Annotated in this window: 89 protein-coding genes and 2 pseudogenes (2 of these 91 cut by a window edge); 53 read left to right on the top strand and 38 right to left on the bottom strand. The window is 61.9% G+C overall.

Annotation, left to right across the window (positions count from 1 at the left end):
- From ACI2KS_RS20090 to ACI2KS_RS20080, 3 genes are all read right to left on the bottom strand, one after another.
- Positions 1–54 carry the 5' portion of a hypothetical protein gene (locus ACI2KS_RS20090; protein ID WP_404622743.1) on the bottom strand. It extends 438 nt beyond the left edge of the window, so the window shows 54 of its 492 coding nt (coding positions 1–54); the start codon lies at positions 52–54; its stop codon lies off the left edge, out of view.
- Between the two features lie 198 nt (positions 55–252).
- A complete protein-coding gene (locus ACI2KS_RS20085; RefSeq protein WP_404622742.1) occupies positions 253–1,575 on the bottom strand; it encodes an SDR family oxidoreductase in 1,323 nt (440 codons plus the stop codon).
- A 180-nt stretch (positions 1,576–1,755) separates the two neighbouring features.
- Positions 1,756–2,538 carry an alpha/beta fold hydrolase gene (locus ACI2KS_RS20080; RefSeq protein ID WP_404622741.1) on the bottom strand — a complete coding sequence of 261 codons (783 nt, stop codon included), beginning with the start codon at positions 2,536–2,538 and terminating at the stop codon, positions 1,756–1,758.
- Positions 2,539–2,862: 324 nt separating this feature from the next.
- On the opposite strand from ACI2KS_RS20080, the gene ACI2KS_RS20075 reads away from it, so the two are divergent.
- Complete coding sequence (locus ACI2KS_RS20075; protein WP_404622740.1) at positions 2,863–3,171, top strand: hypothetical protein; 309 nt, start codon at positions 2,863–2,865, stop codon at positions 3,169–3,171.
- On the opposite strand, the gene ACI2KS_RS20070 is transcribed toward ACI2KS_RS20075, so the two are convergent.
- From ACI2KS_RS20070 to ACI2KS_RS20050, 5 genes are all read right to left on the bottom strand, one after another.
- On the bottom strand, positions 3,168–4,748 hold the full coding sequence (locus tag ACI2KS_RS20070) for a diguanylate cyclase (protein ID WP_404622739.1): 1,581 nt from the start codon (positions 4,746–4,748) through the stop codon (positions 3,168–3,170). The genes ACI2KS_RS20075 and ACI2KS_RS20070 overlap by 4 nt on opposite strands.
- A 175-nt stretch (positions 4,749–4,923) precedes the next feature.
- Complete coding sequence (locus tag ACI2KS_RS20065; RefSeq protein ID WP_404622760.1) at positions 4,924–5,601, bottom strand: DUF3313 domain-containing protein; 678 nt, start codon at positions 5,599–5,601, stop codon at positions 4,924–4,926.
- 43 nt (positions 5,602–5,644) lie between these two features.
- A complete protein-coding gene (locus ACI2KS_RS20060) occupies positions 5,645–6,913 on the bottom strand; it encodes an OmpP1/FadL family transporter (protein WP_404622738.1) in 1,269 nt (422 codons plus the stop codon).
- Positions 6,914–6,985: 72 nt separating this feature from the next.
- The gene (locus ACI2KS_RS20055) at positions 6,986–8,599 is read right to left on the bottom strand and encodes an arylsulfatase (protein ID WP_404622737.1); all 1,614 of its coding nucleotides are present in this window, start codon (positions 8,597–8,599) and stop codon (positions 6,986–6,988) included.
- Between the two features lie 126 nt (positions 8,600–8,725).
- Positions 8,726–9,487 (bottom strand): hypothetical protein, encoded by a 762-nt coding sequence (locus tag ACI2KS_RS20050; protein WP_404622736.1) that lies wholly within the window; start codon positions 9,485–9,487, stop codon positions 8,726–8,728.
- A gap of 351 nt (positions 9,488–9,838) precedes the next feature.
- On the opposite strand from ACI2KS_RS20050, the gene ACI2KS_RS20045 reads away from it, so the two are divergent.
- The gene (locus ACI2KS_RS20045) at positions 9,839–12,532 is read left to right on the top strand and encodes a glycoside hydrolase family 3 C-terminal domain-containing protein (protein ID WP_404622734.1); all 2,694 of its coding nucleotides are present in this window, start codon (positions 9,839–9,841) and stop codon (positions 12,530–12,532) included.
- A 78-nt stretch (positions 12,533–12,610) separates the two neighbouring features.
- On the opposite strand, the gene ACI2KS_RS20040 is transcribed toward ACI2KS_RS20045, so the two are convergent.
- Positions 12,611–15,328 carry a glycoside hydrolase family 3 protein gene (locus tag ACI2KS_RS20040; RefSeq protein WP_404622733.1) on the bottom strand — a complete coding sequence of 906 codons (2,718 nt, stop codon included), beginning with the start codon at positions 15,326–15,328 and terminating at the stop codon, positions 12,611–12,613.
- 430 nt (positions 15,329–15,758) lie between these two features.
- Here ACI2KS_RS20040 and ACI2KS_RS20035 point away from each other — a divergent pair, with 430 nt between their 5' ends.
- From ACI2KS_RS20035 to ACI2KS_RS19975, 13 genes are all read left to right on the top strand, one after another.
- Complete coding sequence (locus ACI2KS_RS20035; RefSeq protein ID WP_404622732.1) at positions 15,759–15,980, top strand: hypothetical protein; 222 nt, start codon at positions 15,759–15,761, stop codon at positions 15,978–15,980.
- Positions 15,981–15,986: 6 nt separating this feature from the next.
- Positions 15,987–17,693, top strand: a complete 1,707-nt coding sequence (gene gspE, locus ACI2KS_RS20030; RefSeq protein WP_404622731.1) for a type II secretion system ATPase GspE — start codon at positions 15,987–15,989, stop codon at positions 17,691–17,693.
- Between the two features lie 13 nt (positions 17,694–17,706).
- Positions 17,707–18,912, top strand: a complete 1,206-nt coding sequence (locus tag ACI2KS_RS20025) for a type II secretion system F family protein (RefSeq protein WP_404622730.1) — start codon at positions 17,707–17,709, stop codon at positions 18,910–18,912.
- Positions 18,913–18,922: 10 nt separating this feature from the next.
- The gene (gene gspG, locus ACI2KS_RS20020) at positions 18,923–19,345 is read left to right on the top strand and encodes a type II secretion system major pseudopilin GspG (protein WP_404622729.1); all 423 of its coding nucleotides are present in this window, start codon (positions 18,923–18,925) and stop codon (positions 19,343–19,345) included.
- Positions 19,346–19,780 carry a Tfp pilus assembly protein FimT/FimU gene (locus tag ACI2KS_RS20015; protein ID WP_404622728.1) on the top strand — a complete coding sequence of 145 codons (435 nt, stop codon included), beginning with the start codon at positions 19,346–19,348 and terminating at the stop codon, positions 19,778–19,780.
- Positions 19,777–20,187 carry a prepilin-type N-terminal cleavage/methylation domain-containing protein gene (locus ACI2KS_RS20010; RefSeq protein ID WP_404622727.1) on the top strand — a complete coding sequence of 137 codons (411 nt, stop codon included), beginning with the start codon at positions 19,777–19,779 and terminating at the stop codon, positions 20,185–20,187. Before ACI2KS_RS20015 ends, ACI2KS_RS20010 begins: the two co-directional genes overlap by 4 nt.
- Positions 20,184–20,789, top strand: coding sequence for a prepilin-type N-terminal cleavage/methylation domain-containing protein (locus tag ACI2KS_RS20005; RefSeq protein WP_404622726.1), 606 nt, complete (start codon positions 20,184–20,186; stop codon positions 20,787–20,789). Before ACI2KS_RS20010 ends, ACI2KS_RS20005 begins: the two co-directional genes overlap by 4 nt.
- Positions 20,786–21,508 carry a general secretion pathway protein GspK gene (locus ACI2KS_RS20000; RefSeq protein ID WP_404622725.1) on the top strand — a complete coding sequence of 241 codons (723 nt, stop codon included), beginning with the start codon at positions 20,786–20,788 and terminating at the stop codon, positions 21,506–21,508. The genes ACI2KS_RS20005 and ACI2KS_RS20000 overlap by 4 nt, the downstream gene beginning before the upstream one ends.
- A 14-nt stretch (positions 21,509–21,522) precedes the next feature.
- Positions 21,523–22,551, top strand: coding sequence for a PilN domain-containing protein (locus ACI2KS_RS19995; RefSeq protein ID WP_404622724.1), 1,029 nt, complete (start codon positions 21,523–21,525; stop codon positions 22,549–22,551).
- Positions 22,526–23,242 carry a type II secretion system protein GspM gene (gspM, locus tag ACI2KS_RS19990; RefSeq protein ID WP_404622723.1) on the top strand — a complete coding sequence of 239 codons (717 nt, stop codon included), beginning with the start codon at positions 22,526–22,528 and terminating at the stop codon, positions 23,240–23,242. The genes ACI2KS_RS19995 and gspM overlap by 26 nt, the downstream gene beginning before the upstream one ends.
- Positions 23,239–23,748, top strand: a complete 510-nt coding sequence (locus ACI2KS_RS19985; protein WP_404622722.1) for a hypothetical protein — start codon at positions 23,239–23,241, stop codon at positions 23,746–23,748. The genes gspM and ACI2KS_RS19985 overlap by 4 nt, the downstream gene beginning before the upstream one ends.
- Before the next feature lie 4 nt (positions 23,749–23,752).
- Entirely contained in the window at positions 23,753–26,056 is a 2,304-nt protein-coding gene (gene gspD / locus ACI2KS_RS19980; protein WP_404622721.1) for a type II secretion system secretin GspD, read from the top strand.
- Between the two features lie 1,887 nt (positions 26,057–27,943).
- The gene (locus tag ACI2KS_RS19975; RefSeq protein WP_404622720.1) at positions 27,944–30,145 is read left to right on the top strand and encodes an ornithine decarboxylase; all 2,202 of its coding nucleotides are present in this window, start codon (positions 27,944–27,946) and stop codon (positions 30,143–30,145) included.
- A 106-nt stretch (positions 30,146–30,251) separates the two neighbouring features.
- Here ACI2KS_RS19975 and ACI2KS_RS19970 read toward each other — a convergent pair whose 3' ends face one another.
- Positions 30,252–30,590, bottom strand: coding sequence for a hypothetical protein (locus tag ACI2KS_RS19970; protein WP_404622719.1), 339 nt, complete (start codon positions 30,588–30,590; stop codon positions 30,252–30,254).
- Between the two features lie 231 nt (positions 30,591–30,821).
- Positions 30,822–31,250: a cupin domain-containing protein gene (locus ACI2KS_RS19965; RefSeq protein ID WP_404622718.1), complete on the bottom strand. Its 429-nt coding sequence runs from the start codon at positions 31,248–31,250 to the stop codon at positions 30,822–30,824.
- Positions 31,251–31,428: 178 nt separating this feature from the next.
- On the opposite strand from ACI2KS_RS19965, the gene ACI2KS_RS19960 reads away from it, so the two are divergent.
- Positions 31,429–32,325 carry a LysR family transcriptional regulator gene (locus ACI2KS_RS19960; RefSeq protein ID WP_404622717.1) on the top strand — a complete coding sequence of 299 codons (897 nt, stop codon included), beginning with the start codon at positions 31,429–31,431 and terminating at the stop codon, positions 32,323–32,325.
- A 281-nt stretch (positions 32,326–32,606) separates the two neighbouring features.
- Here ACI2KS_RS19960 and ACI2KS_RS19955 read toward each other — a convergent pair.
- Positions 32,607–32,714 (bottom strand): annotated as a pseudogene (locus tag ACI2KS_RS19955) (GNAT family N-acetyltransferase); the annotation flags it as partial.
- 106 nt (positions 32,715–32,820) lie between these two features.
- Between ACI2KS_RS19955 and ACI2KS_RS19950 the strand changes: the two are divergent.
- Entirely contained in the window at positions 32,821–38,658 is a 5,838-nt protein-coding gene (locus ACI2KS_RS19950) for a DUF3320 domain-containing protein (RefSeq protein WP_404622716.1), read from the top strand.
- Positions 38,659–38,944: 286 nt separating this feature from the next.
- Here ACI2KS_RS19950 and ACI2KS_RS19945 read toward each other — a convergent pair whose 3' ends face one another.
- The 7 genes from ACI2KS_RS19945 to ACI2KS_RS19915 all read right to left on the bottom strand — a co-directional run bounded on the left by ACI2KS_RS19945 (position 38,945) and on the right by ACI2KS_RS19915 (position 49,055).
- Positions 38,945–39,298, bottom strand: coding sequence for a cupin domain-containing protein (locus tag ACI2KS_RS19945; RefSeq protein ID WP_404622715.1), 354 nt, complete (start codon positions 39,296–39,298; stop codon positions 38,945–38,947).
- Positions 39,295–40,917, bottom strand: coding sequence for a N,N-dimethylformamidase beta subunit family domain-containing protein (locus tag ACI2KS_RS19940; protein WP_404622714.1), 1,623 nt, complete (start codon positions 40,915–40,917; stop codon positions 39,295–39,297). The genes ACI2KS_RS19945 and ACI2KS_RS19940 overlap by 4 nt, the downstream gene beginning before the upstream one ends.
- Entirely contained in the window at positions 40,914–43,538 is a 2,625-nt protein-coding gene (locus ACI2KS_RS19935) for a CehA/McbA family metallohydrolase (RefSeq protein WP_404622713.1), read from the bottom strand. Before ACI2KS_RS19935 ends, ACI2KS_RS19940 begins: the two co-directional genes overlap by 4 nt.
- Entirely contained in the window at positions 43,535–45,016 is a 1,482-nt protein-coding gene (locus tag ACI2KS_RS19930) for an APC family permease (RefSeq protein ID WP_404622712.1), read from the bottom strand. Before ACI2KS_RS19930 ends, ACI2KS_RS19935 begins: the two co-directional genes overlap by 4 nt.
- A gap of 583 nt (positions 45,017–45,599) precedes the next feature.
- The gene (locus tag ACI2KS_RS19925) at positions 45,600–46,634 is read right to left on the bottom strand and encodes an ABC transporter substrate-binding protein (RefSeq protein ID WP_404622711.1); all 1,035 of its coding nucleotides are present in this window, start codon (positions 46,632–46,634) and stop codon (positions 45,600–45,602) included.
- Between the two features lie 95 nt (positions 46,635–46,729).
- Positions 46,730–48,124, bottom strand: coding sequence for an aspartate aminotransferase family protein (locus ACI2KS_RS19920; RefSeq protein WP_404622710.1), 1,395 nt, complete (start codon positions 48,122–48,124; stop codon positions 46,730–46,732).
- A gap of 40 nt (positions 48,125–48,164) precedes the next feature.
- Positions 48,165–49,055, bottom strand: coding sequence for a phytanoyl-CoA dioxygenase family protein (locus ACI2KS_RS19915; protein ID WP_404622709.1), 891 nt, complete (start codon positions 49,053–49,055; stop codon positions 48,165–48,167).
- Between the two features lie 255 nt (positions 49,056–49,310).
- Here ACI2KS_RS19915 and ACI2KS_RS19910 point away from each other — a divergent pair, with 255 nt between their 5' ends.
- Entirely contained in the window at positions 49,311–50,204 is an 894-nt protein-coding gene (locus ACI2KS_RS19910) for an alpha/beta hydrolase (RefSeq protein ID WP_404622708.1), read from the top strand.
- 51 nt (positions 50,205–50,255) lie between these two features.
- Complete coding sequence (locus tag ACI2KS_RS19905) at positions 50,256–51,590, top strand: aspartate aminotransferase family protein (protein WP_404622707.1); 1,335 nt, start codon at positions 50,256–50,258, stop codon at positions 51,588–51,590.
- 58 nt (positions 51,591–51,648) lie between these two features.
- Here the strand turns inward: ACI2KS_RS19905 and ACI2KS_RS19900 are convergent, their stop codons facing one another.
- Positions 51,649–52,446 (bottom strand): SDR family NAD(P)-dependent oxidoreductase, encoded by a 798-nt coding sequence (locus tag ACI2KS_RS19900; RefSeq protein WP_404622706.1) that lies wholly within the window; start codon positions 52,444–52,446, stop codon positions 51,649–51,651.
- Positions 52,447–52,703: 257 nt separating this feature from the next.
- Between ACI2KS_RS19900 and ACI2KS_RS19895 the strand changes: the two genes are divergently transcribed.
- Positions 52,704–54,107 carry an APC family permease gene (locus ACI2KS_RS19895; protein ID WP_404622705.1) on the top strand — a complete coding sequence of 468 codons (1,404 nt, stop codon included), beginning with the start codon at positions 52,704–52,706 and terminating at the stop codon, positions 54,105–54,107.
- A 38-nt stretch (positions 54,108–54,145) separates the two neighbouring features.
- Here ACI2KS_RS19895 and ACI2KS_RS19890 read toward each other — a convergent pair whose 3' ends face one another.
- From ACI2KS_RS19890 to ACI2KS_RS19855, 8 genes are all read right to left on the bottom strand, one after another.
- Positions 54,146–55,120, bottom strand: coding sequence for an alpha/beta hydrolase fold domain-containing protein (locus ACI2KS_RS19890; protein ID WP_404622704.1), 975 nt, complete (start codon positions 55,118–55,120; stop codon positions 54,146–54,148).
- Positions 55,117–56,598 (bottom strand): flavin-containing monooxygenase, encoded by a 1,482-nt coding sequence (locus tag ACI2KS_RS19885; RefSeq protein ID WP_404622703.1) that lies wholly within the window; start codon positions 56,596–56,598, stop codon positions 55,117–55,119. The genes ACI2KS_RS19890 and ACI2KS_RS19885 overlap by 4 nt, the downstream gene beginning before the upstream one ends.
- A 68-nt stretch (positions 56,599–56,666) precedes the next feature.
- Positions 56,667–57,830 carry an iron-containing alcohol dehydrogenase gene (locus ACI2KS_RS19880; protein WP_404622701.1) on the bottom strand — a complete coding sequence of 388 codons (1,164 nt, stop codon included), beginning with the start codon at positions 57,828–57,830 and terminating at the stop codon, positions 56,667–56,669.
- Between the two features lie 50 nt (positions 57,831–57,880).
- A complete protein-coding gene (locus tag ACI2KS_RS19875) occupies positions 57,881–58,681 on the bottom strand; it encodes an SDR family NAD(P)-dependent oxidoreductase (protein WP_404622700.1) in 801 nt (266 codons plus the stop codon).
- Positions 58,682–58,778: 97 nt separating this feature from the next.
- Positions 58,779–59,912 (bottom strand): AraC family transcriptional regulator ligand-binding domain-containing protein, encoded by a 1,134-nt coding sequence (locus ACI2KS_RS19870; protein ID WP_404622699.1) that lies wholly within the window; start codon positions 59,910–59,912, stop codon positions 58,779–58,781.
- Between the two features lie 511 nt (positions 59,913–60,423).
- Entirely contained in the window at positions 60,424–60,999 is a 576-nt protein-coding gene (locus tag ACI2KS_RS19865) for an NAD(P)-binding domain-containing protein (protein ID WP_404622698.1), read from the bottom strand.
- 12 nt (positions 61,000–61,011) lie between these two features.
- Positions 61,012–61,905: an NAD(P)-dependent oxidoreductase gene (locus tag ACI2KS_RS19860; RefSeq protein ID WP_404622697.1), complete on the bottom strand. Its 894-nt coding sequence runs from the start codon at positions 61,903–61,905 to the stop codon at positions 61,012–61,014.
- Between the two features lie 61 nt (positions 61,906–61,966).
- The gene (locus ACI2KS_RS19855) at positions 61,967–62,953 is read right to left on the bottom strand and encodes an aminotransferase class IV (protein ID WP_404622696.1); all 987 of its coding nucleotides are present in this window, start codon (positions 62,951–62,953) and stop codon (positions 61,967–61,969) included.
- Between the two features lie 285 nt (positions 62,954–63,238).
- On the opposite strand from ACI2KS_RS19855, the pseudogene ACI2KS_RS19850 reads away from it, so the two are divergent.
- The 5 genes and pseudogenes from ACI2KS_RS19850 to ACI2KS_RS19830 all read left to right on the top strand — a co-directional run.
- Positions 63,239–63,715, top strand: a pseudogene (locus ACI2KS_RS19850) (NAD(P)-binding domain-containing protein); the annotation flags it as partial.
- Positions 63,695–64,117 (top strand): hypothetical protein, encoded by a 423-nt coding sequence (locus tag ACI2KS_RS19845; protein WP_404622759.1) that lies wholly within the window; start codon positions 63,695–63,697, stop codon positions 64,115–64,117. The pseudogene ACI2KS_RS19850 and the gene ACI2KS_RS19845, both read left to right, overlap by 21 nt.
- A 165-nt stretch (positions 64,118–64,282) precedes the next feature.
- A complete protein-coding gene (locus ACI2KS_RS19840; protein ID WP_404622695.1) occupies positions 64,283–64,507 on the top strand; it encodes a hypothetical protein in 225 nt (74 codons plus the stop codon).
- A 12-nt stretch (positions 64,508–64,519) separates the two neighbouring features.
- The gene (locus tag ACI2KS_RS19835; protein WP_404622694.1) at positions 64,520–65,995 is read left to right on the top strand and encodes a cytosine permease; all 1,476 of its coding nucleotides are present in this window, start codon (positions 64,520–64,522) and stop codon (positions 65,993–65,995) included.
- A 164-nt stretch (positions 65,996–66,159) separates the two neighbouring features.
- Positions 66,160–67,635: a cytosine permease gene (locus ACI2KS_RS19830; protein WP_404622693.1), complete on the top strand. Its 1,476-nt coding sequence runs from the start codon at positions 66,160–66,162 to the stop codon at positions 67,633–67,635.
- A gap of 89 nt (positions 67,636–67,724) precedes the next feature.
- Here ACI2KS_RS19830 and ACI2KS_RS19825 read toward each other — a convergent pair whose 3' ends face one another.
- Positions 67,725–68,843 (bottom strand): AraC family transcriptional regulator ligand-binding domain-containing protein, encoded by a 1,119-nt coding sequence (locus ACI2KS_RS19825; RefSeq protein ID WP_404622692.1) that lies wholly within the window; start codon positions 68,841–68,843, stop codon positions 67,725–67,727.
- 504 nt (positions 68,844–69,347) lie between these two features.
- Between ACI2KS_RS19825 and ACI2KS_RS19820 the strand changes: the two genes are divergently transcribed.
- The 5 genes from ACI2KS_RS19820 to ACI2KS_RS19800 all read left to right on the top strand — a co-directional run bounded on the left by ACI2KS_RS19820 (position 69,348) and on the right by ACI2KS_RS19800 (position 75,395).
- Positions 69,348–70,895, top strand: a complete 1,548-nt coding sequence (locus ACI2KS_RS19820) for an APC family permease (RefSeq protein ID WP_404622691.1) — start codon at positions 69,348–69,350, stop codon at positions 70,893–70,895.
- A gap of 187 nt (positions 70,896–71,082) precedes the next feature.
- Positions 71,083–71,724 carry a TetR/AcrR family transcriptional regulator gene (locus ACI2KS_RS19815; RefSeq protein ID WP_404622690.1) on the top strand — a complete coding sequence of 214 codons (642 nt, stop codon included), beginning with the start codon at positions 71,083–71,085 and terminating at the stop codon, positions 71,722–71,724.
- A 108-nt stretch (positions 71,725–71,832) separates the two neighbouring features.
- Positions 71,833–72,861, top strand: coding sequence for an AraC family transcriptional regulator (locus ACI2KS_RS19810; RefSeq protein WP_404622689.1), 1,029 nt, complete (start codon positions 71,833–71,835; stop codon positions 72,859–72,861).
- A 157-nt stretch (positions 72,862–73,018) separates the two neighbouring features.
- The gene (locus tag ACI2KS_RS19805) at positions 73,019–74,323 is read left to right on the top strand and encodes an alginate export family protein (RefSeq protein WP_404622688.1); all 1,305 of its coding nucleotides are present in this window, start codon (positions 73,019–73,021) and stop codon (positions 74,321–74,323) included.
- Positions 74,324–74,495: 172 nt separating this feature from the next.
- The gene (locus tag ACI2KS_RS19800) at positions 74,496–75,395 is read left to right on the top strand and encodes a phytanoyl-CoA dioxygenase family protein (protein WP_404622687.1); all 900 of its coding nucleotides are present in this window, start codon (positions 74,496–74,498) and stop codon (positions 75,393–75,395) included.
- 299 nt (positions 75,396–75,694) lie between these two features.
- Here ACI2KS_RS19800 and ACI2KS_RS19795 read toward each other — a convergent pair whose 3' ends face one another.
- The 3 genes from ACI2KS_RS19795 to ACI2KS_RS19785 all read right to left on the bottom strand — a co-directional run bounded on the left by ACI2KS_RS19795 (position 75,695) and on the right by ACI2KS_RS19785 (position 79,500).
- Positions 75,695–76,744: an alpha/beta fold hydrolase gene (locus ACI2KS_RS19795; protein WP_404622686.1), complete on the bottom strand. Its 1,050-nt coding sequence runs from the start codon at positions 76,742–76,744 to the stop codon at positions 75,695–75,697.
- A gap of 62 nt (positions 76,745–76,806) precedes the next feature.
- Positions 76,807–78,450 carry a flavin-containing monooxygenase gene (locus tag ACI2KS_RS19790; RefSeq protein WP_404622685.1) on the bottom strand — a complete coding sequence of 548 codons (1,644 nt, stop codon included), beginning with the start codon at positions 78,448–78,450 and terminating at the stop codon, positions 76,807–76,809.
- A gap of 165 nt (positions 78,451–78,615) precedes the next feature.
- A complete protein-coding gene (locus ACI2KS_RS19785; RefSeq protein WP_404622684.1) occupies positions 78,616–79,500 on the bottom strand; it encodes a helix-turn-helix domain-containing protein in 885 nt (294 codons plus the stop codon).
- A gap of 388 nt (positions 79,501–79,888) precedes the next feature.
- Here ACI2KS_RS19785 and ACI2KS_RS19780 point away from each other — a divergent pair, with 388 nt between their 5' ends.
- The 3 genes from ACI2KS_RS19780 (at position 79,889) to ACI2KS_RS19770 (ending at position 82,759) form a co-directional block, all read left to right on the top strand.
- Positions 79,889–80,419 carry a cytochrome b gene (locus ACI2KS_RS19780; RefSeq protein WP_404622683.1) on the top strand — a complete coding sequence of 177 codons (531 nt, stop codon included), beginning with the start codon at positions 79,889–79,891 and terminating at the stop codon, positions 80,417–80,419.
- A 203-nt stretch (positions 80,420–80,622) separates the two neighbouring features.
- The gene (locus ACI2KS_RS19775) at positions 80,623–81,720 is read left to right on the top strand and encodes a glycosyltransferase (RefSeq protein ID WP_404622682.1); all 1,098 of its coding nucleotides are present in this window, start codon (positions 80,623–80,625) and stop codon (positions 81,718–81,720) included.
- On the top strand, positions 81,713–82,759 hold the full coding sequence (locus tag ACI2KS_RS19770; protein WP_404622681.1) for a hypothetical protein: 1,047 nt from the start codon (positions 81,713–81,715) through the stop codon (positions 82,757–82,759). Before ACI2KS_RS19775 ends, ACI2KS_RS19770 begins: the two co-directional genes overlap by 8 nt.
- On the opposite strand, the gene ACI2KS_RS19765 is transcribed toward ACI2KS_RS19770, so the two are convergent.
- The 3 genes from ACI2KS_RS19765 to ACI2KS_RS19755 form a co-directional block, all read right to left on the bottom strand.
- Positions 82,734–83,576: a glycosyltransferase family 2 protein gene (locus ACI2KS_RS19765; protein ID WP_404622680.1), complete on the bottom strand. Its 843-nt coding sequence runs from the start codon at positions 83,574–83,576 to the stop codon at positions 82,734–82,736. The two genes, ACI2KS_RS19770 and ACI2KS_RS19765, sit on opposite strands and share 26 nt — an antisense overlap.
- 223 nt (positions 83,577–83,799) lie before the next feature.
- The gene (locus ACI2KS_RS19760; protein ID WP_404622679.1) at positions 83,800–84,474 is read right to left on the bottom strand and encodes a TetR/AcrR family transcriptional regulator; all 675 of its coding nucleotides are present in this window, start codon (positions 84,472–84,474) and stop codon (positions 83,800–83,802) included.
- 65 nt (positions 84,475–84,539) lie between these two features.
- Positions 84,540–88,100, bottom strand: coding sequence for an indolepyruvate ferredoxin oxidoreductase family protein (locus ACI2KS_RS19755; protein ID WP_404622678.1), 3,561 nt, complete (start codon positions 88,098–88,100; stop codon positions 84,540–84,542).
- 271 nt (positions 88,101–88,371) lie between these two features.
- Here ACI2KS_RS19755 and ACI2KS_RS19750 point away from each other — a divergent pair, with 271 nt between their 5' ends.
- The 3 genes from ACI2KS_RS19750 to ACI2KS_RS19740 all read left to right on the top strand — a co-directional run bounded on the left by ACI2KS_RS19750 (position 88,372) and on the right by ACI2KS_RS19740 (position 91,339).
- The gene (locus ACI2KS_RS19750) at positions 88,372–89,298 is read left to right on the top strand and encodes a zinc-binding alcohol dehydrogenase family protein (protein ID WP_404622677.1); all 927 of its coding nucleotides are present in this window, start codon (positions 88,372–88,374) and stop codon (positions 89,296–89,298) included.
- Between the two features lie 18 nt (positions 89,299–89,316).
- A complete protein-coding gene (locus tag ACI2KS_RS19745; RefSeq protein WP_404622676.1) occupies positions 89,317–90,228 on the top strand; it encodes a LysR family transcriptional regulator in 912 nt (303 codons plus the stop codon).
- A gap of 88 nt (positions 90,229–90,316) precedes the next feature.
- Positions 90,317–91,339, top strand: a complete 1,023-nt coding sequence (locus ACI2KS_RS19740; RefSeq protein ID WP_404622675.1) for an amidohydrolase family protein — start codon at positions 90,317–90,319, stop codon at positions 91,337–91,339.
- A gap of 55 nt (positions 91,340–91,394) precedes the next feature.
- On the opposite strand, the gene ACI2KS_RS19735 is transcribed toward ACI2KS_RS19740, so the two are convergent.
- A complete protein-coding gene (locus ACI2KS_RS19735) occupies positions 91,395–92,240 on the bottom strand; it encodes an SDR family oxidoreductase (protein WP_404622674.1) in 846 nt (281 codons plus the stop codon).
- Between the two features lie 435 nt (positions 92,241–92,675).
- On the opposite strand from ACI2KS_RS19735, the gene ACI2KS_RS19730 reads away from it, so the two are divergent.
- The 8 genes from ACI2KS_RS19730 (at position 92,676) to ACI2KS_RS19695 (ending at position 103,996) form a co-directional block, all read left to right on the top strand.
- Complete coding sequence (locus ACI2KS_RS19730) at positions 92,676–94,337, top strand: DUF1302 domain-containing protein (RefSeq protein ID WP_404622673.1); 1,662 nt, start codon at positions 92,676–92,678, stop codon at positions 94,335–94,337.
- 30 nt (positions 94,338–94,367) lie between these two features.
- Positions 94,368–95,732, top strand: a complete 1,365-nt coding sequence (locus ACI2KS_RS19725; RefSeq protein WP_404622672.1) for a DUF1329 domain-containing protein — start codon at positions 94,368–94,370, stop codon at positions 95,730–95,732.
- A 110-nt stretch (positions 95,733–95,842) separates the two neighbouring features.
- Complete coding sequence (locus ACI2KS_RS19720; RefSeq protein WP_404622671.1) at positions 95,843–97,000, top strand: WD40/YVTN/BNR-like repeat-containing protein; 1,158 nt, start codon at positions 95,843–95,845, stop codon at positions 96,998–97,000.
- A 60-nt stretch (positions 97,001–97,060) separates the two neighbouring features.
- The gene (locus tag ACI2KS_RS19715; protein ID WP_404622670.1) at positions 97,061–99,592 is read left to right on the top strand and encodes an RND family transporter; all 2,532 of its coding nucleotides are present in this window, start codon (positions 97,061–97,063) and stop codon (positions 99,590–99,592) included.
- A gap of 74 nt (positions 99,593–99,666) precedes the next feature.
- Entirely contained in the window at positions 99,667–100,632 is a 966-nt protein-coding gene (locus ACI2KS_RS19710; protein ID WP_404622669.1) for a lactoylglutathione lyase, read from the top strand.
- 1 nt (position 100,633) lies between these two features.
- Complete coding sequence (locus ACI2KS_RS19705; RefSeq protein WP_404622668.1) at positions 100,634–101,455, top strand: enoyl-CoA hydratase/isomerase family protein; 822 nt, start codon at positions 100,634–100,636, stop codon at positions 101,453–101,455.
- Between the two features lie 30 nt (positions 101,456–101,485).
- Positions 101,486–102,316 carry an SDR family NAD(P)-dependent oxidoreductase gene (locus ACI2KS_RS19700; RefSeq protein WP_404622667.1) on the top strand — a complete coding sequence of 277 codons (831 nt, stop codon included), beginning with the start codon at positions 101,486–101,488 and terminating at the stop codon, positions 102,314–102,316.
- A gap of 96 nt (positions 102,317–102,412) precedes the next feature.
- Positions 102,413–103,996, top strand: a complete 1,584-nt coding sequence (locus tag ACI2KS_RS19695) for a phytoene desaturase family protein (protein WP_404622666.1) — start codon at positions 102,413–102,415, stop codon at positions 103,994–103,996.
- Positions 103,997–104,088: 92 nt separating this feature from the next.
- Here ACI2KS_RS19695 and ACI2KS_RS19690 read toward each other — a convergent pair whose 3' ends face one another.
- Positions 104,089–104,730, bottom strand: coding sequence for a TetR/AcrR family transcriptional regulator (locus ACI2KS_RS19690; RefSeq protein WP_404622665.1), 642 nt, complete (start codon positions 104,728–104,730; stop codon positions 104,089–104,091).
- A gap of 239 nt (positions 104,731–104,969) precedes the next feature.
- Here ACI2KS_RS19690 and ACI2KS_RS19685 point away from each other — a divergent pair, with 239 nt between their 5' ends.
- From ACI2KS_RS19685 to ACI2KS_RS19645, 9 genes are all read left to right on the top strand, one after another.
- Positions 104,970–106,247, top strand: coding sequence for a cytochrome P450 (locus ACI2KS_RS19685; RefSeq protein ID WP_404622664.1), 1,278 nt, complete (start codon positions 104,970–104,972; stop codon positions 106,245–106,247).
- A 57-nt stretch (positions 106,248–106,304) separates the two neighbouring features.
- Positions 106,305–107,336, top strand: a complete 1,032-nt coding sequence (locus ACI2KS_RS19680) for a hypothetical protein (protein ID WP_404622663.1) — start codon at positions 106,305–106,307, stop codon at positions 107,334–107,336.
- A gap of 84 nt (positions 107,337–107,420) precedes the next feature.
- The gene (locus ACI2KS_RS19675; RefSeq protein ID WP_133749142.1) at positions 107,421–108,212 is read left to right on the top strand and encodes an SDR family NAD(P)-dependent oxidoreductase; all 792 of its coding nucleotides are present in this window, start codon (positions 107,421–107,423) and stop codon (positions 108,210–108,212) included.
- A 48-nt stretch (positions 108,213–108,260) separates the two neighbouring features.
- A complete protein-coding gene (locus ACI2KS_RS19670) occupies positions 108,261–109,523 on the top strand; it encodes an MFS transporter (RefSeq protein WP_404622662.1) in 1,263 nt (420 codons plus the stop codon).
- Positions 109,524–109,542: 19 nt separating this feature from the next.
- On the top strand, positions 109,543–109,896 hold the full coding sequence (locus ACI2KS_RS19665; RefSeq protein WP_404622661.1) for a nuclear transport factor 2 family protein: 354 nt from the start codon (positions 109,543–109,545) through the stop codon (positions 109,894–109,896).
- Between the two features lie 215 nt (positions 109,897–110,111).
- Positions 110,112–110,849, top strand: a complete 738-nt coding sequence (locus tag ACI2KS_RS19660) for an AraC family transcriptional regulator (RefSeq protein ID WP_404622660.1) — start codon at positions 110,112–110,114, stop codon at positions 110,847–110,849.
- Between the two features lie 153 nt (positions 110,850–111,002).
- Positions 111,003–112,496, top strand: a complete 1,494-nt coding sequence (locus tag ACI2KS_RS19655) for a TolC family protein (RefSeq protein ID WP_404622659.1) — start codon at positions 111,003–111,005, stop codon at positions 112,494–112,496.
- The gene (locus tag ACI2KS_RS19650) at positions 112,493–113,644 is read left to right on the top strand and encodes an HlyD family secretion protein (RefSeq protein ID WP_404622658.1); all 1,152 of its coding nucleotides are present in this window, start codon (positions 112,493–112,495) and stop codon (positions 113,642–113,644) included. Before ACI2KS_RS19655 ends, ACI2KS_RS19650 begins: the two co-directional genes overlap by 4 nt.
- Positions 113,634–115,139 carry a DHA2 family efflux MFS transporter permease subunit gene (locus ACI2KS_RS19645; RefSeq protein ID WP_404622657.1) on the top strand — a complete coding sequence of 502 codons (1,506 nt, stop codon included), beginning with the start codon at positions 113,634–113,636 and terminating at the stop codon, positions 115,137–115,139. Before ACI2KS_RS19650 ends, ACI2KS_RS19645 begins: the two co-directional genes overlap by 11 nt.
- 14 nt (positions 115,140–115,153) lie before the next feature.
- Here ACI2KS_RS19645 and ACI2KS_RS19640 read toward each other — a convergent pair whose 3' ends face one another.
- Positions 115,154–115,343 carry the final stretch of an oxidoreductase gene (locus tag ACI2KS_RS19640; RefSeq protein WP_404622656.1) on the bottom strand. The gene runs 665 nt beyond the window's last position, so the window shows 190 of its 855 coding nt (coding positions 666–855); its start codon lies beyond the right edge, outside the window; the stop codon is at positions 115,154–115,156.

Raw genomic sequence — 115,343 nt, 5'->3', positions numbered from 1 at the left:
TATGCGCCGCTGAAGCGCAATGTCCTCATCGATGGGGTAACGCCTGTTCTGCATTTCGCGTTCGTGGGCATCCATAGAGGGAAGGTTCCGGTCAGGGGATGAATGATGTTTACGGTCCCAAGCCTGCGCGTGATTCCTGTGTTCCGGTCTTCGGCTGTAGCAGTCCGGCTTGCCGGCGGCAGCGGTGCAACTGACGCCACCGCCGGCAAGCCGTGCTGGTGCGGCTGATGCCTCATCCGCTGGCGCGGTCTGCTACCTGCGTTTGCGCCAAAAGAACGCAAGGGCGCAGCCGCCGATCAGCGCGGTTGCGGTCACGGCGATGAGGGTCGACGTTGAATGCCGCTTGTTACGCCAGCCACCCTCGACCCGACGCGTCCCGCTCGGCGCCGAGAACAGATTGCCGGAGGAGGTGGCCGATGCCGGACTGCGGCGTATGCCCTTTCGAGTCAGCCAACCGGCGAGCTGGTTGAAGCCGGGCAGCAGAAAGTGAGCCAGCCGCGCAGCATGAGCCGCGGCGCCCACCGTGGTGCTGGCCCGCGGCTTGATCGCACAGGCAACCATGGCATCGGCGACCATTTGAGGGTCATAGACCGGCGGTGGTGGTTTCAAGGCGTGGCCGGTGTAATTGCCACCGTCGCGGAACCCCGGGGTGTCCATCACCGCTGGATAGATATCACACACATGGATGTCGGGAAAATCCGTGAGTTCACCCCGCAAGGCCTCGGTGAGACCACGCAGGCCAAACTTGCTGGCCGAATAGGCGGCGGCATACGGCTGGGCCACCCAGCTTCCCAGCGACAACGTGTTGATCAGGATGCCGCGCTGCCGGGCCTTGAAGTACGGCAGCGAGACATACGCCCCGCGCAGGTAACCCAGCAGATCAGTCTGTATGACTTGTTCGTGAGCTTCGAGCGGCGTGTCCTCGAAGTTGCCCACCGCACCGACCCCGGCGTTGTTGATCCAGATGTCGATAGCGCCGTTGCCAAACTCGGCGGCGCGGGCCGCCAGAGCCCGCATCTGCTCGCTGCTGGTCACGTCGGTGGTCACCGCTACGGCATCGGTGCCGCAGTCGGTGCATTCATCCAGCACCTCGAACAGCGCCTCTTCATCACGAGCGGCCAGCACAAGGCGCGCACCCTTGCAGGCAAACGCCTTTGCGGTGGCCCGGCCAATCCCGCTCGAGGCGCCGGTGATCACCACCAGCTTGCCGCGCAACGGGCCAGCCTCTGAAGCGCTGACCTGTTCGGTCACCTCGTTGGCGCTGTCGCCGGACTCGGGCGGATCGCCTTCGATGTGCACCTCCAACCGGCTCAGCTTCAGCTGCGCGCCGTCCACCAGGGTCAAGGTGAGGTCATCGATAGCGCCGGCGATTCGCCCTGCAAATATCGGTTCGCCCTGCCCATCAAGTGCGTCATAGACAAACTGCCGACCCTCGAGCCATCCGACTGCAGTCAACAACTCAGGGCCAAGATAATATTTGCCGTCGAGGAAAAAACCGTGGAATGGATGCACGCTTTCCAGGCCCTCCACCGCGTATCGCTCACCTGGCTTCATACCTGTTGCTGAGTCAATCATGGGACGGCCTCCTGTCGTTGATTTTCCGATAGAGAGGCAGTGGCCAGGAACGTTCCATCAGGCTGACCGAACGGGGCACAGCTGATCGCGCCAGGCAAAACGACACGGGAGAAGCCGGAGCGCCAGGCGGCGCTCTTTTGGCGAAGAAGGGCTGGAGACCGCGATGCCGCGCAGGGGTCGTTACGGTGCCGTGGCGGCGCTTTCGATGATTTTCGCAACGGCCTGGGGGTGGGAAACCATGACCACGTGGGAAGCACCCTTGACCACCACGGTCTGCCGGGACTGGGCGCGCTCGGCCATGAACTTCATCGCCTGCGGCGGGATGTTCTTGTCCTTGTCACCATAAATCCACCACGATGGAATGGTTTTCCACGCCGGCTCACTGGCCGCCTCATTCAGCGCGCCTTCGGTCACCGGTCGCTGGGTGGCGGCCATCAACCGCGCCTGCGCCTCTGGCACGTCGGCGGCGAACTGATCGTGGAACTTGTCCTGCTGGATATACAGATCCTTACCGCCGCCTGCCAGCTCGACCGGCTTGGCAAGGGTCGGACCCAGCGTCGCGCCCGGGAACTTGCCCGTCAGCGCCACTGCACTCTCACCGGCTTGAGGAGCGAATGCCGAGACATACACCAGCGCTTTGACGTTGGCCTGCCCGTATGCCGCCTCACTGATCACCGGGCCACCGTAAGAATGACCGACCAGCACCACCGGACTGCTCACCCCTTTGAGCAAATCGGTGACCGATTCGGCATCGCCTTTGAGGGATCGCAAGGGGTTGGCTGCCGCGATGACCGTGTAACCGTCTTTCGCCAGGACTTTGATCACCCCGTTCCAGCTGTCGGAGCCGGCGAAGGCGCCATGCACCAGCACGATGGTTGGCTTGCCGGTATCGGCCATGCTCGACGCTGATGTGGTGACAGCCATGACCAGCGCCATGGCAGTGACTAGTCTATGTTTCTTCATGCGAGGTTCCTTCCGGGGAATCGATTGTTTGGTTGTGGGGGGTGCGATGAGGCGTTGCCCGACCTGCTGGAGAGGCGGGTCTGCGCTGACGTGTTCGGCGCTGTCGAGCCGGGTCTGGACGGCTACGGTTTGTGCAGCCACCCGCAACCTGTACCCGCCTGGTTGTGGTCAGGATTGCCCGACAGCATAGGCATGTGGTAGGCGGGGGATTGAACGCACGTGCTATTGCCTGGTGCGGCGTGCGCGCGGAGTGACGCCAGCCCACAGGTTAGGCGGTCGACAACCGAGCCCGGGTTCCAGGCCCGCCGAAGAGGAGCAGGCAATATGTATCTCGTGGAGATTTTTCTGCCGGTCAACGACAACCAGGGCCAGGCCCAGCCTGGCGAGCTGTTCGTGAGCGTACGCCAGGAACTGGTGGCACGATTCGGCGGGATGACCGCGTTTACGCGCACGCCAGCGCAAGGCGTATGGGAGGCGTCCGAGCGCAACAAATGCCAGGACGACCTCATCATTTATGAGGTCATGGCGGAGCAGGTGGAACGTTCGTGGTGGCAAACCTACAAACAGCTGCTTGAGCAGCGGTTTGCCCAGGACCAACTGGTCATTCGTTTCTCTGAAGTCCAGCTGATCTAGGTCTGGTGCGCTGGATGCTCAACGGCCGCTGCACACCAGCGGTCCCGACCCTGTTTCTTTGCCGCATAAAGACACGCATCCGCGGCTTTGAGCATGCTATCGGGCGTGGACGTCTGCGATGCGGGGTGACGGGTCGTAACCCCAGCGCTGGCCGTGACGATGCCACTCGGATGATCAGCGTGCGGCAGCGCGAGGTTTCGGATGGCGATCAACAGGTCTTCGGCCACCTGGCACGCCCCGGCAGCCTCCGTATCGGGCAGCAGCACGGTGAATTCCTCACCGCCATAACGCACCGCAAGGTCTGTCGGCCTTTTCAGGGTCTGGCCGATCGCCCCTGCCACCTGGCTCAAACAGTCGTCCCCGGCACCATGGCCATAGCGGTCGTTGAAACGCTTGAAGTAATCGACGTCGAGCATGATCACCGACAAGGCCGAACCGCGTCGCTGGGCCCGGCTGATCTCCTGCGCTAACGCCTCGTCGAGTTTCCTGCGATTGCCAAGGCCCGTCAGGCTGTCGGTCAGCGCCATGTCGCGCACCGTTTGATGCACGCGGCGCATCTCTTGTTCCATGGCGATGCGCGCGCGCAACTGGTTGAGCACAATCAGACCGAAGCCGCTGAGGCCGGCGATCAGCATCAGCAGCACCAGGCCGGTTTTGATCAGGTCATGTCGCCACGGGCCGACGAAAGATTCGCGCGAAAGCCCTGCCTCCACGACCAGGGGATAGGAGCTCAGCGCGCGGTAGCCATACAGACGGAAGGTGTCGTCGACCACTGCCTTGACCTCGGCCACGCCCTCGTTCGACTGCGGCAGGTAGCGCGTGAAGATCTCGCTCTGCGCCAGGCTCTGGCCGATCGCCTGGCTGTCGAAGGGGCGGCGCACCAGTATTTCGCCGCTGCGCATCGCCAGCACCAGGGCGCCTTTGTCATCTATCTTGAAGTCGCCGTAATAGTCAATGAAGTAACTGACCTTGATGGTGCCCAGCAATACACCGCCAAAGGATCCGTCTGGATTGTCCAGACGTCGGGAGACGGGAATGATCAGCTCGCGGGTGGATCGGCTCTTGACCACCTGGCTGATCAGGATGTTCCTGTCCGGGTGAGTGCGGTGGTAGTTGAAGTAAGCACGATCAGCATTGTTGGCGGTTTCCGGAGTGACGTATTTATCGGTCACCACCCACTGACCATCCGCACCGTAGATGAACAGGCCATGCAGCTGCGGCATGATCCGCGCCTGCTGCACCAGCAACGCGTGAATACGCGGCACGTCGATGTTTGCCAGCCCGTCACCTTCCACCCGTTCGCGCAGCTCGGCCGTCAGCACGTCCACCTGGCGGATGGCATCCTCGGCATGCTGCGCGGTGGCGCGCGCCAGGTTGGAGACTGAATCGTGGGCCGATACGAACGCCTGCTGGTAGTCACGCCAGGCGCGCCAGCCTTCGACCGCGAGAAACGTCATGCTGACCAGGATCATGAAACTCAAGGTCAGGCCAAACGCAGTCGCAGGCTTGCCTGCCAGGGTCGACAGCACGTCTGCCGGGCTGTCGGATGGCGACACTGTCTCTTTGCGTCCAAGCATAGAGGCCTCTTGGCTGGATCGTTGCACCGCCCGAAGATGCGCAGCGCCGTGGTTGAGTAGACAGCCTGCCAAGGCGTTTGACTCAACCCATGCGCATCGCTCAGCGCTGCGATCCTCCCAGCGGGCGGCCAGACGTCCAGTCGCTCAAGGCGGCTGAGCACCTGCCGCCAGCGAATCAGCCACGGATGAATGCCTGCAGGTCGCTGGTCAGCTGGTTGATGGCGGCCTTGAAGTCATCAGCGGTGATCCGCTGACTGGCATTGGACAGCGTGCTGCCGAACACCTTGCGCACCACTTTGGCGACCGTCTGGTTGTTGCTCGCATCGATGAACTCGGCCTCGATGAACAGTTCGGTGTCCTGGTCCCGATGGCCGGTGGCCGCCGACACACCGCCCACCACCGCCGCGACCGGGATCACCTCGTACCATTTCATGCCCTGGTTAGCCGCGTTGACCCCGGTGATGGCCGCGCGAAGGATCAACGTTTTCGACCCGGCCGGCGCCGATGCGGCGCTGGTGGTCACCCGGTACTTCTGCCCCAGCGCCGTATTGGCCCGGCGCGACATGTAGTCCTGCAACTGGTCCAGGGTCTGGCGATTGACGCGCTCATTGGGCTGCGGCGCCGGATACAGCTCCAGCCGGTTGAATACCACCGTGTCATAGGCGTTCGGATTCCAGGAGGGGACCACCCAACGCATCGCCTTTTCGCCGCTGGGGGTGGTCACCTCCTGCAAGTTGTTGTAGTTGGGCAAGAACCCTGAATATTGCTCGCGCTCGGTGACTTTGGAGGTGCAACCGCTCAACAGCAGGCCGCTCAGTACTGCGCCGATCATCACTTGGTAAGGCAGTTTCATCATGTTTGCTCCCTGGTGTGCGTGTTTTTCTTGGACAAAGGTTTCAAAAGCGCCACGTCATGTTTGCGGTCAAGGCTTGAATCCAGGCGTTATCGAACTGACCGGAGGCGCGATCACCTGACAGGTTCTTGGTCTGATCGACCGGCATGTCTCCCAGCCAGACCAGCGCCCAGCTGAGGTTGACATCGGTGTCCTTGTCGAGCGCGTAACTGGCCCCGGTCCCCAGGCGCCAGGAATCATTCATCGGCGCATTGAAGGTGCGGTTGCTGTCCGAGACCGCGGCGCTGTCGTAGGCAATACCGAAGTTCCAGAGCAGTTTTGGCGTGGCTTGATACTGCGCACCCAGGGCCAGTTGGTAGGTGTCCTTGTAGTGCGCGTTGATGGTGGTCGAGCGGGCCCCCGAGATGTCGGTATCGACCTGCACCCCGACGTCGCCGAATTGCGACCAGTCCTGCCAGTTGAGGGTTGCCAGAAACGCCCATTGCGGATCGATCTGTTGAAACAGGCTCAAGGTCGCGGTTTGCGGCACTTGCGTGTCGAGTTGGGTGTTCAGGCCATTGATCCGGTCGGTCAAGGGACCGGAGCCCTTGACGTCAAGTCGATCCTCGAAATCCAGATCGACCTTGCTGGTGTACGCCAGGCCGATGCGCGTGCCGGGTTGCGGCGCATAGATCACCCCCAGGTTGAAGCCGTAGCCCCAGGTGTTGTCCCGGTATTTGAACTGGCCGTCGGCGCGATCGGTGCGGTCCAGTGGCGAGCGGTCGATGGCGGCCTGGGTTTGCAGCATCCCGTACATGGCTTTGACGCCAAGCCCCACCGACCACTGATCATTGAAGCGATACGCCACGCTGGGCACCAACGACAAGCCGGCAATGCTGGCGTTCTGCGCGAAGTAACGTGCGTACCAGTCATTGTCGTAGTTGGCCGCCAGGCCGAAGTCACCGTAGCTGCCAAAGCCGACGCTCCAGTGATCATCAAGCTGATGGCTGACGAAAAAGCTGCCGCCGGGGATAGGGTCCAGCGCGTTGCCGCTACCACTGCCGGAGACGTTGGTCGCGGCGTCGCGGTTGAACGACAGGTCGCCGTACAGGACCTGCAATCCGCCGGTTATTTGCGTACCGTGCAAGTAGCTCAGGCCCGCGGGATTACTGGCGATGGTGGAGGGGCCCTGGGCGCGGGCCGCAGCACCGGCATTGGCAAGCCCGACGTTATCGGTGCCGATTTCGTAGAGCATGATCCCGCCAGCGTGGGCGTGCGGGCAGCTTAGCGCCAGCAGCGTCAGAGCGGGCAGGGCGTATCTTGGCTTGGCCATCGGTTCACCTTGGCGACTGTTCATCCAGAACGGAGGCGGCAGGCGTGTGCCGCCGGTGATCGGTCGCCAGGTCTACTTGCTCATCGCCGCTCGGGCCGCTTCGATATGGGCCTTGACCGCGTCAAGGTTGAAGCTCGCACCTTTCTGCATGGGTGGGTACTCGATGGCGGTCTGGGCCAGCTTGACCACCTGCTGCTGGACAAACACGAAGCGCCAGAACTGGAACTTGAACCACTCGAAATATTCCAGCGAACCGCTGGCCGCCTGATTCTCCGGCCATCCGGCGCGTTCGAACGGATCCAGGCGCAGATTGGTCAGAATGGGCATGTCCAGGGTCACCTTCGCCCCTAGCCAGCCGCCAGGCTGATCGATGAAGCGATACTTGAAGTCATCGATGCGAATCGCCCCCAGCGAGCTTTCGCCGAAATAAAAGATCTCGTGACGGGTCGAAGGGCCCTTGCCGGTGATCATCGCCGTCTGGTCATAGCCATCCAGGTGCACCTTGTAGCTTCGGTCACCCAGTTGTTTGCCCTTGAGCAGCTGATTGGTAATGTCCGGATTGCCCGCCGCAGCGACGAAGGTGGGAAACCAGTCCATGCCCGAGATGATGCCGTTGGCCACTGCATTGGCGGGTACTTGCCCAGGCCAGCGGATGATCGCCGGCGCCCTGAACCCGCCTTCCATGACAGTCCCTTTGCCCATGGCAAACGGGGTGGTGCCGCCATCGGGCCAGGTGAAGTTTTCCGCGCCGTTGTCAGTGGTGAAGACCACGATGGTGTTGTCGTCCATGCCGCCGGCTCTGAGTTTTGCCATCACCTCACCGACGATATCGTCCAGCTGCGCCATCCCGGCTTCCTGCTCCGACCAGCCATTTTCAGCGTTGCGCAGGGCCTCATATTTGTCGGAAAGGTGGGTCACGATGTGCATGCGAGTGGGATTGAGCCAGAGGAAGAAAGGCTTGTTGTCCTGCTTGGCCTTGTCGATAAAGCTGAAGGCTTTATCACGGATCTCGTCGTCCACGGTTTTCATTCGCTCCGGGTAGAGCGTCCCGGCGTCTTCGATTTTCTGTTTGCCGACCTTGCCCCAGCGCGGCATGTCGGTCTGATCGTCCGTCTCGGTGGCCCAGCTGTGCACCATGTTGCGCGGCCCCACCGTATCGAGCAGGTCTTTGGGGTAGTTGGGGTGCGCGGGGTCTTCCATTGCGTCCAGGTGGTACAGGTAGCCAAAGAACTCATCGAAGCCGTGCACGGTGGGCAGGAACTGGTTCAGGTCGCCCAGGTGATTCTTGCCGAACTGGCCGGTGGCATAGCCCATGGACTTGAGCGCGGTGGCGATGGTCACCGCTTCTGCCGGGATCCCGATGGGTGATCCCGCCTGGCCGACGGTGGTCATGCCAGTGCGGATCGGCAACTCGCCGGTGATGAAGTTGGCACGCCCGGCGGTACAGCTGGCCTCGGCGTAATAATCGGTAAACCGCATGCCTTCGGCGGCGAGGGTGTCCAGGTTCGGCGTTTTGCCGGCCATCATGCCCTGGTTGTAGACCCCTATATTGGACCAGCCAACGTCATCGCCCATGATCACCACGATGTTGGGCGGCGGTTTATCGGCCAGGGCGATGCCGGGCAGCAGGATGGCGGATAACAGCGTCGAAACAGCAAACAGTCGGGAGTAAGCATTCCGGTTCATGTGAGGCTCCTGTGTACTGCGTTAGTACCCGAAGACAGGCCCCCCGACCGTTCTTGTGTTGTGTTTCCCCGACAGGAGCGTAGGTACAAACGGCGCAATAGCGAATAAATAGTTCAGCGCCTGCGCCTACCGGCCCAATCGGGACAGGGTGTCGCGCATGGGATCAAGGGAGACGCCGATCAAGCCATCCAGCGGCCGGTTCAGTTCTTCAATCAGCAGGATCGAGCCGCAGGTTGACAGGGCGCACATCAGTACGACGATGACCACGGTGGTGTTGCGCGGGGTGAACAGGCCGAAGCTGCCGAAGATGATCGACAGCCACGCGAGCAGTGCCACCAGCAGCGCGGTGGGGATTGAACTGGTGCTTTGCAGCATCAGCAGGCCACGCATGGCGAACACCTCATCCATGATCGCCAGTGCCTGGGTCTTCAGTGCGACATGCTCCGGGTCCGGCGCCGGCAACTGTTCGACCTGGCGCCGCAGCGCTTCCGAGCGGTTGATCGCCTGATCGTCGTTGAGCCTGGCCAACTGCACCGTGTCCCGGGACGCCAGCACCTCGACAACCCCCAGATAGTTGCGCATCAGGGTCTGGCGAATGGGTTGGGTCTGGGCACCGTAGCGCGCCAGCACACGGTCGAACTGCACGACCTGCGCGGCGGTTTCCAGCAGTTCGGCGCTGGCCTTGTCGAAGGTGCCTTTGGCCGAGGAAATCAACAACCCCAGGACCAGCGCGGCCATGGTGGCGATCAAGCCCGTCGCCAGTTTGATCACCCCGACTGAGGCATCGCTCAGATGGTGTTCGGGGATGCGCTGTCGCACATACCAGCCCAGCCAGGCACTGGCGCACAGGCATACCAGGGACGCGATTGCGATCAGAAGATGATTCAAGGGCTCACCCCGTCGGCGGCAAGGCTGCCGCTGAGCAAGCATAGCGACTAATCGAGCGAGGGTTTGTTTCGCGTGCCCGCAGCGGGCCTGAGCCTGGGCAGGACATCCGCCGCTGACAGTTGGCGAGGGGCAGTTCGCCACCCGCTGGCAGCGCTATATGGGCGCCGCTTGCTTATCGTTTAACGCACTGAACGCCGCTGCATGCTGCGCCATCTTCATTGGACTCGCCCCTTAACAGTGAGGGACTCATTGCCGATAGGAAGTGGATTCGACAGCACGGAAGCCGGACGAGGATTCCCGGTCCCTGGCCAGATGCCAGGGCATGTCGTCCAACGCTATGGAGTTACGTCCATGTCGCTCAATTGGCTTGCAACGCTACGAAACACCGTCGTGGGTATTGGTATCGGCAGTCTGACCCCTGCCTGGGCGGCGCCGCCCCAGCAGGGCGCCGCAGTCGAACAAAAGGTACAGGCGATCCTCTCGCAAATGACCCTGTCGGAGAAACTCAGCTATATCAATATCGACGATGGCCACATGATGCGCCCGCTGCCCAAATACGGCCTGCCCGGTACGGTCAGTTACGACTCATCCATGGGGATTCACGTCGAGTCGACGATGTTTGGCACCCAATACCCGGCATTGTCTGCGCTGGCTTCCACCTGGAATATCGAACGTGCCCGACAGTATGGCCTTGCCCTGGGGTTCGATACCCGGGCCGCCGGTGGGCAACAGGTATTGTCGCCGGGCCTTAACCTGTACCGCACGCCGTTCAACGGCCGCGGCGCCGAACACCTGAGCGGGGAAGACCCTTATCTGGGCGCGGTCATGGGCTCGGTTGTCACTAATGCTATCCAGGCCCAGGGCGTGTGGACCGCTGCCAAGCATTACCTGGCCAACGAACAGGAGGCCAATCGGCATTTTCTCAACGTGCATGTCAGCGAGCGGGCGCTGCGCGAACTTTACCTGCCTGGCTTTGAGTCGCTGGTGAAAAACGCCAACCCTGCGGCGATCATGTGTGGGTTCAACAAGATCAACGGCGACTACGCGTGCGAGAGCCACCGCTTGATCGCCGACGCCTTGAAGGGTGAATGGAATTTCCAGGGTTTTGTGCTCAGCGATTTCAATTCCATCAATGATGGCCTGAAGGCTGCTCTGGCCGGCACCGATCTGGACATGCCCAGCGGCTTGAAAATGAACGAAGCCACCTTGCGGCCCTACATCGACAGCGGTGTATTGCCGCTGGCTACCATCGACGACAAGGTGCGGCGCAATTTGCGGGCGATGGTCAGTTATGGCTTCGACCAGGGACTGCCAGCCGCGTCCGGGATCAAGGATGACCCGCGCAGTTTGCGGGCGTCGTTACAGGTGGCGCGTGAGGGCATCGTGCTGCTGAAAAACGCAGCCGTGGCCTCGGGGGCGAAGCTGCTGCCCCTGAACAAGGCTTCAAACATCGCAGTGATTGGCAATATGGCTGAACAGGCGCCGCCTTCGCCGTTCGGCACCGCCTGGTCGGAGGTGCCGAATAACGTCACGGAGTTGACCGGGATCCGCCGCGCCACCAGCGGCACGGTGACCTTCCTGCGCAGCCTTTCGCTCAATCCCGCACGTGCAGTGTGGTACACGCAAGACCCGGCTTCGAGCAATCCGCAGGCCTACGTCAGGGGCTTGCGCGCGGAGTATTTCAATAACGCGGATCTGTCGGGTGCTCCAGCGGTGAGCAGGATCGAACCCGGGGTGAACTGGGAGTTCCTGTCCTCAACCAACAGCACCGCGCAGGGCACCACCACAGTGGCCGGTTTTTCGACCACCCAGGGCAGCTTCTCCGCGCGCTTCGTGGGCAAGATTCGCCCGACCGTGACCGGGCGTCATGTATTCAAGGTACGCGGCGATGGCTCGCTCAAGTTGTGGGTCAACAACCGCCAGATCGTCGATTTCGACGGCACGCCGCTGTCCACCGACCTGGCCGATCCGATCGCGCAGTCGGGGCGTACCGTGGTGCTGCAAGCCGGACAGCTGTACGACGTGCAACTGGAATACAGCCGGGTATCGAGTTTTTACATCCCGGCGCAGGGCGGTCTATGGGGGGTGCAAATGAGCTGGGCGGCATTGGCAGCACCCGAGAACCTTGCTCAGTACGATGCGGTGGTGATCGTCGCCGGCATCAACAACGAGTATGAAGGCGAAGCCTCCGATCACGGATTCGGCCTGCCCGAGTATCAGGACGAAATGATCAGCAACGTCATCGCGGCCAACCCCAGGACGGTGGTGGTGCTGCATGCTGGCGGCACGCTGGATGTCTCGGCCTGGGTCAACAACGTCAAGGGCCTGTTGCATGCCTGGTATCCAGGGGCGTTCGCCGGTACGGCGCTGGCACAGATCATCTTTGGCGATAACAGCCCTTCGGGCAAATTGCCGGTGACCTGGGACCGCGACATCGTCAACAACCCCAGCTACCCCAGCTACCCGGACCCACGGCCGTACCAGGGCGCCAATGCGTTGGCAGACATGACCTATTCGGAGGACATCTTCATGGGTTATCGAGGTTATGACAAAGCGCAGAAACGGCCGCTGTTCGCCTTCGGTCATGGCCTGTCCTACACCACATTCCAATACAGCGATCTGAAAACCACGCCAGCGGTGATGGTGCCCGGTAACGACACGACCGTGACGTTCACCCTCACCAATACCGGCAACATGGCCGGGTACGAGACTGCGCAGTTGTACATTCAGCCCCTCGCACCGGTCGTGGCCCGGCCGCTCAAGGAATTGAAAGGGTTTGCCAAGGTACTGCTGCAACCGGGGGAATCGCGTCAGCTCAGCATGACCGTCAATGGCCGAGCCTTTGCGTATTTCGATCCTGCGACCTTCAACTGGATTGTCGATGCCGGACGCTACCGGGTGTTGGTCGGCGGTGCTTCGGATGACCTGCCGCTCAGGGCCAGCCTGACGGCGCTGTATCGTGAGGAGTTGCCCACCAACACCAGCAATCCGCTGGCCTCGGCCACTCGGGCTGCGGTTCAGGTGGCGCCCGCTGCCGCCTATTGATCGGTAGGCAGCCGTCAGCTGCGGTGGTTGGAGAACCGAACCTCGGCCGGGGCGTCGCCCCGGTCGAGGGTCCGTGCCTCAGTAGGCGCCATCTCCGTCGGCAGGTTTGGGCGTGTTGACTTCCTGGTCATACAGGAACCCGGTGGGGGGCATCATGTCAGTGACCACTGTAGGCTTGAGCGCAGTGGCCGACAACGGGTTGCTCGCGGTGATGGGCAGCTCCTGGCGGAACGGGCTGACCAGTTGCGCGGTCAGGCGGATGTCTTGCGACGAGGCGCCAATCGAGACGGTAAACACGTCGTTATCCACTACCCAGGCCTGGTCCCTGGGTTCGTAGTACGCCAGCGCGCGGCCGTTCAGTTCAAGGGTGATGTGGCGGGTCTGGCCCGGTTGCAGCATCACTTTGCTATAGCCCTTGAGCTCCTTGATCGGACGGCTGACCGGAGCATTGCGCGGTCCGACGTAGAGCTGCGAGATCTCCGCCCCGGCGCGTTGCCCGGTGTTGGTTACATCAAACGACACCCTGACCGGCGCACTGCCGGCAACCACGGCCGGGGTCACGCGCAGGTTGGAGTAGGAGAACGTGGTGTAGGAAAGCCCGAACCCGAACGGATAGAGGGCTTTGGTGGATTTGCGGTCATAACCGCGATACCCCAGGAACAGATCGTTGGCATAACTGGTTTCGGTGATGGTGCCCAGATTATCGAATTGCGGAAAGGTCGAATACACCGGGTTGTCCTGCAGGTTACGCTCCAGGCTGATCGGCAATTTGGCCGAAGGATTGGCCCGCCCGAAAAGAATTTCGGCCAGTGCCTGACCGCCATTCTGACCAGGGTAGAAGGCGTAGACCAGGCCACCGACCTGATCGACCCAGTCGTTCATCTTCAGCCCCGTGCCGCCGTGCACGACGACGATGGTCTTGGGGTTGGCCTGGGCCACGCTCTGCACCAGCTGCCCCTGGAACTCGGGCAGCTCCCACATGTGGTCCCACCCTTCGCCCTCATACTCGGCGCTGTTGCCAACTGCAACCACCACTGCGTCGTAACCGGCAAGCTCCGGCGGGGCGGTCAAGGACGCCCAGCTCATCTGCACCCCGGTGTAACCGCCCAGGGCGGCGATGTAACCTGGCCGGCGCGAGTACTCAAGCTTCACGTCGTAGGACTGGCCCGCTTGCAGGCTGATTTTGGCGTAGACCGGAATGGTGGGCGGAATGGCGTTGTTCGGCAGAGGGTTGCCTTCACCGTTATTGATCAGCTCGGTGCCATTGACTGTCAGGCGGATCGCACCGTCTGCCCGCACCTTGAACACATGATCGCCGGTGACCGTCGGGGTCACGCTGCCGGTCCAGCGGATCGAGGTATTGGCGGTGTCGCCGTTGGTGGGCAGATTGCTGTCCGCATCCCAGTCCAGGTTGACCCGGGTCTCGGTCCGCGTGGTTGCCGGCGAGCCTGTGAACGTCGGATTGGTGAAATACTCTGCCGTCATTCCGGCTGTGGGCGCGCCTGAGGTGTCGGTGTGCAGCCAGACGCCTGCCGCCGGGTCCAGCGACAAACCGTCGAGGAAGTCCACCTGGGTAGCCGATGCCACCTGACGCAGGCCGCTGACCTCGCTGATATAGTGCGTTGGCGATATGTAAGCGCTGCCAAAACCCGTTGGTGGCGCGTATTTACCCAATACCCCGATGACCGCGACTTTTTTGATCGAGTTGCGATTGAGCGGCAGCAGATGATTCTGGTTTTTCAGCAGTACGATGCCTTCACGCGCAACGCTTAAAGCGGCAATGTTACTGCCTGCACTATTGGTGTCGTGAGTGGCGGGTGGCACATAAGTATCAAAGCCGAAGCGGTAAATCTCACGCAAAATCCGACGCACTTTATCGTCGATAGTCGCTACCTTCAATTGACCACTTTCGATGGCCGGCGTTAACGTTGCCGCATTCATCTTGCTGCCCGCCAGCATGTCCAGGTCTGTGCCAGCCTGTGCCGCATTAAGACCGTTCATGATGGCGTTGTAATCGGTTTGCATGATGCCACGGTAATTCCACTCGCGTTTTAGAATCTGTTTGATCAGATGGCTGTTTTCGCAAGCGTATTCACCGTTTACTTTTTGGAACGAACACATCATGAGTGCAACTAAACCGTTCTTTACCGCCGATTCAAACGGCGGAAGGGTGATTTCCCGCAATACTCTTTCACGAATGGTTTCGTTAAGGGTGAATCGATTGGTTTCCTGATCGTTGGCGGCGTAGTGCTTGGCATCGGCCCATACGCCTCGGGCCTGGATGCCATTGACCACGGCTGGCGCCAGGCTGGCCCCCAGATACGGATCCTCACCGGACAGATACTCGAAGTTGCGACCGCCAAACGGCATTCGGTACATGTTCATGCCGGGGCCGGTGACGTAGTGATAACCGCCGCTGGCAGTGTCATAACCCAGGGCCAGGCCGAAGTCGAGGGCGCGGTAAGGATTGAAGGTGGCGGCCAGGCTGGGTCCGCTGGGATATCCCACGCCTTGCTCATTGCCTTGGCTGGTATAGCGCAGGCCGAGGCCGCCATCGGTGCCGTGAATCTGCGGAATGCCGAAGCGCGGCAGCGGTTTTATGTCCCAATCGGCAGTGCCGCCGATGTAATCAAGCTTTTCGAGTAGGGTCATCTGGCTGACCGTCTGCTGGGCGAGCTGATCGGCCTCGGCATCACTGCGCATCGCGGCAATCACCGTCGGGGTGAAGGCTTGAGCAATGGCCAGGGCCAGTAGCGATATCATTCTGGGGTAGGAAAGAGCACGGTAGTTTTCCATAGTAAGTTCCGCCACTTCGGTGCTGTAGCAAGCGCTTGCCAAAGTTGGCACGCCACCCGGCGAAGTAACTTATGCAGTGACCGCAGCGGACCCCTGAGAATAAACTCGCTCGCCCAAGTTGTTTTGGGGAGGCGCGGGCTGGCAGTACGGCGTACATCCAGGCGTCATGTCTTATTGATATTAAGTTCCTTGTTTTTAATTCAAGGAGGATGAATAAGACGACTCTGTTGCTATTCAAGTCAATCGGTTTTTAGCGATTGTTTATCGCGAATTAATCTTACCCTTAAGGTCAACAGACGATTCGTCTCTAAGGCCGGTGCAGGTTGCGCTTTGTTGCGAGTGGGACTAGCTTCAATCTCTCCATGCAAGTTAGGCGTTGCCGCTTACTCCAACAAACTACTTGTCTGGCTAACGATTGGAGGATTGAAAAATGAACTTCATAACAGGATCCATTGTTGCACTTGGCGTGACGCTGTTGTCCGCCGCTTCGATTGCCGCCGATGCACCACCGGCAAGCATTACCTCTGCCGCACCCGATGTTAAGGTGATGACGCAGACCCAAAACCCCCAGGCTGCCCAGCAGAATAAAAAAGCAGGGGCGCAAAAGGCACAACGTCCTGCCAGTACGACCACCTCCAAACCCGCGCCGTAAGCGCTGATGCCTGCCACCCCTCATGCCACTGCCAATGCACATCAGGTGTGCGATTGGTTACTGGCCCACGGCGGCTTGAAACCGGTCGAGCTGGAAAGGGCGCGACGCCTGTCTGAAACGGACATCGACACACCCTTGCCCCGGCTGCTGACGCGGCTTGGGATTGTCTCCGAAGGCGCGCTCGCCAGGGCCTGGGCCGCGTTGCTGGCAGCGCCACGGGTGGATATCGACAACCTGCCGGCACAGCTCGAACCCTTGCCCGAATTAAGCGAGCGTTTCCTGCGCCACCATCATGTGGCGCCGGTGGGCTGGAGCGATCAGGCTCTGCAGCTGGCCCAGGCCAACCCCGGCGATGCCTACCCGGCGCGGGCCGTGGCGTTTGCCTGTGGCGTCGCGGTGCATACCGTGGTCGCAACCTGTGAAGAAGTGGAGGCGTTGATCGAACGCTTCTACGGTCAGGGCCGTTCGGCGATCGGCAGTCTGATCCAGGACCTGGACGGACAGACAGCGGGGGACGGCGATGACATCGAGCACCTCAAGGATCTCGCCTCGGAAGCCCCGGTCATTCGCCTGGTCAACCTGCTGATGCATCGCGCCGTGGAACTTCGCGCCTCTGACATTCATATCGAACCCTTCGAAAACCAGTTCAAGGTGCGCTATCGCATCGACGGCGTGTTGCAAGAAGGTGAATCGCCTCCGGTGAACCTGGCGGCGGCAGTGATTTCGCGGATCAAGATCATGGCCCACATGGACATCGCCGAGCGCCGATTGCCCCAGGACGGGCGTGTCATGCTGCGGGCCAACGGTCGCGAGCTGGATCTGAGGGTCTCGACCGTGCCGACCCGTTTTGGCGAATCGGTGGTCATGCGTCTGCTGGACCGCCAGACGGTGGCGTTCGATCTGCCGAGCCTGGGGTTTGACGCCGAGCGGCTGCAGCGTCTGCTTGACCTGCTGGCATTGCCCCATGGCATCGTGCTGGTGACCGGGCCTACCGGGTCGGGCAAGACCACCACGCTGTACACCGCGCTGGTCCAGCTCAACACCGCCGAGCGCAAGATCATCACCGTCGAGGACCCGGTGGAGTACCAGATCGAGGGTATCAACCAGATCCAGGTCAAGCCTGCCATCGGCCTGGACTTCGCCACGTCGCTGCGCTCCATCGTGCGTCAGGACCCGGATGTGATCATGATCGGCGAGATGCGCGATCTGGAGACCTGTCGTATCGCCATTCAGTCATCGCTGACCGGCCATCTGGTGCTGTCCACGTTGCACACCAACAGCGCGGCGGCCAGCATCACCCGTCTGCTGGACATGGGGGTGGAAAGTTATCTGATCGCCTCGACGGTGACCGGCATCCTCGCCCAGCGTCTGGTACGTCGGCTGGCGCCCGAGCACCGCGAAGCCTTTGAAGCGCCGCCGGCGCTGGTGGCCGAGCACGGTCTGCAGCGCTTCACCGAACGCCGCCCGATCCTGCTGTATCGGCCACGCCCCGGATCGCCCGACGGTGGCTATCGCGGCCGTAGCGCAATCACCGAGTTGCTGGTCATGACTGACGAACTGCGCACCTTGCTGATGGCCCACGCCGACGCAGCTGCGCTCGAACGTGCCGCGCGCAAGGGCGGCCTGAGCACGCTTTATGAGGAAGGGTTGCGCCAGGCGGTGGCCGGTGTCACCAGTCTCGATGAAGTGCTGCGCGTGACCGGCGGACAGTAGGCGGGAGCCATTGATGCCACGTTTCAGATACCGCGCCATGGAAGCCAACGGCACTCCGCGCGAAGGTGACCTGGAGGCCGCTGACCCTGCTCAGGTCGCAGCGTTGCTGCACAAGCGCGGGCTGCTGGTGATGCGCATCGAGGCCGGCCGGGACCGACGCTGGCCGTGGCAGCGGTCAAGCAGCCTGGGGCAGGACCCGCTGCTCAATTTCACTCAGCAGATGGCGATTCTGCTCGGTGCCGGTCAGCCGCTGGAGCAGGCGTTGACGGTGCTGATCAAGCAGCCTGGGCGTGAGGGGATGAGTGCGCGGGCGCTGATCGAGCGGATTCGCGAGCGCGTCAAAGGGGGAGTCCCGCTGTCCACGGCGATGGCCCAGGAGGACGGCCAGTTCTCTGCCTTGTACCTGAGCCTGGTCAGGGCCGGGGAGGCCAGTGGCGCGTTGCAGGACACGCTGCGTCAGCTTGGCGAGTACCTGGAGCGTCGGCAGATTCTTCGCGGCCAGGTCATCAATGCGCTGATCTACCCGGCGTTTCTGATCGCCGGTGTTCTGGGTGCGTTGCTGCTGCTGATGGGCTATGTCGTGCCCCAGTTCGTCCCTATCTTCAACGACCTTGGCGTCCCGCTACCGCTGATCACCGAACTGATCCTCGGTGTCGGCCTGTTCCTGGCCGACCATTGGTTGTGGCTGCCGGCGCTGGTGCTGCTGATGCTGGTGTTGATCCCCGCTTACTGGCGGCAACCGGCGCGTCGATTGCGCCTGCATCGGCGGGTGCTGGGCTTGCCGATCATTGGCCTGCTGATCCAGCGTCTGGAGGCCGCACGCTTTGCCCGCACCTTGGGTACCTTGTTGAGCAATGGCGTGGGCCTGCTCGAAGCGCTGGCCATCGCCCGCCAGGTGTGTGCCAACGTCGCGATCGGCACGTTGGTGGAGGCGGCGATGGACAAGGTGCGCAACGGCGGCTCGCTGGCCGCGGCGCTGGATGACGAGCGGCTGTTGCCGGCCCTGGCGTTGCAGATGATTCAGGTCGGCGAGCAAGCCGGGCAGCTTGACCGGATGCTACTCAAGGTCGCGGACGTCTTCGACCAGCAGGCCCAGCGCAGCATTGCCCGCTTGCTGGCCGCGCTGGTGCCTTCCCTGACCTTGATCATGGCCGCACTGGTTGGCGTGATCATGTTGGCCATCATGCTGCCGCTGATGAGCCTGACCAACTCCATCTGAGGGTTCTCACATGCATCATCGGCACACAAACCGTCGCACCCAGCGCGCATTCACTCTTCTGGAAATGCTGGCGGTGATTGTCCTGTTGGGCATCGTGGCCACCATCGTCGTGCGCCAGGTCGGCGGCAATGTCGACAAGGGCAAATACGGCGCGGGCAAGGCGCAACTGGCAAGCCTTGGGATGAAGATCGAAAGCTACGGCCTTGACGTCGGGTCGCCCCCCAGAAGCCTTGATCAGCTCACCGGCAAACCAGCCGGGGTCAAAGGCTGGAACGGCCCCTATGCCAAACCGTCGGACCTGAAGGATCCCTTCGGGCACAGTTTTGGTTACCTGTACCCCGGCAAGCACGGCAGTTTCGACTTGATCTTCTATGGCCAGGACGGTCAGCCGGGCGGCGAGGGCTACAACACCGACCTGGGCAATTGGGAGTGAATGGTGGTGAGAAGTCGCAGGGGCTTCACGCTGATCGAGTTGCTGGTGGTCATTGCCCTGATCGGCGTGGCGATGGTCGCGATGAGCATCGGCATCAGTCAGGGCCTGCAGGCAGCCCGCGAACGGCAGACGCTGCGCGATATGGTTTATGCGCTGCGCCAGACGCGCACCCACGCGGTGCTTAGCCAGGCCCCGGCGGTGCTGCGTTTTGACATGCGCCAACGCTGGTTTCAGGCCCCCGACCAGCCTCGGCGGTTCTGGCCTGCGAGCATGGCAGTGGACCTGACCACTGCGGCACAGGCCGGTAGCGGCCTGGCGTTCTACCCGGACGGCAGCTCCAGCGGAGGCCACTTGTCGGTTGCGCGGGGCGGCCAGCGCTGGCGTATCGACGTCGGCTGGTTGACCGGCAATGTGCGCTGGCAGATCACGCCATGAAGCATTGCTCGATCAGCCATCACCCACTGAAACATCGCGCTGGCGGGTTCACCCTGTTGGAAATCCTCGCTGCCCTGGCGTTGCTGGTGCTGGTGGTCACGGTCATGTTGGCCGCGTTCGGCCAGGCTCGCCGCAGCCTGGTGCAAGTGCGTGACAGTGACCGCTTGAGCCAGGTCGCTCGCACCTTGCTGGACGAGCAGCGCGAGCTGCGGGTGCAGGTCGGCGTTCGCAGCGGCGCAATGGCGGGCGGTATCCAATGGGCTGAAAGGGTGACCCGGCTGCCCTCGGAACCGGGGCAACTGCCGGTGTTTCGCCTGCAGCTGAACCTCTCCGGGCCGGGCAAGGCGCAATGGGAGCTGGTGACGCTGATCGCCCAGCGCGCCGACCTGAGTGAAACGAGCCCATGAACCGACGCATGAACGGCTTCACATTGCTGGAGATCCTCGTGGTGTTGGTGCTTCTGGGCGTGTTGTCGGGTCTGGTCGCCAATACGTTGCTGGTGGGTCGCCGCTCGCTGGCCAGCGCCGAACGGTACGCGCAACGCCTGGATGAAGTGCGCGCCGCGCAGAATTTTCTGCGACAGGCCGTCCAGCGCATCCTGCCGTTGCAGCAGGGGACTGGCGATGCGCGGGGGGTGTTCGACGGCGGGCCGCAAAGCCTGCGCTTTGCGGCGACCCTGCCGGCCAACCTCGGGGGCGGCATTGAGTGGCACATTCTGGAGGTGCTCGACGATGGCCGGGGGCAGGCATTGCGCATCCGCTTCGAGACCCCCGCAGCGCAGGCATGGGGCGAGCCGCAGTGGCTGTTGCGCGATATTCGCAGCCTGCACCTGACCTACCGTGGCCTGGGGGTAGATGGCAAATCCACCGCCTGGCTCGAGCGCTGGCCATGGCCTCGACGTTTGCCGCAGCAGGTCGGCATCGCCATCGATGCGGCCGGGCCGGTGCCCTGGGTGGCCCAGGTGATCGCACTTCGCCTGGATTTGAGCGGCAACCTGGAGGCGCCATGAAGCGTCGGCCACAGGGCATCGCGTTGTTGCTGGTGATCTGGCTGCTGGCGATGGTCAGCCTGATGCTCGGCGGCTTGCTCACGGTGGTGGGTCAGGAACTGCGACTGAGCCTGTGGCAGCGGGAGCACACCCGCGCGATCTGGGCCGCCGAAGGCGGTATGGCGCTGGCGGTGCGCGGCCTGCGAGAGCCATCCCCGGCCCGTCGCTGGATCGCCGATGGCCGACTCAACGCGCTGGACCTGGACGGTACCCGCTTGCAGATCCGGGTCCGCAGCGAGCGCGGCAAGCTGGACCTGAACACCGCCTCGGGCAGTGACCTGGCGCGTGTGGTGGTGCAGTTGGGCGCTACCCGGGAGCAAGCGCAAGCACTGGCCGCCACGCTGGAACAGCGTCGTACCGGCATCGACAAGCCGATCCGTGCCCTTGAAGAGCTGTGTAGCTGGCCGGGAATGAGCGCCGCGCTGTTCGCTGAACTGGCCCCCGAGCTGACATTGTGGAGCGGGCTGGCGCGCCCGGAACCGGCGTTCGCAAGCCCGGCATTGCGTCAGGCGCTGGGCCTGGCTTATGCGCGGGCCGAAGGCAGCGACCCCGGTCCTATCCTGAGCATCCAGAGTACCGCCATCGCTCAGGGGGGGATTTCCGCCGCGATTGACAGCACGGTGCTACTGTCTATTGAGCAAAACTCACGGCCCTTCCGGGTCCTGCGTTACAGCGAATGAGGTCTGGCCCTGACATGCGCGCACAGCTGCCGTGGATCGGGATGCAACAGCTGATCAACCGTTGGCGAGGCAGCGGGCTGCGCCGCGCCTGGCAGTGGTGGCTGGGACAACTGAGCGCTTGCCTGCCGGAACACTGGACCCGCAAGCCCGCCGAACAGCTCTACCAATGGCCTCTGGCCGAGCCGCCCACGCCGCCGGCCGGGTCTGTGCAGGCGGTGTTGCTGCTACAGCCGGATCAGGCGCTGGTGCACTGCCTGACGTTGCCACTGGCCGCCAGGCACTCGTTGCACAACGTGCTGGCATTCGAGCTTGACCGCTTCACACCCTTGCCAGCCGAACGCGTGCATTATTGGGTCCACAGCACCCGCCTCAGTGCAGGCCGGCTGCACGTGACGCTGGTGGTCGTGCGCCGCGAACACATGAGCCAATGGCTGGACACTTTCAGCCGGCACGGCATCGCGTTGGCCCGTATAGACCTTCTGGATGAACAGGGTCAGCGGCTCGGGGCCCAGCTGTTGCCTGACGATGCCTTGCAGACGAGTACAGGCTCGGGTCGCAGGTGGCTGTGGGCAGGCGCGGGGTTGCTGGTGCTGCTGTGGGTTGCCATGGCGCTGACCCTGCACGATCGCGAGCAAGTCCTGGCCAGCCGAACCCTCGAGGTCGCCCAACAGCGCGCCACGGCCTCGGAGTTGCTGGGCTTGCGTCGGGACCTGGAACAGGCGGGCGGTGCAGAGCGCTACCTCGATGATCTTAAACAACAGCAGCCGACCCGCGCGCTGCTGCTGGCCGAGCTGAGCGCCTGTCTACCTGCCAGCACCTGGCTGCAGAGCCTGCAGATCAACAAGCAAGGTCAGGTAGACCTGGCCGGTTTCAGCGCCGACGCCAGCAGCCTGATCAACCAGATCAAGCAGTGCCCTCATCTGACTGACGCGCAGTACCAAGGCATCATCCAGCCTGACGCCGGCAGCGGCAAAGACCGCTTCTACTTGCGTGCCCAGGCATCGCGGGGGGTCGAGCATGCTGCGCTCACCATCGGACCGTGAGCAACGCGCACTTGCGCTGGCGCTGCTGGGCGTCTGTCTGGTCGCGGCCTATTGGTTGCTGGTGCACAGCTGGTTCGTAGGTCCCCTGCTTGAAATCAATCAGCGCATGCAGACCCTGGCTGAGCAGGATCGGCATTACAGCGAACTGCTGGTCAGGCGCGACGGCTTGCAGCGACAGTTGCAGGATGCCAGGACCCGGAGCAGTGACACCCAGGGTCTGCTGCCCGGCGAGGACGCCAGCGCCGTGGCCGCTGACCTGATGCAGCGCGTCAGCGGGCAGGTCAAGGGGCTGGATGCCGTGGGTGGTGGCTGCAGTGTCATCCAGCGCATGCCGATTGCCACTGAACGCTCGGTGGCCGGTCCCTGGCGGCCGGTGATGCTGAGCATGGACCTGGACTGCGCCATCGAGCCTCTGCTGCATCTGTTGTATTGGCTGGAATACGCCAGACCCTTGTTGTTCGTCGAAGAGCTGAACATCAGTCGTGGCGCAAGCGTTGTGCCTCAGGACGCGCAGGACACCCCGGCGCCAAGCCTACCGACTCAGTCGGCAAAACTGACCGTGCACCTGCTGATCGCCGGCTACATGGCCGGCTCACCGACAGAGCCTGCCGCCGGGAGCCAAGGCGACACCGAGGAGGCGGCGCCCGACGCTGCGGTGCAGTCCCCCGCGGACGAAGGTGCTGATCGGTGAGCCGCACGATGCGGATCGGTCTGCTGCTCGGGTTGATATTCGTTACAGGGGCTATCGTCAGTGTGATGAGCCAAACGGGTCGCCAGACGCAAGACATCGCCGATAGCCCTCAGCCCGTCGCCGAGGCAGTCGAGGCTGTCCCTGAAGCGGCGTCCGCGCCTACGTTGCAAAGCCTTGAAGCGGCCTGGCAGCACCCGTTGTTCAACCCCGATCGCCAGCCGGACCGCGTACGCAGCAGTGCAGCCGCTGGGGTCGGGCTTGAGGGTATGCAATTGACCGGGGTGATCATCGAAGGCGGACACAAAATCGCTTTGTTCAGACAGCCCGACGGCCGAAGCCTCACGCTCAAGGAAGGCGCGGACCTTAACGCCACCTGGCGTGTGACGCGTATCGATGCACGGCGGGTCGAACTACACAGCGCAGACGAATCACGCGTGCTTCAGTTAGCCACCCCACGGTTGCCAGCAGTCCCGGTGCCACCACCCCATCGCGACGGGAGGCCTTGAGGCCATGCATTCAAGGACAACGGCAGCCAACAGGATTCTGGTCGGCATCCTCTTGCTGGGGCTGGTGGCTTGTGCCACGCCGCGCCCTCCGGCCGGCGATGACGATCTGCTCCGCGAGGCCATGCGTGGCACTGGCAGCGATCGTCGGCCTGCCACCCAGCCGCTGCCTGTGGCCAGCGCGACGCAGCCGCCAGGGTCCACAGCCGCGCCTTCGCAACGCCAGCTCATTCGCGGCAGCCAGCGCTTCATCCAGGACACCGCGCCGCAGGCTCCGCGATCCGGCCCGGTCGAGCCCGGAAGCGGCGGGGTGATGCTGAACTTCACCAATCAGTCGATCGTCGCCATCGTCAACACCATCATGGGTGATCTGCTGGAAGAAAATTACACCATCGCCCAGGGAGTGACCGGCGAAGTGTCGTTTTCCACCTCGCGGCCGATCCCCAAGGATCAGGCCATGGCCGTGCTCGAGAGCCTGCTGGGCTGGACCAACAACGCCATGATCCGCCAGGGCAACCGCTACGTGATCCTGCCCGCTTCGCAGGCAGTGGCGGGCCTGCTGGTGCCCTCGATCGGCATCGGCGCGCCACCGCGGGGCATGTCGGTGCGGCTGTTTGCGCTGAAGTTCATCTCGGCGACCGAGATGCAGAAACTGCTCAAGCCTTTTGCCCGCGACAGTGCATTTCTGCTGGTCGATCCGGCACGAAACGTCTTGGGCATGGCCGGCACCAGCGAGGAGCTGGGCAACTATCAGAAAACCATCGACACCTTCGATGTCGACTGGCTGCGTGGCATGTCAGTGGGTGTATTCAGCCTGCAGCGGGCCAGCGTGGCCGAGCTGATGCCGGAGCTCAAGCGGGTGTTCGGCGCAGACAGCGGGACACCGCTTGCCGGCATGCTCAATTTTCTGCCCATCGAGCGCACCAATTCGGTGGTGGTGATTTCATCGCAGCCGCAGTACTTGCAGGAAGTGGGGCAGTGGATTCATACCATCGACGAGGGCGGCGGCAACGAGCCTCAGCTCTACGTCTACGACGTGCGCAACATGAAAGCCGCCGACCTGGCCCGCTACCTGCGGCAGATCTATGGCAGCGGGGCGATTCAGGAGGATGCCCCGGCGCAGGTCGCGCCGACCATGAGCACCACCATTCTGTCCTCACCGATCGGCAACGGCGCCGGATTGGGCGGCAGTGGGTCAAGCCTGGGCGGCAATTCGGTGGACGGGCTGCGCCGCGGGTCATTGGGCGGCAATCAGCAGAATGGCGGGCAAGGGTTGGAGAGCAGCAGAACCTTCAGCGCCACCGGAGAGGAACAGACCAACAGCGAAAACACCGAGCCGGCCGCTGAAGCGGGCACCAGCAAGGGGCTGGATGACAGCACACGGATTTCGGCGCAAAAGAGCAGCAACCAGCTGCTGGTGCGGACCCGTCCCACTCAATGGGCGGAAATCGAGTCGGCCATTCGCCGCCTCGACAATCCGCCCATGCAGGTGCAGATCGAAACGCGGATTCTGGAAGTCACCTTGACCGACGAGCTGGATCTGGGCGTGCAGTGGTACCTGGGTCGATTGGCGGGGAACTCGACCACGCCCGGCATCGGCAACGTCGCCGGCAGCCAGGGCGCGGTGGGCAGCGGCGGCGCGGGGCTGGGTGCCAGCGATGCGCTGTTTTACTCCTTCGTCGGCAATAACCTGCAAATCGCCTTGCGTGCCCTGGAGGCCAGCGGCAAGACCCAGGTGCTGTCCGCGCCCTCGCTGGTGGTCATGAACAATCAGCCAGCGCAGATTCAGGTCGGCGATAACATCCCGATCAGCCAGACCACGGTCAATACGATCAACACCGACACCACCTTGAGCAGCGTCGAATACATACAGACCGGGGTGATTCTGGACGTGGTGCCGCGCATCAATCCGGGGGGACTGGTCTATCTGGACATCCGTCAGCAGGTCAGCGACGCCGGCGCCACCACCAGTGCCGATGTCAATCCACGTATCTCCACCCGCTCGATCTCCACTCAGGTCGCGGTGCAGAGCGGGGAAACGGTTCTACTGGGCGGGTTGATCCGCCAGGACACGGTCGATACGTCCAATAAAGTGCCTTATCTGGGGCGTATCCCGGGATTGGGCTGGCTGTTTGGCGCGACCTCCCGTTCAAAAGGGCGCACGGAGCTGATTGTGCTGATCACCCCCAGGGTGGTCTCCAACAACAGCCAGGCGCGGCAGGTGACCGACGAGTACCGCGACCAGATGCTGCTGATGACCCCCCCAGCCCGCATGCCGGCGCCACGAACCGGTCAAAAACCCTCGTTCTAGTCGATCACCCTGTAGGAGCGGGCTTGCCCCGCGAGCTGCCGGGCACCGGCAGTAAACCCAGACGTCCCGGCCGTGTCAGACACACCGCGTAGGCAGGCTTTGCTGGCGCTTCGCGCCAGATCGTCGGCAAGCCGTACTCCCACGCCCTCCGGGCAGAAGCAATCCGAGTCATGCTCTGGACTTAGATTTCTGACTCCCACGCCCTCCCGGGCAGAAGCAGTGTGAGTCATGCTCTGGACTTGGATTTCTGACTCCCACGCCCTCCGGGCAGAAGCAGTGTGAGTCATGCTCTGGACTTGGGTTTCTGACTCCCACGCCCTCCGGGCAGAAGCAATCTGAGTCATACCGCAGACTTGGATTTCTGTTCGCAGCGCTGAACCGAGCCCTAAAAAGTCAGGATTGATGTCCAACTTTCGAGGTCGGTTCACCCTGTTGGAGACTCTATGATTTCAAACAAACTCCTCAAGCAGCGTTGGACTATTGCGCCGCCTGCTTTTGATTCTGGCCAGAGGCCGTGGGAGCTCGGCTTGCCAGCGATCTGCCGGGCACCGGCAGTAAAACCAGACGTCCCGGCAGTATCAGGTACACCGCGTTGGCCGGCTTTGCTGGCGCTTCGCGCCAGATCGTCGGCAAGCCGTACTCCCACGCCCTCCGGGCAGAAGCAATCTGAGGCATGCTCTGGACTTGGATTTCTGACTCACACGCCCTCCGGGGAGAAGCAGTGTGAGTCATGCTCTGGACTTGGATTTCTGACTCACACGCCCTCTGGGCAGAAGCAATCTGAGGCATACCGCAGACTCGGATTTCTGTTCGCAGCGCTGAACTGACCCCGAAAAAGTCAGGATTGATGTCCAACTTTCGAGGTCGGTTCACCCTGTTGGAGATTCTATGGTTTCAAACAAACTCCTCAAGCAGCGTTGGGCTATTGCGCCGCCTGCTTTTGATTCTGGCCAGAGGCCGTGGGAGCTAGGCTTGCCAGCGATCTGCCGGGCACCGGCAGTAAAACCAGACGTCCCGGCAGTATCAGGTACACCGCGTTGGCAGGCTTTGCTGGCGCTTCGCGCCAGATCGTCGGCAAGCCGTACTCCCACGCCCTCCGGGCAGAAGCAGTGTGAGTCATGCTCTGGACTTAGATTTCCGACTCCCACGCCCTCCGGGGAGAAGCAGTGTGAGTCATGCTCTGGACTTGGATTTCTGACTCCCACGCCCTCCGGGCAGAAGCAATCTGAGTCATACCGCAGACTTGGATTTCTGTTCGCAGCGCTGAACCGAGCCCTAAAAAGTCAGGATTGATGTCCAACTTTCGAGGTCGGTTCACCCTGTTGGAGACTCTATGGTTTCAAACAAACTCCTCAAGCAGCGTTGGACTATTGCGCCGCCTGCTTTTGATTCTGGCCAGAGGCCGTGGGAGCTAGGCTTGCCAGCGATCTGCCGGGCACCGGCAGTAGGATCAGGCGGCGCGGCGGGTCAGGCACACCGCGTTGGCAGGCTTTGCTGGCGCTTCGCACCAGATCGTCGGCAAGCCGAACTCCCACGCCCTCCGGGCAGAAGCAGTGTGAGTCATGCTCTGGACTTGGATTTCTGACTCCCACGCCCTCCGGGCAGAAGCAATGTGAGGCATACCGCAGACTTAGATTTCCGACTCCCACGCCCTCCGGGCAGAAGCGAGGCTGCGGCAGGGCGTTCTGGCCGTGGACCCACGCCCTCCGGGCAGGGGTTAGGGCAGTGTATAGCCGCACTCTGATCTGGATCAGTACCGCTCGTGCGCGGCGGGGTCAGACTGTCCTCCCGGCGGGGTATCAAGACGGTCACATTCACCGACCAGGCTCACCGGCAACCCTTCATCCGCGCGACTCATTCACCCCACCTCTCCAGGAAGGTTTTTTCATGAATAGATTGAAAATTGCCGCAAGCCCCGGCGCTCGAAGCAGCTTCGTGACAACGCGCGAGGTGGTGGATTTTTGCGCAACCGATCTGACGGACGTCGCGGCGGTGGTGCTCACGGCGCACGACTGGCGCGCCGGTCGGGTCGATGACATCAATCGGTCCGGCTTTGATATCCCGGTATTTTTTGCCGTCGCCAAACACGACGAACTGACGCGCGCCGCGATCCTCGACATCGAGAAGGTGTTGCTGCAGATCAGCGGTGTGTTCGACCTGGAGGGCGATGACGCTCACTACTATGGCCAGCAGCTGGAGAGGGCGGCAACGCAGTACGAGGAGGCCTTGTTGCCGCCGTTTTTCGGCGCGCTCAAACACTACGTCGAGCGCGGTAATTCTACCTTCGCCTGCCCGGGCCATCAGGGCGGCCAGTTTTTCCGCAAACACCCGAGCGGCAGGCTGTTCTTTGAATTCTTCGGCGAGACCCTGTTCCGTGCCGACCGCTGCAATGCCGACGTCGAAATGGGTGATCTGCTGATCCACGAAGGCGCGCCGTTGCAAGCCCAGAAACGTGCCGCCAAGGTGTACAACGCCGACAAGACCTACTTTGTGCTCAACGGCACCTCGACCTCGAACAAGATCGTTACCCAGGCCTTGCTGACGCCTGGCGATGTGGTGCTGTTCGACCGCAATAACCACAAATCCATTCATCAGGGCGCGTTGTTCCAGGCAGGTGCCACGCCGCTTTATCTGGAAACGGCGCGCAACCCTTACGGCTTGATTGGCGGCATCGACGCGCATTGTTTCGAAGAGCGCTACCTGCGCGAGCAACTGCGCAGCGTGGCGCCGGCCAAGGCCGATGACGCACGGCCGTTCCGCCTGGCAATCATTCAGCTGGGCACCTACGACGGGACCGTCTACAACGCCCGGCAGATCATTGACCGCATTGGCCATCTGTGTGACTACATCCTGTTCGACTCGGCGTGGCTGGGTTATGAACAGTTCATCCCGATGATGCGGGACTGCTCGCCGTTGCTGCTGGAGTTGGGCGCAGACGACCCCGGGATCTTCGTCACGCAGTCGATCCACAAGCAGCAGGCCGGTTTCTCTCAGGCCTCGCAGATCCACAAGAAAGACCGGCACATCAAGGGGCAGGCGCGCTACTGCAATCATTTACGGCTGAACAACGCGTTCATGGCGCAAGCGTCCACCAGCCCGTTTTACCCGTTGTTCGCCTGCCTGGACGTCAATGCGCGCATGCACAGCGGGCGCAGCGGTCACCGCTTGTGGGATGAATGCGTGCGCGCCGGTATCGAGGCGCGCAAGCTGCTGATGGACAACTGCACCTTGGTCAAACCCTTCGTACCGCCGACCATCGATGGGCGCTCCTGGCAGGATTATCCAACCGACGAGATCGCCAACGACCTGAGGTTTTTCCGCTATCACCCCGACGAGCGCTGGCATGCATTTGAAGGGTACGCCGAGAATCAGTACTTCATCGATCCATGCAAATTATTGTTCACCACGCCCGGCATCGATGCCCAGACCGGTCAGTACATGGACTTCGGCATTCACGCCGGGGTGCTGGCGACCTTTTTGCGCCAATACGACATCGTCCCGGAAAAGAACGACCTCAATTCCATCCTGTTTCTGCTGACGCCGGCCGAAGGCAAGGCGAAGATGGATCATCTGGTCGCGCAGATCGGACGCTTCGAACGGTTCATCAAGGACGACGCGCCGATGGCGCAGGTGTTGCCAGGCGTCTACAACGCATACCCCATGCGCTATTGCGACTACAGCATTCGCCAGCTCTGCCAGGAGATGCATTCTTTGTATGCCCGCCATGACGTCAAGCAGCTGCAGAAAGACATGTTTCGCCAGGCTGGCATGCCCGTGGTCGCTCTGGACCCACGCGCTGCGAGTCTGGAATTCGTCCGTGGAAACGTCGAGCTGATTGCCCTGGAGGACGCCCGGGGGCGCGTGGCAGCCGAGGGCGCCTTGCCCTATCCACCCGGCGTGTTATGCGTCGTACCGGGCGAGATCTGGGACGGCGCGGTGTTGGCGTATTTCCTGGCGCTGCAGGATGCGATCAACCAGTTCCCTGGCTTCACCCCTGAACTGCAGGGTGTGTACCTGCGCGTTGAAGACGACGGTCGTATCCGTGCGTATGGGCATGTGCTCACACGGGCAACAGCGCCGGGCCATTGAGCCCGGACCTGCGGCGCAAACCGGATCGAAGGGCGCATGCGCAATCGATCCGGGAGGGCTGGCCAAAGCCTGGCAGGCACGGCTTGGCCAGCTCACTGTCACCGGTTCACGAACCGCTGCCAGAGCTTCCAGTCGACCCGGAGCTGCCGGTGCCGCCCGTGCTCTGAGAGCTTGAACCTGCGCCTGATGGGGTTTTATTTCCAGGGCTCGAATTGCCCCCACTGCCGGCTTCACCGCCGGAGCCGGGAAGCGCAGAGCCATTGGTATTGGCGCCGTTGGTGCCGCTTGGCCGTGAAGAGTTGGAGGAGGTGCCCTGGGTCGATGCAGAGCCGCCGCTGCTGCCTTCAGTCGAGGTGCCACTGGTGCTGGTCGCGGCCATTACCGGCAGTGAAAGTGCGCAGGTCAGTGCAGCCATTGCGCACGCAGAACTCAGTTTCTTATTCATATCAAAAGCCTCTTCGTCACAAATATCAGAGGGTAGGAACGTTGGCGTGGGTGCCAACGACTCTGGGGCTGTGACTCATCAGGGCGAGGAAAAAGTTTAAAAAAATGAGTAATGCGCGATGAACGGTGACGTCATCCGTTAGATGAAAGCACGCATCGCCGGTGCGGCGCTGCCCTGAATGCCTGCGCCAAAGCGGTCAGCATGGCTCCGGTCGGGTGGCCCGGGCAGGCTTCACTCGGTCACCAGAGGTCCGCTCGAATATTGCTCGTCGGTCACCGCTTCCATCCAGTCGGTGTTCTTGCCGTCGAGCGTCTCGGTGACGGCGAAGTGCGACATTGCGCTGGTTGCAGACGCGCCATGCCAATGCCGTTTCCCACAAGCGCAGGTCACTGTGTCACCGGCGCGGATTTCGGTCCGCGGCCCGCCTTCACACTGGGTCCAGCCGACGCCGGTCAGCACCACCAGAATCTGGCCCAGAGGGTGCGCGTGCCAGAAGGTCCGGGCCGAGGGTTCAAAGGTGACGATGGCCCCGGTCGCACGCCCAGGCGCCTGGGCCTGGAAAAGATGATCAATGCGCACCGAACCGGTGAACCAGCTGTCAGGTCCCTTGACCGAGGGTTTGCTGCCGTTGCGGATGATGGTTTGATCAGAACTGCTCATGGGTCTTGCCTCGATTGCTTGTGGGATTGCGTCGTTCGCTAATGCGGAGCGCCGTTGCAGCCGCCGATGCCTTGGAGGCCAGGGGCCGAGGCTGCATGAACGACAAGAACACTTTATAGGCGCAGCTGATCAATGATTAGATGGCAAGACAGGAATGCACCTATGCACAGAGGCATCAATGAACGGCGAGAATTTCAGCGACTTGTTTGGTTTCATGACCGTCGCGCGTGAGCGAAACTTCACACGCGCCGCAGCGCAATTGGGGGTCTCTCAATCGTCGTTGAGCCGAACTGTCCGGGCACTGGAAGACCGGCTGGGCCTGGTGCTGCTGACCAGGACCACCCGCAGCGTCACACTCACGGATGCAGGGCGCCGGGTGCTGGCAGCCGTGGCGCCCAGGTTCGAGGAAATCCACCATGAGCTCGAGCTGATCGGTGAACTCAAGGACCGGCCCAGTGGCGTCGTACGGATCACCGCAATCGACTTCGCAGCCAATGCCTATGTATGGCCGCGTCTCAAGCCACTGCTGCAGCGCTACCCCGATATTCACATCGAGCTGATCAACGACTACGGCCTGGCCAATATTGTCGAGGAACGTTACGACATCGGCATCCGCTTGGGTGATCAGGTCGAGAAAGACATGATCGCCGCTCGGATCGGGCCCGACCTGACCATGGCCATGGTGGCCTCTGCAGCGTTCATGCAACCCCATGAAAAACTCAAGACGCCTCAGGATCTGACTCGACACAGCTGCATCAACCTTCGTTTGCCAACCCGTAATGCACTGATGCCCTGGGAACTGCGCAAAGGCAGCCGAGAGGTTCAGGTCCGGGTGAGTGGGCAGCTGGTGTTCAACTCCACGTATCAGATGCTCGATGCCTGCCTCGAAGGCTTCGGCATCGCCTATGTACCCAAGGTCCTGGTCGAGGAGCACGTGCGGGCGGGTCGGCTGGTCTGGGTGCTGGAAGACTGGTTCCCGACGTATCTGGGCTTCCATCTGTACTACCCCAGCCGCCGCCAGGCCTCGCGCGCGATTGCGCTGGTTGTGGAGGCGCTCAGGCAGGAAGAGCCCTAGTCAGGGGCGGCATGCCCTCGCGTCGTCGGCGCAGTCGTTGCGCAGGTGAGGGTTGTTGACCCCAGTTGCGACATCCCGCGGTGTGATGTCAGATGCCGGAAGAGCGCCGGTGGACGAATGAGCGTGCGGCGGTAGGGCATCGCTGCGGACCGAACAAAGCTGACGCTGATCCTCCTCTTCCGAGCGCGGATTTGCTGAATAGCCGATGCGCGTCATCAAACGAGTCTTGTTTTCCAGATGGATCGTAGGCTCGGCGTCATGAATTCATCTGGGATTTAGCTGAATCCGAGGGAGGCATAGAAGCCCTCGGCAGTGATTGAAGAGCGAACACGCAGCAGATCGAATCCACCTCTCATGGCTACTGACTCAGGATTTGCCATCAACGCCCGTCGATTCGCCGATTAACGATTCCCAACCATCGATTACTCATGGACTATAGGCGCCATTTGGCGGCCTCTCAGTGGGGCCCGCGCTCGTAGCTCCAGGAGCCCGTGAATGAATATCAAGATTGAGGCGCTGATCGCCCGCAAGATCGGCTTCGCCTCCCACCAGAATGCCGTTCCGTTGGTCCGTGAGCTGAGCATCTGCAATCAGGAACAAAGCACGTTTGAAAACCTGCAACTGACGTTAAGTACCGACCCCGAGTTCGTTGAAAGTCGCACCTGGCACATTGACCGCATCCATGCAGGTGATCGCCTCAGCATCTCCGAGCGCGACATCAAGCTCAACGCGGGTTATCTGTCCGGGCTGACTGAAAGCCTGAGCGCCGAAGTGGTGATGCGCCTGTGCCGCGGCGACGAGCTATTGGTGGAACAGCGCTTTGCCACCGAACTTCTTGCGCGCACCGAGTGGGGCGGCTTGAGCGCCATGCCGGAGCTGTTGGCGGCTTTTTGCATGCCCAATGATCCAGCCGTAGACCGTGTGCTCAAGGCGGCTTCTCAAGTCTTGCGCCGCGCAGGCAAGAAAGATGGCATTGACGGTTATGAAAGCAAGTCCCGCAGCCGCACCTGGGAACTTGCCTCGGCCATCTGGTCTGCGGTGTGCAGCTTTCAATTGAGCTACGCATTGCCCCCGGCCAGTTTCGAGCAACAGGGGCAGAAGATCAGGCCGCCAGGCGTGGTGCTGGAAAACGGCGTCGCCACCTGTCTGGACACCGCGTTGCTGTTCGCTGCGGCGCTGGAGCAGGCGGGACTCAATGCCCTGCTGATCATGACCAAGGGCCACGCATTCGCCGGCGTCTGGTTGCAGCCACAAGAGTTCGCCCAGCTGTTGACCGATGAGGCATCGGCTGTGCGCAAGCGTCTGGACCTCAAGGAAATGGTGGTTTTCGAGACCACCCTGGCGACCCAGGCGCCGGCGCCCAGCTTCTCCCAGGCCGTCGCGGCTGCGCAGCGTCAGCTCGATGATGAGCAGTTCATCATGGCCATCGATTTGCACCGGGCCCGGATTCAGAAGATCCGCCCGCTGGCGCTGGTGTCGGCAGTGAATGCATCCGGGGCGAGCGATGACGCAACGCCCGCCCCGGAGGGATTGGAAGAAGCCCCGGCGCTGCCCGGCTTCGATGTCGAGATCAACGAAGGTGCCCAAGGGCCTGCGGGCAAACTGACCTTGTGGCAACGCAAGCTCCTGGATCTGACGACCCGCAACCGTCTGCTCCATCTCCCGGACAGCGCCAAAGGCGTGCGCCTGCTCTGCCCGGATCCCGCAGCCCTTGAAGACCTGCTGTCCAGTGGGCAGCGTATTCGCGTGGTGGCTGTCCCCGACCTTAAAAGCAGTGGCCGTGATGTGGCCCTGTACGAGGAGCAAAACAATCAAAGCCTGGTCGACGAAGTCGCTCGTCAGGCGCTCGCCCGGGGTGAGGTGCTCGCCAGTCTGGAAAAGATCAAGCTTGAGGCAACGCTGATTGATCTGTTCCGCAAGGCACGCAGCGATTTGGAGGAGGGGGGTGCCAACACGTTGTTCCTGGCCATCGGCTTTCTCAAGTGGAAGAAAAGCGCCGAAGACCCGAAAACCTACTCCGCGCCACTGATTCTGCTGCCGGTGAAACTCGAGCGCAAAAGTGCCTTGTCTGGGGTGACGCTGAGCCTGCTGGACGAGGAGCCGCGTTTCAACCTGACCCTGCTTGAACTGCTGCGCCATGATTTTGAGTTGCTGATTCCCGGGCTCGACGGTGAATTGCCAAGTGACGAAAGCGGTATCGATGTAACCGGCATCTGGAACATGGTGCGCCGAGCGGTACGCGATGTGCCTGGATTTGAAGTCAGCACCGAACTGGTCCTGGGCACCTTCTCATTTGCCAAATACCTGATGTGGAAAGACCTCAATGCCAACGCCGCGCAGTTGCTGCAAAGCCCGTTGGTCAAGCATCTGTTGGCGCCAGACGCCGCAGGCGAGGGCTTCTCTGGCTCGCACGAGTTTCCCAGACCCGAACGCCTTGACGCGACGGTGACCCCGGCACAGCTGTTTGCCCCGTTGCCGGCCGATTCCTCGCAGCTATCGGCGGTAGTGGCCTCTGCCAGCACTCACAGCTTCGTGATGGATGGGCCGCCGGGGACCGGTAAGTCGCAGACCATCGCCAATATGATCGCCCACAACCTTGCGTTGGGCCGTCGCGTGCTGTTCGTCGCAGAGAAAAGGGCCGCCCTTGACGTGGTGTACCGTCGGTTGGCGGAGAAGGGGCTGGGCGAATTCTGCCTGGAGCTGCATTCGAGCAAAGCGTCGAAAGTTGAAGTGCTCAAGCAGCTGGACCGGGCCTGGGACGTGAGCGACGCCTTGAGCGGGGAGCAATGGGAGCGTGAAGCCGCTCGATTGCAAACCCTGCGCGCGCGGCTCAACCAACTGGTCGAGGTGTTGCATCGACGTTGGGGCAACGGACTTTCCCTGCATCAGGCGATTGGTCGTGTGGTGCGTGACCACGGCCCCCAGACGCCCAGACTGCTTTGGCCGGCAAACACGCAACACGATGCCGCCGAGTACGGCCAGTTGCTGGACCTCGCGCGTCGGCTTGGGCTCAACGGTGCTGCTGCGCGCCAGCTGTCGAGCACGTTTGGTGGTTTGGCGCAGACCCAATGGTCGAACGCCTGGCAGGCGCAGATCGCCAGCGCCTCACGTGAGGTGCCGCAGGCGCTGGATGCGTTGAACGACGCGAGTCAAAGGCTGCTTGGCCTGACCCGCCTGTCGTTGCCCGTGGCAGAAGTGACACAGGTCCAGCAGCTCAACGAGCTGGCGAGCTTGATCGTGCAATGCCATGGCCTGAACCTTTCATTCGCCTTCGCGCCGGACGCCGTGGCGCGTCTGGAGGCAGCGCGCCGTGCCTGCCAGTTGATCGAAAGCTACCGTGAGCTTGAAGAAAGCCTGTCGCTCAATTACGCCGACGAAGCTTGCCGTCGCATCCCCTTGGAGGCCATGCACAGCGAATGGCGCGAGGCCGAGGGCAAGTTCTGGTTCCTGGCCACCATGGCCAAGAAAAAGGTCGCGAAGAAACTGGCCGCTTCAGGTGGCGCAGCAGGCCTGCCGGATACGCTCAGCGACCTGGCAACGTTCCAGCGCCTGCAGTCGCAGCTGTTGGAACTGGACGCTCTGGCCGGTGCCATGCAGTCGATTCCTGGCTGGCAAGGTCTGGCCAGTGACACCTCGCGCACGCTGCGCGCCGTCACCCTGGCAGAACGTCTGCGCGGGCTGCTCAGTGGCTTGGCCGAGTCCCCGGACCAGCTGGTTTCGTTGCGCAGCACAGTCGCGGGTCTGGTGATTGATGCCAATGAAATGTTGGCGCCCGAGGGCCAGATCGGCGCAGCGTTATCAATGTTGCAACAGGCCTTGTCGCGCTATGACGACGCCGCTCGGCTCTTCGCAGGCCTGGCTGCAACCACCACGGACGCACAGCCGAGCCTGGCTGCGATGCGCGCGACCTCACTGTCCATCCAGCAGCAGGAAGAGCAACTCAAGGCCTGGTGCGATTGGTGCCGGGTGCGCGAGCAGGCCAGCGAGGCCGGCCTGGCGAGTCTGGCCCAGGCACTGGAAGCAGGAACGCTGATGCCATCTGCCTGCGAGCAAACCTTCGTCACCGCCTATGCCCACTGGTTTGCGACCCAGGGCATCGATGGCGAGCCGCTGCTGAGAAACTTCGTGGCGGCCGAGCACATGAGTGACATCGGCGCCTTCGTTCGTTTGGACGATGAGCTGGCGAAACTGACGGTGCGCTACATCCGGGCGAAACTCTGCGGCTTGATACCTTCCAAAAACGATATCCCCAAGAGCAGCGGCTTCGCCATTCTCAAGCATGAACTGCAGAAGTCTCGTCGGCATAAGCCTGTCCGCCAGCTGGCGATTGAAATGGGTGACGCGCTCAATCGCCTGGCGCCGTGCATGCTCATGAGCCCGCTGTCGATTGCGCAGTTCCTGCCTGCTGATCAGCCGCCATTCGATCTGGTCATTTTCGACGAGGCTTCACAGATCGCGCCGTGGGATGCCATCGGCTCGATAGCCCGTGGCAAGCAAGTGGTGATCGCCGGTGACCCGCGTCAGATGCCTCCTACCAACTTTTTCAGTCGCGGCGCGAATGCCGGAGACGACGACACCGCCGAGGACATGGAAAGCATCCTGGACGAATGCCTGGGAGCAGGGGTGCCGAGCCACAGCCTCAGCTGGCACTACCGCAGTCGTCACGAAAGCCTGATCGCGTTCTCCAACCACCGTTATTACGACAGCAACCTGATTACCTTTCCTGCGGCACAGACGCGTGCGAGCGCGGTTGAGTGGCGCAGGGTCGATGGCGTGTACGCCAAAGGCAAAGGGCGCTACAACCAGGCCGAGGCTCAAGCCATCGTCAGTGAGACGGTCAAGCGCCTCACCGACCCTGCGTTCGTCGCTGCCGGCCATTCCATCGGGATCATCACGCTCAACTCCGACCAGCAAAAGCTGATCAACGACCTGCTGGATGCGGCCCGTAAGCAATACCCGCAGATCGAGCCGTTCTTCCAGGACACCCAGACGGAACCTGTGGTCGTCAAGAACCTGGAAACGGTCCAGGGCGATGAGCGCGACCTGATCATGCTCGGCATAGGCTACGGGCCAACCGAGGCGGGTGCGCAAGTGATGTCGATGAACTTCGGACCGCTCAACAAGGACGGCGGATGGCGCAGGCTGAACGTCGCCATTACCCGGTCTCGACGAGAGATGCTGGTGTTTTCATCCTTCGACCCGTCGATGATCGACCTTAACCGGACCAATGCCCGCGCGGTCCGGGATCTGAAGCACTTCATCGAGTTCGCTCAGCACGGTCCAAGGGCCTTGGCCGAAGCGATACAGGGCTCGGTGGGCGGTTATGACTCGCCGTTCGAGGAGGCTGTCGCGCAAGGGCTGCGGCGTCTGGGCTGGCAGGTGGTGCCGCAAATCGGTGTGTCGCGTTTCCGCATCGACCTGGGGATCGTTCATCCTGATCGTCCAGGGGACTACCTGGCAGGGGTTGAATGTGACGGCGCCACTTACCATAGCGCCGCCACTGCCCGGGATCGGGACAAGGTACGTGCAGCGATTCTCAGTGGCTTGGGATGGAACCTGCTGCGCCTGTGGTCGACGCAATGGTGGGTGGATAAGGAAGGTGCGTTGCAGAGCCTGCACCTGGCGCTGAACGAGCTGTTGACTCAGTCCCGAGCAGAGGCCGTGGCCAGTCAGCCACCCGAGCAGCCGCCGGCGGTTCCACTGGTTATCGACTTTGCCACCGACGCCGGCGTGGCTGGAGAGCTGATCGAAGCGCCAATCGCCCCTGTGACTGAGTCCACGGCCCAGGTTGCCGAGGTTCGCATCGCCCGTGCTCGCGCTGACCGAGCCGTTGATGCGGGACAACAGGGCGAGTATCGCGTCGCCGATCTCAGTGCCTTTGCGCCGATGATCCAGGCCGAGCAGTTTCACCTGCCTGGCTACACCCCGGTGCTGCGCCAGATCATTGAGCAGGTGCTGCGTCAGGAAGCGCCGATCCTCGACGCCTTGCTGGTCCAGCGCATCGCTCGGGCGCACGGCTTCCAACGGTCGGGGCGGCTGATTCGTGACCGGGTGCTGGAGTTGGCTGACCAGCACCACCACGTTCAACAGGCGGGATCGGAGGAGGTGTTCGTCTGGCACGCCGAGGGCGATGTGGCGCAGTGGTCGACCTACCGGGTCCCGGCATCGGCCAATGACGCGCGCTCCATCGAAGAGATCGCGGCGGAGGAACTGCGTATTGCAGCGAGCATCATCGATGCAGGCGATGCAGCCCTGGAAGTCGCCCGCCTGCTGGGCGTGAAACGGCTCACAGGCCCTGCGCGCGAGCGCATCGAGCGAATCCTGCGCGCTTAGCACAGGCCTGAACCGAGAGCCCGGTGTTCACGCGGTTGCCGCCAGCAGCGGCGCGTGAGCACTGGCCAGTGTCGCTGACGCGTCTTTGGCTGCGCCGCCGACTCATGCCGGGTCAAGGTTCGCCCTGCGGTGCGCAAAGCGTTGCGCGAGGAAGGGCTGTGAGTGTCAGCGAAACAGGCTCTTGCTCTCGGTTTGAGCTGCTACCCAATGGCTTATTCATCGCAGGGCCTGTCGCTGCATCCACCCCGAAGGCGGATGCAGCGATTCAGGGATCCAGCGCGGGAGGCTAACCAGCAATGGCGATGAAGTATTTTTCAGTCGGCTCCAGCGTTATCCATCGCCCTTCAAACCCAGCCGGGATATAAAACGCGTCGCCCTTTGTAAACTCGATCCGCCGACCGCTGGCGTCCTCCAGCGCTATGCGGCCCAATGTGAGCACGCAGGTCTCGTTATAGGGCCATGAACGGAAGTAGACATCGCCGGGTGCGCCCCGCCAATAGCCGCCGAATGATCCGCCGGGCAAGTCGAAGGCCCTGTACTCGGTTTCAGTCCAGGTCGACGAAACACCGTCGTAATCTGCCGTAGAGGGTGTCACTGCGGTGCAGTGGTCGCCGATGGTACGAATTTGCTCAATGCTCACGCTTTGTCTCCTTTGCAAAACCGGTCAAGTACGTTGCGCACAATGATGTCCACGAAAGGGTCGCCTTGCTCCAATGCATGGGGCCATTCGGTACAACCACCGTTGAACACTTCGCCTTTGCCTCGAGTGAACGCCGCGATCATGCCTGCACCGCGCATCTGGCCTTCGTGCAGGTAGTCCGGCAAGTCGTCGCCAAGGCTTTCGTTATAGGCGTAGACCTCGGCTTCCGGGCCTCCGATGGGGTAACGTCCGGCGAATCGGTCCTCTTCCCCGCGTACGGCCGGGCACAGGGCGAGGATTTCCAGAGAGGGCGGTGCGCCGTCTTCGAAGGTGGGGTAGGGCAGGCCTCGGTGAAAGGTGTATTCGACCGAATCGACCTCGAAAGCCGCCAGGCATATGGGGGCACCGCCGAGCAGGTCTCCGTAGTACAGGTCGGTGCCGGCGAAGGCCCAATGCTCAGGCCGGTAAACGGTAAAGCCGCCGGAGGAGCGTGGCGTCGCGGTTCCGTAGCGGTTGTAGATACCGCCCAGGCCATTGAGTCCCATGGTCGTTGCCCCTGGTCGGCCTACGGAGCGTGCTTCCCATACGGTGGTCGCCAGGTGTGGCGTCTGGCCAGCCTGCGGATCCAGCGAGGGCAAGCGATAACAGTATTGCGTGGTGGTGTCGTCACTGAGGCGCACCTGCCATTGGTAATTGCCGCCGAATCGCGCCAGACCTCCGCCTGCGTCGACAAACGCATCGATCCGATCGCGCATTGCCCAGCTCCAATACTCGTCATGCCCCACCAGCACCACGCAGTCGTAGCCCGCCAGGCACTGTGGGTCCGAGTGCAGGTCATGCTGGGTCAGATAGTCGAACTGATACCCCGCGCGTTCGGCCCAGACCACGAACGGCCTTTCGTAGGTCGCCCAGAAAGCGTCTGCGTGGTGCCGGCTGTAGCCATGCAATGCAGCCCACTCATAAGCCGGGTAGCGCGGCGCCCAGCCAATACCGGGGGTTTCGCAGTTGGCCTCGCGGGGGGCACCGGCAGGCTTGCGCAGCATGCCCCTGCCGATGGGGCGTTGAGTGGATGCCAGTGGTGATCCGCCGTCATGGCGCGGATCGTCACCCATGCCTCGGTAGTGGTTGGCACCGCCCCAGTCGTTGTAGGCCACAAGCGTACTGGTGGTGAGCACCAGTGCCATGCGCTGCCGTTGACGGGCACGTACTACGAAAAAGTGTTCGCGCTCCCAGATCTCGCCGTCTGCCTGAACCACCTGAAGGACCACCAGGTAGAAGCCACTTGCGGTGTCCTGCGCCAGTGTCCAGCTCAGCCCGACCGGCCAGGCGCATCCGCTGGCATGTGCATCGGGCGGAGCAGGCAACGCAGGTGCCTGCAGCTGCTCGAAACGCTGAAGCACGCAGGGCGTGGCACCGTCGCGCAGCAAGGTCATGGAAAAGCGTTCGGCGTTGCTGCTCAGGTGAAAGTCGATCGTCTCTCCTGGCAGATAGGAAAAACGGTCGGTATAGCACCAGGCCTCGCGCACGGTCGGATCCTGAAACGGGCGTTCAGACGGCCAGTCTTTCTTCGACCAGGCGAATGCGGGTTTGAGTGAAGTATCGTGAGCAGGAAGGGTCATTGTTTAAAGGTCCTTGGGGGCAGGCCGGCTTGCATTGATTCGCGCGCCTGGGCAATGCGCTCGAGTACGGCCGCGCGGGCTTGCGCAAACGGTTCGAGCAAAAACTTCAGATGGTCGCCTTGACCGTGACGGTGATGCGCGCCACCGGGCCAGAAGCGTCTGGAACGCTCTGTCACGTACAGTTCGCAGCCTTCGATCAGCGCCAGCATGTACTGCGCAACTCCGGCATCGAATCGCTGATAGTGATCGCCGCACGCCAGGTAGATGGGCGAGGTATGAGCCATGACCGGCCGACGCCATACATCATGGTGCCGCGCCACCTGTTCCCCGGGTCCGTAGCAGCGTGCAATGACCCAGCTGTCTTGGGTCAGCGGCAGTTGAGCTTCGAGCTCCATCTCGCGGGCTGGATGCATGCAATGCTCGCGGGCGACCACGACCCCATTGACCACGATTTCCAGGCGGTCGATCGGGAAGATCGACGTAACCCTGGCATGGATGGCAACCGGTCTGTCGGCACATCGCAGAAGTTCGCCACCGGGGCTGACCCCCTCGGCCGTCAGTGTCAGGAGCGGACCGCTGCTGACGAAGGTGTTGCCATTGCGTACCCCTTCGCACCAGCTCCAATAGTCAAAACCTTCGGCGCAATGCGCGTAGGTGCGGATCAGCCCGATTGGTACTTCGCTGGTCATTTTGTCCGTACCCCCGACGAGGGGGAGCTGGTAGCCGGCATTCAAGTACCGATAGTATTCGTGCACGTTGTAGTCGTCGTAGGCGATCATCTCCACGGCATCGATGCGCTGGGTCGCGATCAAAGCCGCCGCTTCGCCATTGGGGACGGGAAAGTGCGCAAGGATCACCGTGCCGCCCTGAGCTCGACATTCATCGGCCCAATGGGAGAGGCTGGTCTCCAGCCCGCCTCCCAGGTCCGCTTCTTCCGCGCCGCCGGTGCACCAAGGCATGATCGGCTTGCGCAATCCAAGCAGGTTCATGTGCCCCAGCATGTTGGTGCGGTTTTCCTGGCAGGCGAACACCACGGTATTGCCATCGGCTGAAGCGTGCGGTTGGCCAGTGAACTCCTCAGTGCTGGTGTACAGATGGCCCCATTGACTGAGCAGCAGGTTGACGACGTTGACGTCTTCACCCCGCGCCTCCAGTTCAGCGCCTTGCGTGGAGATGAAATGCACGTGGGTATCGCCGCTGTAATAGCCCTGGATGCGGATATCACTCACACGTTTCAGCGCAACGAGCAACTCGGTTTGCCGTGGTGCAATCGTCAGCTGTTGGTGAAACGGCTCATATTCAAAGCCTCTTGCCGCTTCCACGATCAAGGGGCCGACAGGTAACCAACCCTCGCACTCCCCATTGATGTAGGCATAGGTCTGCGCGCCAAGCCGGACATCGCCCCCGATATCCAGATTCCAGGTGTTGCCGTCGGCGTTTATATGGGCGTGGTGGCTGTACGGCGCCACCGGGATCGAGTCAGGGGTTCGCATATGTACCCGGCAGGTCAGCGCCTGGCCGGTGTCCGCATCGACGAAACGGGTGCGCACCCACGTACGGTCCGCTGGCGCCAGTCGTAAAGTTGCCTGCTCGCCAAGGCGCACTTGGTGCTGCTCCAACAACGTCTGCCATCGGCAGTGCCCCAGCAACTGCGACCCCGCGTAAAGGCTGAGCGTGCCGGAAGGCACGGACGTAACCCGCACATAGCCCTTGTGAGGTTGCGCCTGCGCCGCCCCCCATGCTTTCGGAAAATGGCTGTCCTCTTCGACACTGCCACCTGCCAGTCGATAGGCGTAGCTGCAAAAGCCACGATCAACGCGCAATTGCACCTGCTCGTCCATCGGCTGGTGGTGCAGCTGCAGCAACACGTCGCGTGATACCTCTCGGCCGAACGGATCTTCTGCCAGTTGGCTGGTCGTGATCGCGCCGATGATGATCGAACGGCCTGCGGCATGCAGCTCCAGGTGATCGATCATTTTTTCAGGCTCTGGATTCTCCATGGGCCAGAGGTAAAAACGGTACGGCAAGACGTAAGGAATGCGCGACTGCGGATCCTCCACTTCAACCAGGCGAGCGCCCGCTGCGTCATAGCGGCCACAGCAGCGGTCCATCAATTGATGCTGGGCGTCGTTCAACGCCAGAAACGGGGTCTGCCCCCAATCCAGCGGGATGGCGCGTCCTTCCCATTTGCGCGGCGTGGGTCCGATCTCGAAGCGCTGGCGCACCGGGCGCGTCACGCGGCTGCCGTCGCTATAGTGCAGCGTGTAGTGCGCGCAGGCCATGCCCACCGGGCCGCCTTCGTAGAGGTCCGTTTCAAGCAGCGCGTGAGCGAAGATCAGCCATTGGGCGTGACGCGCCAGGTCGACCCTGGTCGGCGCCTGATTCGGCTGTAGCAGCAGCAATGTGGCGGGTGCTGCGGCATCGGCAAACCTGAAAGGCAGTCCGTGCAGGACCCGCTCGCCCAGGCACACCTCATGCGCGTCTTCCAGCAGATCGGTCGCACGGTTGTAGAGCGCACTCAAATCCAGCGGCTGATAATCGCCCGCCAGGGGTGGTAATGGCGAAACAGGCTCAAGGGTGCTGCCAGGGGAAGGGCAGCACCGGGACGAGGTATGGGTCATGGCTGAACCCCTTTTTTACTGGTCAGTGCTTCGTAGCGCAGAGGCTCGGCGCGTCGCATCCACAAGGCGCGGGCACCACCGAGAACGAACGCTCCAGCGCCACAGGCCAGCAGCAGCCCGTTGACCTGGTCCGATGCGCCAGTGAGCAAAGCGATATTGTCGATCGCCAGCACGAAGATGACGCTCAGTGCCAGGAATGACGCTGTCGGCGCGATCACCACTGTCCACAGGCTTTCCCCGCCCGGGCGGCGCCGCATGTAGACCAGCACCGCCAGCGAGCACAGTGCCCACAGCAATATGATGCCGAGCATTCCCAGTGCGCTGCCCCACAGCAACAGGCCCAGATAAGGGTCAACGCCACACACGACGGTCAGGCCGATGAACACTACGGCAAGCGATGATTGCAGCAGTCCGGCCAGCCACGGCGACTTGCGTTGCGGGTGGGTGAGTGCCAGCCAGCCCGGCAACAGGCCTTCACGGCCCATGGCGTAGAAATAGCGATTGGACACGTTGTGCAGCGCCAGCAGCGCTGCGAATGCGCTACCCAGTAGCAACAGGTTCATCACATCGACGACGGGAGGTGAGGTGAAACGTACGAACAGATTGACCACCAGATTGATCGGGTCTTTTTCAGCCTCGGCCTGGATCATGTCACTGCCGTAGGCCGCCACGATGACTGCCGACATCAGGGCGTAGAACACCGCGATGAAACCGACCGCCATATAGGTCGCACGGCGAACGGTGCGATGCCCGCCGCGCGCTTCTTCGCTGAAGATCGTCGTCGACTCGAAGCCCATGAACGCGCCGAAGATCAACGCAAACATCGCGCCGTTGTGCGGCTGCAGGACGTTACTGGCGGTGAAGGACTCAGTGGGTAAGGGGTGGCCTGCGGTCAGCATGACGGCGCCGGCGAGCACCACAAGCATGGCAATCTCACCGATCAGGATGATTGCCAGAACCCGTGCGCTGGTATGGATGCCTTTATACCCCAGGGTATAGACCGCCATGGCCGCCCCGACTGCATAAAACCACCACGGCAATGTCACGCCGGTCAGGTGAGCCAAGGTGTCGCTGGCGTACACCCCCAATGCGCCGTAAGTGCTGATCTGCAGCGCGTTGTAGGACACCAGCGCTACCGCCGCTGCGCCTGCGCCGATCGGTTTACCCAGCCCCTTGGCGATCACGCAATAGAATGCTCCTGCATTCTGCACATGACGACTGATCGCCATGTAGCCTACGGCAAACAAGGCCATGATGCAGCCGGCGATCAGATAGCCACCGGGCACCGCGGATCCACCCTTGAGAAAGTGCAGGGGAGTGACAGCGACGATCAGCGTCAGGGGTGCCAGCGCGGCCAGTACGGTGAATACCAGATCCGCAGTGCCCATGGCATTGGCCGCCAGGTTGTTGGTTTGTCGTGTGGGTGATGCACTTGCGCCCGAGGACAGGTCGTCCTCGACAGGTGTTGATGATTGCATGAGAGCCAGCCTCGAAATCGTGAAATCAAGGAATGACGAGAAATGAACAGTCAGGTCCAACAGACCCTGTTCGATCTACGCCCGGTTTTCCGTTAGGGATCAATGGGCGAACGCAGGCTGCAGCTGGGAGGTGCAAACACGGTCCCAGCCTGACAGCAGGCTCGCCGGGTTTGCGCAGGAGGGGATCAGCAGTTGGTGAAAAACAACGAAGAGCCGAGTGCGACATCAAGGTCGCAGCGTGACGAGTAGATACGCACGTCGAGCGCGGTGCCCAGAACGATCGAGGGAGGGAGCGGAGAGTGAAGGAGATGCATTTTTCTATACCTGTTTTAGTGTCGTTATAGGCATGAGAAAAGCGGGCAAGGCCGCAGCAGTGAGTGCCGTTTTGTGTAGCAGGCTTATCGAGTGACCGTTGGCCGACTCGCTCACGCAATGAAGCTAACAAATCCTCGATCAAAAGAACATTCAGAAAATTGCAAAATTCACTTCTCGGATTTCAGAACTGAAGGCTGTTCGCAACGCATGACGCTTGGTGAACAATGCCCGGCCAATGGCTTGGGCATCATTCAGGACCACGCAAGTGTTACTGGGCACTCCACGCGTTGAAACGCTGCTCCAGGGACTCGCCGTAATCAGCCCAGAAGGCCGTGTCGTTCTGCACCTGCTGGGCAATATGCTGCGGGGCGTTTGGCGTTCGTTCGGCTATCGGCTTGTCGAGGCGGGCGATGGCTGCCAGGTTTGCTGGCCCATAGGCAATGCTCTCGGCGAAATGTTGCTGCTGGGCCGCTTCCAGGCTGAACGTGATGAACTGCCGGGCTTGCTCGACGTGTTTCGAACCCTTGGGGATTGCCCAGGCGTCGAAGTCATAAATGCCACCGTTCCAGACCACACGCAGGTTGCTGTCTTTCTGCGCGGCGATGATCCGGCCGCTGTAGGCAGCGCTCATCACCACATCACCGGACGCCAGGTATTGCGCGGGTTGCGCACCTGCTTCCCACCACTGGATCGATGACTTGATCTGGTCAAGCTTGGCGAAAGCGCGGTCCTGTCCCGCTTTGGTCGCGAGCATCTGGTAGACCTGCGAAGGCGGTACGCCGTCGGCCATCAAGGCAAATTCCAGGCTGAACTTGGCGGTCTTGCGCAATCCGCGCTTGCCGGGAAACTTCTTCAAATCCCAGAAATCCACCCATCCGCTCGGCGCGCTGGCAAGTTTGTCGGCGTTGTACGAGAGCACCGTCGACCAGATGAAAAAACCCACACCACAGGGTTGTATGGCACCCTTGAGGTACTGCGAAGGAGCGCCCAGCAGATCAGCCGGCAAAGGTTCGAACATGCCCTCGTCACAGCCCCGTGCCAGCTCCGGCAACTCCACCTCGACCACGTCCCAGTCGACGCTGTGGGTGTCGACCATAACCTTGAGCCTGGCCATCTCGCCGTTGTATTCACCGGCGACGATCTTGCCTCGGCCCTGCGCTTCCCAAGGCTGATAGAACGCCTGGGCCTGTGCCTGCTTGTTAGTCCCGCCAAAGGAAACGACCGTCAGGTTTTCGCCTGCCCGGGCGCCGGAGATGACCAGGCTGGCCAGCGCAAACGTCAATGTCTTGCCTATGGGGCGCATGATGAAGCTCCTGCTCGAAATGTAGGCCCGCGCACCTGCCGGTGCACGGAAGAAGGGGAAATGGGGGATGGGGGAGGCCAGCGCAGACCCGCTGACTAAGCGGTGCACGCAAATCCTTGTTGTTTTCGGGCCCAGTCGAGCGTTTCGTCGAGCGTGCGCTGAAATCGCTCCAGCAACAGGTCGATCTCGTCCGCGCTGATGATCAGCGGTGGGCACAACGCGATGCTGTCCCCGATCCCCCGCACGATCAGCCCGTTGTGTTGTGCGCGCTCGGTGAAGTATTTGCCTAGCTGTCCCAGAGTGCCCAGGGGCGCCTTGGTGGGTTTGTCGATCACCAACTCGACCCCGGCAATCAGGCCACAGCCGCGCACCTGACCCACCAGCGGCGAGCTGGCGAGTCGTTGCAGCCCCGCGTGCAGGCGCTGTCCCATCAGCGCGGCGTGCTCGATCAGGCGGTCCTGCTCGATGATGTTGATATTGGCCAGTGCGACAGCGCTGGCAACCGGATGGCCGCTGCCGGTAAAGCCGGTGCCCAGCACGCCCAAGGCGTGGCTCTGGTCGGCAACCGCGCTATACAGCTGCTCGTTGATCAGCACGGCGGCAATGGGCTGGTAGGACGATGACAGCTGCTTGGAGAGGATCATTGCATCTGGAGTGATGCCGAAGGTTTCGCAACCGAAACGTCTGCCGGTGCGGCCAAACCCGCAGATGACTTCGTCGGCGACTATCAGCACGTCGTGCCGGCGACACACCTGTTCAATCCGCTGCCAATAGCTCGGCGGCGGAACGATCACGCCACCGGCACCCATCAGCGGTTCGGCGACAAAAGCAGCGATGGTCTCGGGACCTTCGCTCAGGATCAACGCTTGGAGTTCTGCTGCCAAACGTTCGACGAACTGTTCCTCGTTTTCCCCCGGCCGGCCGTGCCGGTAAAAATGCGGATTTCCCACATGCAGGAAACCGGGTAACGGCAAATCAAAACCCTTATGCACGCTCGGCAACCCGGTCAGGCTCGCACTCAAGGCGGTCACGCCGTGATAAGCGCCCAGGCGGCTGATGATTTTCTTGCGCTTGGGCTGGCCGATGGCGTTGTTGCGATACCAGATCAACTTGATCAGCACATCGTTGGCTTCCGAACCCGAGTTGGTGAAATACACCTTACTCATGGGTACCGGTGCCAGTTCGATCAAACGCTCGGCCAGCGCGATGCTGGGCGCGTGCGATTTATGGCCGAAGGTGTGGTAGAAGGGCAGGGCCTGCAGCTGGCGGCAGGCAGCGTCCACCAGCCGCTGCTCGCTGAAGCCCAATGCCACGCTCCAGAGTCCGGACATCGCTTCAAGGTAGCGCCTGCCATGCTCATCGATGACGAAGACCCCCTCGCCACGCTCGATGATCAGCGGCCCTTTTTCCTCGTGTGCTCGCGCATCGGTATAGGAATGAAGCTGAAAGCGCACGTCCTTTGCCGCTAATGAATCATTCGAGCCTGGCATCGTGGGTCCTTCACTGGATGATTGGAGGGGGGGCTTGTGATCAGTCCAGTTCCAGCACCTTGGCCAGTTCGACGTAATCCAGGCTCCACAAGGTCCCACCGCCCAGTTTCTGGTTGTGCTGGGAACGGAAACCGGTCAGCTGCTGGCCGCGCTTGCTCAAGGTGCGCGCCATCTCCAGCGGCACAGCGAAGGGATAGGCCTCTTCAGGCACCAGCCAGCCTGGGCAGAAGGCCAGGGCCAGCGCACGACGCGGCCGATCTGACACGTTGGCGCCGCCGCCGTGCACGACTTTGCCGGAGTAGAGAAAGGCATCGCCTTTTTCCATGACGACAGGGATGGTCGGGGTATTTTCGATGCGCTCGCGGTCGTTGAAGTCAGGCCAGCTCTGGCTGCCGGGAATGATGCGCGTGGCGCCCATTTCTTCGGTGTATTCCGACAGTGCCACCAGGCAGTTGCACATCACTTCCGGGCCGGCCGGGCCGAGGCTGCGAAACACCGGGTAGTTCTCCAGGTCGCGATGCAGGTATTGGAGTTTTTCTGTCGGCTGGATCTCGATGATCTGGGCGGCGTTCATCCAGTAGGCGTCACTGGTCTCCAGCATCATGGTGTCGATATAGGACAGCAGAATCTCGTGGTCCAGCATCTCCTCACGGAAGGTCTTGCTGCGGCGGATCAACTGGGTCACACGCTTGGTCTTCTTGCCGGCGAACTCCTGCATCCAGTCAGGTCCGGTGTTGCCTGACGTCCAGGTGGCGACGATAGGGTCCATCTCGGCGTTGAAGCGGTCAACCTGGGCGCTGAACAGCCCCTTGATGATGACCCCACCGTCCTCATCGATGATGCGTTTGACGATGTCCGGTGCGGTACCTGCGGCGACTTCGCGCAGCTTCACAAGCGTTTCGTTCTTGGATTGAGTCTGGGTAGCAAGCATGAGGTTCTCCAGTCGTATGGGACGCTGTGCCGGTTGCGCAGTGACGCAAGGCATGAACCGATATTAGGGCTGGCGATAGCGGCTCAACAGGTGGATGCAGGCCAAATATCTAGGCTTTGACGGCCAGCATCGTCATTGGCTGGCGCGCACAGAAGTTTGGCCACCGCGAACCTGTGCGCTCCCCGTGGACAGCGGCAACATCCGCTGAAACAGGACCGTCGTGACGATCGGTCCCGCCATTGGCAGGAGATGTTCATGCGCAGCGATATCAGCTTCAAGACAACCGACGGCCTGACCTTGAAAGGCTGGCTTTATCTACCGGCCGGCGACAGCGGACGACACCCGGCAATCGTCATGGCCCACGGGTTCACTGCGGTCAAGGAGCAGTACCTGGACCGTTACGCCGAAGTGTTCGCGCAGCAGGGGTTCGCGGTGCTGGTCTATGACAATCGTAACTTCGGTGCCAGCCAAGGCCTGCCGCGTCAGGAGGCCGACCCGCAATTGCAGGTGCGCGATTACCGCGATGCAATCACTTACGTCAGCAGCCTGGACATCATCGACCCTGCCCGCATCGGGGTTTGGGGCTCGAGCTACAGCGGCGGCCATGTGCTGCAAGTGGCGGCCTTCGATCGCCGGGTCAAGTGCGTGTCGTCCCAGGTGCCAGCCATCAGTGGCTCGGCCGACGTGCGCATGGCGGTGCGCCCCGACCTGATGCCGGGCCTGATCGAAGCCTTCGAGGCCGATCGGGCCGCCCGTTATGCCGGCGAACAGCCGCTGCTGATGGATGTGGTAGCCGTGGACCCCAAGGCCGACTGTGCCTTGCCTGGCCAGGACTGCTTCGATTTCTTCACCCAAAGCGGCGACAGCGTTGCACCGGCCTGGCGCAATGAGGTCACGCTCAAAAGCATCGAACTGCTCAACGAATACGAGCCTGGCTATGCCATCGACCGCATCAGCCCTACGCCGCTGCAGTTGATCGTGGCGCTCAAGGACACCGTTACGGTCCCCGATGCGGCACTCAAAGCGTATGAAAAAGCATTGCAACCCAAGCACCTGGTGCTGCTGGACTGCGGTCACTTCGATCCGTACCTGAGCGAGTTCCAGGCGTCCAGCGGCGCTGCCGTCGAATGGTTCAAGCGTCACCTGTGATTTTTCCATCCCCTGTTTAAACCCGGTCTGCCCGTTTCAAGGAATTCACCTATGTCTGCCGCAAAATGGCCTGAAAACCACAGCCAGTCCAAAGCCCTTTATGACCGAGCGACCAAGGTCATGCCGGGCGGTATCACCCGAATCCTGCCGTGGCAGGAACCGTTTCCGGTGTATGCCGGCAGTGGCTCGGGCGCTTACGTGACCGATGTCGACGGCACCCGTCGGCTGGACCTGTTGAACAACTTCGCCTCGCTGATCCACGGTCATGCCCATCCGGCGATCGTTGCGGCGATCCAGGAGCAGGTCACCAAAGGCACCGCCTTCACCTTGCCGACCGAACCTGAAGTAGCCCTGGCCGAAACCGTCTGTGCACGCGCCGAGGGGTTCGAGTGGATACGCTTCTCCAACTCGGGTTCGGAAGCGGTGATGTGCGCGATCAAGGCGGCGCGGGCACTCACCGGCCGCTCGAAGATCGTCAAATGTGAAGGCGTGTATCACGGCTCCTACGACTACGCCGAGGTCAGCCTCGATTCGTCACCGGAAAACTGGGGCGATGACCCCAAATCCATCGGCTATTCCAAAGGCGTGCCTGAAGGCGTCAAGAATGACGTGGTGGTGATCCCGTTCAATGATGTCGAGGCCGCCGAGCGAATCATTCTTGCCAATCGCGAGGCCATCGCTGCGATTCTCATCGATCCGGCCCCCAGCTATTTCGGTTTCGTTCCGGTAACGCAGGCCTTCATCGAGATGATCCGTCGGGTGTCGACTGACATCGGCGCGGTGTTCATCCTGGACGAAGTCATCACCTTCCGGGTACACAGCGGCGGGGCGCAGACACGTTTCAATATCAAGCCTGACCTGACCGTGTTGGCGAAGATCATCGGCGGTGGCTTCCCGGTAGGCGCCGTGGTCGGGCTGCGCAAGTTCATGCAGGTGTTCGATCACCGCGAAGGCAAGCCGCTGCTGCCATGGAGCGGCACGTTCACCGCGAATCCGATCACCATGACCGCGGGCAAGATTGCCCTGGACCTGTATACCCAGGCTGAGTCCGATCGTATGGATGTGTTGGGCGACCGGTTGCGCGCCGGCGTTACCCAGGCCTTCGCCAAGGCCGGTTTCCCCGGTCAGGTGACGGGTTTCTCCTCGATGTTCATGGTGTTCGGTCATCAGCGCGAGATCAGCGATTACCGCAGCGGCTATTCCAGCAAGCAAGAGTCCAAGTGGGTCACGCGCCTGCAACGCAATCTGGTGCTGGAGGGCTATCACATCGCCAAGACCGGCAAGGCGTTCCTGTCGACGGTGATGACCGAGGCGGATATCGACGGTTTTGTCGCTGCCACCGAGCGGGCGGCCCGCCAGGCGGTCAACGACGCTGCCGAAGGCTGATTGAGACGCACGAAAAAGCGGCGCTGCCCTGGCAGCGCCGCTTTTTTTCGTCTGCCGATTATTGTGCGGTGTAGGCGCCATCCACCGTCAGCAGCGAGCCGGTCATCCACTGCGCGTCTTCGCAGGCCAGAAAAGTCACGGCCTTGGCGACATCATTGACGTTGCCGATGCGCGGCCAGGGAGTGAGGTTTTCCAGCAGCGTCTTGATCTCGGGATCGTCCAGCTCCTGACGCACCATCGCCGTGGCAAGGAAACCCGGGCATACCGCATTGACGTTGATCTTGTGAGCGGCAAAATCCACGGCCAGTTGGCGGGTCAGGTTGTTCACCGCGCCTTTGGACGCACAGTAGGAGGCCTCTTGCGCCAGACCTACCAGCCCGCCTATGGAAGAGATGTTGACGATTTTTCCTCGGGTGCCGGTGTCGCTCACTTCCTGCTTCATCATTTGCGTGATCGCAAACTTGCAGCCAAGCCATGTGCCCTTGGTGTTGACGTTCATGGTCAGGTCGTAGTCAGCCTCGGTTTCCTCGACGATAGTCTTGAGCTCAACCGCTACGCCGGCGTTGTTGATCATGATATCCAGGCGCCCGAAGCGCTCGACGGCCGCCTGTACCAGCGCTTCCATTTCAGTGTAAAGGGCGACGTTGGCCTTGACGAAAATAGCCTCGCCGCCCTTGTCACGAATCAGCTGGTCAGTGTCGATGTGCAGGTCGGTTTCGAAGCCTTCCGGGCGGGCGCTGCTGGTCAGGTCCGAGCACACCAGGCGGGCACCTTCGGCGGCCAGCGCCAAGGCTATGGCGCGACCGTTACCTGAACTTGAACCGGTCACAATGGCTATTTTGTTGTTGAATCGCATTGGGTCGCCTCCATCGGCAAGCAGGGTGTCAGGAGCAGGCATGCCCCTTGTCTTGAGTGTCACGGCGAGAGTCTAAGAACCCGCTGCGGGCGTTAACAGGTGCAAAAAGGACAGTTCCCCTGCGTTGGAAAAATGCGGCGTGGGGGGCGATCAGCGCTGCACACATTGGCCGTTGGCAACCTGTTGCGAGGGGGCGCTGTGGCGCTAGCCTTGGCCCGAATCTGTCCCTCTTGCTCTTGTTTTTCGAGGCCCAAACCATGTCGCAACCTGCTGCCCATTCACTCAAGCGCGATACCCTGGATACCAGGGATCTGGTGCTGCTGGTACTCGCCGCTGTCGCCCCCATGGGCATTGTGGTTTCGCTGACCACGCTGTCCATTGCCCTGGGCACCGGCGCCGGTACCCCGGGCACGTATATCGTCGCGGCACTGATCTTTTCGGTATTCGCCGTGGGGTATCTGAAGATGAGCCAGCGCATCACCAATGCTGGCGCGTTCTACGCCTATATCAGCGCAGGCTTTGGCGCCAAGGCAGGGCGCGTCGCTGCCTGGCTGGCGGTGATCACCTATAACGCAATCACGATCGGTACCTTTGGCAGCCTGTCGTTTTTCAGCAGCCTGGTGCTCAAGGACCTGACCGGTATCGATGTCGGCTGGCAATGGTTGGGCATGCTATGGCTCAGTGCGACGCTGATCCTCGGTTACCTGGATGTCGGCGCCAGCGCCAAGGTACTGGCAGTGGCGTTGGTGCTTGAAGTGGTCAGCCTGTTTGCCTTCGATCTGGCGGTGCTGTGGGACAAGGGCTTTCACGGCTTTTCGCTGGAAGTATTCAACCCTCACCTGGTGCTGGGCAGCGGTGCCGGGTTGAGCCTGATTCTTGGCCTTGGCTCGTTCATCGGCTTCGAGGCAACGGTGATTTACGGCGAGGAAGCCCGCGATGCGCGGCGCACCGTTTCACGGGCGACCTACATCGCGATTGGCCTGATTGCGATTTTTTACCTGACGACAACCTGGGCCATGGTGTCCGCGGTCGGTGTGGAACATGCCAGGGAAGCGGCAGCGGCTGATCCGGCCTCTTTCCTGTTCATCATCAATAACCAGTACGTTGGCAGCCTGGCGACTCAGATCATGCAAGTGTTGGTGATCACCAGCCTGTTTGCCGGCTTTCTGGCGCTGCACATGAGTGCGGCGCGGTATCACTTTTCACTGGCGCGCAGCGGCGTCCTGCCAGCGTGGATGGGCAAGACCCATCCCACATACCATTCGCCGTTCAATGGCACAGTGGTCCAGCTGGCGCTGGTGGCGGGGGTCACCCTTTGCTTCGTCGCGGCCGGGCAGCATCCGTATCTGCAGATGGGGGTTGCCCTGTTCGGCATGGGAGTGCTGGGGATCGTGCTGTTGCAGTGCCTGACCAGCTTTGCGGTGCTGCGCTATTTCAGTCGCCACCGCCGAGGGGAATCACTTTGGAGCACGGCGGTGGCGCCTTTGCTTGGCGGGCTGAGTATGCTGCTAGCGTTCGTGCTGATGATTGACAATTACGCGGTGATGACCGGTAGCGATCAGTGGTGGGTCAATCATCTGCCATTGGGGTTTGCGGCGGCACTTGTATTGGGCCTGGTTGGCAGGTCATCGGTGGGCGGTGCGCAGGTGGTCCAGCCCTGATCGGAACGCGCGGCGGCCGCAGCCGTCGCGCGATTGTCTCAGTCCGAGACCGCCACTCGCTGGGCAATGAACTGCGCTGCCCGTGTGATCAGCAGGCGGCCGGTTTCGATCTTGCCGGCGCTGGTCAGCAGGCCATGAGCATGACGGGGCAGATGCTGATGAACCACCGCGGTACCGGCGCGAGCGGCGGCCGCAGCATAGGCAATGCCTTCGTCGGCCAGAGGGTCATGACCCACGGTGAGCATGAACAAGTCCGGTTGCACACGGCCTTCAGCGTGCAACAGGGGTGACAGCCGGGCATCGCTGAGGTCCGCACCGGCCGGCACATATTGCTCCCTGAACCAGTGCATCGACGCCGCTGTCAGCGGGAAGCCTTGGGTGATGCGCTGGTATGAAGGGTGGCTGGCGGTCAGGTCGGTCACCGGGTAGAACAGCACCTGGGCCTTGAAGACAACATCCTGTACCTGATACGCGGGGTGATTGGCCAGCACCGTGGCCATGTTGCCGCCGGCGCTGTCACCCGCGATCACCGCATTGCCCAGGTCCAGGTGCAGATCGCTGGCGTTGTCTCGAATGAATCGAACCGCCGCCAGGCAATCGTCCAGCGGCACCGGAAAGCGCTGCTCCGGGGCCAGGCGATAGTTGACCGCGACTACACTGACTGCCGACTGGTTGGCCAGGCTGCGACAGAGGCTGTCATGGCTTTGCAGATCACCGATGACCCAACCGCCACCGTGGATGAATACCACCACCGGGGTGCGGGTGGCGGGGCTGCAGCCCATCGGCCGATAGAGGCGTAGCGTGGCTGTGCCCTGTGCGACCGGGTAGTCGAGGGTGCGCACCTCTGCCACGGCTTGCGCGGCAACGCCGTTGGCAGCGCAAGCCTTGAGGTAATTGGCCCGTGCGTCGGTCAATGGCACGTCCTGGAATGAGACTGCGCCGCTGGCCCGGAACGCACGGACCAGGTCTACCGCATCGGCGGCGACCTGTTCCAGTGCGATGGCTTCGGTCATGCGCTGACCTCGCTACGAACGTCCAACACCTCGTAATCCTCTGCTCGCCAGTGGCTGGCCAGTGCGCGGTATTCGTCAACGGTACCTGACCAGTTGTTAATGACCTTGCCGGCAGCATTTTTGTACCAACTGGAGCAGTCCGAAGAGAAGGCCGAAGACTGCATGTTGGTTTGCAGCGCGTCGTTGTAAGCGTCGAACGCCTCCTGCTTGACGTCGATTGCCTGTGCGGCCACGGTCTGCACGGCCTGGATGATATAGCGCTGCTGGATCTCCAGCATGGTGATGATCGAGTTGTGGTTCAGGTTGGTGTTCGGCCCGTAGATCATGAACATATTGGGGAAGCCGGGTACGGTCATTCCCAGATAGGCCTCGGCGCCTTGCTGCCAGCGGTCGTGCAGGGTGCGGCCATCGAGGCCGAGCACCTGCAGGTCGCCCTGGAATGCCTGGCTTTCAAAACCGGTGCCGAAAATCACCACATCGAACGCGTGCAGCGTACCGTTTTTGTCGACGATGCCTTCGGCTACGAAATGGTCGACGGCCGCTGTCTCAAGGCTTACGTTGCTACGCATCAGCGCCGGGTAATAATCGTCGGAACGCAGGATGCGCTTGCAGGCGAATTCGTAATCAGGCGTCAACTTGGCGCGCAACCCCAGATCCGGTACTTGCGCGGCCAGGTGACCGCTGGCCATCTTGATGCCTTCCTGTTGAGCGTCGGTGCCGTGGCGAGTACGGGCAAAACCATTTTCGCGAAACGCATGCAACTGCCGGCGGCTCTCGTGGAACAGATCAGGTTCGGCGCTGTAGGCGTCAAGTTGATCCTCGGAGAAGATGATCTGGTTGCGCGGCATGATCCAGTTGGCGCTGCGCTGGAAAACGGTCAGGTGCGCGGCTTGCTTCGCAACCTCGGGGACATATTGCACGGCACTGGCCGCAGCACCGATGCTGGCGACCTTTTTACCCGCCAGCTGTGCGTCATCTGGCCACTGGGCCGAATGGAAGTACTGCCCGGCGAAGCTGTCCAGGCCTTTGAATCGTGGGATGGCCGGCTTGTTCAACTGGCCCCATGCCGGGACGAAGAAGCGCCCTTGCAACCGCTCGCCATCGGCAAGTTCGAAGCCCCATTGCTGCAGCGATTCATCCCAGCGGGCCTGGGTCAGTTCGCTTTCGAGCTTGATGTGCTGCATCAGGTCGTAGTGCTCGGCCATGGCGTCCATATAGCCCAGTAGCTCCTGGCGATCAGCGTACATTTTGCTCACACGCAGGTGAGGGTAGAAGCTGTAGCAGTACAGATGCGATTCGGTGTCGCACGCCGCGCCAGGGTAGGCATTGTCGCGCCATACGCCACCGATGCGCGAACCACGCTCCAGGATGATGAAGTTTTCGATGCCCTGCATTTTCAGCTGGGCGGCCATGCCCAGGCCACCGAAGCCTGCACCGAGAATGACGATGTCGTAAGAGTTGTGTGCGTTGTGCGGCATGATCGGTTCCTTTCTTGTAAGCGGCTCGTGTGAAGAGCCTCGGTTGTTCAGAGGCGATGTGCGTGGGTTCAGTAGGCTTTCTTGTAGAGCGCCAGGGCGTCGGCTTCGCGCAGCCCGACCGGATTGTTCTGCAGCAGGCGCTCCTGCTTCATGGCGTCTTTGGCCAGCAGTGCCAGGCTGTCTTCAGTGACGTTCACATCACGCAGGCGGCGGGGTGCGCCGGAGCGGTTCATCAAGTCATCCATGAACTCCACGAACCGGGTCGCGCGCGAAGTGATGGTGGCGTTGCCGGGGCCCAGCAGCACGTCTGCAAGTTCGGCGTACAGCGGCGCCGCCGCGCTGAGGTTGAAACGCAGCACCGGGCCGAGCATCAGTGCATTGGATAGGCCATGGGGAATGTGATAGTGGCCACCCAGCGGATAGGCCAGGGCGTGCACGGCCGCCACCGGCGCGTTGGCGAACGCTTGTCCGGCCAGCGTCGCGCCCAGCAGCATGGCTTCGCGGGCCAGACGGTTCTTGCCGTCTTCGCAGGCGGCGATCAGATTGTTCGCCAGCAGCCTCAGCGCTTCGCGGGCGAGGGCATCGGAAATCGGATTCTTGCGATGGCGGCTGGTGTAGGCCTCGATGGCATGCACCATCGCGTCAATACCGGTCGCGGCCGTTATCAGCGGCGGCAGGCCCACGGTCAGCTCGGCATCGAGGATGACCTGGTCGGCGTACAGTTGGGACGCGACGACGCCCATTTTTGTGGTCTCACCGGTGGTCAGGATGGTGATGTTGGTGACTTCCGAGCCGGTGCCGGCGGTGGTTGGAATCTGCACCAAAGGCAAACGCGTGCCTTTGACTTTGCCGATGCCGTACAGCTCGGACAGTGGCTGGTTCGACGGGATCAGGACAGCCGCGAGCTTGGCGATGTCCATTGAAGAGCCACCGCCCAGGCCCAGGACAATGTCGGCCTCTACTGCCCTGGCCTGATCGACACACTGATGCAACACCGCTTCCGGCGGATCGGCCACCACGTCATCGAACACACTGATGTTGAATCCGGCTTCTTGCAGCGAGGTCTTGGCAGGGTCGAGCAAGCCTGCGGTGTGCAGGAACTTGTCGGTGACGATGAGCAGATTACGCCGTTCGGTCCAGGCGCCGAGTATCTCGCCCAGCCTCCGAGCGGCGCCCCATTCGCAGTAGATCGAGGCCACGGTGTCGAAAGTAAACGGCTTGAAAATGCTCATAGGTTCGGTTCCATTGCAGGCTTGAGGAAGAGCTGTGACGGGCTTGAGCCCTATACCGAATAACGCGACAGGGTTTCGCCGCCATCGATGCGCACCAGGGCGCCATGGATGTAGCTGGAGCGGTCCGAGGCCAGGAACACCGCCAGGTCGGCGACGTCCTCGATCTCTCCCCAGCGCTTGAGCGGAATGGTTTGGGCGAAGTCATCGACGTAACCGGGTTGCTCCATCAGGGCGCGGGTGAGGGCGGTCTTGGCGTAGGTCGGGCAAATACCGTTGACGCGGATGCCGTGGTGGCCATATTCGATCGCCAGGCAGCGGGTCAGGTTGGCCTGTGCGCCCTTGGAGATGTTGTAGACCGATTGCCATGGGTGGCCTTGCAGGCCGGCGGTGGAGACCAGGTTGATGATGTTGCCGCCACCCCCCTGACTCAGAAACGCTTTGATAGCGGCCTGCGCTCCGAAGAACGAGCCTTTGACGTTGACGTTCAGGCACAGGTCCAGCTCTTGCTCGCTGAACTCGTGGATCAGTTTACCGTCGCGATAAACGCCGGCATTGTTGATCATGATGTCCAGGCGCCCGAATCGCTCGGTCGCCGCTTGCACCAGTGTCGTCAGGTCGGCACTGCGGGTTACGTCGCAGTGCTGGAAGATCGCCTGCCCGCCACGCTCGATGATCAGTTGCGCGGTGGTCCGTTCAGGCTGCTCATCGAAGCCCTTGGGGTTGCTGGCCTCACTGATATCGCCAATGACCAGGCATGCGCCTTCTTCTGCCAGTTTCAGGGCAATGCCGCGGCCAAGGCCGGTGCTCGCACCGGTGATTACCACGACCTTGCCGGCCAGTTTCATGTCCATCAAAGAGTACCTTGCAGGGGAGTGACGCTTGAGTGGATGGAACCGCGCGATGAGCGTTGTCATGCAGGCATCCGCGCGGTCTTGTCAGGGGCGCATGTCAGCTGACCGCCGCCATGCTTCTTTCAGCCCACAGTGCGTGCGACGGCTGCAGCTGCCCACCGGCGCTCTTGCCATGGCCGAAACGTGAGGCGTATTTGCCGCCGTTGTTGAGCACCCGGTATTCGCGAGGCGAGCGGCCGGTCCAGCGCTTGAAGGCATGGCGGAAGTTTGCCGCGTCGCTGTAGTTCAACTGCTCGGAGATAGCCTCGGTGGTCATCGGGGTGTTGAGCAGATAACGAATCGCCAGCTTCTTGCGCACTTCCACCAGCAGGGCGTTGTACGAGGTGCCCAGCGCATCCAGGCGCCGGCGCAGGGTGCGCGGCGACAGGTGCAGGCTGTCGGCGATATCGGACAGCGAGGCAATACAGTGCCCGGAGCGAAGCAACAGATTCTGTACTCGATAGCTGAGGTCGTATTTCTGCACGACTTCGCGCAGCTGCGCCTGGCAGGTCGCCTTGCAGCTGGCGTGGGTGATGCTGTTGGCCTGAGCCAGCTTGGCATCGAGCCAATGGTCGGCGAAGCGGATAGCGGTGCGGTCGCAGTTGAAGCGCACATCCAGGCCAAGGCTGGTGCGTACCCGGGCTTGCTCCTGTGGCGTGGCGTCGATGCAAAGGTCGATGCCTTCGCACTGGAAGCCCATCCCATGAATGTCTTGCAGCAGCGTCATCAGCTTGGAGATTTCCAGGTAATACCAGAAACCTTCCTGGCCATTGCTCAGGCCGTAATGATCAGTGAGTTCAAGGCGAGTGGTCTGGTCATCATCATTGATGTGCAGCCCGAGCTTGAAATTCATCAACAGGCCAAACTGCTCAGCCACAGCCAGGGCTTCACGCAGGGTGGCGCTGCTGAGCAGGGCGAAGCCGACAATCCCGTAGGAAGTCAGGTGCAGGCGCTTGCCCACTTCCAGGCCCAGCAGGGGATTGTTGGCGCTGCGATTGAAGGCGGCATGAATCCGCGCATGTTGATTGAGCGAGATTCTGCTCTGCGGGTTGTACAGGTCGGCGAGGGTGAGATCGCCCGTCGCCAGGCATTGACTGAGCTGCTGCTCGTCACAGCCGGTGACGTTTGCCGCGGCAAGGATCTCGGCTGTGGAGAAAATCTTGTCGTCGCAGGTTATTGGTGTTGTGTCCATCAGTCCCATCATGCAGCCCTCACGGCGATAATCACGCAAATGGATCGCGCAGCAAGGCGCAATCGAAAGGAGATATCCGCATCGAAACTATTCAAGATTCGATGCATTGGCTTGGGCAGGCCGGGGGATTGCGCGCGCCGGTGAGGTATCGCTTAGCGACGCCGCGCCGGGGCAGGCGGGTGGACAAAAAACCGCAGTGAAGCAGGCGTTCAAATACGGCGAGACAGCATTTGCAGAACGGGTCTTGGACCTCATTTTTTTTATCTCCTGACCTTTCGGGCCCGGCATGCGGAGCCCTGTTTTTGTTGGTCTTTCAGGTAGGAATCACGTTTGCACGCAGGACCTTGGAAATCGCGTGGCGCTTAACTAGGTCGTGTGACCGATTAAATACGGTCGCTTGACCTAGGTCAAGTGACCGTAAAGCGAATTCCATAAAAAAACTCACCGTTGAGGTGAGTTTTTTTCGCTGCCTGAGCAGAGGTCGGTGCCGCGGTGTCGGCCGGTCCAGTCCCTATGGCGCGAGTGCCTGCCCGACGTCAGGATCGGTATGAGCCGCCGCGCGATATTCAAGGGGGGCGGCGCAGTCGCTGCCCAGGTAGGTAAGGGACGCGCCCAGGCTGTGGCACAGGGGCTTGAGTTTTTCATAGACCCGTCGTGGCCCGGCGCAGACCAGTTCGCAGCCGCTCTGGCCAATGTCATCGGCATGGCCGGTCAGGCTGATTTCCAGATAGTCGATGTGCTCACTGCGGGCCCACTCACCCATCGAGCGCGCCGAGGAGGCGGGGCGGCTCTGCGAGGTATTGAAACTGATCAGCGCCTTGCCGTGCAGGCCAAAAGTCGTTTCAGGACTGCACAGACGTGCGTTCATCAGCAACTGGTCAGGAAAGCAGGTGATCACGATGTCGCTGCTGTCGACCGCCTGTTCGAGGTTGCGCAGCAGGGTGAAGCCTTCGCAGGGCGCTACCAGGTTGTTACGCAGCGGATCCAGCCCGGAGACGTCAAAACCTTGCTGCGCCAGCGTGCGGGCAATGCTGCTGCCGAAGGTGTCCAGGCCGATGATGGCCACGCGTTTAGTTGCAGTCGTCATGATCAAGTGCTCTCAGGCGGGGCGATGTTCAGGGTGCATGGCTTTGTAGAGTGCGGCGATGTCCTGCTCGCCCATGCCCGCGGCCTGGGCCATCCGGCAGTAGGCCAGATACGCATCGGTGCTGGCGTGCGGCACATTGGCGCTTGTCAGCGCATCGAGCACCACCTCTTGGCCGGCGACATGGACATCGACCGATGCCTGTTCCCCGCTGTAGTTGTCATGGGTGATTCGATCGGCGGCGGTGGCGATACCGTCCACCAGCATGTCGGTCATGATGGAAGACAGGTGCTTGAAGGCGTCCACCGAAACCCCGGCGGACGCTGCCAGCACTGCGCCTTCGAGCCACGCCGCGAATGCGCCGAAGTAAAACGCATACAGCGCCAGATACGCGGGAGTGCAGGATTTCGGGTCAGCGCCCAGGTAACGCGGGTTGCCGGCCAGAATCTTCAGGGTAGGCTGATGGCTGTGCCAGGCCTCTGGACTGCCGGAATACAGAATGGCCGTCTTCGCAGCGCCAATGTCCTTGGGGTAGCAGAGGATGCCAGCGTCCAGGTACCGCGCGTTGTGTTCGTCTGCCCAGCCGGCGAGGCGAACGACATCCTCGACCGTGCCGGTGCTCATGTTGACGATCGTCCTGGCGCCCAGGTCCAAGCTTGGGCCAAGGCTGTGCAGCACGGTCTCGCAAGCCAGCTTGTCGATCATGCAGATGATTGTCAGGTCACTGGCCAGTAGCGCTGTTTGCACGTCGCCGGCCAGGGTAGCGCCTGCCTCGACCAGAGGCGTTGCGCGCTCGGCGTTGCGATTCCATACGGTTACTGCGCAGCCCGCTTGCATCAGCGTGCGCGCCAGCACGCCGCCCATTGCACCAAGGCCCAGAATGCTGACGGAAGTATTAGCGTGTGGCATGGACGTTCCTCGATGAGGTGTATCGCGGCACCGGTCAGGGTCACCGCGAGGGCAGGCCAGCCTAAATCGCGGCAGGCGTGGTGAAATCCACGGCGGTACCCAACCAGCCGTCCCAACGCTTGGTCCAGTACAGGTTGTGCAGCTGTGTGGTCAGTGCGCCAGGGCCGGCCTTGCCACCCAGGACCCTGTCGTCGACGCTGTTGATTGGCATGACACCGCCAGCGGTAGACGTCAGGAAGGCTTCGTCGGCGTTCAACAGTTGTTCGACATGTACACGCTCAACGTGCAGTGGCAGCCCCATCTCTTCAGCCAGTTCCAGTGTAGTCTTGCGGGTGATGCCTTCCAGGCAGCCGGAATCGGGCGTGAACAGCACGCCATCTTTGATCAGAAAAATGTTCGAGCCGGGGGCTTCAGTCAGATAGCCATCGGCGTCGCACAACACCGACCACTCTTTGCTTGCCGCACGCGCTTCGAACAGCGACAGCTTGAGGTCCATCCAGTGGAAGTTCTTGGCCGTCGGGTCGACCGCTTTGGGCGGGATCCGGATGAATTGCTTGCTGACCAATACGTCCATGCCACGGCTGCGCTGTTCGTCGTTGGAAATGAACACATAAGGCACGACGAAGGCGTAGAAGCGGTTCTCATAGGCCTGTGGATTGATGCGGTCATTGCCATCGGGCATGAAGCCGCGAGTCACTGCCCACCAGACGTAGGCCTCCCTGGTGCCGGCTTGCTTGATGAGGTTGTCCAGGATCTCGACGGTTTGCGCTTTGGAGTAGGGGTTGGTCAGCTGGAACTTGCGGCATGCGCTTTCGAAACGCTCCAGGTGATCTTCGAGGCGGAACAGATAGCCTTTGCTTACGCTGACCACGTCATAGCAGGCATCGGCTTGGGTGAAACCCAGGTCCGACATGGGAATAGCGGCATTATCCAGGTCGACGTAAGTGCCGTGGATGAACGCCGAGCCGTGGCCGTACTTCGGATCATGTGCCGCCCGAGCGTGCGCCGGATCGTTCAACATGATGTGATCTGCCTGAATGATCGTCATCGTTCGCTCTCTCTCAATAGAAGGAATGGACCGCTTTGGCGCTGGGCCGTGGCGTCGTTGCCTGTGGGTTTATCTTAGGGGGCCTCAGGCGAGCACCAACAGGTGAGCAGGGGCCAACTTAGCAAGGTGATGCGGCCAGCGCGCCGCGGGTGGCGGTGAGCCTGAACGTGTCCCGCCACGGTCGCTTTCTTGGCCTGAATTCACCTTTTTTCCGCGCCCGTGCCTGCCTACAGTTCTGGCAACCCGGCGCACTGACGCCGCCGGACTTCACCGACAAAGGGATCAGGCATGAAGCACTCGAACGTGACGTTCATCGGTCTGGGACAAATGGGAGCGGCACTGGCGCCGCCATTCATTGATGCAGGTCTGCACGTCACCGTGTGGAACCGTTCGATCGCCAAGGCCCAGCCGTTGGTGGCACTGGGCGCCACTGCGCAGGCCAGTTTCGTCGAGGCGATCAAGGCGTCCGATCTGATCATCGTCTGCCTGTCCGACTATGCCAGCAGCAACGCGTTGTTTCTGCAGGATGGCATCGCGCCCCTGCTCAAAGGCAAGACCCTTGTGCAACTGACTACCGGTGACGGCAAGCAGGCGCAGGCCGGTGCCCGGTGGGCGGCCGAGATCGGCCTTGACTACCTGGACGGTGCGATCATGGATTACCCGACGAAAGTCGGCGGCCCTGAATGCATGCTGCTGGTCTCGGGGGGCTTGGCCGTGTGGAACAGCTGCGCCGAGGAGCTGATGCTGCTGGGCGGGCGCATGACGTATGTGGGGGAGAAACCAGGCTCGGCCAACGTTCTCGATGGCAGCCTGCTGACTATGTACTACGGCAATACTTTCGCCTTGATGCAGAGCGCGGCGATGCTCCAGGCCGAGGAGGTCGACATCAAGGATTTCGCGACCGCTCTGCAGGCGTTCAAGCCAGTCATCGAAAGCACTTGGAAACGCACGGTGCAAGCCATTGATCGCAAGGATTACTCCGGTAACGAAGCGTCGATCCATGTGCATTCGCTGGGTGTACAGTCGCTGCTTGAACGCGCGAAGAACGCCGGCGTCGAGCACGGGCTGCTGCAGCTTTTTGCCGGTTACGTCGACCAGGCGGCGACCAATGGTCACCAGGCCGATGAGTTGCCTGCAGCCTACGAGGTTTTTCGTCCCCGGTGATCGGCAAGGTCCCGCAGGATGGCCTCTGCGCACCTGTTGGGCACCCTTGGCAAGGGCATAATCAGCCCACGGACCAGGCGCCCGGCGCAAGCGGCGGACGCCCGGATCCGAGAACAATAATGAATCCCTCGAAACCCTGCCGTCTCTCGTTTTCAGGAGCACCCTATGCGTGATGCAACCAGCGTTCATCTACTGGGCGATCATTGTTTTTTGATTGACGATTCCATTGGCGACCTCGATCTGGACCTGGTGAAAAGCCTGGTCGCGTTGAACTCGGCCGAAAACGTCGCTGATGAAACCAGTCAACCGACCGGCTCGATCATCGTCTCGGCCGCCGCCTGGTTCATCGCCGGTGTGGTGCTTTGGGCCCTGGTGGGTTTTTACATCTGAGGAGGGTGCAAGATGAGTCACTCCAATGCGGATGTGAGCGGTCAGATCTCCCGGGAAACCCTCGCCGGTCGCCTGCCAGTGCCGGGTGCGGCCCGGCTGTACACCGGCTTCGGCACACTGCTCAATGCCGCCGTGGCATTGGGCGCGGCCAGCTATAACTACTTGTTTGGCGCCTCGGTGGCGGCGGTCGGCAGTACCTCGCTGGGTATCATCGGCTACGTGATAGGCCTGATGATGACCCTGGCGCCGATGTACCTGGCGTCCGGTATGCTCAGCTATCGGCACGGTGTCGACCCGGTCGATGCGGCCAAGAGTGCGCTGGGCACGCGCGGCTCGTCACTGCTGTTGTTCATGATCCTGATCACCACCCTGGGTTGGGGGTTCGTGCTGGTGGCCATGACGGGCCAGGCGGCGGGGCGCTTGCAACAAGTGCTGATGCATCCTGGCGCTGGCATCGACAATACCTTTGTGGCGCTCGTCTCGATCCTGATGCTGGTACTGGTGTGGGTGGCACTGCGCAAAGGCCCTGCGATGATGGCATTGATGACGCGCTTCACCTCGCCAGCGGTACTGATCATTGCGGCTATCCTGCTTTATCTGATCACCCGTGATGTCAGCCTGTCGACGCTGTGGCACACCAATGTCCCGGCGAGCGCTGCCTACACCACCGACCCTTTGCTGCAGTTGGCCTACGGTGTGGAGTTCGGCGCCTCCAACGCTCTGACGATCGTTCCGTTCTTCGGCGGTATGGCGCGTCTGATTCACAAGCGCAAGCACCTGATCACGCCATGCCTGCTGGGCTCGGGTCTGATCGGCGCTGGCTTCACCACGGCGGTCGGCGCGCTGGCGTCGGTGGCCACAGGTTCTACCGAGCCTGCGCAGTGGGTGGTCAAGACCGCAGGCAGTGGGCTTGGGGCGGTTATCGTGATCGTCCTGCTGCTGGCCAACCTTGGTACGCTGGTGAGTTTCTTCTATCTGGCGGGCGTCTCTGTACAGCAGATCAGGTTCTTTGCCCGCATGCGTTGGGATGTGATCATCGCCGTGCTGTTGCTGCCTGGGGTATTGGTGGCCTTCCAGACCGACTGGCTGATTGCGCACGTGATGAACTGGCTGGCCTATAACGGCGCGATGTTCGCCGGGATTGCGGCCGTGCTCTTCACCGACTACCTGTTGTTGCGTCGCCAGCGCATCTTGCCGGCTCACCTGTTCGTCAAAACCAGTGACAGCGCCTACTGGTATTGGGGTGGCATCAACTGGGTGGCGATTGCCGTGGTGCTGCTGGGGGCGTGTTCCTACCTGTCATTCTTCAACCCGATGACGCTGGAAGTCAGTAGCTCATTTCGCTACATGGGCGCGGCCATGCCGTCTTTCATACTGTGCATTGCCGTCTACTACGTGGCCATGCGTCTGGTCATTGCCTCAAGCGAGAAGGGCGGTTATCGCACCACCGAGCGGCTGGCAATGAAAAAAGTTGCCGTCGGTCTTTGAGTCGGCGTAGTTTGCAAACCAGGGCCCCGACGTAATGTCGGGGCTTTTTTGGTTGCGCGTCTGTCGCTGCGGTCACTGCAAATTTGACCGCCGCGCACCTGTTTGTCGGCCATGGCTGGCTCATAATCGCCGCTGATTTTTCGACGGGCCAGGCGGGGAAGTACATGAGTCATTCGGATACACAGGTCAGTGCAGTAACAGCGCGCGAGGCGCTGGCGGGGCGCTTGCCGATTCAGGGCGCCGATCGCCTCTACAAGGGGTTCGGCTCCCTGCTGGCCGCTTGCGTGGCGATTGGCGCGGCGAGCTTCAATTACCTGTTCGGTGCTTCGATCGCTTATATCGGTGATACCCGCATTGGCATCCTTGGCTACCTGATCGGCTTGATTGTCGGGTTGGCACCGGTCTACCTGGCGTCGGGAATGATCTGTTACCGCCATGGGGTGGACCCGGTGGATGCCGCCAAAAGCTCCATGGGCACGCGCGGTTCAGCCTTGTTGCTGACATTGATCCTGATCACCACCCTGGGCTGGTCCTTTGTCTTGATTGCCATGACCGGGCAGGCGGCGGGCCGACTGCAGCAAGTGCTGTTCAACCCGGGTGGCGATATCAACAACGCTTTCGTGATTGCGGTTTCGATAGCCATGCTGGTGCTGGTCTGGGTATTGCTGCGCAAGGGCCCGGCGATGATCGCCTTGCTCACGCGCTATACCTCGCCTGCGATCCTGATCATCGCCTGCGTGCTGCTGTATCTGATCACCCGGGATGTCAGCCTGACGACGTTGCTGCACACCAATGTCGACCCCAAGCTTGCGTATGCCACCGACCCGTTGCTGCAACTGGCATACGGTGTGGAATTCGGTGCGTCCAATGCGCTGACCAGCGTACCGTTCTTCGGCGGCATTGCGCGGCTTATCCAGAAGCGCAAGCACGTCATTACGCCTTCGCTGCTCGGCGCGGGCATCATCGGTGCGGTGTTCACGTCATCGGTCGGCGCGTTGGCGGCGATTGCCACCGGTTCCACCGAGCCTGCAGAGTGGGTGGTCAAGACCGCAGGCAACGGCGTCGGGACGCTGATCGTGTCGTTGCTGCTGCTGGCCAACCTGGGCACCTTGATCAGCTTCTTTTACTTCGCCGGCGTCTCGGTGCAGCAAGTGCGCCTGTTTGCCAACATGCGCTGGGACCTGATCGTCGCCATCCTGCTGTTGCCGGGGCTGGTGGTCGCGTTCAATACCCAGTGGTTGATCGCCCATGTGATGAACTGGCTGGCCTATAACAGCGCGATGTTCGTCGGCATCGCTGCGGTAATGCTCACCGATTACCTGTTGCTGCGCCGCCAGGTGGTGTTGCCGGCCCATCTGTTCGTCAAGGATCACCACGGCGCCTACTGGTTCTGGGGCGGGGTCAACTGGGTGGCCATGGCCATCATCGCCCTGGGGGCCGGGGTCTATCTGATGCTGTTCGATCCACTGTCGCTGCAGGTGGGTCCGACCTTTCGCTACGTGGGCGCGACCATGCCGACCCTGGCGATCTGCATGCTGGCGTATTACCTGTTGATGCGCCTGGTGATCGCCAGCAGTCATCGCGGAGGCTATCGCGATGTCCGGCAGCTGGCCCGGCAAAAGATCAGGGTCGGGCTGTGACTCGGCGCTGACGCGAAAAAGCCTCTCAAGAACAGCACTGCTTGCAAGACAAAGGCGCTCTATTGAGCGCCTTTGTCGTACTCCGGGGCTCATCCGTGCGCGTGTGCCAGCGTAGCGGTCCTGGCGCCGGGCAGGGCGAAGGCCGGCGGGATCGTCCAGTCGATGTCGCGGTTCTGGGAGCGGAACGCTCGCGGTGCAGTGCCGGTCCAGCGCTTGAAGGCGTGGCGAAAATTGGCGGCATCGCTGTAGCTGAGTTTTTCGGAAATGGCCTCGGTGGTCAGGGGCGTATCCAGCAGATAGCGTATGGCGAGTTTCTTGCGCACGTCTTCGAGTATCAGGTTGTAGGAGCTGCCGACCGCCTCCAGCTTGCGCCGTAGCGTGCGCGGCGACAGATGCAGCCGCGAAGCGACTTCGGGTAGCGGCGGAATGCGGCTTGGCGATGCCAGCAGCATTTTCTGGATCTGGTAGCACAGATCGTAGCGCTGGCTGTGTTCGCGTAGTTGCGCGGTGCACAGCGCCTTGCAGGACTGATGCGTCATGGAGTGGGACTGTGGCAGCGGCTGGTCGACGTAGTGGCTGCTGAAGGTGATGCAGTTATCCGGGCAGTTGGCCTCCACAGCAATGCCCAGTGCCAGGCTGAGTGCCTGCACCTGGGCCGGATCGGTGTTGACGTTCAGTTGCACGCACCCTGCCTTGAAACCGTGGCCGAGCATGTCGCCGAGCAGGGTCAGAATCTTCGCGCTTTCCAGCAGCGAGGAGAAGTATCGGTCGGTGCCGAGCAAGGCGAAATTGTCGCGCAAATACAGGTGCGCAACGTCGCCTTTGACTTCCAGCTGCAGCTTGTGTTTCAGATTGGCCAACAGCCCGAAACGGTTGGCGATGTCCAGCGCTTCGCGCAGAGAGGCGCTGCTGAGCAGGGTGAAGCCGAGCATGCCGTAGGCCGTCAGATGCATCTGTTGGCCGACCCGCAGGGCCAACAGCGGATCCTGGCGATCGAGACAGCAGCCGGTCAGCGCGCCCAACCACTGGTTCAGCGACAAGCGAGTCTGGGGATCATCGACAGCTTCGCGTTGCAGGCCGTTGAGTGCCAGCACCTCCGTCAGGGCGGGGCTCTTGTCACCGTGGGCGATTAACAACGCCTGCAACTCAACGGTGGAGAAGACGCGGTCTTCCGGAGTAACGGGTGACGCTTGCACTGACACCATCATACGGCCCTCATCGGCTAGCCAAATCGTTCCAGAACAGAGCGCAACGCAACTCTGGGTGGAACATTGCAGGTAAAGCGGTCTTGGCAGGCCGGGGATCATCTTGAGGGTGCAGGTGCAGCGGTCAAACGACGGCAAGTGCCGTGCGCAAGGTCTGTGCCTCGACTTATACCGAAGAGGTCATGCGACCTATAAAACACGGTCGTCTGACCTAAGTCAATACGTTCATCGCCGTATTCGTGTCGTCGGTCGCTCACAGGCATGTCGGTGCGGGCGGCAGCTGATGCTGCTCGGTCAGCGGGGTTGTTGGCCAGCCGAGCTGATGGCAAGGCAGGACATTAGATCCCCCAAAATGACCCAACCGAACCTGTTTGACGGACGCCCATACGCCTAATTTCAGGGCTGACGAGGCCCAAGTGCGGGACCGCGTCATTGGCTGCGTGGCGGGCTGGGTCCTGACGCATCGCTTGCGAATCTACCTTTGAGCATCAACAAAAGGGCTATCCGGTGAGTACGACAAACAATCTCTCCAATCTCCATCCCGACGGTGCGCCGAGACTGGCGACTGAGCATTTGAGCCAGGTGTTTACACCCGCTGCCGGCGCGCCCCTCGATGCCCACCGGGCGGTCGAACTGGTCACGCCGGTCGGCCTTGAAGGCGATATGGGCTTGTTCAGGCTCATGGGTGCGGTGCTGGCATTCGCCGCGCCGCTGGTGACTGTTGCCGGTTACATTTCCATCATCGTCATGTTCGGCGGCATCGGCGCCCCGGCGATTTACCTCACAGGGCTGGTGTTGGTGGGGATCTTCGCTGCGGGCTTCACGGCCATGAGCCGCTTCCTTCCCAATCCGGGCGCTTATTACGCCTACATCACGGCCGGGCTGGGACGGGTAGCGGGGTTAGGCTCGGCGTTTCTTGCGGTGTTTACCTACCTGATGATGTCCGCCTGTACCTACACCTTCTTCGGTATCTCGGCGTCGACCCTGGTATCGAGCACCCTGGGTGGCCCGGTGATCGAATGGTACTGGTATGCGATTGCCATCTGGGGGATCGTCGGCTACTGCGGTTACCTCAAGCTTGAGGTGTCATCCCATGTACTGGTCGTCGCGATGGTCGTGGAGCTGGTGGTGATTTCGATTTTCGATCTGGCGGTGCTGATCAACGGCGGACCAGAAGGACGCTCCATGGCGCCGTTCTCCTGGAGCGCGTTGACCGGCGGCCAGTTCGGCCTGGCCATGCTTTTCGCCGTCTTGTGCTTCAACGGTTTCGAAGCCACGGCGGTGTTTCGCGAAGAAACCCGAAACCCTGAGCGCACGATCCCGCGGGCGACGGGTCTGGTGGTCACCCTGATCGGCTTGTTCTTCGCCGCCTCTGCCTGGGTGATGGTGACAGCCTATGGCGTGTCTGATGCAGTTGCAGTGGCGACCAACAACACGGTAGGCATGTTCCCGGATGCCATGGGCAGATACGTCGGCCAATTCGGGGTGAATCTGGCCGCAGTGCTGGTGGTCACCTCCATCTTCGCCGGCCTGCTGTGCATGCAGAACATCATGTCGCGCTATCTGTACTCGCTGGGCATGGACGGCGCGTTACCCAAAGTGCTGGCCCGCGTTCACCCACGTAATAAATCGCCCTACATGGGGTCTCTGGTCGCGACCATTTGCGTGGCATTGATCGAAGTCCCGTTCATATTCAATGGTGCCGATCCGGCGACCCTCTATGCCCATCAATCCGGGGTCGGTGCCTATGGCTATCTGAGCCTGATGCTGATCACCAGTGTGGCGATCGCAGCGTACTTTCTGCGCAATTCGACGCCGGTCAAGGTTTCCCGCCTGCGTACATTCGTGGCGCCGGTGGCCGCAGCCCTGGGCCTGGGCTATGTGTTCTACCTTGCCGTCAGCAACTTCGAAACGCTGGTCGGGATCACCGGAGAAGGGGCGCTATTGATGCAGGGGGCGGTCTGGGCCGTGCCAATCGCCGGCATGCTGCTGGCCTTGTACCTGAAAGCGGCCAAGCCCGATTCCTACCGCCGCATTGGTCGCCAGGACCTCTAGGCAGTTGCAGTGACGGGGCGGGTGAATCGACAAGATAAAATAGGTCGGTTGACCTTAGTTTGCCGGGTTCAGTACACTCCTTCAATCAGGGCGGCGAATCGACATCACATGGACAGCCGTGGGGTTGCGCCACCCGCTCTGCGGCAGGCATCCTGTGTGTCGGAGCCATCTGCTTTGGAGTACATGAATGTTGAGTGAACTACCGCAGGCCGAGTCGCTGTTCGAGCGCACGGCAAGCCCCCGTGAGAAGAAACGTGTCCAGCGGATCGAAGATATCATCGACACCGCTGCGATGATCTTCGTGCGAGACGGTTATGCGCAGTTTTCCGCTCGCCGTGTCGCGGGCGAGATGGGTATCAGTCTGAGCAATCTCCAGCATTACTGCGGCACCACGGAAAACCTCTTGCTGTCGATGATTCGGGCCAAGATCGAGGTCTTCGTAACCCAGTTTGTCGGCATCGCCGGCGATACCTCGCGTCCTCCCGAGCAGCGACTGATCGAAGTGATCGAACAGGACATGGAAGCGGCGCGCGACCCCTGGATCGCCTCGTTTTCCTTCCAGAGCTGGGCGCTGGCTGAACACGATCTGGCGATTGGCGAACACCTGACCATCATTTACGAAACATTCTGCAGGGTGATGGCGCAGCTGATTCACGAGGTCAATCCGCAACTGACGCCAGCGCGTGCCGAAATATTCGCCGTATTGATCGCCTCGCAGATAGAAGGGCTGCTGTTTTACCACAAGCACACCAAGGCCCTTGAGAAGAACTGGCAGGAAACCGTCGATACCACGGTAGGCATGTGGCTGACGATGATTCGCGCCGGTTGACCGGATCCGGTCGGCCATCACTCCCCGTTTTTTGGTCATTGCTCACCTGTTTCAGCGGTCGGCCCAGGCTTTATGCTCTGGGCCGAATCGGGTTTCAGGGTGTGCACCATGGCTACCTCTCATCAATACATCGACCGCCTGGCAACGCTGCACTTCATTGCATTGGTCAATACCTTCGTTGCCGAGTCGGGTCACTCCACTGAAAGCCTGTTACTGGGTACCCAACTGGTTGCCGATGACCTGCGAGCCGGCGATAAACTGATCTCGGTCGAACAGGAATGCATGATCCTGCGCAACGCCCAGCGCCTGACTCAAGCGCGGCACCTGGGCCTGGAATTGGGTCACCGCTGCCGTTTGGCCGCCTACGGCGTATTCGGCTTTACCTTGTTATCGAGCTGCGACTTGCGTTCGGCGCTGGAGCTGTTTTTCGAGTACCCCCTGCCGCTGGGTACCGGCTTCGAGCTACGGCTGGTGCAGGAGCAGGGCATTGGCTGGCTGAACATTGACGCCACCTTTGATATCGAGGACGAACTGCGCTGCCTGGCCATCGAGTTCTCGCTGACCGCGTTGCAAAGCGTGATGGCCGATCTGCTCTATCAGCCCTTGCCGTTGTCGGCGATCAATATCGGTTTTGCCAGTGAGGCGCTTTGCACACCTTATTTGCCGTACTTCAGTTGCCCGATCACCTTCGACGCGTCTCGACCCACCAGCCTCTCATTCGATGCCGCCTGGCTCGATTACCCCTTGCCCTGTGCCAATCCCGTCGCCCACCACGAGATGAAAGCGCATTGTTCGGTACTCAAATCGCATCTGGAAAGCCCGCGAGATTTTCTCGCCAGCGTCAAATCGGCCATCTGCGCAGGCTTCGACACGTCACCCTCGTTAAGCAACGTCGCGGCGTCGCTGGCCTGTTCGAACAAGACATTGCAGCGTCACCTGCGCGCGGCAGGCACCAGCTTCAACGAAGTGCTCTGCGAGGCACGGTATCAGCGTGCTCAAGAGCTGTTATTGCGCCAGATGCCGGTGGCGCGGATCGCTGAAAACCTTGGTTTCAGTGAGGCGGCGGCATTTCGCAGGGCGTTTCAGCGCTGGAGCGGCTGCACGCCATCGCAGTACCGATCCCAGGTTCGGCATTGATCAGTGCAGGCTTTATCGGCCCGCCGGATGTGTCTTCGACGATCCCCTTTTTTGACCTGTTTGCGCCTTCAGGGCAAAGACCCAAGCCCCGACAATCGAACCCAAGCGGCCAGCATCGGCCGCGGGTTGTGTTCATTGCAAATGGGGAATGCCAGTTATGAAAGTGTCAGGTCGTTTTTTGGCAGCAAGTGTCGGGGCCTTGTATGCCAGCTCCAGTTTCGCACTTGATAGTTTTCAGCTCGGCGATGTGCTCGTCGAGCCCACGGTGACGGTGGGAGCAGCCTATCTGAACCACAAGAATCAGGCATTCGGTGGTCGCACCAGCAGCATCGGCCTGGAGGTCGACCGCAGCTCCAGCCGGTTTGAAGGGTTCGTCCTGCCGGGGGTAAAAGTCACCGGCCCGCAGACCAGCTACGGGACGTTCTTCGGTGGAGCGTCGGCAGTAGGGGCGATGACCCGCGGTGGCAGCGACGCTGGCGGCTTTACCCACGACAACCCTGAGTCTGTGGGCCTGGAAACGGCTTACGTGGGCTGGAAAAGTGCCGATCTATTTGCGTCTCTGGGCAAAGACGCCCTCACGATCAGTGCCGGCCGCCAGAACTTCATGATCGATAACGGCTTTCTGATCGGCGACGGGCATGCCGATCAGGGCAAGGATGCCGCCGCCTGGATTGGCCCACGCACGGCCTACACCAATACCCTGATTGCCCAACTGAACACTGGCAAGGTGCACGCCGACCTGTTCGATCTGACCGCCAATGCCGACCTCGATTACGCCGACTACAAGGAGCGCCTGCGCATGCGCGGCGGTAATCTGGAGTGGCGCGACAGCCTTGGCACGTTGGGCGCGACCTATTACCACACGATGGACGCCGACAACGCAGCACGCGACGGCATCGATGTCTATGACCTGCGCGCCAAGGGCACGCCGTTCACCGCCCTTCCACAAGTGAGCCTGGCGGGCGAGTACGTCTGGGAAAAAGGCGGCGACAACGACAAGTCCGCCCACGGCTGGTATGCCCAGGCCACTTATGCGTTCAGCGACCTGCCGTGGACGCCGGCGGTGACGTACCGGCGCACCCAGTACTCCGATGACTACGATCCAATGACCTATGGGTACGGCGGCGAATACGGTACCTGGTACCAGGGTGAAATCGTCGGTGAGTACATGCTGTTCAACAGCAACGTCAACATCGACATGCTCAAGCTCGCCGTGCAGCCGCGCCAGGACCTGGGTGTCGGCTTGATGGGCTATCGTTTCCAGCTCGACAAAAAGCCCGACGGCGTGAGCAGCCGCGACTTCGCCAAAGAGGTGGATCTGTACGTCAACTGGACGGTCACGCCAGCCGTCACGCTGACGGCGGTCTATGGCCTGACGGTACCGGGTGAGGGTGGCAAGCAGATGTTCGGTGATAACGATCGCTCCAACCTGTTCGAAACCCTGGTGACCTGGACATTCTGATTCCATCGGTCGAAACAGCCAGCGTCGGGCTTACCCGCCTGGCCGTTATTCACCTGTTAATGTCTGGCGCCAACCTGTGACCCGAGGGGGCGCCGATTTATATTCCTCCACGAAATCTCTTTGCGCACGCTTGCGGGCGGCGCCTTGTTAACCGATTCGCAAGGAATCCACCATGTCCAAGGCTTCCCTCGTTACTCTGCCCGGCAACGCTTCGGTCGAGCAGGTCGTTGAAATCATCGAGCGTGATGGCGGCGTTATCATTGCGGATTTCCTGACCGGCACGGCGTTTCAGGAACTCAAGCAGCAGATCGATGCTGCCTTGGATACGTCGACGTTTGGCCATGAAAACTTCTTCGTGGGTACCTCAACCCGACGCGCCAGCCGGCTGTTTGCCCGTTGCAGTCGCATGGTCGATGTGGTCATGCATCCCCTTTACCTGGGCGCGGCGCGCAAGATCCTGCAAAAGCCGGTCTCGGTCTGGTTCGGTCACGAACGCACCACCGTGACCCCGCAGATCCAGATCGGCATGACCCAGGCCATCCAGATTCATCCGGGGCAGGGCAAACAGCCATTGCACCGCGACGACACCAGCTTCCTCTGGCGTCATCCCGGCTACGGGCGTGAAGCACGTCTGCAGATCATGCTGGCGGTCAGCGAGTTCAACGAAACCACTGGCGCGACCAAGGTCATACCCGGCAGCCACAAATGGGATGACGAGCGCCGGCCTGAACCTGAAGAAGCCGTGGATGCGGTCATGGCCGTCGGCTCTGCCATGCTGTTCATCGGCTCCACGTACCATGGCGGCGGCACCAACAGCAGCGATGGCCTGCGCACCGGTCTGACCATGGGCATCGACCTGGGCTGCGTTCGCCAGGAAGAAAACCAATACCTGTCGGTTCCATTCGACATCCTCAAGGGCTTGCCGGAGGAGGTGCAACGGTTGCTCGGGTGGGATGCGGGAGAGAACTTCATGGGCTGGGTCGAGCAGGGTGGCAAGATGGTCAGCCCGCACACCCACTTGCAAGCCGACGACGTGCTACGTTCGCTTGGACTGGTGGGTGGCATGCGCTGAGTGTTGGCAGTGAACATTGATCGAAGGCAGCCCCGGGGCTGCTTTTTTTGTGGCCGCGATTTACTGGGCGGCGAAGCAAAAAAAAGGCGCCCTGGGGCGCCTGAAGTATTCACCTGAACCGAAGGAAGCCAGGTGAGCCAGCCTGACGTGTGGAGCGTTGGTAAGGCGCAGCGTCTGGTGGCATCGACGGTAATCGAGTGTCGGCTATTTTAAGGAGTGCAGCGTCTGAAGACAGGTGCGTGACGGCCAAAAAGAGCGGTTGTCCAGCCATACCCGCCTGGGCGCTGACTCGATCCTGGTCAGGGTTGATCCAGCAATGCAGCAAGCTCTGCGTCCACCTGCTGCAGCCAGTGTGCGTCGGCACCGAACAACCCCAGATGGCCAAAAGGGCTGTCCAGCGCTTTGAAACGCGCATTAGCAATCAACTGCGCGTCAGCCAGGCATATGGACGGCGGGAAAAATTCATCCTGGCTGATGGGCAGAACCAGCGTCCTGGCGGTGATTCTTCCCAGCGCTGCGCGCAGGTCACCGGCGCAGCTGTGGCTGACATCAGCCCCGCGCCACTTTTCCAGCATGGTGATCAGGGCATTGGGGTCCATGGGCGCAAAGTAAGGGATCATGAACCCCTCCACGAAGCCTGCGACAGTGTCGAATCCCAAGGATTTGTAATGCTGCTGCTCGAAGAATTCGGCGCTCAAGCCATGCAGCGTCATCAGCCGTGCATGCTGCTCCAACCCCTCGCTCACCGCACTGGATGAGACGTAGTTGCCGGCCTTGAACCCGGGATCGCTGCGCAGTCCATGGATGATCGCGTCGGCGATGACCTGGTTGATCTGCGAGGTTCGGGCACTGCCAGCGATGGCCGCCAGACGCTGCACCATCGCCGGATAGCGCACCGCCCATTCGTAGGCTTGCTGGGCACCCATCGAACCGCCCATGACCAAGGCAAGCTGACTCAGGCCCAGGCGCTCGGTCACTAGCCGGTGCTGGGCGCTGACATCGTCTGCGATGGTGATCTTTGCAAACCCTGCGCGGGCTTGGGGACCGACAGTGTCATGGGGTGAACTGGACAGCCCATTGCCGAGCTGATTGACGATGATGATGAAGTATTTCTGCGGGTCGATGGCGCGCCCGGCGCCAACGAATACGTCCTGAATGACTTTGCTGGTGCCGGAATACCAGGTCGGTATCAGGATGGCATTGTCGCGGGCGGCGTTGAGCTGGCCGAGGGTGACCACGGCCAGCGTGCAGTCGCGTAGCGTCTCACCGCAGGCAAGTGGCAGGTCGCCGATGTTGAAGCGCTCATAGGCGCCGTGGATTTGCGGGTTGTAATACGGGTGTTGAGTCATTGATGCACCTGCGCGATCGGGAGAGCAGCGAAGAAACGCCGGCGCCAAGGCCGGCGCTCGGATCAGTTGATGCAAAAGTCCGCGTAGGACTTCGCCGCAACCGCTTCGCACTGTTCGCGGTAGACGTTCACACCTCCGGCATAGGCCAGCAGCCGCTTCGGTTTACCGTCCACGTTGGCGCCCGTGTACCAGGAGCGGGTTTTGGCCAATAGCGAGGTCGAGGCCATCTCGTCATGGTGGGCGACCCATTGGTCCTGCTGGTCCAGGGTCGGTTCGATCGATGCGCGCCGGTGGGTTTCCAGGAACATGATGCAGTCGGTGATCCACTCGACCTGATGCTGCAGACAGGTGGGGGCGTTGCACAGGGCTGCTCCAGGTGAGAGCGGCGCAGCGGTGAGGAACAGATTGGGGAATTTGTGCACCATCAGTCCCAGGGTGGTTCTCAGGTCCTTGGACCATTCATCGCGCAGCAGTTGGCTGTTTTTGCCGCGGATATCGATCTGAGTCAGGGCGCCGGTCGATGCGTCAAAACCGGTGGCGAGGATCAGCACGTCCAATTCGTGGATTTTGCCGTCCGCAGTCTGCACGCCGTTGCCGACGATCCGCTCGATGGGCGCGCTTTTGATGTCGACGATGTCGACATTCGGGCGCAGGAAGGTTTCCAGATAACCGGTGTCCAGCGGCACGCGCCGGGTTCCGAAGCCGTAGTCGGTCGGCACCAGCTGCCTGATCAGGTCCTTGTCCTTGATCCGTTCGCTCATCTTCTGCCGGACAAAAGCAGACACTTCACGGTTGACGGCCTCGTCGGTAAATATTTCGCCATAGGAGCCGGCCCACAGCGCAAGTGAGCCATCGTCCCACAGCATTTCCAGGATTTCCCGTCGGTCGTGTGCGCTCGCATCGTGATAACTGCCATAGCTGAAATCGAAGTCGAAACCGACAAAACTGTTACGCGTCTGCGCCTTTATTTCGTGAAAGCGAGCCTTGAGTCGGGCGCGGTCGTCATCGTTATAGCGCTGATTGCGCATGGGAATGGTGTAGGGCGCGGTGCGTTGGAACACCGTCAGCGTCTTCACTTGAGGCGCGATGGTCTGGATCACCTGAATACCCGTGGCCCCCGTGCCGACGACGCCAACACGTTTGCCGGTGAAGTCCACAGGCTGTTTGGGCCAGCGGGCGGTGTGGTAGACCTCGCCTTGAAACGACTCTTCCCCCTGGAACAGGTTTTTCAGGGGGGTCGACAGCGTGCCGGCGCAGGAAATCAGATACTTGGCGTCCAGCGTTTGGCCGTGGTCGGTCGTGATCTGCCAGCGCTGCGCGATCTCGTCGAAATCACACGCGAGCACGCGGGTAGAAAACCGGATGTCCTTGCGCAGCTCATAACGATCCGCGACGAAGTTCAGGTAACGCTCGGTTTCAGGCTGTGCGGGAAACCGTTCGCTCCAGTCCCAGGCATTGTTGAGTGCTTCGCTGAACCAATACTGATAGACGTGACTGGGCGAGTCGACGCGCGCGCCTGGATAGCGATTCCAGTACCAGGTCCCGCCGACACCTGTTCCGGCGTCGATGGCGATAACCTTGAGCCCGGCTTCACGCAGGCGATACAACTGGTACAGGCCGCCGATACCGGCACCAATGATGACGGCGTCAAAACGCTCGGGACTGTGTACGGCGGCAGGGCGGGGAGTAGCTGCGGCGTTGGTCATAGGGCCTCCAGTTTTATTTTTATAATCGGCGAAGTGTCAGTGACCTGCGTCTTGCGCGCGGGCGACTGACAATCCGTTATCAGCCACGCTACAGAGCCGGGGAGGGAGGCGTATTGAAGGAATCAGTGGGGCCTTTTGAATAATCCGGTGGCTCGTTGACTGCGGTCAGAGCGACAGTGAATCGCCTGAAGGTTGGTCTATGGCACAGTCGGGGCGGTTGCGTAATTGGCGGGGGGTGACACCCAGACTGGCTTTAAGCAGGCGAGTCATGTGCGCCTGGTCGGAGAAACCACACTGCGCGGCGATATCACTCAAGACCAGGGTCGGATCTGCCAGAAGGCGCTTGGCGCGCTTGATCCTCGCGCCGATGATGTACTGATGCGCGGGACAGCCGGTTGCTTGCTTGAACGCTCGGGAAAAAGTCCAGCTGCCCATACCGACCTGCTCTGCCAGGCGGGTAACGGACAGTGCATCATGCAAGTGCTCCTCCATGAACGCCTGTAGCTCGCGCAGGCGTGAACCATCAAGCTTGGGCTGCGGCGTCATTTGCCGATATTGCAGCGTGGAGTAGCGGCGCAGCAGGTGCACGGCCATCTGGGTTGCCAGTGCGTCGACGTAGACACTGCCGCCAAGAGCTGGTGCCGCCGCCTCGGCGGTAATGGCATTGACCAGCCTTGCCAGTAATGGGTCTGTCGTCACCAGGATGTCGTGCAGGACGACATCAGTGACGCTGCGCCCGGCGATCTCCTCGGCCACTCGGGTGAGCAGATTGCGGCTTAGATAAACATGTGAAACGTGCAAATCGTCGAGCCAGCGCCAGTGGGATTGCCGGGCGACCGACAACAGTGAGACATCATCGGGGGCATAACGACTGCGAACCCATTTGCTCCCGGTTCGGCGCTGCAACTCTGCAGGTTTGGAGCATTGCAGCATGATTGCGAAATGATCTACGGGAGGTACGCAGACGTCCGCCGCACTCAGTCGATAGGAGCGCTGGATCACATCGCTCCAATCCAGTGTGTCGCTGCTACCGAGGATTTCGCCGGGCACCCAATGCGGTATCTGGTAAGGCGTAATAGAGTCGGTCATGACAATGATCCTGGTGGTCGAGTCCAGGCCTGAGTGCCGGGATCTCGTCCATCCGTAATACACCGACACCCATCACCGAAACAGGTGCTTGACGGCCAAGCCATGACATTGCCGATGGCAAGCCCCGGCCAGTGCTGTTCTGGGCTACCTGGAAAGCCCGCTCTGCCTCATTCCAATCTGCTCCGATGAACGCATTGCGTGAGTGCTCCCTAGTGGCGATCTAATGGCCGAACTTTCCACGCAGGTATGTGCTGCGCAGAAGGCTAATAGCTCCGTGACCACTGCCTGGTTCGCCACATGAGCTAACCTTCAGGCCTGACAACCGTCATCGAGGGGGGCGAGGGTTTCCATGGAGCGATACACCGGGGTCGCTCAGGCTTTGCACTGGCTGACCGTCGCAGCGTTGTGCCTGCTGTTGCCTTTTGTCTGGGTCGCGGAGAATTTTCCGCCGGGTCCGGTTCGGGTGTTCTGGTATATGGCCCATGAATCCATGGGCATCAGCGTGTTGTTGCTGGTGCTGGTGCGCCTGACCTGGCGCTGGCGCCATCGCTCGCCGGCTTATCCACCTGGCACCGGCCGGGTGACGGCGGTGTTGGCCGGGATCAATCATGGGTTGCTGTATGCCGTGCTGCTGGTGATGCCGGTGACCGGCTACCTGATGGCGGGCAATGGTCAGGATGTGCCGTTTTTCAGAGTGATTGCCTTGCCCGGGTTTGCCCACAATGAGCCTCTGGGGATGTTCGCCGATACCGTGCATGTAGGCTGTCAGTTCGCAGTCTATGGGCTGATCGTGCTGCATGTCGCAGCGACTGTCTGGCATGTGGCGATCCGCCGCGATGGCATGCTGGAGCGCATGCTGCCGCCCCAGCGCCGCCCTTGAAGACTGCTGCCTGTGCCGGACGGCGTGTGTCGCGTGCAGAACACCCGCGGCGTCTTTGACACTGGGTTGTAGCGCTGCCGGTACCGCGTTCGAGCCCGCGTATCCGCACCTCGCCCATCGCACGAAAAAATAACGCTGCGGTATCTACGCGGAACCATTGCCGTTCCCCGCCGCCTGAATGAGTAACCAGAAGGAGGCAAGGCATGTGGCGCAGCTACCAGGAAACGACTCCCCGACCCCCGTTCACAGGCGTGCATCAGCCGCTGCGCATCGGCGTGCTCACCCATATCAGGTTTGCGGTGTGCCAGCCGTTTGCGGGCGGGCTGGAGTCATTTACCCATGACGTAACCCTGGGCTTGCGTGCACGCGGCCACGCCGTGACCCTCTTCGCCAAGGCAGGCAGCGCTGCGGAACTTGCGGCGGTAGCGATGCCGGATGAAGACCTGTGTCGCCACGCCAGCCTGAGCAGCGCCTACATTGCCGAACACCATGCCTATCTAAAACTCATGCAGGGCATCGACGATCACGGCTTCGATGTGATCTTCAACAACAGCCTGCATTACGTGCCGGTGACCATGGCCTCACTGATTCGCACGCCGATGCTCACGGTGCTGCACACGCCGCCGTTCTTCGAGATGAGCCATGCGTTGCGCGGCGATCGCCAGAGCGGTCGGTTCAGCACCTTGTCGGCGGCCAACGCACGCAAGTGGAGCGACCTGGTGCCGCAGTGCACAGTGATCCCCAACGGTATCGATCTGCACAGTTGGCACCCCGTCGCCAACGTGGGTGAACACGCGCTGTGGTTTGGTCGGTTGGTGCCGGACAAGGGGGCGCATCTGGCGATCGACGCCGCCCGCCTGGCCGGCGTGACCCTGCGGCTGGCGGGGCAGGTGGTGGACGATGAGTACTTCAGGCAGCAGATCGAGCCCAGGCTGGGTCCGGGTGTCGAGTACCTTGGCCACTTGCAGCGCGGCGAGCTGGCAGCCGAACTGGCGAGCGCCGCCGTGGCCCTGGTGACCCCTTGCTGGGAGGAGCCCTTCGGCCTGGTGGTCGCCGAGGCGCTGGCCTGTGGCACGCCGGTGGCCGCATTTGATCGCGGGGCGATGCGCGACCTGATCAGCGACGAAGTCGGTTGCCTGGTGCCGCCCAATGACGTGAAAGCGCTTGCCGCCGCCATAGCGCTGGCGCGCGGCAAATCGCGACTCGCCTGCCGTGCCCGCGCCGAAGCCCTGTGGAGTCAGAGCCTGATGCTGGACCGTTACCAGGCCTTGCTTGGCGACGTGGCCGCGCAACATGCCTGAGCCGCAGGTCGGCTACTACGTCCACCATCACGGCGCCGGCCATGGCGTGCGTGCCGCGCACATTGCTCAGGCATTGCGCGTGCCGGTGACGCTGATCGGCTCGCGATTGCCCGAGCACCTGCCGGCTGGCGTGCACAGGTTGCAACTGCCAGGGGATACGGCGCAGGGCATGCTCGTCGAACGGTTTGACGTGTTGCACTACGCACCCTTGGCGGTGGAAGGCGTGCGCCAGCGCATGGCGATGCTCGCTCAATGGTTCGGCGAACACTGGCCCTGCCTGCTGGTGGTCGATGTGTCGGTGGAGGTCGCGTTGTTCGCGCGGCTGTGCGCGGTGCCGGTTGTCTATGTGCGCCAGCATGGCTTGCGTGACGATGCTGCTCACCGCCAGGCCTACGACAGCGCCAGCGCACTGCTGGCGCCTTATCCGCCAGCGATGGAAGCGCCCGGCACGGCGCAATGGCTGCGCGCCAAGACCACCTACAGCGGCTGGCTCTCGCGATTTGCCGGCGCGCCTTGTGCTGCGCCGCAACCCGGCCAGGTGTTGATCATCACCGGGCAGGGCGGTACGGGTCTGTCGGCTGCACTGATCGAAGCCGTCGCGCGGCAATGCCCCGAGCGGCAATTTCGCGTCGCCGGTGGGCTGGCACCTGGTACAGCAATGGCCAACTTGCACTGGCTCGGGCACCTGAGCGACCCGCAACATGAGATGCGCAGCGCACAGATTGTGGTCGGCAGCGCCAGCGATAGCCTGGTCGGTGAAGCTGCATCGCTCGGTTGTCGCTACATTGCCGTGGCCGAAGAACGCCCTTTTGATGAGCAACGGCTGCAGGCCCGGCGCTTGAATGAATTGAACCTGGCCATAGGGCTGGAGCATGGCTGGCCGGCAGCGCCATTGTGGCCTGCCTTGTTCGACGCAGCGCTTGCGCTCGACCCTGTTCGCTGGCGTGGTTGGGCCGACGTGGGCGCCGCAGCACAAGCGGCTCGGCTCATCGAAAGCACGCTGGCGCGGGTGATCAGAAGCCCAGGCGATCAGGGTTGAGCGCCTGCGCCACCCGTTCGGCAGACGGCGCCTGAATGATTTCGAGGTGTTCCTCGCCCCAGTGCAGCAGGCCCTGTTCGTGGAATGCGCGTAACCAGCCCTCCATGGGCCATACACCCCAGCGGCGGTGGAAGCGTTGCGCATTGGCAACGATGTCGACGAAATGGTTCAACGGCGGATCGTAAGTGGGGTGGTACTGATGAAACGTCATCGCCGAATTGTCGAGCAGGCCCACGCCCACCTGCCGCGCCCGGAAAGCGAAGTCGGTATCTTCGCCGCCATACCCCTGGTAATCCTCATCGAACCCGCCAATGCGGGCGAAGGTACGGCCGTTACAGGCAAAGTTCAGTGACCAGAACAGGTGGTGGGGCAGGCTGCTGCCCGGTCCTGCGCGAAACCTCGCCAGCGGGTGCTCGACGCCCTGCGCATAGAGTGCCGCTTCGTTCCAGCCCGGACGGTTGGCGCCCTGGGGCAGGTAACGAACCTGGCCCATGTGCAGCGCATCGGGTTGCGCCTGCAGCCCGTCGCGGTAATGCGCCAGCAAGTCGTGTGCGGGAATGCAATCCACGTCGAGAAAAACCCAGGGCCCATCAGGGTCAATCGCGCGCACGCTGTTGCGCGCCTTGGCCAGTGGCAAGCCGCCAGCCTCATCCAGATGCAGGGTTGTGATGGGAAACAGGTGGCTGGTGAATGCGCCAGGTGGCTCATTCATGTGCACGATCCACAACCCCTGCGGGAGGAGGCTGGAACCCTCCAGGCCCTGGATCAGATTCGCCAGGTGGTTGCTGCGGCCGTGCACCAGGGTGATTACCTTCATGCGCTGCCCGCCAACCCCGGCGGCTGGATGCTGTTCGTTGCAGATGGAATGACGACATCAACCATGGGTGACCCTCGCGATCAGGCGTAGCGCTGGGCAGTGATGCGTGTGCCCGGCGCGCACACGGACTTGTTGCCCCACACCCGCATGCAGAATTGACCGCAGCATGGCCGTGGCGGTTTGGTTAATCCGACAGACTGGCGTTGGCCGCGTTCAGCCCAAATCATCGCGGACCGGTGCTGGCGGCCTGTTCAAGGTTTGGCGACATCGGTTGCTCAGGTGGCGTGCTTTGTGGCTGCAGCACTGCGTGGATCATCTGCGTGTGCAGGCCGATGCTGGCGCCGAGCGATAGCGTCGAGCCTGGGCTGTGCCAGCTGCTGATTTCGTTGAGCATCGCCAGCATGCAGGGGACCATCGCGCTGACCGACACCCTGGCAAATCGATGTTGCTCGATACCCGCCTTGAGGATGTACGCCAGGCGCGCTGCCACTTGATCGCGCAGCGCCAGGATCGGCGCTTGGTGGGCGGGCGCCAGGCAGCGATATTCCAGGCGTGCCAGCAACCAGCGCTGGCGTTGGGCATCGGTGAAGGTCACGTGAGTGCGAATGAAGGTATTGAGCGCTTTCAACGGATCGCGCTCGACCGCACTCCCGCTCGGCAGCGCTTGGCACAGATCGCTTTCGTACGCCTCGATCAGCTCGAACAGCAGCGCATCCTTGCTTTCGATGTGGTTGTACAGCGAGCCCGCCTGCATCCCCACCGCGCCTGCCAACTGCCGCAGACTGACGGCGTGAAAGCCCAGCTCGACGAACATCTGCAAGGCGACCTGACGGATGTGCTCACGGGGTGACGCCAGGCCAACCGGTGGTGCGGGGTCCAGCGAAAGCAACGCATGCATGGTCTACACCTCGACAGGAAGTTGCGCGTGGCCGGGGCTCGCCGTGACGAGCCCCGGGCGGTGGCTCAAACTTGAGTGACGCTGATCCGAGATGCGGCGGGTCTGCTCGCATCGGTGAACACCGCATTGCCGTGCCATTGCTCAAGCAACGCCGCCAGCCGCTGCCGAGCGTTGAGCAGATAGCGTTCCTTGACCGGGCCATAGCCGCGTACGGCATCAGGCAGCTCGGCCAGGGAGATCGCCAGAGGCAGGTTATCGGCATTCAAGCTCTTCAACAGCATGCCCAGCAGCCGCTCGTAATCGGCCAGCCATTGCAGTTCGATCCTGCGCTCATGGGTCCGGGCAAAGGGATCGAGCCAGGTGTTGCGCACACGGCGCAATTTTGCCAGGACCTTGAAGCCGGTGAGCATCCATGGTCCGTAACTGCTCTTGCTCGGGGCCACGCCATCTTCGGCATGCTTGAGCAGGGGTGGCGCCAGGTGGAAGCGCATGCGGTAGTCGCCTTCGAAACCGGCCTGGACCTGGCGGAGGAACTCCCCATCAGTGTAAAGACGCGCCACCTCGTACTCGTCCTTGATCGCCAGCACCTTGAAGTAGTAGCGCGCCACTGCTTCGGTCAGCGCCCCCGGCTGGCCCTTGAGCTCCGTTTCGGCCTGGCTGAACGCCTCGACCTGGCGCCTGTACCGCTCAGCGTAGGAGGCGTCCTGGTAACTGGTAAGAAATGCCACGCGACGGCTGATGCGCTGTTCCAGGTTCTCGGATAGCTGGCGGTCGCCGGCTTGCACCTTCTGCGCATCGATCCGCGCCTGCAGGCGTGGCAGATCGACCGCTGCGCGACGCCCCCAGAGGAACGCCATGCGATTGAATTCCACCGCCGTGCCATTGAGCTCGATGGCCTGCATCAGCGCCGCTTCCCCCACAGGCAACCAGCCTTGCTGCCAGGCGAAACCGAGCATGAAAGTGTTGGTGGCGATGGAGTCGCCCATCAAGGCGGTGGCGATCCGGCTGGCATCGATGAAACAGGCTTGCTGTTCGCCGACCGCTTCGTTGATCTGCTGCGACATGCCGGGGCTGCGGAATTGCGGGTCGGGATGCTGGAGCAGATCACCGCTCTGCGCCTGCCTGGCGAAAGTACGGACGAAGGCGCTGGTCTGGCTTTGCTCGCAGTTGATGACGGCATGGGTCACCCCGTGGCGCAGTTTGGCCAGGGTTTCGGCGTTGGCGCTGACCACCAGATCGCAGCCCAGCAACAGGCTGGCCTCACCCTCGGCGATGCGCGGCGCATACAACTGTTGCTGATCGGCGGCAATGCGAATGTGCGACCACACCGCGCCGCCTTTCTGCGCCATGCCGGCCATGTCCAGGTTCAACACGCCTTTGCCTTCGATGAACGCCGCCATGCCAAGCAACGCGCCGATGGTCACGACGCCGGTGCCACCGACCCCGGTCACCAGAATGCTGCACGGCTCATCCAGCGTGCGCAGGGCGGGGGCGGGCAGCTCCCAGTGATCTTCGGCGTTCTGCGCCAGGGCCTTGGGTTTGCGCAGCTTGCCGCCTTCAACGGTGACGAAGCTGGGGCAAAACCCGGACAGGCAGGTGAAGTCCTTGTTGCAGGACGATTGATCGATCTCGCGCTTGCGGCCGTACTCGGTGTCCACCGGCACCACCGACATGCAATTGGACTGGCTGCTGCAATCGCCACAGCCTTCACACACCGAAGGGTTGATCACCACCCGGCGGGCCGGATCGGCAAATTTGCCGCGTTTGCGCCGTCGGCGTTTCTCGGCGGCGCAGGTCTGGTCATAGATCAACGCTGAGACGTCGGGGTATTCCCGCAGCGCTTGCTGCAGCTCCTCCATGCGCTCACGACGATAGACCGGCACGTCCGGCGCCAGGTCGGTGATGTGTTCGTAGCGCTCGGGCTCGTCGGTCACGATGATGATCCGCCGCACCCCTTCGGCGGCGAGCTGGCGGCTGATCTGCGCGACGCTGATGGTGCCGTCGACCGGTTGTCCGCCGGTCATGGCCACCGCATCGTTATAGAGGATCTTGTAGGTAATCGGCACCTTGGCCGCGACGGAGGCACGAATGGCCAACAAGCCGGAATGGAAATAGGTGCCGTCGCCAAGGTTGGCGAAGACGTGGCGGGTCTGGGTGAAAGGCGCCTGGCCGATCCAGGCCACGCCTTCGCCGCCCATCTGGCTGAAGGTCTGGGTCTCGGGGTAGATCCAGGCCGCCATGTAGTGGCAGCCGATGCCGGCCAGTGCGCGGCTGCCTTCGGGGACCTTGGTCGAGGTGTTGTGCGGGCAACCGGAGCAGTAGTGCGGCACGCGCTCCATCAGGTTGGCCGGTGAGCTGCAGGCCAGTAACTGCGCATCCAGCACCGCCAGACGCACCTGCAACGGACCGCTCTGGTGCACCCGCAGAATACGCCGCGCCAGGGCCCGGGCGATCTGCGCCGGGGTCAGCTCGCCGATCGCAGGCAGCAGCCAGCCGGTGTGCGGCAGGCTCCATTCACCCTTGTCGTCGAATTTGCCGACAATGCGCGGGCGTACGTCTTCGCGCCAGTTGTACAGTTCTTCCTTGAGCTGGTATTCCAGCAGGTGGCGTTTCTCCTCGACCACGACGATTTCTTCAAGGCCCTCGGCAAATTGCCGGACCCCTTCGGCATCCAGCGGCCAGATCATCCCGACCTTATAGACGCGCAAGCCGATCTGTTGCGCCAGCTGCTCATCGATGCCAAGGATCTCCAGCGCCTGGCAGACGTCCAGATACGACTTGCCGGAGGTGACGATACCGATTCGCGCCTTGGGGGAATCAAGCGTCACCCGGTCCAGCCGGTTCAGGCGGGCGTAGGCCAGCGCGGCATACAGTTTGTGCTCCAGCAGGCGCTTTTCCTGGGCCAGGGGCGGGTCGGGCCAGCGAATGTTCAGCCCGCCTTCAGGCAGCGCAATGTCCGGGATCAGCGGCTGCACGCGGTCCGGATCGAGGTCGACGATGGCCGCGCTCTCCACCGTATCGGCCACCGCCTTGAGCGCGACCCAGCAGCCGGAGTAGCGCGACATGGCCCAGCCATGCAGGCCATAGTCCAGGTATTCCTGGACCCCGGAGGGCGCCAGCACCGGAATCATCACGGCTTTGAAAATGTGCTCGGTCTGGTGCGGCAGCGACGAGCTGCGGGCCCCATGGTCGTCCCCGGCGATGGCCAGCACACCGCCGAACTTAGAGGTCCCGGCAGCGTTGGCATGGCGGAACACATCGCCGCAGCGATCCACCCCGGGCCCCTTGCCATACCACATGCCGAACACGCCGTCGTAGGTGGCGCCCTCGAAAATGTTGACTTGCTGGGTGCCCCAGACCGAGGTCGCCGCCAGGTCCTCGTTGACCCCGGGATTGAACACCGTGTGATGGGCCTTGAGGTGATCGCGGGCCTTCCACAGGGCCTGGTCGAAGCCTCCCAGTGGCGAGCCGCGATAACCGGAAATGAACCCCGCGGTGTTGAGCCCGTTGGCCAGGTCACGTTGACGCTGCATCAGCGGCAGGCGAACCAGCGCCTGAATGCCGGCCAGCAGCACTTTGCCGTTGAGCTGGACGTATTTGTCTTCCAGGGAAGGGGTGGCGGACATGGCGCGGTCTCCAGGCTGTTGTATGCGTGCCTGGGCAGCAAGACCCGGCACAGCTGTTATGGCTACCGAGTCTAGGTAGCGGCCTTTGCATCGTAAAATCACAAATATGGCGCGCCGGTATTGGAAAATCAGATACCTGGCCCGCCGCGTCGGTGCCTGCCACTGGATCAATGGTGAGAGATTGTCATCACAGATATGGAACACAATTCAAATATCTGTTCTATTATTGCGCTCAGTCGAAGCAGACCACAATAACTACAAGGAGTCCGCCATGCGCGCCGCTGTCATCCACGAACGTAATGCCCCGCCGGTGGTTGAAGAGTTCGCTGAACCCCAGGCCACTGAAGGCTCGGTGTTGATCGATGTCGATACCGCAGGCCTGGGTGGCTGGGATGTGCTGGGCGCCTATCGCCTGGGGGTCAGTTATCCCTGCGTGATCCGCGGCGAAGGCGTAGGCCGCACGGCAGAGGGGCGCCGGGTGTATTTCGGTGAGCGCTCGGTTCAGCCCTTCGGCGCCTGGGCCGAACGCACACTGGTGCCGCGTGAAGAAGTCTGGGAAGTCCCTGACGATGTCGATGACCGCACCGCGATCAGCATGGGCATCGCCGCCACCGGGGCGGTGGTGCCGCTGGAACTGGCAAAGATTCAGAAGGGTGAAAAGGTCCTGATCCTTGGCGCCACCGGCACCCTGGGGCTGATCGCACTGCAACTGGCGCGTTCTCTGGGCGCCGGGAGGGTGGTCGGCGCGGCACGTTCGCAACAGGCGCTGGCCGGTTTGAAGGCGCGCGGGTTTGCCGATGAAGTGGTGTGCCTGGGCGGTGAAGAGGACACCGCCGCGTTGAAGGACGCAGCGGACGGCGGTTTTGATGTGGTGCTTGATCTGGTCTGCGGCCAGCCGCTGTTGTCATCGCTCAAGGCGACCAACTGGGGGGCGCGGATCATGACCATCGGCACCGGCGCCGGGCGCAAGATCGAGCTGGACATCGCCGACCTGTTGTTCCGCAATCTGTCCTGTATCGGTACCGGCCAGCGTCCGCCAGCCGATCGGCAGCAGATCTGGCAACGGTTGTTGCGCACCGCTGGTGAACAGCAGATCCAGGTCGATTACGCCGACTACACGCTGGATCAGGCGTCCCAGGCCTGGGCCGCGCAGGTGGCCGGACCGCATGCCAAGATCGTGGCGAAGATTGCTCGCTGACCAGCTAGCGGGGCGGCAATGGCCAAGAGCAACGACATTTCATTGCGTCAGCTGCGCTACTTCGTGGCCGCAGCCGATGCCGGGCAGTTTTCCCAGGCGGCGCTCAAGGTCCATGTTTCGCAATCGGCGGTCACCGCCGCCGTGCTGCAGCTGGAGGAGGTGCTGGGGGTCAGCCTGTTCGATCGGCTGCCCCACGGGGTCACGCTGACCGCTGAGGGGCATAAGTTCGTGCAGCATGCGCGGCATATTCTGGAGACCCTGCAGGATGCCTTGAGCGAACCGTTATTCCTCAGTCACGCCGTTGAAGGAGTGGTGCGGGTCGGCGCCTCGTACACGGTGCTGGGGTATTTCCTGCCTGCGCTGCTGGCGCGGTTCAAACGCAGCTATCCGCAGATCGAGATCGACCTGGTGGACATGGACCGCGCCAGCATCGAAAAGGCGGTGGCCGATGGCAGCCTCGACGTGGGGCTGGTGATCGTTTCCAACACCCGCCACCTGCACCTGTTCGACCATCACGTGCTGATCCGCTCGCCCAGGCGCTTGTGGCTGTCCAGCCAGCATCCGCTGGCCAACGCCGCCAGCATCAGCCTCGCCGACGTGGCCGGGCACGCCTACATCCTGGCCACCGTCGATGAGGGCGACATTTCCACCAGCCGTTACTGGCAAAGCCTGGGGTTGACGCCCAGGGTCGCGTTTCGCACCTCGTCCATGGAGGCGCTGCGCGGGCTGGTGGCCCATGGGTTCGGGGTGACGATTCTTTCCGACATGCTGTACCGGGCCTGGTCGCTGGAAGGCAAGAAGATCGACATCCGGCCATTGTCCGATGCGATCCCGCCCATGGAGCTGGGCTTGATCTGGCAACCGCAAGCCCACCTCAGCGCGCCCGCGCAGGCATTCAAGCAATTCCTGATGATGGCCTGCACGGTTTGATCATGTTTTGCTGAACATAATTACTGGTAGTGTCCATATCGATTCGAAATTTTGCAACGCTGACCCGCACAACAACAAGGAGAAGACCATGCTTATCGATGTCCATGCGCACCTGCTGACCAAGGGAATGCTCAACCAGCACGAATTCTGGGGGCCCTTCATGAAGACCCAGGGTCTGACGGTCGGGCACTTTTCCCTGGGCACCAAGCAGCCGGCGAAAGCGGCGAGCCACGAAGAGGCGGAGGCCAACCTGCTGGCGCGAATGACCCATGCCAGTCGCCGGGCGCTGATGGCCGAGCGCGGGGTCGACAAGCTGGTGCTTTCCACGCCATCCCATGCCTTCATGTACTGGGCCGGGGAATTCGGCAGCGAATACGCAAAGACCTGCAACGACGAGATCGCCGCCTTCTGTCGGGCCGATCCTGAGCACTTCGATTTCTGGTGCCACGCCAACCTCGCCGATCCGCAGGGCGCGGCCCGGGAAATCGAGCGCGCGGTCACTGTGTTGGGTGCCAAGGGCGTGTGCGTCGGCGGGGCGAACTTCAATGGCCTTGAGGCCCACGATGAAAAGCTTTTTCCGGTCTGGGAAAAACTGTCGCAGCTGGACGTGCCGATCATGGTCCATGGCTATAACCAGTCGATCTGGCTGGGCGAACGGCACACCGAGGACCGCTTCGAGACCAGTTCGATCGTCGGTGACTGCGTCGACGAAACCCTGTTCTTCTGGTACCTGATCAACGGCGGGGCGCTGGACGTGTTTCCCAACCTCAAGACGTACATCACCCATGCCGGCGGTATGGCGGTGTTCCAGCTGGGGCGCCTGAGCGAGCTGAATCGGGCGATGGCGCCGGACTCGCGCAACCGCAAACCGCTGATGGAGTACATGGACAACTTCTATTTCGATCTGGATGTGCATGCACCGGCGCTGCGCCGTGCGGTGGCGGAGGTGGTCGGCAGCGACCGGCTGCTGTATGGCACCAACTTCGGCGGAGCCTACGATCATGGTGACCTGACCGAAGGCCTTGGCTTGAGCAGTGAGGAGCGGGAGCGCATCCGCAGCGTCAACGCGATCAAGCTGCTGAAACTGGACGTGCCGGTGGCCGTGGGCTGATCGCTGGATTGGCGCTGCGAGCCGCCCGGGAGGGCGGCTCGTCTTTGTCAGCCGATCACGACTGCTGGCTATTGCGCGCCTTGATCATGGCGGCGAAGTCGCGCTTGAGCTGCGGGAAGTAGGCGATCTGGCCACCCATGCCGCCCGCGATGTCGATGGAGGCAGCGCTGATGAAACTGGCGTATTCACTGGCCAGGAACAGCGCCATGCCGGCGACATCCTCGGGCTTGCCGTAGCGGCCGATCGGCACCACCTTCATGACCATCGCATCGAACTCCTCGCGGCTGACGCCGGGGCCCATTTCGCGGTAGTGGCGATCCCATTGACCGGTGTCGATCCAGCCCATGTTCAGGCTGTTGACCAGAATATTGTCCTTGGGCAGTGACATGCCCAGGGTCTTTGACAGGGCGATGCAAGAGGCACGGTTGATGACCGAAGGAATGCCATCGGGGGTGGGGATGGCACCTGCCAGTGCGTTGATTTCGATGATCCGTCCCCAGCGCTGCTCGCGCATATGGGGCACTACCGCCTGGACAAAGCGAAAGTGGCCCATCTGCAGCACGTTGGCGTGTTCCAGGATCGCCTCCGGAGTCAGCGTGTCGAGGTTGCCACCGCGGCCCTGACCGGCATTGTTGACCAGCACATCGACGCCGCCCCAGGCCTGTACCACCTCGGATACGAATGCCTGCACGCCGACGGTGTCGGTGACATCCACGGCGCGGGCGATCACCGCCTGCGCCTGGCCGGCCAACAACTGAGCGGCTTCGCTGACCGACTGCTGGTTGCGTGCGCAGATCGCCACCCGGGCACCTTCCGCCGCGAAGGCCCTGGCGATGGCCAGGCCGATCCCCCGTGATGCACCGGTGACAATGACGCGTTTTGCGCTCAGGTCGATATTCATCAATTTCTCTCTTTTTGTCGTTTTATGTCGCATCGGCCGCAGACCAGGCGGTCCAGAGCCCGCGCCCGGCAGGGCGCAGGCGCCTGATACGGGTGAAATGCGTGGAAACATTCATGGATAAAGTTTAATTGAACATTAACAAATATTGTGTGCAGTATTGCGCCTCATCAGGGGCTGTGCAAGGTTTGGAGGGGCTGCATTGAACGATTCTGGATATTCTGTATAGAGAACGTGAATCTTTATGTGGAATTTCCCGGAAAGATCATTTACCTTGAGATTCAGCTGAGCAAGACACGGTAAGTCGAGGTGGAGTGAACCTCGGGAGCCCACCGTTCGGCCTGATCAGGATGCGGCGATGGGTGCGCTACGGCGGATCACCAGACGCAGGGCCGGATGCACATAAACGACTGAAAATAAAAATAAAAGGTAGTTTGTATGAGAGAGATGACCAACCCGGGTCGCTTCGCGTTGACTCACGGTGCAATGACCTTGTTGATGATCGGATGCGCACAGAATGCCGTTGCGGCTTCGTTCGATCTGCCAAACCCTGATTACCGCCTGCGCTGGGACAACACCGTGCGCTATAACCTGGGCCTGCGCACTGACGGCCAGGACAGCCGCATCATGAACACCCCGAACTACGATGAATCCGACGGCAAGTTCGATCGCGGCGATGTCGTGACAAACCGCCTGGATGTGTTGACCGAAATCGACTTCTCCTACCTCAACGACTGGGGCGCGCGGCTCAGCGCGGCCGGCTGGTACGATCAGGCCTACCACGACGATAACGTCAAGGGTAACGTCCCAGGCTATGCCACCAGCTACCAGAACGACCATTACAGCGGTGAAGTCAAACGCTACGTGCGCGGCCCTTCGGGCGAGATTCTCGACGCATTCGTGTGGCGCAACTTCAACATTGGCGACACCCCGGTCAACGTCAAACTGGGTCGCCACACCAACTACTGGGGCGAAGGGCTGTTGTTCGGCGCGCACTCGGTTTCCTATTCCCAGGCGCCCAGCGATGGCGTGAAGGCCGCGACCAGCCCCGGTATCGAAACCAAGGAAGTGTTCCTGCCCGTGGGCCAGGTGTCGGCCAAGGCGCAGGTCACCGACCACCTGTCGGTGGCCGGTCAGTACTTTTATGAGTGGGAACCCACCCGCATTCCCTACGGCGGCACCTATTTCGGTGGCGCCGACCCACTGTTCGAAGGCCCGGACCGGCTGCCGCTGGCGGCCAACGGCGCGGTATTCCAGCGTCAGAATTCGCGCTTCGGTCGCGACGGCAAGAACTGGGGCGTGATGGCCAAACTCAACGTCGAGGAGCTGGAATCGACCTTCGGCGCCTACTACCGCGAGTTCGACGACTACCAGCCCTGGCTCGCTCCGCAGATCAAAGCCAGCTCCGGCCTCTATCGCGTGGTCTATCCACGCGGGGTCAAAATGGCCGGCTTGAGCTTTGCCCGGGTCATCGACACCGTGGCGGTAGGCAGCGAGGTGTCCTATCGCATGAACGGCGCACTCAATGCCACCGGCGTCAGCACCGTCGACAACGAAGGCCCGCGCGGCGATACCCTGCACTTCATTGCCAACGCCGTGTACGGGGTTCCGCGCAACTTCATTTCCGATAACGGCACGCTGGTCGGCGAATTCGCTTACAGCCATCTATTGCGCGTCACCGAGCACGATGAGTTGTACAAAGGCGTCGGCAATGCCGCCTGTGTGAACAGCAGAACGCCGGGCATCGCCGGTTCCGGCAGCGAATCCGATGGTTGCTCATCGAAGAACTACTACGCCGTGGCCGTCAACTACACCCCGCAATACATCTCGATCTTCCCCTCCTGGGACCTGGACGTTCCACTGACCGTCAACTATGGCCTGCACGGCAACGCACCCACCGCCGGTGGTGGTAGCGAAGGCGCGCTGTCCTACTCGCTGGGCGTCAAGTTCACCTATGCACAACTCTACGAGTTTGGCCTGCGATATGCAGATACCGACGCGCGCTCGAAAAACCTGGCCAACGGCACTGTCGCCGGTAACGGAAACGTCGGCGGTACCGACCGCGGATGGCTGGCTTTCACGTTCAAGACCTCATTCTGACAAATCGAATAAGAATCGGAGTAAGTGTGTATGAAACGACAACTTGCCTTATCCCTTGCCTTGATGGGGGTTGCCACCTGTAGCCTGGCCGCGGTGCCGGCCAATGAAGCGGCGGAAATCGGAAAGACCCTCACCCCCTTTGGTGCGATTACCGCCGGCAATGCCGACGGCAGCATTCCGCCTTACACCGGCGGCCTGACCGCAGCGCCGGCAGGCTTCAAGCCTGACAGCGGGTTTTGGGTAGATCCGTTCAAGGACGAAAAACCGCTGTTTCGAATCGACTCGAAAAACCTCGACAAGTACGCCGACAAACTCAGCGAAGGGCAGAAGACCCTGCTCAAGAAGTACCCCGAGTATTACCTGGATATCTACCCCAGCCATCGCACCACGGCTTATCCCAAGGCAGTGCTCGACGCCACGACGCGCAACGCCACCAGTTGCCAGATCCAGAGAGACGGGCTGGCCGTCGATCCCGCATGCCGCGGCGGTCTGCCGTTCCCGATTCCCAAGACCGGCAATGAGGTGATGTGGAACCAGCAGGTGCGCTACAAGATCGGTACCGGCTACTCGACCACCACCTCGTCCAACAGCTGGGTAGTGGATGCCAACGGCTCGATCACCAAGACCGCCGAACAGGCCACGTTCGAAGAAACCCCTTACTACCAGGTCTCCCAGCAGGACCGTGACCCGACGCTGTACGCCCGGGTGTTCTCGCGCAACGACTACCCGGCGCGTCGCTCCGGTGAAGTGGTGATGCTGCAGGACTTTCTCGACCCGCTGTCCAAGGCACGACGCTCATACAGCTATTCGCCGGGGCAACGCCGGGTGAAGCTGGCGCCGGAATTCAACTTCGACACCCCGGTCGCCAGCCAGGGCGGCGTGACGCTGTTCGATGAACTGCAGATGTTCTCCGGCAGCCAGGACCGCTTCGACTACAAGCTGGTGGGCCGCAAGGAAATGTACATCCCGTACAACGCCTACAAGTTCTACTTCACCGCCAAGCAGGATGATCAGTTCAAACCGCATTTTGCCAACCCGGAAAACGAGCGCTGGGAACTGCACCGTGTCTGGGTGGTTGAAGCCACGCTCAAGCCCGGGATGCGCCATGTGTATGGCAAACGCACCTATTACCTGGACGAAGACACCTACGGCGTCGGCCTGTACGACGCCTGGGACAAGAGCGGCGCGCTGTATCGCTCGATCTTCCTCAGTGGCGTGCAGCTGTACGACAAGACCATTCCGTACAACGTGAAAAACGTCGTCTACGACTTCAACAAAGGCATGTACGCGCTGCTTAACGATGGGCTCAAGGGCGGTTACAAGTTCGTCGACAAGCCATTGGCCGAGCGCGACATGAACATGGAAGCGGTGGTGGCGCGGGTCACCCAGCGCTGAAGTGCATACGGTTTGAGCGGGCCGGCCGATGGCTTCGGTCGCGCCGGGTCAAACCGTCACGCAATGCCATCGGGTGAGCGCTCAAGATCGCCCGAATGAGGATAACAACAATGATTAGCCCCGACCCTCATCTGTCTCGCCGCAGCGCGCCTGACCACAAGAGCCACACACGCGCAGGCTGGGCGCACGCCTGCTTGCTGGCAACCTGTCTTGCCGCGTCGCTGCATGCCGCTGGCGCAGCGTCGGCGACAGCGGCCAGCGATGTGCTCGACGCGCCGGCACAAAACGTCGACGAGCGTCTGCCGGTGCCGCTGTTGTCGGTGGCCAGGGTGGCCGATGCCTTGATCGGCGTGGGCCTGCATGGCGTGATCCAGCGTTCGGTGGATGGCGGTCAAAGCTGGCACCAGGTCGCAAGTCCGGTGTCCAGCGACCTGGTCCAGGTCCGCTTCATCGATGATCGCAACGGCTGGATCGTCGGCCACGATTCTCTGGTCATGCACAGCACCGACGCCGGCGTGAGCTGGCAGGTGCAACTGGACGGTCGCAGCTTGCTGAAACTGCTCGATGAGCATTATCAGCCGCTGGCCAACCAGGGCGATGAAGCAGCAGCGCAGATGCTCAGGGAAGTCGCCACGGCGGCAGGCAGCACGGCCACCCCGGGCGTGCTCGCCGCGCCGTTTCTGGATGTGTTGTTTGACGGCCACGGCAACGGGTTCGTGGTGGGTGCCTTCGGCATGCTCCTGCACAGCAGCGACAACGGCAGTCATTGGCAGCCCTGGGTCGAGCGCAGTGACAACGAGCGGCGCATGCACCTCTATGGCCTGGCCCAGCGTGACGGGGTTTTCTACATCAGCGGCGAACAGGGTCTGCTGCTCAAGCAGGACGTGGCCGGGCAGCGCTTCACTCACATCGAGCTGCCCTACAGCGGCACGCTGTTCGGGGTCGTGGCGCTCAAGGATCTGCTGTTGGTACACGGCCTGCGCGGCAACTTGTTCGCCAGCCGTGACGATGGCCAGCAATGGCAGAAGGTCGAAACCGCGATCAACGCCAGCCTGGTGGGTATCACCTCTCAGCGCGATGGAAGGCTGACGGTGGTCGGGCAGGGTGGGCAGTTGCTGGATCTCGATCCGCACACCCTGCAAACCGGCAGATTGCGTCCGGCCCAGGGCGGCGAGGTGTACGGCGCCAGCGCCACGCAACAGCCGGGGCAGCTGCTGGTAACGCGGTTTTCCGGGCCGGCGATAGTGGACATCGCCAAGGCCGACTGAGGTTGGCGACGCATCAATTGCCGTCGTCTGACTGGCAACATCTTCAACAGGAATGCAGCGATGGTAGAGCAAAAGTACAACAGCGGAATGCCGGTGATCGCAGAGCTCAAGGACTTCGACATGAACTCCGGCGGCCTGCTGGAGCGGGTCATTTTCAACAACCGCATTCCAGTCATCATCGCCTGCCTGCTGGCAACGCTGGTCCTGGGGTTCTTCGCGACCCGGCTGCAGGTCAACGCCAGCTTCGAAAAAATGATTCCCAGCGCCAGCCCCTACATCAAGAACTACCTCACCTATAAAGGCGAGCTGCCAGGGCTTGGCAACACCATCCGCATCGTCGTGGAAAACAAGACCGGCGACATCTACGACCCCGAATACCTGCAGGCCCTGCAGAAGGTCAATGACACCCTGTACCTGATCCCCGGCGTCGATCGCTCGTGGATGAAATCGTTGTGGATGCCCATCGTGCGCTGGAAGGAAGTGACCGAGGAGGGGATCGAGGGCGGCGCAGTAATGCCCGCCGATTACAACGCCAGTGCCGCCTCCATCGACAAGCTGCGCCAGAACATCGGCCGGGCCAATATCATGGGCAACCTGGTGGCCAACAACAGCCGCTCGAGCATGATCGTCGCGCCATTGCTGGACACCAACCCGCAAACCGGCCAGCCGCTCAATTACGGCGACTTCTCCAAACAGCTGGAAACCCAGATCCGCTCCCTGCAAAGCGACAAGATCGGCATTCACATGGTCGGCTTCAGCAAGCTGGTCGGGGATCTGATCGATGGCCTGTATGCGGTGATGCTGTTTTTCGGTGCTTCGGTGGTGATCGCCGCGCTGTTCGTCTACCTGTACACCCGTTGCCTGCGCAGCACGTTGCTGCTGGTGGGGGTGGCCATCGCCGGCGTGGTCTGGCTGCTGGGCCTGATGGAACTGCTGGGCTATTCGCTGGACCCTTATTCGATTCTGGTGCCGTTTTTGATCTTTGCCATTGGCCTGTCCCACGGCACGCAAAAGATGAACGGCATCCTCCAGGACATCGGGCGCGGGACCCACAAGTACATCGCCGCGCGCTATACCTTCCGCCGCCTGTTCCTGACCGGCCTGACCGCGTTGCTGACCAATATTGTCGGTTTTGCGGTGCTGGTGATCATCGACATCCCGGTGATTCGCGACCTGGCGCTGACTACCAGCATCGGCGTCGCGGTGCTGATTTTCACCAAATTGCTGCTGATTCCGGTGGCCCTGTCCTACCTTGGCGTGAGTGAGAAAGCCGCGCGCATTGCCATTGAAAAGGACCGCGCAGGCGAAGCCAACCGCGGCCTGCTGGGACGCATCTGGCACAGCCTGGACCGCTTCACCGAACGACGCTGGGCCACCCTGGTGATTGCCATCTCGCTGCTGGTGACCGCCGGCGGCAGCGTGGTGATGATGCACCTGAAGGTCGGCGATCTCGACCCCGGTGCCCCGGAGCTGCGGGCCAATTCGCGCTACAACCTGGACAGCGCGTTCATCACCAACAACTACGGTCTGTCCAGCGATCAGTTCGTGGTGATCATGACCACTCCGGAGGATGGCTGCCGACTCTACCCATCCCTGCAGGCCATGGACCGACTGGCCTGGCGCCTGCGTCAGACAGCGGGGGTGCAGACCACCAGTTCATTGCCGGAAACCGTGCGCTTCATCACCTCGGGCATGGCCGAAGGCAGTGGCAAATGGCTGACCATCAGCCGCGACCAGGCGATCACCAATGCCTCGGTGGATGCCGCGATGATTTCCCAGCCAGGCATCACCAACCAGAAGTGTTCGGTGACGCCTTTGATTGCCTATCTGGCCGACCACAAGGCCGACACTCTGAATCGGGTGCTGAGCGTGGCGCAGACCTTCGCCGACGAAAGCAAGGCTTTAGGGGCTGCCGATCAGCCTCAGTTCCTGCTGGCGGCCGGTAACGCCGGGATCGAGGCGGCGACCAACATCGAGGTCGAGAAGGGCATCATCACCATGTATTTCGCGGTCTACGGGGCCACGGCGTTGCTCTGCCTGCTGACCTTCCGCAGCTGGCGGGCGACGCTGGTGGCGCTGATTCCGCTGGTCATGACCACGATCATCTGCAAGGCGCTGATGGTCTGGCTGGGCATCGGCCTGAAGGTCGCGACGCTGCCGGTGATTGCCGTGGGGGTGGGGGTCGGCGTTGACTACGCGCTCTATCTGTTGAGCGTGCAATTGGCCGTGCAGGAGCGCGGCGGTTCGCTGGCCACGGCCTATCGCCGGTCGCTTGACTTCACCGGCCGGGTGGTGGCGCTGATCGGCCTGACCATGGCCGCCGGGGTGATCACCTGGGCCTGGTCGCCCATCAAGTTTCAGGCAGACATGGGCATCCTGCTGACCTTCATGTTCCTGTGGAACATGCTCGGTGCGCTGATCCTGATCCCGGCCCTGTCGCATTACCTGCTCAATCCGCGGGTGAAAGGGATCAGCGAGCCGCAGGAGGACGGGCCGCACGGCACACCAGCCAAGGTGCTGCCCCAGGAGCGCCCCAGGGCCAATTCGGCAGCCGCGCTCGCCAGTGACAGCCACGCGGTGCAACACGGCTGAGTGTCGCCTGCCAATAACAATAAACGCCGCACAGTCGGCGCAATCATGCGAAGAAACATGAAAGGGGAAAGGGTATGTTCGAGTTGTTGATGAGTGCCGACATGATGGTGCCGGACCCGGATGCCATGACCGAGAAACTGGTCGACAAGCTGGGGATCTACAAGCATGAACGCTGGCGCCAGGCCTTCGATAATCATCCCTACATCGCGCACTTTCTCAGGGTTCACAAGTCGCTGGCAGTGTCACCGACAAGGGTCGAGCCGCAGTGGCATCTGGACCGGCCCAACCCGGGCGATCCGTTGTTCCATGATTTTCTGGAAAGCCTGAAGCAATTCCAGGGGCGGCATCGACCGATGATCACCCACTCGATCGTGCTGGCGACCCATGGCGACAAATTCAACGCCCTGGTGGAAAAACTCATGCGTCGACGCGTGCCGTTTCGCATGGCGCAGCGCACCGAGGAGATGCCGTTCGATCGTCTGTGGCTGGGGGTGACCCCGGAAAAACCCTATTACGAACCGTCGGTCGATGGCGGCCTGTGCATTGAAATCATGCCGATGGAACCGTTGCAGATGCCCGCCGAAACCTTCGCCGAGCCGCCCGTGCAGCCACGTGATCTGAAACCCGGTGACATGGTCCGGGTCACGGCGCGGGGTTATCTGGTACGTGACCTGGACGACACCTTGCACCGTTGTTCGGCCAATCTGGACTGGGAACCGAGCGGCCCGATCCAGGCCCTGCACGATGAGGGTTATCGCCGCGCGCGCATGGGTTTCACCCTGGCCAATAGCGCGACGCTGGACATCATCGAAGCCACGCGTTGGGACAGCGACGCCGGGTTGTACCTCAACAGTTGGGGGCCAGGACCTTATTACATCCGCATCGGGGTCAACGGCTTGCAGGCCAAGGCCGAAGACCTGCGTGCGCGCGGCACGGCCTTCAAATGGATCGAGTCCAGTGAGGCGGTGGGCGGCAAGCCGCTGATCCGCATCGATCCCAAGGAGCTGGATGGGCAATTGTTCGAGTTCGAGGAGTGCTGAAATGAGTGTCGAGCCTGAGCAGCAGCAACGCACGACGGTGATCAACGAAGCGGTGACCCTTGAACGTCAGGGCGCGGTGGGCTGGCTGGTGCTGACTCGGTCCAGGCAGATCAACGCCATCAACGACCAGATTCGCGAAGGGGCGCCGCAGGGCTTACGGCTGCTCGATGCCGACCCGCAGATCCGCGTGATCGTGATCCGTGGCGAAGGCGAACGGGGTTTCTGTGCCGGTGCCGACATCAAGGAGCGGCGTGGCGAAGAGACCGCCCTGCAAGTGCGCCAGCGCCTGCAAGGTTCGCGCTGGATCGGCAGCCTGGACCGCATTGAAAAACCGGTCATCGCCGCCATTCACGGTTACTGCATGGGCGGCGGGCTGGAACTGGCGCTGGCCTGTGACATTCGTTTTGCAGCGCCGGATGCGGTGTTCGCCCTGCCGGAAACCGGGCTGGGCCTGATTCCCGGTGGTGGCGGTACGCAGCGGCTGTCGCGCGTGGTGGCGCCGGGCAGGGCGCTGGACATGCTCCTGACCGGTGACCGGATGAACGCCCAGGAAGCGCGGGATATCGGGCTGGTCAGTCGTCTGGCCAGCGATTCGACGGCCCTGCTCAGCGAAGTCCTGGCCTTTGCCCAGCGCATCGCCGCCAAGCCGCCGGCGGCCTCGGCCTCGGTCAAGCGGGCAGCACGGGCAGCGCTGGAGCTGGATCTGCAGAGCGGCCTGGACCTGGAACTGGATCTGTTCGCGCTGCTGGCGCCGAGCAAAGATGCCAAGGAAGCGGCTCAAGCGTTCGCCGAGCGACGCGAACCGCGTTTTACCGGTGAATGAAAGCCTGATGGATAACAAGAAGAGAACCTCATGAGCACAGCAAAGCTTGCAGAACGCGTTGCCATCGTCACCGGTGGCGGCAATGGATTGGGCGCCGAGTGCGCACGGGTACTGGCCAGTCATGGTGCCAATGTGGTGGTGCTGGACATCGACGGCGATGCCGCACGCGAGGTCGCCAAGGCGGTCAGCGAGCTGGGCGTGCAGTCGATGGCGATTCGCTGCGACGTCTCGTCCGAAGAGCAAGTCAGGGACATGGCGGCGCAGGTCAAGGCGCGCTTCGGCCGGATCGACGTGCTGCACAACAACGCGGCGGTGCTCAGCGTCGACCAGCGTCAGCGCGACCGCGACATCTGCAACCTCGACATGCAGGCCTGGGACCGGGCGATCGCGGTCAACCTGCGCGGGGCGGTGCTGTGCAGCAAATACGTGATCCCGGTGATGCTCGAGCGCCAGTCGGGCTCGGTGATTTTCGCCACCTCGGGGCTCGGCATGCAGGGCGACATGTCGCTCACCGGCTACGCCACTTCCAAGGCCGGGCTGATGATGCTGCCGCGGAGCATCGCGGCGCAGTATGGCAAGCAGGGCATTCGTGCCAACGCCGTGCAGATCGGCCTGGCACCTGCGGAAAACGCCCATGGTTCGATGCCGCCCGAGCTGCTGGAAATCATCCGTGACAACCACCTGACCCCGGAACTGGGCACCCCGCGGCAGATTGCCGATGTGGTGGCTTTCCTGGCCTGCGATGAATCCTCGTTCGTCACTGGCACGACCTTGGTGGCAGACGGCGGTTTCAGCAGTCATACCCCTTCGCTGGTGGCCATGCGTGCGCTGTTCGAAAAGATGGGCCGCTCGGGAATGTAGCGGCCCGTTCCACTTTCCTGCCTTCAAGCCCGCGCATGGCTGGTCATGCTGCGGCGACGGCTTGCGGGCCACTGATGCAGCTGAAAAGGATTTGACATGAATACTGCGGCGCAGAAGTCCGAATACGATGTGGTGATTGTCGGCGGCGGCCATAACGGTCTATCCGCCGGTTGCTATCTGGCCGGTGAAGGCAAGTCGGTACTGGTCCTGGAGGCACTGGACAAGGTGGGCGGCATGGCGTCTTCGGGGTATCTGATCCCGGAGGCGCCCAACCACCTGGTGCACCCTTGTGCCGCCGACCTGTTGTCGTTGCGCGCGCATTCGGTGGTCGAGGAGTTGCAACTTGAGCGCCACGGCTTCAAACAGGTCGAATTGAAGCCTTCCTACGTCTATCTGCACCCGGACGGCACCTCACTGGTGTTCTGGCGCGATCCGCAGAAAACCGCCGACGAAATCCGCAAATTCTGCCCCGAGGACGCCGATGCCTACGTCAAGTTCGTCGAGGTGATCTTTGCCCTGCTCGACGTGGTGCACCCGATGATGCGCGTGGATCCGGCGCAGAAGAATCTGGGGGTCAAGTTCAAGGCCTTTCGCACCCTGCGCAGGCACAAGGCGCTCAAGCCTGACATCGTCGCGCTGGCCAGTGGTTCGGCTTACGCGGCAGCGGTGGAGCGTTTTGTCCATCCGGTGACGATTTCCGCATTGACCTGCCTGACCGGTGCTGCGGGGCCGGTCAAAGCCGATGGCAGCGGCCTGTATTTCGCGGTGCTGGGATTCTTGCACCGCTTTGGCATTGGCCGGCCGATCGGCGGCATGCAGACCATTCCCAACGCCATGCTCTCGCGTTTCAAGGAGCTGGGCGGAGAAGTGCGCACCCTGTCGCCGGTGACCGAGATCATTTCGGTCAAGGGCCGCACCACGGGCGTACGCCTGCAAAGCGGTGAAGTGATCAACGCCAGGGCGGTGATTGCCAGCTGTCACCCGAAAATGGCGCTGGACATGGTCACCGCAGGTGAACTGGAGCGCAAATGGCTGACCCGCATTGCCATGGCCCCGGCCAACGGTCATGGCGGCTCGCCGTTGAAGGTGGACATCGCCTTGAGCGGACAGATCAGCGTGCCCTTGCATCAGGCCAAACGTAGCGACGGCTTGAACCTGCGCGGCCCGGTGTTGCTGGTGGGCACCGCAGAAGCGGTGATCGAGAATTTCGAATCGGCAGCGCGCGGGGAAGTGCCGAAACTGCCGTGGATGTGGATCGCCACGCCCAGCGCCATCGACGCGTCACAGACCCCGGACGGGCAGGACATCGTTTACCTGTATCCACCGGCCATGCCGGTCAACCCGCGCGAGGGCTGGGAAGCCATACGCGAGCAGGCGGTGCGCCAGACCATCGAATTCGCCAGTCAATACGTGCCGGAGATCGCCAGCCTGGAAATCGGCCGGCGGGTCGAGACCGCGCCAGAGTTGGCCAAGCGGCTTAATGCCCATAACGGCTGCGTACTGCACATCGACACCTCGATCTTTCGTTCCAGCACCATGCGCCCGGCGGCGGGGCTGGGCGGCGACACATTGCCCATCGCCGGGTTGTTCTTCGGCGGTGCGGGGATTCACCCCGGCGGCGGCGTGACCGGCATGCCCGGCAAGATCGCGGCAGGGCGGGTCAAACGCTTTCTCGGTTGAAACCGTACCGGCGGTTGCCTAACCCGGGAGATCGCCGGCCAGTCCTCGGCCGGCTGCCCAGGCCATTCTGGCGCTGGCGGGCGCTTGCAGATTCAAGCGCCAGAGGCCGCGATACTGGCCAGGACGAAGTCTGCCGAATGCTGGCGCCAGACGCGCAGGCCTTGTTCGGAGTAAGTTTCAAGCCCGGTCAGCGCGGATGTCGAGTAGCGGTTGGTGAACCAGCCGGTGGTCACCAGCGCTGCCGTGGCCAACAACAGTCGGGCATCGACGTGCGGCTTGAACGCGCCGCTGGCAGCACCGCGCCGCAGGATGCCATCGAGCTTGTCGATCAGCCGGGGTGACAGCTCGAGGAAATGATTACGCGGGGTCTGGTGGGCATCGTGATAGCGAATGCCTTCCAGGGCCAGCGAGCCCATCAGCGGGTCGTTCTTGTACTGATCGAAGAAGTGATTGAGCACCCGGCGCAGGGCATCGGTGGGGCTCAACGCGTCCACTTGCAGGCCCACCAGTTCGGACATGATGGTGTCCGAGGCTTCGTCGAGCACCGCCACGAACAAGCCTTCCTTGGTGCCGTAATAATGGTGGATCAACTGCTTGGTGACCCCGGCCTCCTGGGCGATGTCGTCGATCCGCGCACCCGCCAGGCCATGCTCGGAGAATGCCTGTCGAGCAGCTGCCAGAATGCGTTTGAGGGTGTTGAGTTTGCCCGCCTCGGGTTGTTCGACGCTTTTCACCAGCTCTCTCCATTCACGGTTTTGGTCATGCGGTGACAGGCCCTTGCCACCCCCTGGACACACTGCCGTCGGTTGGCCCAACAAGCAATGCTCTGGCGCAGTTTATCGCCGTCAACGTTTCGTTTTACCTGACGTACAACGAATTGAACACGCGCCCGACGGCCTTGTGGATACCATTGATCCAGCGCTTCAGTGACTCGACAGTGCCCATAACAACGACAATAAAAAAGGTGTGAACCATGAGCAGCGACAGCACGGCCCTGAACCTTGAGTCCGCGTACTCGGCAGTCTCGGACATGTACAAGGGCGCTGACCTCGACATCCACGCGCTGTGTCGCGAGATGCGCCATCGCTCCCCGGTCCACGAAGGCGACTTCATCGCCCAGTTCGGTGTGCCGACCAACGCCGGGATGCAGGCGGGAACCCGTCCGACATTCGCCCTGTTCAAGTACCAGGACGTCATGGCGGTGCTGCGCGATGGCGCCAGCTTCACCAGCGGTTTCATCGCCGAAGGGCTGGGGGCGTTTTTCGACGGTTTGATCATTCTGGCCATGGACGGTGAGCAGCATCGCAAGGTGCGGGCGTTGCTGCAGCCGGCGTTCATGCCCGAAACCGTGAACAAATGGCGCGACAAGATCGACCGGGTGATCCGCCAGGACTTTCTCATTCCCTTAGTTGGTGACAAGCAGGCCGACCTGATGGACTTCGGCCTGAACTTCCCGATTCGCGAAATGTACGCCTTGATGGGTTTCCCCGAGGACGATCCGCAGACCTATCGCCAATATGCCGCCTGGGCGCTGGCGATGGTCGGCGGCAACCAGATCGATCCGGCCAAGGCCCCTGAGGCGCGGCGTCTGGCCGGCATCGCGGTAAAGGCGCTGTATGACGAGATCCTCAAGGTGGTCATCCAGCGTCGCGCCGACGGCAGCGGCGGCGATGACCTGATTGGCCGCCTGCTGCGTGCCGAGCATGAGGGACGCCAGCTTGACGACCATGAAGTCACCACCTTTGTCCGCTCGCTGTTGCCCGCCGCAGGCGAAACCACTTCCCGCACCTTCAGCTCGGTACTGACCTTGTTGTTGAGCACCCCGGGGCTGGTGGCGCGGGTGCGCGAAGACCGCACCCTGGTCGGCAAACTGATCGACGAAACGGTGCGCTATGAACCGGTGGCCACCTTCAAGGTGCGCGAGGCGGCGCGGGACGTGGAAATCGGTGGGGTGAGCATTCCCAAGGGTGCCTTCGTGCAGTGCATGGTGGTGTCGGCCAACCGTGATGAAGCGGCGTTCGAAAACCCGGACCAGTTCGACATCGACCGCAAGCCCAAGCCTTCCTTCGGCTTCGGTTTCGGACCGCATATGTGCATCGGCCAGTTCGTGGCCAAGGTCGAGCTCAACTGCGCGATCAACGCGATTCTCGACCTGTTTCCCAATGTCCGCTTCGACCCGTCCAGACCCCAGCCGGTGATTACCGGGGCGCAACTGCGTGGGGCCTCAAGCCTGCCGGTGATCTGGGACTGACCGCGCTGCGGGTCCGGGCACGCCATTCAAACAACAACAAGACAGAGACATGACGCCATGAAAACCTTCAAGACCATCCCTGAACGGGGCGATTTCGGCTTCCAGCAGCTGGTAGGCCCACACCAGGTGACGGGCCCGGCGCTGGCCGGTGAACGCGGCTTCTTTGGCCTGCAATTGAGCAAGAGTGCGCCCTTTGGTTCGGTGCGCGACGAAGACGGCAATATCTATTCATTCGTGCGTTCGATCATGGCGCCGACCGGCACGCCCAATCCCACCAAGTTCTTCTTCATGAGCACTTTGGTCGATGGCCAGCATTTGCGTATGGATCAGGCATGCATCGCCAGGCAAGCGCTGACCCCAAAGCCGGTGCAAGTACTCGATGGCGATACCGTGCGCTGGAGCAGCCAGCCGGGGGAACCTGGCAACGGCTGGGAGATCACCGCATCGAGCGAACGCATCACCTACCGGGAGGACGGGTTGTTCAACCTTGAAGGGCGTTTGCTGGCACCGGGTCTGCAGTGGTACCTGCCAGGGGTGGAGTGGGGCACCTTCTACGTGTCCCAGGTCTGGGATATCCATGGCGTGTGCAACGGCAAGCCGGTGAAAGGCGCCATGGCCCTGGATCAGTTCTACATGGCCGAGGGCGGCGCCATCCACTTCAAGAAAGATTTGGTGGTGAACAACAACAAGCATGTGATCTGGTGGACTTTCGCCACGGTCTACAAGGACGGCACCTGGGACACCGGCTCGTTCATGGTCGGACACGATCATCTGGGTTATGCGATTTTCGCCAACGAAAAGGGCGAGGTGCGGGTCACCAGCGACATCGAAGGCAGCACGGTGCACAAGGACGGCAGTTACTTCCTCGACTCGGCGCGCATCGTGCTCGACGGTCAGGAAGAGTGGGAGTTTCTGCCCGATCCCAAGGGCGAAATGATTGATTTCGTCGGCGGCTTCCCGGTCACTGCGCAACAGGAAGGCCGCTGGCGCCGGGTGGGCGACACCCGCGAGCCGGATCACTGGCTGGCCTGGGGCGAATCCGACCGCCGCAACGGCCCGTCGCGCAACGTCAAGGGCTCGGATATCTGAAACCGGTGATTGATCGTTAAGCCTTGAGCCTGCGGGCAATGCCCATTGCCCGCAGCACAACAACAATAACAATGAGGTGCGTGCATGAGGTTCAAAGACAAAGTGGTGCTGGTGACTGGCGCCGGGCGGGGCATGGGGCGGGCGATCGCGCTGGCCTTTGCCCGAGAAGGCGCGAAAGTGGTGGTCAGCGCACGTACTGAAAGCCGCGGGCAGGAAACCGTGGCGCTGATCGAAGCAGGCGGTGGCGCTGCCTGTCTGGTAGGGGGCGATGTCGCTGACCGGGCGGCGGTCAAAGGCATGGTCGAAGGCGGGGTTGAGGTGTTCGGTGGCCTCGACATTCTGGTGCATTGCGCGGCGGACACCAGCAGCGGGCTGATCGTCGAGATGGCCGACGAGACCTTTGATCACATTGTGCGCAGCAACGTGCAGGCGTTGTTCTGGCTGGCCAAGGACGCCACGCCGCATCTGGGCAAGTCCGCTGACAAGGGCCGGCTGATCTACATTTCGTCGGGCGAAGCCAATCGCAAATACACCCCGCGTCTGATTCCGTACAGCTCGACCAAGGCCTTCATGAATGCTTTTGCCCGAGGCCTTGCGGTAGAACTCGGCGCCCTGAACGTGCTCGTCAACGTGGTCGAGCCAGGCCTGATCGGCACCGATCACATGCACGAAACCCTCGGTCACGAGCTGCCGGATACACTCGCCGCGAACTTCCCGGTGCCCCGGGTCGGCAGGCCGGAAGAAATTGCCTCGGCCGTGATGTTCCTGGCGTCCAGTGAGGCGTCATATATCACCGGCACTTCGCTGTTGGTCGACGGCGGGGCAACCATGGTCGCGCTGCCGAAGATCGATGCCTCGCTGAAAAACGCCCATTAACTTTCGAGGCGTCGGGAAGCGGTTCAGGTCTGACGCCGGAGCACGAGCATGAACGTTTTACAGGATTCATTGGCGGGCCAAACGGTCACGGGCGAGTTTCACCGGGGCTGGCGCATCGTCGTGCTGGGCCTGGCAGGCGTATTGACCAGCACCAGCGCGGCATTGCTGTATGGCTTCGGCACCCTGGTGATTCCGTTGCAGGACGCCTTTGGCTGGAACCGTGGCGAACTGCAGACCTCGATCACCTTTCTGTTCGCTGGCGTCGCCATCGGCTCGCAACTGCTGGGCGGGCTGTATGCCCGTTACGGTTTGCGGCGGGTGGCCCTCGTCAGCCTGGTGCTGCAGGTGCTGTGTTATGCGTCGCTGACCTTGCTCGGCGGCAGCATCTACTGGCTATACCTGGCGTTCTTTCTCATGCCGCTGCTGGCCGTCGGCACCATCGCCATCACCTGGACGCAACTGGTGAGTCTGTGGTTCGAACGTAACCGGGGCGTGGCCTTGGCGATCATCCTCAGTGGCTCGGGCCTGGCCGCGATGGTCATGCCGCCGCTGTTGGCCTGGTCGATTGCGCACGGAGGCTGGCGCTGGGCCTTTCTGCTGCTGGCGGCCATGCCCTTGTTGCTTACATTACCCATGGCCGTGGCCTGGCTGAAGTTTCCGGCACAACGGTTGACCGCGGCGCAGGCCTCCACGACTGAGCCGGTGGTCGAGGGTATGACCTTTGCGCTGGCGATTCGCACACGGGTGTTCTGGGGCTGCAACCTGGCGTTGATTCTGTCGGTGTCGCTGATCGTCGGCATGGTGACCACCATCGTGCCATATCTTCAGGACAAGGGTGTGCCGAGCCTGACCGCCAGTCAGGTCTTCAGCAGCTTCGGCATTTCGATTATCGTCGGCCGCCTGCTGGTGGGGTATCTGCTGGATCGCTTCCCACCGCACCTGATTGCTGCGGCCAGCCTTTGTGTTCCCGCCGTGGGTTGTCTGTTGTTCATGTTCACCGGACCGCAGGCTATCGGGTTATTGGTGCTGGCGACGGTGTGCATCGGTTTCAGCGCCGGGGCCGAGTTCGACATCGCCGCATTTCTCATCGCTCGCTATTTCGGGCTACGGGACTACGCGCGCATCTTTGGCCTGCACCTGGGCCTGGTGACGGTCATTTCCGGTCTGGCACCGGCGATGTTCGGGCACTTGTTTACCCTGTTCGGCAACTACAACCCGGTGCTGTTCTATTGCCTGGGTTGTGCCGTCGTCGCACCGCTGGTGATGCTGACCCTCGGGTCTGCGCCGCTGTATCGCAAGGTCTCGCTCTGAGTCTCTTTGGAGGTTAATCATGAGTATTTCCGAGCAACAGAGCATCGAGCATTTCCTGCACGGGCAGGTGGCGTGCTGGAACGCAGGCGACAAGGAAGGCTTCTTCGCGCATTACCGACGGGTAGCCAGCAAGGGCTTGAGCATCGAATACGTCGGCCAGCCCGAACGGGATGCCTGGCAGGTGCTGGAAGGCATGTGGGCGCAGCAGCAATCGCGGATCCGCATCGAAGTGAAGCTGACGGTGGTCAACGGCACCGAGGCGGCGTGTCATCATCGCAATGCGTTCATCGGTGCCGAGGGCGGTATCGAAACCATCGAGCTTTATCGATTCGAGGACGGCTTGTTGTCAGTGCGCTATTTCATTGCCGGGTGAGTGGTTGTACGCCGAGCCGCTCGCGGGGCATGACTGTTGATGCCTTTGCAACCCAGTTTGAGGGCAGCGTCGCAAGCTGATTGCCGGTTCTGGAAGGCTTTGAAGGATTTATTGCCGAACGTCCGTTTTCAGGACGCCTTTTAGGCCAGTGCTGCCGATTGGGCGTCGTTAGACTGTTCGGCATCATGAGGGCATGATCGAGGGATGCGCAGTTCATGGAAGCTCTGGGGATGGATTACAGGCATGGCGAGTGGATCGGTCGCCATTGCCACGCCGAGGACCAGTTGATCTACGCCACCCAAGGGGTGATGCAGGTGCGCACCGAACGTGGCAACTGGATCATCCCGAGCGGGCATGCGCTGTGGGTGCCCGCTGGCGTGGGCCATGAAATCCGCATGAGCGGTGACGTGTGCATGCGTACGCTGTTGTTGCCCGCGCAGGAGCGGCCCTGTCAGGTCATCGAAGTGCCAGCCTTGCTGCGCGAACTGATTCTTGCGGCGCAGCGCCTGCTGATCCCGGATTCCACGCCATTGGCCGGGCATCTCCGCGCGCTGGTGCTGCACGAACTGGTCAATGCCAGGCGCGTCGTCTCGCACATTCCCATGCCGCGTCTGCCACGCTTGCTGCAATTGTGCGAGCGCTTTCTTGACGACCCGGCGCAGGACTTGTCGCTGGACGAGTGCGGCGTACGTCTGAACATGAGCGCACGTACGGTGGCGCGGCTGTTCCAGCGCGAACTGGGCATGACCTTCGCGGAATGGCGGACCCACGCCCGCATGATCCTCAGTCAACAACGCCTGACGGACGGTGCGCCCATCCTCCATGTGGCGCTCGAACATGGTTATCAGAGCGCCAGCGCGTTCGCCGCCGTGTTCAAGCGCGTGTTGGGCTATACGCCACGCGCCTGTCGTGCTGGCAGGCACGAGGTGCCCGGACCCGCAGCCGTGCACTGACCCCGCCCGCCCGCAGGGCCGTACCGGTCGCTTGCCGATCCCTCCCAGGCTGATCAGGTTGTCTTGATCACGCGCAAGGTTGTCCGGTTTCGAGCAGAACGGGCCCGATTTGCTCGCTAGTCTGGCTGTCCATTCTTCAGGCGCTTGCTCGCAATGCCCGAACCTCAACCTTGCTTGCGCCTGGCCTGTCTCCCAGTTGCTGTGACGCTGGCGCTGACCCTGTGCGGCTGTGCCACGCCAACCGCACCGGCGGCATCCCTCGGTACGGTGTCGGTCAATCCGATGCTGTCGCTGCCGGCGGGCGTCAGCCATCGACCACTGCCAGCCCGCTGGTGGCAACTGTATGAGGACCCGACATTGAATCACTGGGTTCAGCAAGCCTTGGCGCATAACCAGGACCTGGCCGCCGCCCAGGCCAACGTGCAGGCCATGCTCGCTGGCATCGGCGAATTCGAAGGCCAGCGCTGGCCGGCGACTTCGCTGGGCGTGGCGGCGGTGTACGGCAGGACCGCCGATGACCAGACGCTGGCCCAGGCACGCGGTCGGCAGGCGCCCGCGCAGTGGCAGTTCAATCCCGGCGCGGAGCTGACTTATCAGCTGGACGTTTGGGGTCAGGTGCGCAATGCGATAACGCGTGCACAGGTTCAGGCCGAGGCAGCCAGCGAAGCCTACGACCTGCTGCGCATCAACGTGGCCAGCCAGACCAGCCGGGCGTATGTCAAGCAATGCACGATGGGTGCGCGTATTGAGGTGACACGGCGCTCATTGCAAACCCTGGACCGAAGTGTGGCGTTGAGCGAGCGCCAGCGTCAGGCCGGGATTGCCACCGAGCTGGACAGTGCACGCTTGCGAAGCCTGCGTGAGCAGGTCAGTGCCGAATTGCCTCTGCTCGAAGCGCATCAGCGCATGGCGCAGTACGAACTGACGATGCTCAGCGGCCAGTCCGATGCGGCCTCGGACGCCGAAACCGCAGCCTGCAAGACCATCCCCGCGCTCAACAGGCCATTGCCCGGCGGTGACGGTTGGCACCTGCTGCAGCAACGCCCCGATGTGCGCCAGGCCGAGCGCGAACTGTCGGCGAGCCTTCTGGAGGTCGACATCGTCAAGGCTGACCTGTATCCCAAGGTCAGCTTCGGCGCGTCGCTGACCTCGTCCAGCCATCGGCTTAACGGGCTCGGTGACAGCCATGCAGTGATGTTTGGCATTGGCCCGTTGATCAGTTGGCAATTCCCCAATCTGCAAGCCAATCGTGCCCGGGTCGGCAAGGCTCAGGCGCTGGCAGAGAGCCAACAGGCAACCTTCCACAGCGTGGTGCTGGCCGCTTTGAAAGACGTGCGTCAGGCATTGGCGCTGTATGACGGCGAGCGGCAGCGCCAGCAGGCCTTGACCCTGGCCTTGCAGCAAAGCCAGCGCAGCTATGAATTGGCCGAAGATGGCCTGCGCGCCGGCAGCGTGGATGGCCTCGCACTGCTCGACAGCGAGCGCGATTTGATTGCCGTCCGCGCTCGCACAATCGATGCGCAAGGGCGCCTGGCCCTCAGCGAAATCAACCTGTTCAAAGCCTTGGGCGGCAGCTGGCAGAGCGACGCCCGACTGGGCGTGGCATCGCCTGCGGCCCTCATTCACGCTGCCGGAAACCCGCCATGAACATTGCTGTGGAAAAAGAGCCTGTTGTCGGCCCGGGCACTGCGCCGCACGCCGATCTCCGCCTGAGCCGCCAGCGCTGGTGGATGCTGGGCGGCGCTGGCCTGGCCGGTTTGGGCATCGTGGCGTGGGGGTTTTATTGGTTCGTCAGTGGGCAGTACTTGCAGACCACCGACGATGCTTATGTACGCGCCGACTGGGTGGCGGTCAGTGCGCGTGTTAGCGGCTATGTCGCGCAGGTAGAGGTGACGGATGATCAGCCGGTCAAGGCGGGCGATGTACTGGTGCGCCTGGAAAGCCGTGATTACCAGGCAATCTACGAGCAGGCCCAGGCCGTGGTCGCCGAGGCCGAGGGTGCGCTGCTGGCCGCGCAAGCCCGGCAGCAAGTGGCCGCCGAGCGTGTCGAGCAACAGCGCGAGGCCATCGCCCAGGCCCGGGCTGCGGTACAAAGTGCGACTGCCGAAGACCGGCGCAGCCAGCTGGACATGCAACGCTACCGGGGTCTGGTAAGGGACAATGCCGCCACGCAACAGCACCTGGAAACCGCCGATGCCGGAGCGCAGCAGGCACACGCGGCGCTTCAAGGCACCCAAGCGCGACTGCGCGAGCAACAAGCGTTGCTGGCAGTGACGCAAGCGCAGGCCCGATTGGCGGACGTACAGATCAATGCACGGGCGGCTGCTCAGGCCAGTGTGTTGGCCCGGCGCACGCTGGCTGAGCAGAATCGGCAGGACACGGTGATTCGTGCGCCGATCGGTGGGGTGGTCGGACAGCGGCAGGTGCGCAGTGGTCAATACGTGGTCCCCGGCCAGCCGCTGCTGGCGGTAGTTCCGGTGCACCAGACCTATGTGGTGGCCAACTACAAGGAAACCCAGTTGACGCACATGCAGCCGGGTCAGCCCGCGATCATTCACGTCGACAGTTTCCCTGACCTGCCACTGCGTGGCCACGTGGCCAGTTTTTCCCCGGGCTCAGGCAATGTGTTTGCCTTGCTGCCTTCGGACAACGCCACTGGCAACTTCACCAAGATCGTCCAGCGCTTTGCCGTACGGATTGTCCTGGATGAGCCGCAGGCGATTCAGGTCTTGCCGGGCATGTCCGTGACCACCACGGTCGATACCCGCCGGGAGGCAGGCGCCGATGAGCAGTGAGTTCGCCGTCTCCAAGCGTGCCTGGGTTGCGGTGATTGGCGGCCTGTTCGGCTGTTTCATGGCCGGCATGAACGTGCACGTCACCAGTGCAGCGCTCCCGGAAATCGAAGGCTCGCTAGGCGCGACATTCGAGGAAGGTTCGTGGATATCCACCGCCTATTTGGTGGCCGAAATCGTGATGATCCCGCTGACAGCCTGGCTGGTAGAAGTGTTTTCCATGCGGCGCGTGATGTGGCTTGGCTCGTTCATCTTTCTGCTGGCATCAGTCGGCTGCTCCTGGGCGCCGAACCTGCAGGCGATGATCGTTATCCGGGTGATCCAGGGGGCCGCCGGGGCGGTGCTCATCCCACTGTCTTTCCAGTTGATCATTACCGAGTTGCCGCCCGCGAAAATGGCGTTAGGCATGGCCCTGTTCAGCCTGGCCAACAGTGTCGCGCAAGCGGCGGGGCCCTCGATTGGCGGCTGGCTGACCGACACCTATTCCTGGCGCTGGATCTTTTACCTGCAGCTGATTCCGGGGGTCGCGCTGCTCATGGCCATCGCCTGGTCCATCGACGCCAAGCCGATGAAGCTCGAACTGTTGCGACGCGCGGACTGGTTCGGTATCAGCGCCATGGTCATCGGCCTGGGCAGTTTGCAGATCGTCCTCGAAGAGGGCGGACGCAAGGACTGGTTCGGCTCCAGCTATATCCTCGGTATGTCGATCATCGCAGGCTTCGCGCTGAGCGGATTCGTGCTGGCGCAGCTGTATGGCTCGCGTGCCTTTATCAACCTGCGACTGTTGCGGCGCTACAACTTTGGCGTTGCCAGTGTGGCCATGTTCACCTTCGGCGCCGCCACTTATGGGCTGGTGTTTCTAGTGCCCAATTATCTGTCGTTCCTGCAGCACTACAACGCGGGTGAAATCGGCATCACGCTGATCGCCTACGGCATGGTGCAGCTGCTGTTGGCACCCCTGATGCCGGGCCTGATGCGCTGGATCAGCCCCAGGATAATGGTGGCCAGCGGTTTCGCAATCATGGCCCTGGGCTGCTGGCTGGGCGCGCACCTGAACGCTGACAGCGCGGCCAACGTCATCATTCCCTCCACGGTGGTGCGTGGTATGGGGCAGCCCTTGATCATGGTGGCGTTGTCCGTTCTGGCCGTCGCCGGTCTGGAAAAAAGCGAGGCGGGGGCCGCTTCGGCGTTGTTCTCCATGCTGCGTAATCTGGGCGGGGCTGTCGGTACCGCTGCTTTGACCCAGATCGTCGCGATGCGCGAGCGCTTCCATTCCGAGCGGCTGAGCGAGCATGTCAACGTATTTTCCCCTGGCCTACAGGAGCGCCTGGGCCACGTGGTGCATACCTGGCTGCCCGCCCAGCAGCAGGCGCTTGGAGCGCTGGCCATGACCATCAGGCGCGAAGCGTATCTGTTGGCCTACAGCGATGCGTTTTACCTGGCATGTCTGGCATTGGCCGGATGTGCGCTGGCGACCGCGATGATGCGCCAGCGTTGATCGCATTGCCGGACTCAGTTCTCTGTGCCGGTGATCCAGTCGCCGTCGGTTGAGCAGGAGAGTGTCTGCCAGCGTTCGATTTCGCTGTTCATGCGTGTCAGCTTGGCGCTGACCTGGGTGTAGGCGTCGCTGCCGGCCAGAAAGCGCAAAGGCGGCGCTTCGCAGTTGGCCAGCGACACCAGGGCCTGGCCCAGTTTTGCCGGG

The sequence above is a fragment of the Pseudomonas sp. NPDC087358 genome (assembly GCF_044900785.1).
In the GTDB taxonomy this organism is placed as follows: domain Bacteria; phylum Pseudomonadota; class Gammaproteobacteria; order Pseudomonadales; family Pseudomonadaceae; genus Aquipseudomonas.
This window is presented reverse-complemented; position numbering and strand designations above follow the sequence as displayed.

Bases quoted from the DNA above. Each gene is read 5' to 3' on its own strand.
- ACI2KS_RS20085 (WP_404622742.1), bottom strand. From the start codon at position 1,575: ATGATTGACTCAGCAACAGGTATGAAGCCAGGTGAGCGATACGCGGTG.
- ACI2KS_RS20080 (WP_404622741.1), bottom strand. From the start codon at position 2,538: ATGAAGAAACATAGACTAGTCACTGCCATGGCGCTGGTCATGGCTGTC.
- ACI2KS_RS20075 (WP_404622740.1), top strand. From the start codon at position 2,863: ATGTATCTCGTGGAGATTTTTCTGCCGGTCAACGACAACCAGGGCCAG.
- ACI2KS_RS20070 (WP_404622739.1), bottom strand. From the start codon at position 4,748: ATGCTTGGACGCAAAGAGACAGTGTCGCCATCCGACAGCCCGGCAGAC.
- ACI2KS_RS20065 (WP_404622760.1), bottom strand. From the start codon at position 5,601: ATGAAACTGCCTTACCAAGTGATGATCGGCGCAGTACTGAGCGGCCTG.
- ACI2KS_RS20060 (WP_404622738.1), bottom strand. From the start codon at position 6,913: ATGGCCAAGCCAAGATACGCCCTGCCCGCTCTGACGCTGCTGGCGCTA.
- ACI2KS_RS20055 (WP_404622737.1), bottom strand. From the start codon at position 8,599: ATGAACCGGAATGCTTACTCCCGACTGTTTGCTGTTTCGACGCTGTTA.
- ACI2KS_RS20045 (WP_404622734.1), top strand. From the start codon at position 9,839: ATGTCGCTCAATTGGCTTGCAACGCTACGAAACACCGTCGTGGGTATT.
- ACI2KS_RS20040 (WP_404622733.1), bottom strand. From the start codon at position 15,328: ATGGAAAACTACCGTGCTCTTTCCTACCCCAGAATGATATCGCTACTG.
- ACI2KS_RS20035 (WP_404622732.1), top strand. From the start codon at position 15,759: ATGAACTTCATAACAGGATCCATTGTTGCACTTGGCGTGACGCTGTTG.
- gspE (WP_404622731.1), top strand. From the start codon at position 15,987: ATGCCTGCCACCCCTCATGCCACTGCCAATGCACATCAGGTGTGCGAT.
- ACI2KS_RS20025 (WP_404622730.1), top strand. From the start codon at position 17,707: ATGCCACGTTTCAGATACCGCGCCATGGAAGCCAACGGCACTCCGCGC.
- gspG (WP_404622729.1), top strand. From the start codon at position 18,923: ATGCATCATCGGCACACAAACCGTCGCACCCAGCGCGCATTCACTCTT.
- ACI2KS_RS20015 (WP_404622728.1), top strand. From the start codon at position 19,346: ATGGTGGTGAGAAGTCGCAGGGGCTTCACGCTGATCGAGTTGCTGGTG.
- ACI2KS_RS20010 (WP_404622727.1), top strand. From the start codon at position 19,777: ATGAAGCATTGCTCGATCAGCCATCACCCACTGAAACATCGCGCTGGC.
- ACI2KS_RS20005 (WP_404622726.1), top strand. From the start codon at position 20,184: ATGAACCGACGCATGAACGGCTTCACATTGCTGGAGATCCTCGTGGTG.
- ACI2KS_RS20000 (WP_404622725.1), top strand. From the start codon at position 20,786: ATGAAGCGTCGGCCACAGGGCATCGCGTTGTTGCTGGTGATCTGGCTG.
- ACI2KS_RS19995 (WP_404622724.1), top strand. From the start codon at position 21,523: ATGCGCGCACAGCTGCCGTGGATCGGGATGCAACAGCTGATCAACCGT.
- gspM (WP_404622723.1), top strand. From the start codon at position 22,526: ATGCTGCGCTCACCATCGGACCGTGAGCAACGCGCACTTGCGCTGGCG.
- gspD (WP_404622721.1), top strand. From the start codon at position 23,753: ATGCATTCAAGGACAACGGCAGCCAACAGGATTCTGGTCGGCATCCTC.
- ACI2KS_RS19975 (WP_404622720.1), top strand. From the start codon at position 27,944: ATGAATAGATTGAAAATTGCCGCAAGCCCCGGCGCTCGAAGCAGCTTC.
- ACI2KS_RS19970 (WP_404622719.1), bottom strand. From the start codon at position 30,590: ATGAATAAGAAACTGAGTTCTGCGTGCGCAATGGCTGCACTGACCTGC.
- ACI2KS_RS19965 (WP_404622718.1), bottom strand. From the start codon at position 31,250: ATGAGCAGTTCTGATCAAACCATCATCCGCAACGGCAGCAAACCCTCG.
- ACI2KS_RS19960 (WP_404622717.1), top strand. From the start codon at position 31,429: ATGAACGGCGAGAATTTCAGCGACTTGTTTGGTTTCATGACCGTCGCG.
- ACI2KS_RS19950 (WP_404622716.1), top strand. From the start codon at position 32,821: ATGAATATCAAGATTGAGGCGCTGATCGCCCGCAAGATCGGCTTCGCC.
- ACI2KS_RS19940 (WP_404622714.1), bottom strand. From the start codon at position 40,917: ATGACCCTTCCTGCTCACGATACTTCACTCAAACCCGCATTCGCCTGG.
- ACI2KS_RS19935 (WP_404622713.1), bottom strand. From the start codon at position 43,538: ATGACCCATACCTCGTCCCGGTGCTGCCCTTCCCCTGGCAGCACCCTT.
- ACI2KS_RS19930 (WP_404622712.1), bottom strand. From the start codon at position 45,016: ATGCAATCATCAACACCTGTCGAGGACGACCTGTCCTCGGGCGCAAGT.
- ACI2KS_RS19925 (WP_404622711.1), bottom strand. From the start codon at position 46,634: ATGCGCCCCATAGGCAAGACATTGACGTTTGCGCTGGCCAGCCTGGTC.
- ACI2KS_RS19920 (WP_404622710.1), bottom strand. From the start codon at position 48,124: ATGCCAGGCTCGAATGATTCATTAGCGGCAAAGGACGTGCGCTTTCAG.
- ACI2KS_RS19915 (WP_404622709.1), bottom strand. From the start codon at position 49,055: ATGCTTGCTACCCAGACTCAATCCAAGAACGAAACGCTTGTGAAGCTG.
- ACI2KS_RS19910 (WP_404622708.1), top strand. From the start codon at position 49,311: ATGCGCAGCGATATCAGCTTCAAGACAACCGACGGCCTGACCTTGAAA.
- ACI2KS_RS19905 (WP_404622707.1), top strand. From the start codon at position 50,256: ATGTCTGCCGCAAAATGGCCTGAAAACCACAGCCAGTCCAAAGCCCTT.
- ACI2KS_RS19900 (WP_404622706.1), bottom strand. From the start codon at position 52,446: ATGCGATTCAACAACAAAATAGCCATTGTGACCGGTTCAAGTTCAGGT.
- ACI2KS_RS19895 (WP_404622705.1), top strand. From the start codon at position 52,704: ATGTCGCAACCTGCTGCCCATTCACTCAAGCGCGATACCCTGGATACC.
- ACI2KS_RS19890 (WP_404622704.1), bottom strand. From the start codon at position 55,120: ATGACCGAAGCCATCGCACTGGAACAGGTCGCCGCCGATGCGGTAGAC.
- ACI2KS_RS19885 (WP_404622703.1), bottom strand. From the start codon at position 56,598: ATGCCGCACAACGCACACAACTCTTACGACATCGTCATTCTCGGTGCA.
- ACI2KS_RS19880 (WP_404622701.1), bottom strand. From the start codon at position 57,830: ATGAGCATTTTCAAGCCGTTTACTTTCGACACCGTGGCCTCGATCTAC.
- ACI2KS_RS19875 (WP_404622700.1), bottom strand. From the start codon at position 58,681: ATGGACATGAAACTGGCCGGCAAGGTCGTGGTAATCACCGGTGCGAGC.
- ACI2KS_RS19870 (WP_404622699.1), bottom strand. From the start codon at position 59,912: ATGGACACAACACCAATAACCTGCGACGACAAGATTTTCTCCACAGCC.
- ACI2KS_RS19865 (WP_404622698.1), bottom strand. From the start codon at position 60,999: ATGACGACTGCAACTAAACGCGTGGCCATCATCGGCCTGGACACCTTC.
- ACI2KS_RS19860 (WP_404622697.1), bottom strand. From the start codon at position 61,905: ATGCCACACGCTAATACTTCCGTCAGCATTCTGGGCCTTGGTGCAATG.
- ACI2KS_RS19855 (WP_404622696.1), bottom strand. From the start codon at position 62,953: ATGACGATCATTCAGGCAGATCACATCATGTTGAACGATCCGGCGCAC.
- ACI2KS_RS19845 (WP_404622759.1), top strand. From the start codon at position 63,695: ATGCTGCTGGGCGGGCGCATGACGTATGTGGGGGAGAAACCAGGCTCG.
- ACI2KS_RS19840 (WP_404622695.1), top strand. From the start codon at position 64,283: ATGCGTGATGCAACCAGCGTTCATCTACTGGGCGATCATTGTTTTTTG.
- ACI2KS_RS19835 (WP_404622694.1), top strand. From the start codon at position 64,520: ATGAGTCACTCCAATGCGGATGTGAGCGGTCAGATCTCCCGGGAAACC.
- ACI2KS_RS19830 (WP_404622693.1), top strand. From the start codon at position 66,160: ATGAGTCATTCGGATACACAGGTCAGTGCAGTAACAGCGCGCGAGGCG.
- ACI2KS_RS19825 (WP_404622692.1), bottom strand. From the start codon at position 68,843: ATGATGGTGTCAGTGCAAGCGTCACCCGTTACTCCGGAAGACCGCGTC.
- ACI2KS_RS19815 (WP_404622690.1), top strand. From the start codon at position 71,083: ATGTTGAGTGAACTACCGCAGGCCGAGTCGCTGTTCGAGCGCACGGCA.
- ACI2KS_RS19810 (WP_404622689.1), top strand. From the start codon at position 71,833: ATGGCTACCTCTCATCAATACATCGACCGCCTGGCAACGCTGCACTTC.
- ACI2KS_RS19805 (WP_404622688.1), top strand. From the start codon at position 73,019: ATGAAAGTGTCAGGTCGTTTTTTGGCAGCAAGTGTCGGGGCCTTGTAT.
- ACI2KS_RS19800 (WP_404622687.1), top strand. From the start codon at position 74,496: ATGTCCAAGGCTTCCCTCGTTACTCTGCCCGGCAACGCTTCGGTCGAG.
- ACI2KS_RS19795 (WP_404622686.1), bottom strand. From the start codon at position 76,744: ATGACTCAACACCCGTATTACAACCCGCAAATCCACGGCGCCTATGAG.
- ACI2KS_RS19790 (WP_404622685.1), bottom strand. From the start codon at position 78,450: ATGACCAACGCCGCAGCTACTCCCCGCCCTGCCGCCGTACACAGTCCC.
- ACI2KS_RS19780 (WP_404622683.1), top strand. From the start codon at position 79,889: ATGGAGCGATACACCGGGGTCGCTCAGGCTTTGCACTGGCTGACCGTC.
- ACI2KS_RS19775 (WP_404622682.1), top strand. From the start codon at position 80,623: ATGTGGCGCAGCTACCAGGAAACGACTCCCCGACCCCCGTTCACAGGC.
- ACI2KS_RS19770 (WP_404622681.1), top strand. From the start codon at position 81,713: ATGCCTGAGCCGCAGGTCGGCTACTACGTCCACCATCACGGCGCCGGC.
- ACI2KS_RS19765 (WP_404622680.1), bottom strand. From the start codon at position 83,576: ATGAAGGTAATCACCCTGGTGCACGGCCGCAGCAACCACCTGGCGAAT.
- ACI2KS_RS19760 (WP_404622679.1), bottom strand. From the start codon at position 84,474: ATGCATGCGTTGCTTTCGCTGGACCCCGCACCACCGGTTGGCCTGGCG.
- ACI2KS_RS19755 (WP_404622678.1), bottom strand. From the start codon at position 88,100: ATGTCCGCCACCCCTTCCCTGGAAGACAAATACGTCCAGCTCAACGGC.
- ACI2KS_RS19750 (WP_404622677.1), top strand. From the start codon at position 88,372: ATGCGCGCCGCTGTCATCCACGAACGTAATGCCCCGCCGGTGGTTGAA.
- ACI2KS_RS19745 (WP_404622676.1), top strand. From the start codon at position 89,317: ATGGCCAAGAGCAACGACATTTCATTGCGTCAGCTGCGCTACTTCGTG.
- ACI2KS_RS19740 (WP_404622675.1), top strand. From the start codon at position 90,317: ATGCTTATCGATGTCCATGCGCACCTGCTGACCAAGGGAATGCTCAAC.
- ACI2KS_RS19735 (WP_404622674.1), bottom strand. From the start codon at position 92,240: ATGAATATCGACCTGAGCGCAAAACGCGTCATTGTCACCGGTGCATCA.
- ACI2KS_RS19730 (WP_404622673.1), top strand. From the start codon at position 92,676: ATGAGAGAGATGACCAACCCGGGTCGCTTCGCGTTGACTCACGGTGCA.
- ACI2KS_RS19725 (WP_404622672.1), top strand. From the start codon at position 94,368: ATGAAACGACAACTTGCCTTATCCCTTGCCTTGATGGGGGTTGCCACC.
- ACI2KS_RS19720 (WP_404622671.1), top strand. From the start codon at position 95,843: ATGATTAGCCCCGACCCTCATCTGTCTCGCCGCAGCGCGCCTGACCAC.
- ACI2KS_RS19715 (WP_404622670.1), top strand. From the start codon at position 97,061: ATGGTAGAGCAAAAGTACAACAGCGGAATGCCGGTGATCGCAGAGCTC.
- ACI2KS_RS19710 (WP_404622669.1), top strand. From the start codon at position 99,667: ATGTTCGAGTTGTTGATGAGTGCCGACATGATGGTGCCGGACCCGGAT.
- ACI2KS_RS19705 (WP_404622668.1), top strand. From the start codon at position 100,634: ATGAGTGTCGAGCCTGAGCAGCAGCAACGCACGACGGTGATCAACGAA.
- ACI2KS_RS19700 (WP_404622667.1), top strand. From the start codon at position 101,486: ATGAGCACAGCAAAGCTTGCAGAACGCGTTGCCATCGTCACCGGTGGC.
- ACI2KS_RS19695 (WP_404622666.1), top strand. From the start codon at position 102,413: ATGAATACTGCGGCGCAGAAGTCCGAATACGATGTGGTGATTGTCGGC.
- ACI2KS_RS19685 (WP_404622664.1), top strand. From the start codon at position 104,970: ATGAGCAGCGACAGCACGGCCCTGAACCTTGAGTCCGCGTACTCGGCA.
- ACI2KS_RS19680 (WP_404622663.1), top strand. From the start codon at position 106,305: ATGAAAACCTTCAAGACCATCCCTGAACGGGGCGATTTCGGCTTCCAG.
- ACI2KS_RS19675 (WP_133749142.1), top strand. From the start codon at position 107,421: ATGAGGTTCAAAGACAAAGTGGTGCTGGTGACTGGCGCCGGGCGGGGC.
- ACI2KS_RS19670 (WP_404622662.1), top strand. From the start codon at position 108,261: ATGAACGTTTTACAGGATTCATTGGCGGGCCAAACGGTCACGGGCGAG.
- ACI2KS_RS19665 (WP_404622661.1), top strand. From the start codon at position 109,543: ATGAGTATTTCCGAGCAACAGAGCATCGAGCATTTCCTGCACGGGCAG.
- ACI2KS_RS19660 (WP_404622660.1), top strand. From the start codon at position 110,112: ATGGAAGCTCTGGGGATGGATTACAGGCATGGCGAGTGGATCGGTCGC.
- ACI2KS_RS19655 (WP_404622659.1), top strand. From the start codon at position 111,003: ATGCCCGAACCTCAACCTTGCTTGCGCCTGGCCTGTCTCCCAGTTGCT.
- ACI2KS_RS19650 (WP_404622658.1), top strand. From the start codon at position 112,493: ATGAACATTGCTGTGGAAAAAGAGCCTGTTGTCGGCCCGGGCACTGCG.
- ACI2KS_RS19645 (WP_404622657.1), top strand. From the start codon at position 113,634: ATGAGCAGTGAGTTCGCCGTCTCCAAGCGTGCCTGGGTTGCGGTGATT.